Origin of the sequence: Actinoplanes lobatus (genome assembly GCF_014205215.1) — a bacterium.
GTDB lineage: Bacteria > Actinomycetota > Actinomycetes > Mycobacteriales > Micromonosporaceae > Actinoplanes > Actinoplanes lobatus.
On the sequence record NZ_JACHNC010000001.1, the window covers coordinates 6,237,373 to 6,352,715 of the forward strand.

Sequence of the window (115,343 nt, forward strand, 5' to 3'; positions counted from 1 at the left end):
CGCATGGACGCGCCGGAACTCTACGTGAAGCGCATGGTGGTCAACGAGTTCCTGTCCTGGCGGCGGCGCCGGGCGGCTCAGTCGATCCCGCTCGCCACCGACACGCTGGCCGGGCACCTGCCCGAGGCGCCCGACCCCAGCGTGCAACGTGACGAGAGGGACGCCATGTTGCGCCTTGTCGCCACCCTGCCACCACGGCAGCGTGCGGTCATCGCGCTGCGCTTCTACGAGGACATGGCGGTCGACCAGATCGCGGAGGTACTCGGATGCCGAACGGTCACCGTCCGTACCCATCTCATGCGTGCGCTGGCCGCGTTGCAGAACGCCCTGCCCGCGCCGCTCGTGACCACGGGGGAGAAGCCGTGACCAGGGACATCGAGGAACTCATCCGGGCCGCGCAGGAACTGCGCGCCGACCAGGCCCCACCGGCCGAGCGGGTCCGCGCGGCCTTGCCGCGGCGCACGGCCCAGGTCAAGAAGCAGCGACGGTACGGGCTGGGCGGCGCGATCGTGGCCGCGGCCGCCGTCACCGCCGCCATCGCCGTGCCCTCGCTCGCCGTGCGCGACGACACCGGGGCCGCCGCGACCGTGCAGCCGGCCGCGCCGAGCACCGCGCCCGCCACCGCGTCGGCCTCCCCGGGGGTGCCCGCGCAGGAACCCGTGGCCACCGAGGTGGATCTCGGCTTCAAGCCCACCTGGGTGCCGCCGGGATTCGCCGAGCACATCCGGACGGCCAGCGCCGCCGACCCCGGCAACGGCTTCGGCCCGGTGCTGCGCCGGGTCTGGAAGAAGAACGTCGGCATCGGCGACCCGTGGACCGGCGCCGAGCTGTCGCTGTCCGTCTTCTCCGGGATGACCGGCGCCGACGTCGACCGCAGTGGTCAGCCGATCGACGTCAACGGGGCCCAGGGCTACTACTCGCCCGCACAGAACGACCGCAAGTCCTCGGTGATCTGGCACCCGGCCCAGAACACCGTCTTGATGCTGACCGCCAGCAAGCTGGACATCAGCAAGAACGATCTGCTGAGGATGGCCCGCTCGGTGCGGCCGGACACCGGGGTCACCGGCGTCCCGGCCCGCCTGAACTGGCTGCCCGACGGGTGGATCACCACCGGCACGACCGTCAGCGGACCGTCACCGTCGCAGTGGCGCGCCGAGTTCTCCACGGTCAAGAACCAGCTGGTGACCTACTCGGAGAAGCTGAAGAAGGAGATGAAGGAGGGCGTGGTGCAGCCGGTCGGGCAGCTGTCCGTCGTGGTCGGCCTCACCACCGACGCGCCGTCCGGTGGCACCGAGCTGACCGTCGGCGGCCGCCCCGCGCGGATCCCGGTGCGCACCGACGAGGCCGGTAGGGACCTGCTCTACCTGGTCGTGGATCTCGGCGGGAACCGTCTGCTCACCCTCGTCGGCAACGGCGCCGGGCTCACCGTCGATGACCTTCGGCGGATCGCGGAGCAGACCCTGGTCGAGCCGGCCGGCCTCGAATGGCTGGGCAGGTAGCACGATCGCACGGCGGCGGGTCTCGCCACGGGGGAGGCCCGCCGCGACGGTATCGACAGGAACCGACCGGTGTTGCTGGTGAGGCGAACGGGCCCTTCGGGGCCGACGGAATCCGTCGTTTCCCAGGTCAGGCCACGTGGGCGGGTCCATCCTCGGAAGGTGAGCCTGCTGGCGGCGGCCCGGCAGGCCTCCCGTCACCGACCGAGGGATCCGATCATGACCAACACCGAGCAGAGCGCCCCCTCCGACGTTTCGATCATGGTGGACGCGCTGGTCACCGCCGGGCTGAAGGCACTTACCGACTACGAGGGTTACGACCAGGAGCGGATCGATCACATCGTCAAGAAGGCGTCGGTAGCCGCCCTCGACAAGCACGGCGCGCTCGCGAGTTTCGCCGTCGAGGAGACCGGGCGCGGCGTCTTCGAGGACAAGGCGGTCAAGAACATCTTCGCCTGTGAGCACGTCACCAACAGCATGGCGAAGGTACGTACGGTGGGCGTGATCAGTGAGGACGACATCACCGGCCTGATCGAGATCGCCGACCCGGTGGGGGTGGTCGCCGGTATCACCCCGGTCACCAACCCGACGTCGACGGCGATCTTCAAGGCCCTGCTGGCGATCAAGACCCGCAACCCGATCGTGTTCGCGTTCCACCCGGCGGCCCAGCGGTGCAGCGTCGAGGCCGCGCGGATCGTGCGGGACGCGGCTGTGGCCGCGGGCGCGCCGGAGAACTGCATCCAGTGGATCGACCGCCCGTCGGTGGAGGCGACGACCGCGCTCATGCACCACCCGGGAATCGCCACGATCCTGGCGACCGGTGGCAACAACATGGTGCGGGCGGCGTACTCGACCGGCAAACCCGCCCTGGGCGTCGGCGCCGGCAACGTGCCGGCCTGGATCGAGTCGTCGGCGAAGCTGAAGCGGGCGGTCAACGACATCGTGCTGTCGAAGTCGTTCGACAACGGCATGATCTGCGCCTCCGAGCAGGCCGCCATCGTCGACGACGAGATCTACGACGCCGCGCTCGACGAGTTCCGGGCCCTGCGCGCCCATCTGGCCACGCCGGACGAGAAGCGGATGCTGGAGGAGTTCATCTTCGGCGTGACCGCCTACGGAACGGCGTGCAGCGGCGCCCGCCTGAACGCGGACGTGGTGGGCAAGTCGCCGGCGTGGATCGCCGAGAAGGCCGGTTTCAGCGTGCCGCCGAAGACGTCGATCATTCTCACCGAGGTCGGCGAGGTGGGCCCGAACGAGCCGCTGACCAGGGAGAAGCTGTGCCCGGTGCTGGCCCTGATCCGGGTCGGCTCCCGGGAGGAGGGGCTGCGGGCGGCCACCGAGATGGTGGAGTTCCACGGTCTCGGGCACAGCGCCGCCATCCACACCGAGGACCGGGATCTGGTCGTGGAGTTCGGCAAGCGGGTCAAAGCGGTGCGGGTGATCTGGAATTCGCCGTCGTCGCAGGGCGGCATCGGCGACATGTACAACGCGTTCGTGCCGTCGCTGACGCTGGGCTGCGGCAGTTACGGCAGCAACTCGGTGTCGAACAACGTGTCGGCGGTCAACCTGATCAACATCAAGCGGATCGGGCGCCGCAACAACAACATGCAGTGGTTCAAGGTGCCGTCGAAGATCTACTTCGAGCCGTACGCGATCCGCTATCTCGCCGACATGCCGGACGTGCACCGGGTGACCGTGGTGACCGACGCGACGATGACCCGGCTGGGCTTCGTCGACCGGATCAGCCGGGTGCTCCAGCGGCGGCCCAACCAGGTGGTTCTCCAGATCATCGACGACGTGGAGCCGGAGCCCCGGATGACCACCGTCGACCGCGGCGCCGAGTTGATGCGCTCGTTCCGGCCGGACACGATCATCGCGCTCGGCGGCGGTTCGGCCATGGACGCGGCGAAGGTGATGTGGCTGAAGTACGAGCACCCGGAGATCAATTTCTCGGACATGCGGGAGAAGTTCTTCGACATCCGCAAGCGGGCGTTCCGGTTCCCGACGCTGGGCGAGAAGGCCCGCCTGGTGTGCGTGCCGACCACCTCGGGAACAGGGGCGGAGGTCACCCCGTTCGCGGTCATCACCGACCACCGCACCGGCAAGAAGTACCCGCTGGCCGACTACGCGCTCACCCCGACGGTCGCGATCGTGGATTCGGCACTGACGGCCAGCATGCCGCGGGCGATCGCCGCCGACAGCGGCTTCGACGCGCTCACCCACGCGATCGAGGCGTACGTGTCGGTGTACGCCAACGACTTCACCGACGGTCTCGCCCTGCACGCCATCCGCCTGATCTTCGCCAACATCGAGAAGTCGGTGATGCACGGCGACCCGGACGCCCGCGAGCGGATGCACAACGCGGCCACGGTCGCCGGCATGGCGTTCGGCAGCGCGTTCCTCGGGATCGTGCACGCCATGTCGCACACGCTGGGCGGCACCTTCCACATCGCGCACGGGCGTACCAATGCGGTGTTGTTGCCGCACGTGATCCGGTACAACGGCAGCGCCCCGTCGAAGTTGTCCGGCTGGCCGAAGTACGAGAGCTTCCGGGCGCCGCAGCGGCTCACCGAGATCGCCGAGATGCTCGGGCTGTCGTCCGGCAAGGAGAATCCCGATGCGGCGGTGGAGGCGCTGGCCTCCGCGGTGGAGCGGCTGCGGACGACGGTCGGTATCGAACCGTCGTTCGCCCGGCTCGGCGTCGACGAGCAGGCGTTCCTGGCGGCGCTGCCCCAGCAGGCGCTCAACGCGTACGAGGACCAGTGCGCCCCGGCCAATCCCCGGATGCCGATGCTCGACGACATGCAGGAACTGATGCGGGCCGCCTACTACCAGCAGGACTGAGGCGCTCAGGGCGGTGCGGTCCCCGCCGAACTTTTCTTGATGAGGACCGCACCGAGACGGGAGGAACCGAGATGAGCACAACCGTGACCGCCCTCGACGCGTGGCGGGGCTTCGCCGGTGACACCTGGCGCACCCATGTCGCCGTGCGTGACTTCATTCAGGCCAACTACGAGCCGTACACCGGTGACTCCTCGTTCCTGGCCGGCGCGACCGACCGTACCCGTGGCATCTGGCAGCGGCTGACCGCGATGTTCCCGGCCGAGCGCGAGCGGGGGATCTACGACGTCGACGCGGTCACCCCGTCGACGATCACCAGCCACAAGCCGGGCTACATCGACGAGGCCAACGAGCTGATCGTCGGGTTGCAGACCGACGCCCCGCTGCGCCGCGCGATCATTCCGAACGGTGGCTGGCGGATGGTCGAGGGCGGCCTCAAGGCGTACGGGTACGCGCCCGACCCGCGGGTGGCGGAGATCTTCACCAAGTACCGCAAGACCCACAACGCCGGTGTGTTCGACGCCTACACCCCGAACATCCTGGCGGCCCGCCGCTCGCACATCATCACCGGACTGCCCGACGCGTACGGCCGTGGCCGGATCATCGGTGACTACCGGCGGGTCGCCCTCTACGGCGTGGACGCGCTGATCGCCGCGAAGCAGGCCGACAAGGACGCGTGCGCCATCGGGGCGATGACCGAGGAGACGATCCGCCGGCGGGAGGAGTTGTCCGAGCAGATCCGTGCCCTCGCCGAGCTGAAGGAGATGGCCGCCGGCTACGGCTACGACATCTCCGGCCCGGCCACCACCGGCCGGGAGGCGGTCCAGTGGCTGTACTTCGCCTACCTGGCCGCGGTGAAGGAGCAGAACGGCGCGGCCATGTCGCTCGGCCGGACCGCCACGTTCATCGACATCTACCTGGAGCGTGACATCGCCGAGGGCGTCCTCACCGAGGAGCAGGCCCAGGAGCTGGTCGACGACTTCGTCATCAAGCTGCGCATCGTGCGGTTCCTGCGCACCCCCGAGTACGACGAACTGTTCTCCGGCGACCCCACCTGGGTGACCGAGTCGATCGGCGGGATCGGCACCGACGGGCGGCCGCTGGTGACCCGGACCAGCTTCCGCTACCTCCAGACGCTCTACAACCTGGGCCCGGCGCCCGAGCCGAACCTGACCGTGTTCTGGTCACCGAAGCTGCCGCAGGGTTTCAAGGACTTCTCCACGCAGGTCTCCATCGACACCAGTGCCATCCAGTACGAGAACGACGAGCTGATGCGACCACAGTTCGGCGACGACACCGCGATCGCCTGCTGCGTGTCGGCGATGGCGGTCGGCAAGCAGATGCAGTTCTTCGGCGCCCGCGTCAATCTGGCCAAGACCCTGCTGTACGCGATCAACGGCGGCCGCGACGAGATCTCCGGCGCCCAGGTCGGCCCACAGCTGCCGCCACTGGACGGTGACGTGCTCGACTACGGGCAGGTGGCCGAGCGGTTCGACGTGATGATGGAGTGGCTGGCCGGCACCTACGTCAACGCGCTCAACATCATCCACTACATGCACGACCGGTACGCGTACGAGCGCATCGAGATGGCCCTGCACGACACCGACGTCCTGCGCACCCTGGCGTGCGGGATCGCCGGCCTGTCGGTGGCCGCCGACTCGCTGTCGGCGATCAAGCACGCGACCGTCCGGCCGGTCCGCGACGAGCGTGGCCTGATCGTGGACTACGCCGTCGAGGGCGAGTTCCCGACGTACGGCAACAACGACGACCGGGCCGACCTGATCGCCGCCGGCCTGGTCGAGACGTTCATGGCGAAGATCCGCAAGCACCCGACGTACCGCGGGGCGGTGCACACCCAGTCGGTGCTGACGATCACCTCGAACGTCGTCTACGGCAAGCACACCGGCAACACCCCCGACGGGCGGCGGGCCGGGCAGCCGTTCGCCCCCGGCGCGAACCCGATGAACAGCCGGGACTCGCACGGCATGGTCGCGGCCGCGCTGTCGGTGGCGAAGCTGCCGTACGGGGACGCCCTGGACGGCATCTCGCTGACCACGACAGTCACCCCGAACGGCCTCGGCAACAGCCGCGAGGAGCGGGTCCGCAACCTGGTCGGCGTGCTGGACGGCTACTCGACGGTCGACGGTTTCCACATGAACGTCAACGTGCTGAACCGGGACACCCTGGAGGACGCCATGGCGCATCCGGAGAACTACCCGCAGCTGACCATCCGGGTCTCCGGGTACGCGGTCAACTTCGTGCGGCTCACCGAGGAGCAGCAGCGCGACGTCATCTCCCGCACCTTCCACGGCGCGCTGTGACCGGAAAGGTCGTCATCCAGCGCCCTGACCTGGGCATCACCCCGGTCGGGGAACACCCGGACGGGGAGCCGGTCGCGTCGGTGCACTCGTGGGACGTCGTCACCGCGGCGGACGGCCCGGGCACCCGGTTCGTCACGTTCTTCGCCGGCTGCCATCTGCGCTGCCTGTACTGCCACAACCCGGACACCTGGGAGGGCCGTAACGGTCAGCAGGTCACGCTCAGCGACCTGGTCGCCAAGATGCTGTCGTTCCGGGGGTTCATCCAGGCGGCCGGCGGCGGGGTGACGGTGTCCGGCGGGGAGCCGCTGCTGCAGAACCGGTTCATCGAGGCGTACCTGCGCCGCTGCAAGGAAGAGGGGATGCACACGGCGCTGGACACCGCCGGGTTCCTCGGCGCCCGCGCCACCGACCAGCTGCTCGACGACACCGACCTGGTGCTGCTGGACGTCAAGTCCAGCGACCCGAACACGTACCGGAAGCTCACCGGCGTCGCCCTGCACCCGACCATCGTCTTCGGCGACCGGCTGGCCGCCCGCGGCAACCGCGCCCGGATCCGGTTCGTGCTGGTGCCGGGGCTGACCGACGACCCGGCCAACATCGACGGCGTCGCCGAATACGCCGCCCGCTGGGGCTCGGTGGACGACGGCGGCATCATCGAGCAGGTCGACATCCTCAGCTACCACCGGCTCGGCGTCGCCAAGTACCACGAGCTGGGGTTGCGCTACCCGCTGCCGGACACCGTCCCGCCAACCGCGGAGCAGCTGGCCGCGGCGGCCGAACACTTCACCCGTCGCGGGCTGTGGGTGACCACCGCCTGAGCGGACCGTCCCGGCCGGACGGCAACCCGGCCGGGACGTCGCGGTCTCAGTAGCCGTAGCGGCTCTTCAGGTGCCGCCACCAGTCACGCAGCATCCACGCGTCGAACTCGGTGATCGAGGTGGAGCTGCCGGCGCGCATGATGAAGTTGCTGACGCCGGTCGGGGTCCAGTCGTAGAAGTCGTCCAGACCCCAGGTATGGCCGATCTCGTGCAGCAGGATGTGCATGTTCGCCGTGTTGATGTTGTTCATGAAGTACTCGCGGCCCATCCGCTGGCCCCAGTCGCCGCCCGCGCCGCCGCCGAAGCCGTCGGTCAGCCACAGCGACTGGTCGTAGTGGCGGGCGTAGCCGCCGGGACAGTTCGGGTAACTGCCGTTCTGGTTGAAGAACCGCCCGCACGGCACCGAGCACTGCGGGGCGTTCTCACGGATGTCGTTGACGTAGATGTCCACGCTCGTGTCGGTCCACTGCAGTTGCGAGCGGTTGCGCACCGCCCAGCCGACGACGCGGACCGGCACGTCACCGTACGGCCAGGCGTTGTGCCCGACCAGTTCGTCCATCCACTTCTTGTGCTGCCGGGCGAGCGCGGCGTGGATCTGGTCGCGCTGGGCGGCGGTGACGGTCGCCGTGGAGTCCCAGCGCACGCAGTAGTTGATGTAGCCACGGTTGGCCATGATCTGGTCCCAGCCGTAGTTGCGGAACCCGTACAGATTGCCGTTGTTGTAGGTCTGCTCCTGGTGCTGCCAGACCTGGGCCAGCGGCGTGACCAGGTTGGCGGGCGGGCTCCAGGTCGCGGGAGCGGCTTGCGCCGCCGTGGGTACGAGGATGATCGCCAACAGTGCGGCGACCAGGGTGACCAGGCGTTTCGTTCGCACGGAACCTCCACGGAAGTAGTGCTGCGAGGATGGATTTCGCCCGGTCGGCTCCGTGCATGGGACATCACCGGACGGACCACACGCATCAGCCCCAATCGATGCGTATCGCCTGCGGAAAGGCTGCCTTACGAAAACGTTTTCGGCAAGACGTGCGCGTGATCGGCGTTACTCAATCTCCCGGATCGGAAGATCCACGCGGCGGCGCGACTTGTCGCAGATGTGCCTGTGACCCTGCCCCGAAGCCGTTTCCGCATCGTTCTCGTGCTCGGCCTCCTCTCCGCGCTCGGGCCGCTGACCATCGACATGTACCTGCCGTCGCTTCCGGCCATCACCGACAACCTGGCCACCACGGCCGCCGCCGTGCAGCTCACCCTCACCGGCACCCTGTTCGGCCTGGCGTTCGGCCAGCTCCTGATCGGCCCGCTCTCCGACGCGTTCGGCCGCCGCCGCCCACTTCTCGCCGGCACCGCCGTGCACGTGATCTCCTCCGCGCTCTGCGTCGTCGCCCCCGGCGTGGTCTCCCTCGGGATCCTGCGGGTACTACAGGGCCTGGGCGCCGCCGCCGCGTCGGTGGTGGCCATGGCGATGGTGCGTGACCTGTTCTCCGACCGTGACGCGGCGCGGATCTTCTCCCGGCTCATGCTGGTCATCGGCGTCGCCCCGGTACTCGCGCCGACCATCGGCGGCCTGGTCCTGAACTGGACGTCGTGGCGCGGCGTGTTCGTGGTGCTGGCCTTCGCCGGGGCCGCGATCATGGCGGTTTCCGCGTGGGTGCTGCCGGAAACGCTGCCGGTCGCCAAGCGCCGCAACGAGGGACTGGTCGGCACGGCCCGCGACTACGGGCGGCTGCTCACCGACCGGGTCTACGTGGGACTGATCCTGGTGGCCGGGCTCGCGATGGCGGCGCTGTTCGCCTACGTGAGCGGGTCCTCGTACGTCTTCCAGGACGGCTACGACCTCAACGAGCAGCAGTTCGCGCTGATCTTCGCCGGCGGCGCGATCGGCCTGATCGGGGCGACCCAGTTCAACGTACGGCTCCTGCTGCGCTGGACACCGCAGCAGATCATGAGCGTCGCGCTGCTCGCCGGCGTCGGATCCGGCGCGGCGCTGGTGCTGACCGCGGTCACCGGGTTCGGCGGCCTGGCCGGCATTCTCGTGCCCCTCGGCCTGGTTCTCGCCACGGTCGGCCTGGCCATGCCGAACGCCCCGGCGCTGGCCCTGTCCCGCCACGGCGAGGCGGCCGGCACGGCGGCCGCCCTGCTCGGCGCGGTCCAGTTCGGCGTAGGTGCGCTGGCCGCGCCGGTGGTCGGTCTGCTCGGCGTCGGCGCGGTCGCGATGGCCGTCGTCGTAGCCGGTGGCATGGTGGCCGCCACCGCGGTGTTCTTCCTGGTGGTGCGGCCGCACCAGCTCCCGGCCGCCGACCCGGAGCCGGTGGCGGCCCTGGCGCATTAGAGGTCTTGCGGCCGTCCGGGAGTCTTCCTCGTGGCTGCCCACGGCCGAATCCGCAATCCCTCGTCCAGCGGACGCGTCACCCTGAGCGATCTTGGTCGATTTATCACCGTCTCGGGTGACCAATCGTTCAAGATCGCAGAGCGTCGGCATGCAAAGCGGGCGAAACGGGCATCTGTTCCCCGCGAAAGCCCCATTTCCACCTAGCGCGCCGAACGGCGTCCCTATTTGGTGGTTCGCCCGACCGGGCGCTTGACGTCGAACCGCAAACGCCCAAGGAGAAGACTCCCGGATGTATCCGATAACCCAATGTCTTCCAGCGGAAATAGATCATGGGCGATGGTTGACCGCCGGACAACAACCAGGAATCAAGAAAGGCCCGACAGCCACCATCGCCCAAGATCACCGGTGAGTCGGGGTGACGCCGCAGCCATCCGAATGCGCGACGCGACATCGCGGCCACCCACAACCGAGAAACAGGCTCCAGAACAGCACGGATGTACCACGCACCCTCACGTACCCAAGATCGCGGTCACGGTGAGTGAACTCTGGCGGGTTCCTCGTGGCGCGATCGGCATCAAGCGCCACCACGCACCTGGCGGGGAGTGGCGTGACGGCTGGGAGTGGCGCCCCGGTTGCCTGGCAGGCACCACCGCAACCACCCGCCTGGCGGGGAGTGGCGTGACGGCTGGGAGTGGCGGCCCGGTTGCCTGGCAGGCACGACCGCAACCACCCGCCTGGCGGGGAGTGGCGTGACGGCTGGGAGTGGCGCCCCGGTTGCCTGGCAGGCACCACCGCTGCCACCCGCCCGGCGCGAGTGGCGGCACATGCGGGGGTGGCCAACGGATCTCAGCCCGGCGGGCGCGGCACAGGCTGGGGTGGGCAGCGAGCGCGCGCCGACCGGACGGGACGGCCCTGATGGGACGGGACGAGAACACTCGTACAAGGAAAAGAAGCTGGAAGCGGAACGCGGACCTTGACCGTAAAGGTTTTGTAGCGCCTGTCCCGGACGGGACGGCCGTCCGGGACAGGCGCCGGATCATTCGGCCCGGACGTGGTCGATGTCGACGGTGCCCGGGTTGATGTAGATCCACAGGATGCGGACGTCGGCCAGTGCCGTGCTGTCGCAGGACATCGCGGACAGCAGGTCGATGGTCGCGGTCGTGGTCGTGTCCTGGTTGACCCAGGTGAAGTTCGACTGGCACCAGGCGAGCCCGGAGCCGGTCTGTACCGCGATCGCCGCGTTGGTGCCGGCCGTCGGGCTGGTCCGCAGGTCGTACTTGAGCGCGCTCCGGGTGGACAGGTCGACCGGCTCGGCGAAGGTGACGCCGAACCATCCGCCGTCGGCCGCGTTGATCCGCAGACCGTGGGTGCCGTGGGTGGCGAATTCGGTGGTCTGCTCGACCGTGCCGCCGTTGGCCTGCCATGGTGCGGACGCCCAGCCCTCGGTGCCGGTCTCGAACGAGGCGAGCACCGCCACCGCGGCCGGGTCGGGTTTCACGGTCACCGTCACGGTCGCCACGTTCGACGTCCGGCCGGCCTGGTCCTTGACCGTGTAGGGGACGGCCGCGCGGCCCACGTACCCGGTGTCGGGGGTGAAGGTGAGGTCGCCGGAGGTGGCCACCGTGAACGTCCCGCCGGTGACCGTCCGGGTCGTCTGGCGCTGCGGTGTGGCCGGATCCAGGTCGACGCTGGCCGGCTGGACCTTGGTGCGGTAGGCGATGTCGTTCGCGGTCGGCCGCAGGGTGACCGGCGTGTCGAACTCGGTCACCGCGGTGTCGTGGTCGGCGACCGGCGGCAGTGACCGCTGCCCTGACGCGATCTCGTGGGAGGCGTTGGTGATGGTCGTGCACACGGGGCTCGGGCAGTAGACGGTGAATCCGTCGTAGTCCGGGTACAGCGTGCCGTCGTCCTGTGATCCGGACAGGATCCAGTACAGGAAACCACTTCCACCGGTACGGGTGAAGTCGCTCATCCACTGCTGGTAGACCGGGTTGCGGGTGCTCTTGTTCTTCCAGCCGAACTCGCCCAGCATCGAGGCCTTGCCCAGTTCCCTGGCCGCCTTGTTGTGCCGGGTGATGTAGTCCGACCCCCACTGCGCGGTGCGGTTGCCCCAGCCGTCCGGGTACAGGTGGTACGACATCACGTCGATGGCCGGCAGTTTGGTCAGCGCGATGGTGTCGATGCCTTCGCCGCAGTTGTCGATCCAGTCCGGGGCGTCCGGCCCGTCGCAGAAGAAGCCCTCGTCACCGACGCTGGCCAGGTGCTTCGAGTCGATGCTCTTGATGTGCCGGGACATCTCGTCGGCCCACGCTGTGATCGTCTGCGTGGTGCAGCCGGAGCTCTGCGGGTAGACGCCGGAACCCTTGCAGCGCGGCTCGTTGCCCAGCTCCCACGTCATGATCGTGGGGTCGTCCTTGTACTTGACCCCGGTGATCGTGTTGACGCGGTTCAACACGTGATCGATGTAGTCGCGGTACCAGCCCTTGATGACTGGATCCGTATAGAAGTCGTCATGATATTGACCGCCGCGCCAGCGTACATATTGATCAATGCCGCCGAAGTCGGACCAGTTGTTGGTGAGTGGCAGCACGAGCTTGATGCCGCTGCGGCGGGCCGCGTCGATGACGTAGTCCAGGCGTTCGAGCCCGTTCGGGCCGTCGTTGAAGGCGGGCTTCTCGCCGTCCCAGTACTGGAAGTAGACGCCCTCGGGTGCCGGCGCCACCGAATTGCTGCCGTCGGCGTTGCCGATCAGACCGAACGCCCAGGTGCGCATCACGGTGAAGTCGGCGGCCCGGGCGTCGGCGAACACGTCGTCGACCATCTGCCGGCTTTTGTAGAACAGGTAGTAGTTGTTCGTCCCGCCGAACCGGAACGACTTCCCGTTCAGCTCGAGCCGGTGGCCGTCCCGTACCACGAACCCGGCCGACGTCGGTGGCGATTCCGGTGCCGCGGCGGCCGGTGCGGTCGCGGCGAGCGAACCGAGCACGGCCGCCAGCACGGCGACGATGCGACTCCTCATGCGCGTTCTCCTGGCTACATCGAGTGTGATCGATGTCACCGTATGGCCGCGCTCCCAGTGGGTCAACCAGGAAAGTTAGCGAGTTTAAGAAACGCAGGATAGATGACGATCACGCAATTCGGCCAGAATCGGCACCATGAGTAACCATGCCGCGACAGTGCAGGACTACGACCCGTTCACTCCCGAGGCGATGGCGAACCCCACCGGCTATCTGCGCCGGATCCAGACCGAAAGCCCGCTCGCCTGGCTGCCCCCGCTCGACGCCTATCTGCTCACCCGGTACGCCGACGTCAACGCCGCTCTGCGGGACAAGCGCATGGACAGCGCCAACATGGCCCGTGCCCTCCAGCACGAGGAGCTCGGCCCGGTCCGCCGGGCTGTCGAGATGTGGATGGGCCACACCGTTCCCGCCGACCACGTCCGCTTCCAGCAGCTGCTCAAGCGCTACTTCACCCCGGCGATGGTGGACCGGCTGCGGCCCCGGGTGCGCGAGTTCACCCACGAACTGCTCGACGCCGTCGCCGCGAAGGGCCAGATGGACGTGGTCCACGACCTGGCCTACCCGCTGCCCGCCAACGTGATCGCCGAACTGCTCGGCATGCCGGTCAGCGACCGCGAGCAGCTCCAGGCCTGGTCCCGCGACATCCTGCCGGTCTTCGGCAACGGCGACGTGCAGCAACTGCGCGAGGCCCAGCGCAGCATGCTCGAATTCCACGACTACCTGCGGGTCCTCGCCGCCGACCGGCGCCGCGCGCCCCGCGAGGACGTGCTGAGCATGTTCATGGCCGCCGAGGCCGAGGGCATCGTCACCGAGGACGAGGCGGTCGCCAACTGCGTCCTGCTGCTCTTCGCCGGCCACGAGACCACCGCCAACCTGATCGCCAACGGGCTCGTGCTGCTCTTCGACCACCCTGACCAGCGGGACCGGCTTCGCCGGGATCCGGACCTGATGCCCTCCGCCGTCGAGGAGATGCTGCGCTGCGGCGGCCCGGCCGGCGTGATCGGCCGCATCGCCACCGAACCCGTCGAACTGGCCGGCCACACCGTCCCGGCCGGGCAGCACGTCTACCTCGCGCTGATGGCCGCCAACCGCGACCCGGCGGTGTTCGGAGACCCGGACGTCTTCGACATCGCCCGCGAACGCAACCGGCACCTCGCCTTCGGCATGGGCACCTACTACTGCCTGGGCGCCGCGCTCGCCCGCATGGAGACCGACGAGTGCCTGCGGATCCTGCTCGACCGGTGCCCGGACCTGCGCCCCGCCTACGAGACCCCGGACCGGGAACCGACCCCGCCGTTCGGTCACCGGCTCGTCTCCCTCCAGGTCACGTTCTGACCCGAGCTGTCGTGGGCGTATCGAAAACCGCATACGGCACCGCAACAGGCGTACGTCTTGAGTGGACGCATGAACATTTCGAGACGTGGCATCGACCGGCGGCGCGTGATGACCTGGGCCGGCGTGGCGGCCGGCGCGCCGTTCGTGAGTACGGGATCCGTCCACGCCGAGCCCGCGGGGCGGATCCCACCGGCCACCCGGCCCGGCGGAGCCTACGACCGGTACGTGGCGGGGCTGGCCGCCGAGGGGCGGTTCTCCGGTGTGGTGCTGCTGTCGCACCGGGGCCGGACCGTGCTGTCACGCGCCTACGGCTGGGCCGATCAGGAGCGGGGGATCCGCAACCACGAGGGGACCGCGTTCACCCTCAGCTCGGCGGGCAAGCCGTTCCACGCGGTGGCCATCCTGCAACTGGCCCAGCAGGGGCGGCTGCAACTGACGGACCCGGTCGGGAAGCACCTGACCGGGTTCGCCGCGGACGTCGCCGAGAAGGTGAGCATTCACCACCTGCTGTCCGGAACGTCCGGGCTGGACATGCCGGCCGAGGAGGTGCACCGCGTCTTCGGCAGCCGTGACGAGGTGCACCGCTACCACGAGCGGCGGGTCCGGCGGGCGAGGCTGGTGGGCGTACCGGGTGTTCCCGGCACCACCCACGCGGAGGCGGAGACCACCATTCCGGCGCTGATCGTGGAGGCGGTGACCGGGCAGCCGTACTGGGACCACGTCGAGGAGAACATCTTCCGGCGGTGCGGGATGACCGGGGCGGCGTTCCACACCCGGCCGCGGTGGCTGACCCGGGCCGACGTCGCCCATCCGTACATGCGGGTGGACGGTGGGCGGGTGGTGGACGCGCTGCGCCACCTGGAGCTGGGCAGCTCGTACCCGTATGTGCTCGGAAAGAACCCGGGCCGCGCCTTCGTCGACGCGCCCGGTGACGGTGGCTTCGCCACCGCGCCGGATCTGGTCCGGTTCGCGCGGGGCCTCAGTGACGGTACGGTGCTCGACCGGCCGTGGGCCGAGGTGTTCACGTCGGCGAAGATCCCGCACGGGCCGTCGTCGTTCGGGTCCTACGGGACGGTGATCGACATCGTCGGCGGCCAGCGGTCGTTGCAGCGGGCGGGTGGCAATCCCGGGGTCGGCGCCAACTGGAGCATCTACCCGGACACCGGCTGGGTGGGCGTCATCCTCGTGAACCGTGACGCCGACGGGGTGTCGCTGATGGATCTGATCGCCCAGGAGACGCAGGCGATCACCGGTGTCGCGACCGGCGGTGGTGCGGGCGGCTGACCTGACCGCGGCGTCTCGCCGGGTTCGCCCCGGCGAGACGCGGCGACACTACTTCTTCTTGCTCTTCTTGCCCTTTTTATCCTTCTTGTCCTTCTTCTTGTCCTTCGCCATGACGCCTCCCATTCAGCGCAATGCTCACGCAAAGTGAGCGGTCCGACACTCGGTGAACTGGTTGCGAGACTAGGGGAGAAGAGTGAACAGATTGACCATCGGCGGGCCGAGGCCGGCGCCGTGGGTGGCCCTGACCTGGGCGGACGAGTGGCGAAAACGTTACTTTGAGATGTACGTCACACAAACGGCAGGTGACCGATTACTCAACCCGAGGGGGGGCTTGACCCCGGCTTCACATCGGGGACGCCAGAATCGCGCGGATGGGGAACACGAGGACTTTTCGTGCGATAACCGCGGCCGGCATGACCGCGCTGCTGGCCGCCTGCTCCACCGGCCCGACCCCGCCGGTCACACCGTCCTCGGCGCCGGCCGCCCCCACCACGTCGCCGGCGAGCCCGGCCGCCCCGACCCTCGAGTCCACCCGGTCGGCCCAGCGCGCACGCTACGGCATCCCCGACTTCGCGCCCGCCCCGGAACCACAGCCCATCACGCTGCCGGCCGGCGACAAGGTGGAATATCTGCGGCGGATCCCCACCACCCAGAAGGTCGCCTTCCTGACCATCGACGACGGCTACCTCAAACTGCCCGAGGGCCAGGAACTGGTCGCGGCCGCGGGCGTGCCGGTCACGCTCTTCCTGACGACCGACGCCGTCAAGGACGACCCCGGCTACTTCAAGCCGATGCTCGACGCCGGGGCCGCCATCGAGGCGCACACCGTCACCCACCCCAACCTTCGCGGCCGCTCCTACGACTTCCAGCGCCGCGAGATCTGCGGTTCGGCCGACAAGCTGGGCGCCTGGTTCGGGAAACGGCCGACCCTGTTCCGGCCGCCCTTCGGCAACAAGGACGACACCACGCTGCGGGCGGCCAAGGACTGCGGCATGACGGCCGCGTTCATGTGGACCGAGACCGTGCACAAGGGCAAGGTCCGCTATCAGGAGGGCAAGCGCGTCCAGCCGGGCGACATCATCCTGATGCACTTCCGCGAGGCCTTCCGCGACGACTTCGTCGCCGCCCTCAAGGCCATCCGCCGGGCGGGCCTCACCCCGGCGCTGCTCGAGGACTACATGCCGGCGCGGCCCACACCGTCCGGACAACCCTCTTCCCACGCCGACCGGTTCAACCCCGGAAAACCCCATTCCGGTACGGGGTCGAGCACCCGTCGTGGGTCGGTCGCCGACTGAGAGCGAGCCCGGCCCCGGCGGCGCCGGACTCGCTCGGTGACCAGGGTCAGGAGGCGGCCAGGACGTCGACGACGAATCGCAGCGTGCCGGCCGGCTGGCCGCCGCTCGGCTTCTCGCCGTAGGCGAGGTCGGCCGGGATGTCGAGCTGCACCCGGCTGCCCACCTTCGCCCCGAGCAGGCCCTGGTCCCAGCCCTTGATGACGTTGCCCGCCCCGACCTGGAAGCTGAACGGCTCGGACCGGCTCCAGGAGGAGTCGAACTCCTCGCCGTCGGCGTAGGTCACACCGACATAGTTCACGTCGACCGTCTGACCCGACTGGACCGCCGCGCCCGTGCCCTCGACGAGGGTGGTCGACTTGAGCTCGGTGACGGCGCCGGTGCCCTTGGACACGGACGGCTTCGTGCCCAGCGCGGCGTCGGCGCCCGGGGGCAGCGGCGGGAACGCCGGACTGGTGGCGGCGGCGTCCACGCCGGCATCGGTGCTCGTGCTCGCGGTGGGGGAGGACGACGGCGACGACGTGCTGCCGATCCACACGATCAGCCCGACGACCAGAGCCAGCACACCCGCGGCGGCGCCGGCCACCGACAGCGTCTCGCGGCGTTTGCGGGCCGCCCGGGCGCGCGCTTTGGCGACCTTGGCCTCGGCCCGCTTCTCGGCCTTGGTCTTCAGCGGCGGTCCGCTCTTGCGGGACGGGCCGGGGGCGGCGGCTTTGACGGCCGCATTACCGCGGCTCGGTACGGATTCAGGCACCGCACGACAATACGACAGCTTGCTGTGCGAGGCCGACCGCCAAGCTCGAAGATCAGCCCGAACACCCGGCGATCCACTGCCCGATCGCGTCCACTGCCCGGCCCTGCCGTGCCCGCGCGTACCGCTACGCCGAGGCCACGCTGAGGGCACCGACCTTCTTGCGTTTCTTGGCCTCATACATCGCGAGGTCGGCGCGGGTGAGGATGGCGTCGGTGGTGTCGTGTGGCTGGGCGTCGGCGACGCCCACGCTGACGCCGATGCGTACCTGCTCGCCACCGATGGTGAACGGTCGGGCGGCCAGCGTCCGGACCCGGTCGACCATCGCGTCGGCAGCCCCGGGGCCGCGGCAGACGATCACGAATTCGTCGCCACCGAAGCGGCCGACCAGGTCCTCGACCCGCAGACGGGCTCGTAGGTGTTCGGCCACGCCGATGAGCAGCGCGTCTCCGGCGGCGTGGCCGAGACGGTCGTTCACCGGCTTGAAGCCGTCCAGGTCGCAGAACAGCACGGCCAGATCTTCCGGTCCGGCGGCGAGTTCCCGGGTGATCCGCTCGACGGAGGCGGCGCGGTTGGGCAGTCCGGTCAGCGAGTCGGAGGTGGCCAGCCGGTGCAAGGCGGCCTCGGCCGCTCGGCGGGCGCGGGAGAGCCGGGCGATCCGCGCCATGACCAGTGGGATCATCACGACCGACGAGATCGCCAGCAGCAAACCGTCGGAGGGCAGGCCCAGCACTGCCCGGACCCCGCCGATGGCCGGGGCGATCGCGAGCATGATGCCGAGGAAGACCAACCGGCCGGTGGTCAGGTCGTCGACCGGGGTCGGGCCCGGCGCGGTCATCTGTGCCATCGACGGATGCAGCGCCGCGCCGCCGACCGCGACGAACGCCGCCATGTAAGGGATGTTCTGCCAGCCTGCACCGATCACGGCAGACACACTCTGAGCCAACGCGAATGCGACGGACGCGCAGAGCAACAGCACCGGTGCCGACGGTCGATAGGGTACGAGTGAGACCCGCAGCATCCCGCCCAGCGTGCCGGCCAACAGGAAGACGTTCAGGAACCGGATGATCTGCTGGTCGGTGGACATGCCGTCAGCGGTCATCGCCGGGAACAGAACGATGCTCCAGAGCACGCCGCTGAGCCCGATGGCAGCGATCACCGAATCGATGATCCCGCCGGTGTCCGCGCGTCCACGTCGCAGCACCACGGTCAGCGATGCCGCGAGCATCAGTGCGCCGCCCGTGATCATGGTGAGCCTGACCACGCTGTCGGCGTCGGCGGCGGCCCTTCCGGCCTCCGCCAGCCGCCATGCCCAGACGGCGTTGCCGACGTCGTAGACGACGGTCCCGGCCAGCAGCAACCACCAGGCCACCCGCGCCGCCCCTGGCGTGGTGCGGCGCAGACCCGTCACCAGGGCCGGCAGCGGGCTGAGGCAGACCGCCAGAAGCAGCCAGCCCTGCTGATGTGCCGGCCAGACCGGGTAGGTCACCACGGCGAGGCCGGTCAGCGCAACGTACAGACGCGGCGTCAACACGTTCCGTCTATCGGCCGCGCCGGGCCGGGTATGAGGAAGCGATGCCAGCGCTTCGGGGGTGCGGGTCAGGGGCGCCACCAGTGGTCGAGCGGGGTGACCGGCAGGGCCCGCTTGTGGCGGGTGGCGAGGTAGAGCGATTCGAGGCGGCCCGCCACCTCCGGGGTGACGTCCGTGCCCTCCAGGTAGTCGTCGATCTCGTCGTAGGTGAGCCCGAGCGCCGCCTCGTCGGGCAGCCCGGGGCGATCGTCCTCGAGGTCGGCGGTCGGCACCTTCTGCCACGTGCTCGTCGGCGCGCCCAGTTCACGCAGGAGGGCGGCGCCCTGCCGTTTGGTCAGGCCGGTCAGCGGGGTGACGTCGACGCCGCCGTCACCGTGCTTGGTGAAGAAGCCGGTCACCGCCTCGGCGGCGTGGTCGGTGCCGACGACGAGCATGTTCAGCTGCCCGGCGATCGCGTACTGGGCGACCATGCGCTCGCGGGCCTTGACGTTGCCGCGGACGAAGTCGCGCAGCTCCTCGAAACCGGCGGCCACGGCGCCGGACACCGCGTCGGCGCCCGGTTTGACGTTCACCGCGATCGACCGGTCCGGGTCGATGAAGTCGAGCGCGATCCGCGCGTCGTGCTCGTCGGCCTGTACGCCGCACGGCAGCCGCACCGCGACGAACGTGGCGTCGTGGCCCTCCGCGCGCAGTTGCTCGCAGGCGAGCTGGCACAGCTTTCCGGCCAGCGTGCTGTCCTGTCCTCCGCTGATCCCCAGCACGAGGCCGGTGGCCGGCGTCGACCGGAGGTAGTCCTTGAGGAATCCGACGCGTTCCCGGATCTCGTCCGCGGGTGCGATCGACGGATTCACGCCGAGCTCGGCCAGGATCTGTTTGCGTAGGTTCGCCATCGTCGCACTGTACTGGGCGTGGAGTCCGGGTCGCCGCGGACTCCACGCCCGGCCGTGGGTCAGGTGGCCGCCGGGACCGGCTCGCGCAGCCGGTGGATGAGCGCGTCGCCCACCCGGGCGGTCTCCCGCTTGTACGGCGTGTCGGACAGGACGAAGTGGCTGATGCCCAGGTCGGCGTACTTGCGCAGGGCCGCGGCCACGTCGTCGGCGGAACCGACCAGCCAGGTCGTCCCGGCGCCGCCTCCGCCGTATTTGCCGGGTGCCGTGTAGAGGCAGCTGTCCAGCACCTCACCACGGTCGGCCAGGTCGAGCAGCCGCTGCTGGCCGACCGCGGCGCGGCGCAGCAACTCGGTGCTGCCGGTGCGGCCCGCCATCTCGGCGACCTTCTCCTCGGCGTCGTGCCAGGCCTGCTCGGTGGTGTCCCGGACCAGGGTGGTGATCCGCAGCCCGAACTCCAGCGGCGGCAGATCCCGGTCCAGGTCACGGCTGAGCGTGCGGAGCCGGTCGATGCGCTCGGCGACGCCGTCCAGCGGCTCACCCCAGAACAACTGCACATCGGCCTCGGTCGCGGCGACCTTCTCGGCGGCGGCTGACGCGCCACCGAAATAGAGGCGAGGACCATTCCGGTACGGGCGGGGCACGACCGTGGCATTCGTGACGCTGAAGTGCTCACCCGCGTACGTCACGTTCTCCTCGGTCCAGAGTCGCCGCGCGATGCGCATGAACTCCCTGGTCCGCGCGTACCTCGTGGCCTGATCTACCTCGATGTCGCCGTAGGCGGCGAGATTGTCCTGCCCGCTCACGATGTTGATCAGCAGCCGGCCGCCGGACAACCGGTCGAGAGTGGCGGCCGCGCTGGCGAAGTGCGCGGGCCGCCAGTAACCGGGCCGGATCGCGGCGAGTGGCTGGAACGTGGTGGTCCGGGCGGCGAGCGCGGTGGCGACCGTGAACGTGTCCGGCCGGCCCCAGCCGGTGCCGATCAGCGCGCCGGACCAGCCGTGCCGTTCCGCGGTGACGGCCAGGTCGACGCTGTGGTCGAGGGTGCCGTAGCCGTCGACCGCGTCGTCGCCGCGATGCCCGGGGTCGACGGTGTTGGGGATGTACCAAAGAAAGGTCGCGCTCATGTCGGCACCTCCGCTTCGCTCCGGCGCCGCCATGAGTTCAAGACTGAGCCCGATGATTCGCTCGCAAGCTCGCTCATGTCGGCACCTCCGCTTCGCTCCGGCGCCGCCATGAGTTCAAGACTGAGCCCAATGATTCGCTCGCAAGCTCGCTCATGTGGCGCTCCGGCGGCGGCGGGCCGGATCGGTCACCGACGGCGGCTGGTAGCCCTGGTCACGGGCGGACAGTGTGACGCCGGGCGGCACGATCTTGTCGATCTCGTCGAGTACGTCCCGGCTCAACCGCACCTGGGCCGCGCCGAGCTGGTCCTCCAGCTGTTCGAGGGTGCGCGGGCCGATGATCGGGGCGGTGACGGCCGGGTGTTCCAGGACGAAGCCGAGCGCCAGATGGATTAGGGACAGGCCGGACTGTTCGGCCAGCAGCGCGAGGGCCTCGACGGCGGCGAGCTTGCCGGCGTTCTCCGGCGCGCCGATCTCGAACCGGCCGGGCTGGCGGCCGCCGCGGGTGGTGGCGGGTTGCGGGGCGCCCGCCCGGAACTTGCCGGAGAGCCAGCCGCCGGCCAGCGGGCTCCACGGGATGACGGCGAGGCCGTACCTCTGGGCGATCGGCAGGACCTCGCGTTCGATGCCGCGGGCCAGGATCGAGTACGGCGGCTGCTCGGAGACGACACGCTCCCGGCCGCGCTTCTCGGCGATCCACTGGCCCTCCACGATCGCCGACGGCTCGAACGTGGAGGTGCCGATGTAGCGGATCTTGCCCTGGTGGACGAGGTCGGACAGGGCGCCCAGGGTCTCGTCGAAGTCGGTGTCCTCCTCCGGGCGGTGCACCTGGTAGAGGTCGATGTGGTCGGTGCGCAGCCGGCGCAGGCTGTGCTCCACCTCGCGGACGATCCAGCGGCGGGAGTTGCCGAAGTGGTTCGGGTCGGTGCCGATCTGGCCGTGGAACTTGGTGGCCAGAAAGACGTCGTCGCGCCGGTTCTTCAGCGCCTTGCCGACGATCTCCTCGGATTCGCCCTGGCTGTAGACGTCGGCGGTGTCCACCAGGTTGATGCCGGCGTCCAGGGCCCGGTGGATGATCCGGATGCTGTCGTGGTGGTCGGGGTTGCCGCGTTCGCCGAACATCATGGTGCCCAGCGCCAGCGCGCTGACCTTGACGCCGGTACGCCCGAACGGCCGCAGGGGAATACTCATCGGTTGATCAACTCCAAAGTGTTCGCCGGGCGGGCAGGCCGTAGTGTTCGCGCAGCGTGCGGCCGGTGTACTCGGTGCGGAACAGGCCGCGCTCCTGGAGGATCGGCACCACCTTGGTGGCGAACGCCTCGATGCCGGACGGCAGGACCGCGGGCATGATGTTGAAGCCGTCGGCCGCGCCGTTCTCGAAGTAGTGCTGGATCGTGTCGGCGACCTGCACCGGCGTACCGCTGAAGGTGCGGTGACCACGTCCGCCGCCGAGCTTGCCGATCAGCTGGCGGACCGTCAGGTTGTCGCGCCGTGCCCACTCCACGACCAGGGTGCGGCGGCTCTTGTGGCCCTCGATCTCGTCCTCTTCCGGCAGGTCGGTGGGCAGCGGCTCGTCCAGGCGCAGCCGTTCGACCTCGACGCCGAGGACGGTGGCCAGCGTGCCGACCGCGTACTCGGGGCTGATCAGCCGTTCCAGCTCGGCCTCCCGTTCGAGGGCCTCGGCCGGGCTGTCGCCGATCACCGGAACGATGCCGGGCAGCACGACCACGTGGTCGGGGTCGCGGCCGGCCGCGATGGCACGGCGTTTGATGTCGGCGTAGAACTCCTGGCTCTCGGCGAGGGTCGGGTTGGCCACGAAGATCGCCTCCGCCCACCTGGCGGCGAACTCCCTGCCGTTGTCCGACGAGCCGGCCTGCACCAGCAGCGGCCAGCCCTGCGGGGAGCGCGGCACGTTCAGCGCACCCTGCACCTGGAAGTGGGTGCCGTGGTGGTCGATGTCGCGGACCCGGTCGCGGACGGCGTGGACGCCGGACTCCTTGTCGGCCACGATCGCGTCGTCGGTCCAGCTGTCCCACAGTCTCGTGGAGACCTGGAGGAACTCGTCGGCCCGTTCGTACCGGGTCTTGTGCAGTGGCTGGTCGGTGAGGCCGAAGTTGCGGGCGGCGGCCTCCCCGGCGGTGGTGACGATGTTCCAGCCGGCCCGGCCGCCGGACAGGTGGTCCAGCGAGGCGAAGCGGCGGGCCAGGTTGTACGGCTCGTTGTACGAGGTGGACGCCGTCGCGATGAGCCCGATCCGGGTGGTGGTCGCGGCCAGCGCGGCCAGAAGCAGGGTGGGTTCCAGCTTTCCGGCCGGGCGGCGGCCCGGGTCGCTCCACAGCACCGGGCTGTCGGCCAGGAACACCGAGTCGAACTTGGCGTCCTCGGCGACCCGGGTCAGGTGCTGGTGGGCGGCGAGCGACAGGTTCGCGTTCGGGTCCGACTCGGGCAGCCGCCAGGACGCCTCGTGGTGGCCGGTGTCGTGCAGGAACAGGTTGAAGTGCAGTTGCCGGGTCATGCGGATGTCAGCTCCAGGCTGTTGACGGGACGGGGGAGGCCGTAGTGGTCGCGCAGGGTGGTGCCCTCGTAGTCGGTGCGGAACAGCCCGCGGGCCTGGAGGATCGGCACGACCTGGTCGACGAAGGCGGTGAGGCCGGACGGCAGGACCGCGGGCATGATGTTGAAGCCGTCGGCGGCGCCGCTGTGGAACCAGTCCTCGATGGTGTCGGCGACCTGCTCGGGGGTGCCGGCGAAGGTGCGGTGGCCGCGGCCGCCGCCGAGCCGGCCGATCAGCTGCCGGACCGTCAGGTTCTCCCGCCGGGCCAGGTCGACGATCAGCGTGAAGCGGCTCTTGGCGCCCTCGATCTCGTCCTCGGTCGGCAGGTTCTCCGGCAGCGGCTCGTCCAGGGGCAGGTCGGCCGGGTCGAGCTGGAAGCGCTCGGCGAGCTGCCGCCGGGCGTACTCGGGGCTGATCAGCCGTTCCAGCTCGGCGTCGAGCTCCTGGGCCTCGGCCTCGGTGGCGGCGATGACCGGCACGATCCCGGGCAGGATCTTGATGTGGTCCGGGTCGCGGCCCAGCGCGGCCGCCCGCTGCTTGAGGTCGGCGTAGAAGGCCCGGGCCTCGGCGAGGGTCTGCTGGGCGGTGAACACGGCCTCGGCGTAGCGGGCGGCGAACTGCCGGCCGTCCTCCGAGGAGCCGGCCTGCACCAGCAGCGGCCAGCCCTGCGGGGAGCGCGGCACGTTGAGCGGCCCGTCCACCCGGAACCAGCGGCCCCGATGGTTGATCGGCCGGACCTTCGCCGCGTCGGCGTGGACGCCCGCGGCCTTGTCGGCGATCACCGCGTCGTCGGTCCAGCTGTCCCACAGTTTCGTGGTGACCTCGACGAACTCGGCGGCACGTTCGTACCGGTCGCGGTGTGCCGGGACGTCGTCGAGGCCGAAGTTGCGGGCCGCGTCCGCGCCGGCGGTGGTGACGATGTTCCAGCCGGCCCGGCCGCCGGAGACGTGATCGACCGAGGCGAACCGGCGGGCCAGGTTGTAGGGCTCGTTGTAGGAGGTGGAGGCGGTGGCGATCAGCCCGATGCGCTCGGTGACCGCGGCCAGGGCGGTGAGCAGCACGGTCGGCTCCAGCTTCCCGGCCGGCCGTCGGCCCGGGTCGCCCTGGAGCACCGGGCTGTCGGCGAAGAAGACCGAATCCAGCTTCCCGCGTTCGGCGATCCGGGCCAGGTTCTGGAAGTGCTTCACGTCCCAGCTCGCGTACGGGTCCGACTCGGGCAACCGCCACGACGCCTCGTGGTGGCCGACGCTCATCAGGAACGCGTTGAGGTGCAGCTTTCTAGGCATCGGCGGCCACCCCCAGACGGTCCAGCAGGAGGCTGCGCAACTCGGCGAATCCGGCGTCGGAGCGGGACCGGTTGGTCAGCTCCACCCGGACGTCGGTGTCGACCACCCCGGCGTCCAGCAGGATCACCCGGTCGGCGAGCACGATGGCCTCGTCGACGTCGTGGGTGACCAGCAGGACCGCCGGCCGGTGCTTCTCGCACAACTGGCGCAGCAGGGCGTGCATCCGGATCCGGGTGAGCGCGTCCAGCGCGCCGAACGGCTCGTCGGCCAGCAGCAGCTGCGGCTCGCGGACCAGCGACCGGGCCAGCGAGGCCCGCTGCTGCTCACCGCCGGAGAGTTGGTAGGGCCAGGCGCGCTCCCGGCCGGCGAGGCCCACCTCGGCCAGCGCCTTGCGGCCCCGGTCGGCCGCGCCGGCGCCGCGCAGCCCGAAGACCACGTTGTCCAGGACCCGCTTCCAGGGCAGCAGCCGGGAGTCCTGGAAGACCACCGACACCGACTCCGGGACCTGGATCCGGCCGTGCCCGGCGACGTCGCGGTCCAGGCCGGCCAGCGCCCGCAGCAGGGTGCTCTTGCCGGTGCCGGAGCGGCCGATCAGGGCCACGAACTCGCCGGGCGCGATGTCCAGGTCGAGGCCGTTGAGGACACCACCGTCCTTGTTGAAACTGCGGTGCAGGTTGCGGACTCGGACCGCCGGTTCGGTGGTCAGCCCTCGAGCGTCTGTCGCCATGCCAGCACCCTCCTCCCGGTGAAGCGGACGGCGCTGTCGGCGCAGTAGCCGAAGATGCCGTAGATGACCAGGCCGACCACGATGACGTCGGTCTGCCCGTACTGTTCGGCCAGCGTGATCATGTAGCCGATGCCGGCGACCGCGTTGTAGTGCTCGACGACCACCAGGCCGAGCAGCGAGGAGGTGACCGCGAACCGCATGCCGAGCAGGAAGCCGGGCAGCGCCCCCGGCAGCACCACGTGCCGGATGAACTCGCCGTGGTTGATGCCGATCGTCTCGGCCAGTTCGGCGTACTTGCCGTCGATGCCGCGCAGCCCGTTGTGCGTGTGGATGTAGATCGGGACCAGGCTGATCAGCGCGATCGTGATGACCTTCATCTCCTCGCCGATGCCGAACCAGGCGATGAACAGCGGGATGATCGCGAGCGTGGGGACGGACCGCTTGATCTGGATCGGCCCGTCGATCAGCGACTCACCGAACCGGGACAGCCCGGAGATCACCGCGAGGACGGCGCCGGTCACCACCCCGAGGGTCAGGCCGACCAGCGACCGCTGGAGCGAGGCGACGATGTTGCCGAGCAGGTCGTGGTTGACCCACTGGTCCTGGAAGGCCACCACCACGTCCCACGGGGCGGACAGGATGGCCGGTTTGATCAGGCCGGTGGCCGAGCCGATCGACCAGATGGCCAGGGCGAGCGCCGGGCCGAACCAGAACGAGAACCGGATGCGGTGGCCGGGGCCGAGACGGCGGCGGACGACGCGCTGGTCGGTGGTGTCCGGGATGGTCACCGGGGCGGTGTGCAGGGTGGCGGTCATGTGGCATCACCCGTGACCACCCGGTCGCCGGCGGCGTCCGCCTGGACCTTCTCGAAACGGCGGTCGACCAGCGTGGTCACGTCGAGCTTGTCGTGCTTCTGCTCGGTGGCCAGCAGGTCGGCGGTCTCCTGGAGCCGTTTGATCGCGTTGTCCCAGGTGGCCGGGATGCCCTTGTCGCCGTTGATCTCGACGACCGCCTTGGCGTCCGCCGCGCTGAGCTTCTGCGAGTCCTGGTAGTAGGCCTTCGCGAACTCGGCGGGGTGGTCGTTCGCCCAGAGCAGGGCCTTGGTGCGGATGCCCACGTAGACCTTCAGGGCCGCCGCCCGGTCCGCGTCCTCCACCGCCGTGGTGAGGCAGTACAGGGTGGACGCGTCGTCACGGATGCCGGTGTTGATCGAGGTGGCGCCCGGGTACTTCGCCTCGTACAGCTTGATGTTCTGCGCCCCGATCGGGGCGACGTCGACCGCCTTGGTGCCGAGTGAGGTGACGTACGAGTCGCCGGTGCTGGTCAGCTCGATCAGCTGGACGTCCTTCTGGCTCAGCCCGGCCTTCTGGAGCACCCGCAGGACCAGCGCGCCCTGGGCCTGGCCGGCGCTGTAGGCGATCTTCTTGCCGCGCAGGTCGGCCAGCGAGGCGACGTTCACGCCCGGCGCGACGCCCAGTTTGTAGATCGGGTGGTCGAGCGGGTCGATGGTGACCGCCTGGAACACGATCTTCGTGGAGGTGCCGGTCCACGCCGCGAACAGTGACGGGATGTCGGCGACCGAGCTGCAGTCCAGCTTGTCGGCGCGGAACGCCTGGATGCTCTGCGGGCCGCCGCTGATGTTGGCCCACTCGGTGGTGATACCGGCGGCGCTCAGCTCCTCGTCCAGGCCGGACGCGCCGAGGATCGCCTGGATCTGCGGGTCGCCGATGCGCAGCGTGGTGCCGCTGGGGACCTTGTCGGGCAGGGCGGCGGACAGTTCCAGTTTGGTGGTGGCCTCCTCGCTGCCGCAGGCGGCGCCAGTGGCCAGGACCGTCGCGAGGACGGCGAGGACGGCTTTCCGGGGAATCGTGATCATGGCGTCCTTCTCAGAGGGCGTGGTAGTGGCCGGCGTGGTAGAGCAGGGGAGCGCCTTCCTCGGCGAGTTCGGCCTCCTCGACCCGGCCGATGACCAGGTGGGAGCCGCCGGCCGGGTGGCGGTGCTCGATCGAGATCCGGAGCCAGGCGGCGGCGTCCTCCAGCACCGGTTCGCCGGTGGGCAGCCGGCGCCAGCGGGTCGGGGCGCCGAACCGGTCGATGCCGCTGGTGGCGAAGGTCTGTGCCAGCGCGGTGTGCTCGGCGCCGAGCAGGTGGATGACCGCGGTGTCGGCGTCGCGCAGGTGCGGCCAGACCGAGCCGGTGGCGGCGACGCTGAACGACAGCAGCGGTGGTTCGGCCGAGAGCGACGCGAGGGAGGTGACGGTCACGCCGGCCGCACCGCGCCCGGCATCGGTGGTCACGACGGCCACGCCGGCGGCGTGCCGGCGGAAGGCCTGGCGGAACAGTGCGGCGTCGACCGGTGTCGGCCGGGAAACGATGACGGTCATGCGGGGCTCCGTTCGATCGGGCTCGCAATCCATACTAATCCGCTAGGCTTAGGAGGCAATATTGCGCCCCACTGAAGTTAGTAATCCCAGCTAGATCGAGGGGTTCGCGTACACCTGATCCAGTGCGACCGCCCCGCCGGCCACCGCCAGTACGTTCTCCGGGAAGCTCGACGGGTGCACGGTGGTGGTCATGTCGGCGCCCGCCGACGACCACGCCGCCACCTCCGCGCGCAACGCCGCGAGACAACCGGGCACCCGGTTCGCGCCCGCCTCCGACACCAGCAGCACGTCCGGGTCGAACAGGTCCAGCAGCAGGGCGGCGGCCCGGCCCACCCGGCGGGCGCGCTCCTCCAGCAGCGCCACCGCCCCCGCGGAGCCGGCCAGTGCGGCGTCCACCACGGCGTGGATGTCCGGGCGTTCGATCAGGCCGGCGGCCAGCGCCCGGCGGACCAGCGCCCGCTCGCCGACCGCGGCCTGTAGACAGCCGATCCGGCCGCAGGAGCACGGTTCGGCACAGCCCTCGACCGGCAGGTGGGCGACCGCGCCGGCCGCCGACCGCGGGCCCTGATGGATCACGCCGCCGGTCGCGAACGCCACGTCGACCACGTTGCCCACGAAGATCTGCACGGCACTGCGGCGGGCGGCCCCGGCTACCCGTCCGAGCAGTTGTTCGGCACGCAGCAGGGCCCGGGAGTTGCTGTCCACCCGGACCGGCAGCCGGGTGGCGGCGGACAGGGTCGCGGCCACCGGCACGTCACGCCAGCCCAGCACCGGGTGCTCGACGACCGTACCGTTGACGCCGTCCACCCAGCCGCCGGTGGCCAGACCCAGGCCGAGGATCCGGCGGCGGCGCCCGTGCTCGCGGCGGATCGCCGCCACCCGGTCGGCGACCGCCGCCAGCACACTCTGCGGATCGCGGCGCCCGTGCGGATCCTGATGGCGAACCAGCACCCGGCCGCGCAGATTCAGCAGCGCCACCGTGGCCCGGGGGACCGCGATGTGCACCCCGATCACGCCGACCGCGGCGGAGTCCACGTCCAGCGGCACGTGCGGGCGGCCGATACCCGGCCGGACCACCGCCTCCGGCACCTCGCGGACCAGGCCGCGCTCCTGCAACGACGCCGCGATGCCGCTGACCGTGGCCGCGGACAGCCGGGTCGCCCGGGCGATCGAACTGCGCGCGATCGGTCCATGGTCGAGGACGGCTCGCAGCACCGCCGCCGTCGAGTCCGGCGATCGGCGCGCGGCCGGCAACGGCAGGTCGCTGCGCCGAGTCGTGCGCTGCACGCCGCCGAGATTATCCCGCCGTAGGCCGGATGACGGCTTTCCGTTACCGGACGTTTTACGGTCGGTAACACTGCCGGGTCAGGTCGCCTCGCGCAGCCAGGTACGGCACAGCCACCAGGCGTTCGTGGCGCCGAACGTGCCGGCCGGGTCGATGCCGGTCAGCTCGGCGAACCGCCGGACCCGGTTGCGCACCGTGTTCGGGTGCACGAACAACCGCCCACCGGCGACCGTCACGTCCCGGTCGCTCTCCAGCCAGGCCAGAACGGCGTGGGCCACCGGTTCCGCGTTCGGGCCGAGAGCCGCCCACGCCGGGCGGTGCCGGTCCAGCAGCACGGCGGCCAGGTCCGCCCGGTCGGTCAGCGCGGCCTGCCAGGCGACGTCGGCGATGTGGGCGACACCGGTGCGGCCGGTCGACTCGGCGGCGGTCAGTGCGGCCACCGCCAGGCGCTTGACCGGGGCCAGCCGGTCCGGGCCGTCCGGGCCGGCCAGCCCGGCAGTGCCGGTACGGGCGGACGGCGCCCGCGACAGCACCGCCACGAACAGGCCGTCCACCACCGCGCACACCACCGGCGGCTGCTCGCGCAACACGGATTCGTCGAACCCCGGGCGGGCCACCAGCACCCACAGGCCACCGGACGCCGGCAGACCCGCCTCGGCCACCGCCAGAGCGGCCGCCGACCCGCCCTGCAACAGCCGCCGCAGGATCGCCGCGTCCCGGTCGTTGCGCCGCGGATCCGCGTCCGCCCTGGTCACCCGGTGGGCGGTGATCAGGCGGCCGCGGACCGCGTCGGCCCAGTCGTCGTACAGCTCGCGAGCATCCAGCAGCCGATCGGCGCTGACCCCCTCCGATCTGGCCACCTCCCGGGCCCGGGCCCAGATGGCGCGTTCGGCGACGTGGATCGCGCCGAGCACCGCCTCGATCGGCACACCCTGCCGAGCCCGGGCCACCCCCAGCTCGGCCACGAACGACAACTCGGCCTCGGTCGGCCCGCGCCGGTCGGCCAGCGCCCGGGTCGCCGCGGTGAGCAGGGCCCGGGTGTGCCCGGCGACGTCCGACGGCGGCAGCACCGACACCTCCCGCACGGTGGCGCGAACCCCGGCGGTCACCGACGGCAACAGGTCCTCGTCGCCCATCACGCGTTCGATCAGGTCGACCACGGCGGTCCAGCCGTCAGACGGGTGCATGCGGACATGCTGCCGTGCCTTGTGGTGGCCCACAACCTCGGGCCGCAAACGCGTGCTCCACGCCATGTCCAGCCCGGCTGCCAGCCCTTACGGTTTGGCAAACACCACAACGTGACTAGGAGTTCCATGCGTGTCGCCGTGATCGGCGCCGGAGCGGCCGGACTGGCCACCACAAAGGCGCTGCTCGATGCCGGATGCGAGGTCGCCGCCTACGATCGGCGGGACCGGCCCGGCGGCCTGTGGACCGACACCTACGCGTCGCTGCACCTCAACACCAGCAGGGGGCGGACCGAGTTCGCCGACTTCCCGATGCCCGCCGACTGGCCCGACTATCCGTCGGCGCAGCGGGTCGCCGGATACCTGGCCGCCTACGCCGACCGGTTCCGGTTGACCGCCCACATCCAGTACGGCGAAACCGTCACCGCCGTCGAACGCGGCGACCGCTGGACCGTCACCACCGACCCGGGCGGCATCGGCGAATTCGACGCCGTCGTGGTCGCCAACGGCCACAACTGGGCACCCCTGCTGCCCGACCCCGGCTATCCGGGCACCTTCGACGGACTGCAGATGCACGCCCACGACTACCGCACCGCCGACGTCTTCCAGGGACGGCGGGTGCTGGTCGTCGGCATGGGCAACTCGGCCATGGACATCGCCGTCGACGCCTCCCACACGGCGAGCGGGCCGGTGCTGCTGTCCGCCCGGCACGGCGTCCACATCGTGCCGAAGTACCTGTTCGGGCGGCCGTCCGACGCCACCGGCGGCGCCCTTGCCGTGCTCCCGTGGCGGGTACGGCAGCGGGTCGCCGAGACGATGTTGCGGCTGGCGGTCGGCACACCGCAGCGATATGGCCTGCCCGCCCCGGCCGGTGGGCTGTTCCAGAACCATCCGACGATCAGCGACACCATCCTGCACCGGCTCACCCACGGCGAGGTGGCCGCGCGCCCGGGCATCGAGCGCCTCGACGGGACGAAAGTGGTCTTCGCCGACGGGACCTGCGACGACGTCGACGTGATCGTGTGGGCGACCGGCTACCGCGTACAGATCCCGTTTCTGTCCTCCCGATGGCTCGGAGAGGGACCGGAACGCCTGCCGCTCTATCGCCGGGTCTTCCACCTCGACGATCCGAGCCTCGCGTTCGTCGGGCTGATGCAGTCCACCGGATCGGCGTTCCCGGTCGTGGAGGTGCAGGCCAAGCTCGCCGCCGCGTACCTCTCCGGCGCCTATGCCCTGCCGTCGGCCGCCGACCAGCGGCGCGCCGTCGACCGCGACCTGCGCGCGGCCGTAACCCGGTGGGGCGCCCACGGCCGGCCACACATGCGCATCGACTTCGACCGGTACGTCACCGCCATGAACCGTGAGATCGCCCGAGGAGCCTCTTCATGAGCAGTCGTGACCCCCGCGGAATGCGTGTCCTGGTGACCGGCGCGTCCGGGACGTTCGGCCGGGCGATCTGCACCCGCCTGGACGCGCTCGGCGCCCGCGTCGTCGGCCTGGACGTCGCGCCCCGCGTCAACGATCCGGTCGAGGTCCTGCCGTGCGACCTCACCGACGACGCCGCCGTGGCCGCGGCGGTCGCCGAGGCGATCGAGCTGCTGGGCGGGCTCGACCTGCTCGTCAACAACGCCGGTATCGGCGGGCCGGCCCCGGCCGAACTGCCGCCGGGCGCCGACGTACGCCGCCAGCTCGACATCAACCTGCTCGGCACGTGGCGGGTGACCGCGGCCTGTGTGGACGCCCTGGTCGCCTCGCGTGGCCGGATCGTGATGCTCAGCTCGCGGATGGCCGTCATGCAGCTGCCGCTGGCCGCCGCCTACGGCGCCTCCAAAAGAGCATTGGTCGCGTACGCCGACGCGCTCCGCCTGGAGATCGGCACCCACGTCGGCGTCACCTGCGTGTACCCGTCCGCGGTCCGCAGCCCCATCCACGACTCGACCGCCGCCGCCGGGCTGTCGCTGGAGGGCATGAGCCGCTACGAGCCGCTCGACGGGGTGGTCCGTGCCGTGCTGCGGGCCGCCCTGAGCCGGCGCCGCTACCGGGACCTGCCGACCACCGGGCGCGGGGCGGTCGAGTTCTTCCTGGCCCGCCATTTCCCGGCGCTCACCGACCGGATCGTCGCCCGCACCCTGGCCGGGAGGGTCCGGTCCGGCGCGTTCGAGGGCGCCGGCCTGGCCGCCGGTGTCGTCGCCCGCCACGGGGGTGCCCGATGACCGCCCAGCACACCGGGACCCGGACCAGGACCGGTGACCTCGTCGCGTACGCCACCGGCTCGATCGGGATGGGCGTGTGGGTCACCGTCCCCGGGCTGCTGCTGCTCTACTTCCTCACCCACACCCTCGGGGTGACGCCGTTCCTGGCCGGCCTGACCCTGCTGCTGCCGAAGATCATCGACGTGGTGGTGCATCCGTATCTGGGCAGCCGCTCGGATGCCGCCGCGCGCCGCAGCGGGCACCGGCTCGGCCTGCTGCGGGTGGGCCTGCTGCTCGCGGTCGCCATGGCCGGCATGTTCACCGTCCCCGCCGGGCTGTCCGGGGCGGCCGCCGCACTGTGGGTCGGTGGCTGGTTCATCGCCGGGAACCTGCTCTTCGCCTGCTTCCAGGTGCCGTACCTGACCACGCCGTCCGACCTGCGGATCGGCTACCACGAGCGCACCCGGGTCTTCATGTTCCGGATGCTGTTCCTGACACTCGGGCTGCTCGGCGCCGGGGTGGCCGCGCCGGCGCTGGTCGCGGCGGGCGAGCGCGGCGACTACGCGCGGATGGCGCTGCTGCTGTCCGGGGTCATGGTGGTGTCCGGGCTGGTCGCGGTGACCGGGGTACGGCGGCTTACCGCGCACGCCGGATTCCGGACACCGGCGGCCGACGCCCACTCCACCCTCGGAGACATCGCGGAGGCATGGCGGGACCGCGACTTCCGGGCGCTGGTGCTGTCCTATCTGTTCACCGGGGCGACCACCCACCTGTTTCTGGCCGCGCTGCCGTTCTACACCGAACACGTCTTCGGTGACTCCAAGCTGACCGCGGTGTTCATGGGCGCCTTCCTCGGTCCGGCCGTGGTGGCGGGTCCGGTGTGGGCGCGGGTGTCACGGCGGATCGGCAAACAGCGAGGACTGGTGATCTGCCAGGTGGTGTTCGTGGCCGGATCGCTGGCGCCGCTGCTCGGATACGGGGTGGCGCCGGCCGTCGCGGTCGTCGTCGTACTGGGTGTCGCCTTCGCCGGGCTGCAACTGTTCGCGTTCTCGATGGTCCCGGACGCGGTGGCGGCCGCGGAAGCTCGTGGCGCTGGCCGGGCGGGCGCCTACACCGGGGTCTGGACCGCCACCGAGGCGACCGGCACCGCCGTCGGCCCCTACGTCTACTCGGCGGCCCTGGCCCTCGGCGGTTTCATCGCGACGACCGAGGGCCGGACGGTGGTGCAGCCGGAGTCGGCGCACACCGCTCTGCTCCTCGGCTTCACCGTGGTCCCCGCCATCCTGATGGCCACGGCCTGCCTCTTCCAGCTCCGCTGGACCCTCGACTCGTCCCGCGACCCTTCCGCGACGATCTTGGACGATTGACCACCGCACAGGGTGCTAAAACGTCCAAGATCAGCGCCGGAAGGGGGAGGCGGGTCCCGGGGCTTGTCCGCAGGGGATCTTGGGCAGTTGACCACCGCGGATGGTGGTGAGGCGTCCAAGATCGGCGTCCGGGGGGAGGGGAAGGCTGCTCCCGCGGCTCGTCCGTGGAGGATCTTGGACGGTTGGCCACCGCGCAGGGTGGTGGAACGTCCAAGATCAGCGCCGGGAGGGGGAGGCGGGTTGCGGGACTTGTCCGCGGGGGATCTTGGGCGGTTGGGCGCCGCGGATGGTGGTGAGGCGTCCAAGATTGGCGCCCGGGGGAGGGGAAGGCTGCTCCCGCGGCTCGTCCGTGGTGGATCTTGGACGGTTGGCCACCGCGCAGGGTGGTGGAACGTCCAAGATCAGCGCCGGGAGGGGAGGCGGGTCTCGGGGCTTGTTCGTGGGGGATCTTGGACGGTTGGGCACCGCTGACGGTGGTGAGGCGTCCAAGATTGGCGCCCGGGGGAGGGGAGGCGCGCCTCAGCGGTCTGGGGCGCGGCGCGCCACAGTTAGGGTGAGCAGCGACAGCGCCGCGCCGATCAGCAGCACCCCGGTCAGCGGGAGACGGTCCACGGCCAGGCCGCCGAGCAGGGCGCCCAGGGCGATCGACGCGTTGAAGACGGACACGAACAGGGCGCTTGCGGCCTCGGTCGCGGCTGGGGCGGCGGTCAGCACCCACGTCTGGAGGGTGACCGGGACGGCGCCGTAAGCGAGTCCCCACAGGATCAGCCAGCCGGGACCGCCGGGCGCGACCATGGCGACGGCCAGGGCCGTGGCGATCAGCACCACGGCCGCCCGGATCCGGCCATGGATCAGCGCACCGGCCACGACGTTGCCGCAGATCCCGGCCACCCCGAACACCAGCAGCAGCACACCCACCATCGGCGCGGACACGCCGTCGGCGAGCAGGACCGGGCGGACGAACGTGTACGCCGTGAAGTGGCCGGTGATGATCAGGAACGTGGCGGTGAGCGCCGCCCGCAGGCCCCGGACGCCCCGCAGCACCGCGGGCAGATCGATCAGCCGTAGTGTCCTCGAAGGTGGCAGCGCCGGGGTGAGCAGCACGATCGCCGCCAGCGCGACCAGGCCCAGCACACCGACCGCGGCGAACGCCGTCCGCCACCCGGCGTGGTCGCCCAGCAGGGTTCCGGCCGGTACACCCAGCACCGATGCCGTCTCCACGCCAGCGAAGATCACCGCGGTGGCCCGGGGCACGTGGTGCGACGGCACCAGCCGCAGGGCGATGCCACCGGCCACCGACCAGAATCCGCCGACGCTGATCCCGATCAGGAAGCGCGCCACCAGCACCACGGTGAAGCTCGTCGCGAACGCCGACATCAGGTTGGCGGCACCGACCAGGCCGACCAGCAGGCCGAGGACCAGCCGCCGGTCCAGGCGGCCGGTCGCCACCGTGACCAGCGGCGCTGACACAGCGGCGACCAGACCGGGCACCGTCACCATCAATCCGGCCACCCCCTCGGCCACCCCGAGCGCCGCTCCGACCGGTGTGAGCAGGCCGACCGGCAGCAACTCGGAGGTCATCAGGGCGAAGATGCCCAGGGTCACCGCGGCGACGGCCACCCAGCCGCGAACCGGCCGGGCCAGGACCTCAGTGGTCATCGGGTGCGGTGCGGCAGGTGACGTTGATCCGGTTCCACGCGTTGGCGGTGAGGATCAGGGCGATGAGCCGCGCCAGCTCCGGCTCTTCGAAGTGGCGGGACGCTTCGGCGTACACCTGATCGGAGACGCCGTGCGGCAGAAGGGTGACGGCGTCGGTGAGGGCGAGCGCCGCCCGCTCGCGCTCGGTGTAGAGGCGCGACTCCTCCCAGGCGGTGAGCTGGAAGATCCGCTGTTCGGTCTCGCCGGCCTTGCGGGCGTCACGGGTGTGGTAGCCGATGCAGTAGGCGCACCGGTTGATCTGCGCCGCCCGGATCTGGACCAACTCGGCCAGAACCGGGTCGAGGCCCTGTTTCGCGGCCGCATCGAGGGCGAGCATCGCCCGGTGGACCTGGGGTGCGGCGGTACGGAAGGTCATGCGCTGTTCGGTCATGAACTGAGCCTAGGAACGGAAGTGACCTCAGCTATGGTTCATTTCCATGCCGGATTCATGGGTCACTTCGCTGGATGGGCCGGGCAGCCGCCGGGCGCGGTTGATGCGGGCGCTGCGTGACGCGATCCGGTCGGGCCAGCTGAAACCGGACACCCGGCTGCCGTCCTACCGGGCGCTCTCCGCCGACCTCGGCATCGCCCGCAACACGGTCGCCGAGGCGTACGCGGAACTGGTCGAGGAGGGCTGGCTGACCGCCCGGCAGGGCTCCGGTACCCGGGTCGCGGCCCGTGCCGCCCCGCCCGCCGGCAACCGGCCACAGCAGCCAAGCGCCCACGACCGGCGGCCGGTGCACGATCTCGCGCCGAGCTCGCCGGACGCCGCCGCGTTCCCGAGGGCCGCGTGGTCGACGTCGGCGCGGCGGGCGCTGACCGCGGCGCCCAGTGAGGCGTTCGGGCCGGGCGACCCTCGTGGCCGGCCGGAACTGCGGCGGGCGCTGGCCGAATACCTGGGCCGGGCCCGGGGCGTCCGCGCCGACGCCGACCGGATCGTCATCTGCGCCGGGTTCGCCGGCGGTCTACGGTTGCTCGCCGAGTTGCTGCCGAGGACGGTCGCGGTGGAGGCGTACGGATTGCGGTTCCATGGCCAGATCCTGGAGAACGCAGGGATCCGGACGGTCCCGCTGGCCGTCGACGAGCGTGGCGCCGACATCGCGACGCTGCCCGGCAGCGGGGCGGGCGCGGTGCTGCTGACGCCCGCGCACCAGTACCCGACCGGTGGCGCCCTGCACGCGGCCCGCCGCACCGCCGTCGTCGACTGGGCACGCGCCTCCGGCGGGCTGATCCTGGAGGACGACTACGACGGCGAGTTCCGCTACGACCGCCAGCCGATCGGCGCGGTGCAGGGCCTCGACCCGGATCGGGTGGTCTATCTGGGTTCGGCCAGCAAGAGCCTGTCCCCGGCGCTGCGGCTCGGCTGGATGGTGCTGCCGGACCACCTGATCGACGACCTGCTCGCGGTGAAGGGCGGGCGCGAGTTCTGGTCCGGCGTCGGCGACCAGCTGACGCTGGCCGACTTCCTCGCCTCCGGCGGCTACGACCGGCATCTGCGCCGCAGGCGCCAGACCTATCGCCGCCGGCGGGATCTGTTGGTCACCGCCCTCCAAGAGCGACACCCAACGGTACGGGTGACCGGTATCGCCGCGGGCCTGCACGCCGTGCTGGCCCTGCCGCCGGGCAGCGAACCCCGGGTTCTGGCCACCGCCCGCACCCTCGGCGTGGCGGTCGACGGCCTGTCCGCCTACCGTCATCCGGCCAGCCCGATGCCACCGCGCGACGGCCTGGTCGTCGGCTACGGCACCCCACCGGAACATGGCTTCGCCGCCGCCGTCCACGCCCTGTGCGCCGCCCTGGATTAGGGCTTTCTGGTGATCACCGGCCGATCCACCGAGGAGCTCAGGCCGCCGCCTCGGAGGCGAAGAGGGGCAGGCCCAGGCGGCGGGAGAGGAAGCGGGCGGCCAGCAGGCCCCGGACGCTGTTGCCGAAGTTGTCCAGCGGCGGGGCGAAGGTGGCCAGGGAACCTCGTCGGGGGGAGGGAAGCTCGCCGGCGGTCGAGACGTACTCATCCGATGCCATGTTCGACTCCGTGACGTGACGCCGGTTGCGGGAGGTCACGCTGACCGGGCGCCGCGTGGCGTCCTTCATCCCGGACGGGTGAGGCGACGGGCCCGCGACGGCCGCGACCATGACCGTACGCCGAGGAGAGGATCGACATGGCAGCGGTGACGGTGGACCGGGATCGTCTCGTTCGGACGTTCCTCGACCTGGTCGCGATCGACAGCCCGACCGGGCAGGAGCAGCGGATCGGTGTGGAGTTGGAGCGCCGGTTCACGGAGCTGGGCGCCGACGTCCGCCGGGACGAGGCGGGCAACCTGATCGCCACCCTGGCCGGTGGGCCGGGGGAGGGCTTCCTGATCTCCACGCACATGGACACCGTCGGCACCGACGTCGGGATCCGGCCCGTCATCGGCGACGACGGGGTGATCCGGACCGACGGTTCCACCATCCTCGGCGCCGACGACAAGGCCGGCATCGCGTCCTGTCTGGAACTGTTGACGCTGCTGGGGGAGCATCCGGAGCTGCCGCATCCGACGATCGAGTTCGTCGTGTCGGTGGCCGAGGAGGCCGGCCTGGTCGGGTCACGGCAGCTGGACGTGGCGCGATTGCGGTCCACCCACGGGTACGTGTTCGACACCGCGGGCGCGATCGGCTCCATCACCTACTGGGCGCCCACCGCGATGGACGTCGACATCACCGTGCACGGGCGCAAGGCCCACGCCGGTGTGGAGCCGGAGAAGGGTGTCGACGCGCTGCGGGTGGCGGCCGAGGCGATCGCCGCGATGCCGCTGGGCCGCATCGACGACGAGACGGTCGCCGGCATCGGCATCCTGGCCGGCGGGGAGGCCCGCAACGTGGTTTCGGCCACCGCCGTCCTCACCGGTCAGGCCCGCAGTCACGACCAGGGGAAACTCGACAAGCAGCTGGCCGCCATGCGGGCCGCCGTGGACGCGGCGGCGCGGCGGCACGGGGCGACCTACGAGTTCGTGGCCGAGGAGATCTACCACACCTACCACATCGACCCGGTCGCGAAGCCGTACCGGGACGCGGCCCGCGCCATCCGGGCGCACGGCATCGAGGTGATCGACCGCAAGTCCGGCGGCGGCACCGACGGCAACTTCCTCAACGCCCGCGGGATCCCGTGTGTCGGCCTGGCCACCGGCATGGTCGACGAACACGCGACCAGCGAGCACATCGCGATCGACGACATGGTGGCGGCGTGCGCGATCCTGTTGACCATCGCCACCCAGCAACAGTGAGGGAGCTTTCATGCCAGGTCACATCGTCCCGATGGGCGCCGGCCGCGCGGTGATGGACCGCCGCGACGACCCGCTGCACGACTACGTGCTGGAGCTCACCGGCAAGGACGACCCGGTGGTGCTGTTCCTGCCGACGGCGACCGGGGACGACGCCAGCTACATCGTGTCGTTCTACGAGGCGTTCCACTCCGGACGGTGCCGGCCGCGGCATCTGCGGTTGTTCCACCGCGACTTCGACGACCTGTCCGGCATCGTGCTCGGTGCTGACGTGATCCATGTGGGCGGCGGCAACACCGCCAACATGCTGGACGTGTGGCGGCGGCAGGGCGTGGACACGCTGCTGCATCAGGCGCTGGCCGGCGGGGCGGTGCTGACCGGTGGCAGCGCCGGCGGGCTGTGCTGGTTCGAGGGCGGGACCACCGACTCGTACGGGCCGACGCTCCAGCTGCTGAACGAGGGCCTCGGCATGATCAAGGGCAGTTACTGCCCGCATTACGACGCCGAGGACCAGCGGCGGCCGATCTTCCACGCGGCCCTGCTCGACGGGTCCCTGGAGATGGGGTACGCCTCCGGCAACCGTGTCGCCATCCGGTTCACCGCCGACGGGGAACCGGTGGAGGCGGTCACCTCCGAGCCGGGCGCCCAGGCGCTGAAGGTGTACGCCCACGACGGCAGGATCGTCGAGGAGGAGATCCCGTGCCGCCTGCTCGCCGAGCGGGTGGCCAGCCGCAGCGTCTCGACCTGAGCACGGGAAACGGCCGGCGGCTCACTGGGCCGCCGGCCGTTTCGCCGTCCTAGACGGCCGGTGCCGCGAACAGGATGATCGACACCCGGGTCGGGGTGACGTCCAGCTCGCGTTGCATGCCGACCCGCTGGATCACCGCGTAGCCGGGGGTGCCGGCCGATCCGGTCGGATTGAGCAGCACCAGCGCCCGTCCCGCCTCGACGAACGCGTCCGAGTCGGGCCGCAGCACGTCCCCGCAGGCGGTGGTCTGCCCGGTCGGGTCGCTGATGGTCAGCGAGAACCTCTGCAGGCCGGTGTAGGCGGTGGCCAGAGTGAACCCGGGCACCGGCGGACTGCCGACGTACGCGAGTGTCGCCGACCGCCCCGGACCCGTCTCGGCCCGGTACGGGGTGACGTCGAACGTGCCCTCACCCGGCAGGTTGAGCCGGATCGGACCGCTCGGCGCCTGGCAGGTACCGCCCTTGACATGGGCGTTGTAGCCGTTCGCCGGCTGTGCGGGCGGGGTGACCGCGCCGGCCGACACCAGGATGCGGGCCCGGGTCGGCACGATGTCGAGCTCCCGCTCCAGCCGGGTCCGTTCCAGGACGGCCACACCCTGTACGCCTCCGTCACCGGCCGGCAGCAGCTGCGCCACGGCCAGTCCGGCCCGCCCGAACCGGTCCTCCTCGGGCTGGAGCAGGTCGCCGCACGCCACGTCCCGCCCGCCCTCGGTCAGGACCAGCGAGAACCGCTGGCCGCTGTAGATCGCGCCGACACCGAACCCGGGCACCTGCGGCGCCCCGTAGAAGCCGAGCGCGGCGCCCTCGGCCCGGTACGGCTCGACGTCGTGGCTGCCGCCGCCGGCCAGGTCGATGTGCAGGTCCTGGCCGGGTTCCGCGCAGCTGCCGTCCCGGATGAAGCCGTCGTAGCCGGCCGCCTCCTGTGCCCGGACCGCGACCGGCGTCAGCACCAGGGCGAACACGCCCGCGGCGGCCAGGACGGACCGCATCCACCGCTTCGTCATCGCAGCCTCCTAGCTGGTGCCGTAGACGAGCGCCGCCGTCACCAGCGCCACCACGGTCGAGACGAGCCACATGATGAACATCGGCAGCGAGAAGGAGTGCCAGATCGCGAACCGGCTGATCCCGGTGGTGCCGGTCTCGTCGGCGGCGATGCTGGTGACCTGCGAGCCGTTGGCCGGGAAGAAGTAGATGCCGATCGCGGCCACCGAGAACGCTGCCAGGAACTGCGGCGGGATGTCCAGAGCCAGACCGATCGGTACGATCGCGGCGAGCGCCGCCGCCTGGCTCGTGGTCAGTGCCGCCACGATGAAGATGGCGATGGCGATCGTCCATCTCGCCGCCTCGACCAGGCCACCCATGGCGTCGACGATCGCGGTCTCGTTCGCCGCGATCCAGGTGTCCGCCAGCCAGGCGATGCCGAACAGCGCGATCAGGCCGACCAGGCCGGAGGTCATGGTGCTCTGCGTGACCACGTCCTTGATCTTGACCTTGCAGAACAGCACGATCAGCGTGGCGGTCACACCCATCACGATCTGGATCACGATCGAGGTGCTGATCGGCACCAGGTTGCCCTCGTCGTCCGGGAAGGCCGGGCGCAGCGACTCGACCATGCCGAGCAGCACGATGACGGCGATACCGGCCAGGAAGATGAACGTGCTGCGCTTGGCCTCCTTCGGCAGCTGCCGGGCCTCCAGCACGCTGGTGTCCACCGGCTTGATCTCGCCGGACGAGATCCGGCGCTGGTACTCCGGATCGTCGGCGAGTTCCTTACCGACCCGCATCTGTACGAAGGACGCGGCGAGCAGGCCCACGACACTGGCCGGCAGCACGACGATCAGGATGTCGCCGATCCCGAAGTCGACCGGGTCCAGCAGGCCGACCAGGGTGGCCATCGAGGCGCTGACCGGGCTGGCCGTGATGGCGAACTGTGACGCCGTTCCCGCGACTGCGAGCGGCCGCTCCGGTCGTACCCCGTTGAAATAGGCCACCGCGAAGATGACCGGAATCAGCGGGTAGTAGATGAAGCCGGTGCCCGCACCGAGGGTGAAGATGAACGCGACGACCGGCGCGATGAGCGCGATCAGCGCGGGTTTGCGTTTCAGGATCTTCTTGGCGACCTCGACCAGATAGTCGATGCCGCCCACGGCCTGCATGGTCGACGCCGCCGTGATGACGGACAGAATGATGAGCATCGACGAGGTGGGCGGCTCGCCCGGCGCCAGCCCGAAACCGAACACCAGCACCGCAAGGCCGACCAGGCCCCACAGCCCGAGGCCGATGCCGCCCATCCGTACGCCGAGCAGGATCGCGCCGATGACGACGACGCCCTGCAGGATTATCAGCCCCGTTCCCACGTGACCTCCCGGCTTTCACCGACGCGCCCGAACGGGCCCTCCGTCCGCAAGCGTCGATAAAGGATCGGGTGACCACGTGGAAACCTGGCTCATCCCCGAAGGATGACCCGTTCCGGTCAGCTGCTTCCGGCGAGTTCGCGCAGGGCCCCCACGATGGCCTGCTGGAGCTCGGCGGGGGTCAGATCGTCGCGGTCGCCGGGCAGCGCGGCCGCGAGCATCGGGGCCAGCGCGCCCGCCAGCGCGACCTCGTCGACCTGGTCCCGGGTGGCCAGGGTGGTGATCGCGGTACGGGCGTCGATCAGATGCCGGTACGTCCATTGGGCGTACGAGGCGAGCGACCAGTGGGTGTTGGCGGTGCCGTCCGGGTTCGTGTTGCCGGGCGGCGCCGGGATCAGGCCGTCGGTCTGGAGCATCGCGCCGGCGAGGGCGGCCCGGACGTCCTTGTCCTTGAGGATCGCGAGGAACTCGGCCTTGGTCATGGTGTCCTCCTCGGGGAGCAGAGCGATGTGCCGCAGCCACCGTGTCGCCAGCCGGACCATGCGGTGGCCGTCGGCGTCACGGTGTTCGGACAGGTGGGTGTGGGTGCGGTGGCTGTCGTCTCCGGTGGTGCGCCGGCCCAGCCGGTCCCAACGGCGTACCGTCCGGCTGTCCGGGCTGTAGATGACCTCACGCAGGTCGCGGGTGTCGGGATCGCCGGCTTTGCAGAGCGGGATCAGCCAGGCGTTGAAGTCGTAGAGGTCGAAGGTGCCGCGAGGGGTCTTGAGGCGGAAGAAGCCGATGTCCATGGCGGACGCGTGGTCGTCGAGGCCGCTGCGGTCACGCGTGGATTCGTCGACCGAGTAGCGGTCGCGGCCCCCTCGTGCCCGGATCTGGTCCTTGCCCAGGTGGTAGGAGTCGCCGCCGGCGGCGTGATCGGTGTCGCCGACGATTCCGGCCTCGAGCGGATCCAGGTCGTCGCCGACGGTTCGGCCAGGATGTATGTCCAGGTGGTCCAGCAGTAGGCGCCGTGCTCGCAGGTGGTTCGGTTTCGCGGCCGTCAATGCGGGTTCCTCCCTGCCGGTGGGTGGACCGTTGTTACACCCGATAACGGAGGAGATACCCGCTGTGGCACGCCACTATTGGACGTCCTCAGATCGAGTGAGGGGGAAGGAGGTCGTGGCCCTCCCACGGGTCGACGGCCTCCGGGTAGGCCGGATCCGCCGCCTGCGGTGGCTCGATCCTGGTGGGTGCGGGTGGCGGCACCGGTGGTTTCTGCGGGGCTGCCAGCAGTCCGGAGGCGGTGGCGCGCTCCTCGTTGAGGCGGGCGCGGGCCGAATCGAACACCCGCCCGGTCAGCCCGGCCATCGGCTCGCCCTGCCACAGGCCGAGGTGACGGCGGATGTCGTCGGTGCCCGTACCGATGGCTCCGGTTTGATGTTCGGCGCGGGCCTGCGCCAGCGCCGCCCGGAAGAGGCCGGTGTCGAGCGTGTTCTCGCCGACCCGCAGCACATATCCCTCGTTCGTGAACGCCAGCAACGACGTGCGTTCCGGATCGAGGGCGCGGCGCAGCCCGCCGATGCACCGCTGCACCACGTCGACGCCGTTCTCCGGCGGATCCCCGTTCCACAGCGCGGCGACGATCTCCTGGACCGGCACCGGCCGGTCGGCGTGCAGCAGCAGGACGGCGAGAACCGCCCGCTGGACGAGCGGCCCGAGGTCCACCGGATCGTCGCCCCGGAACGCGCGAACCGGGCCGAGAAGCTCGAACCGCAGTGTGCCGGCGGACGAGCCGTCGATCATGTGCCTTACCTCCAGGTTCCCCGCTGTGACGTTACGGCAGGTCACGAGCAGCATAACGACGGCCGGCGGCGGCGAGGCCGACCGGGCGGGCGACCATCGAGCCTTGAACACGGACCGCCGCCGGGGATCGGATAGCGTTTCGGGGGTGAACCGAGATCTTGACGCGGCCCGGGACTTTGCTGTCGACCTGGCGGTTCGTGCCGGACGGTTGCAGCTGGAGCGGCGCGACACGCTGAAGATGGGTGCGCCCAAGGCGCACGCCAACGATGTCGTCTCGGACGTCGACATCGCCAGCGAGCGCCTCATCGTCGATGCGATCCTCGCGGCCTGGCCGGACGACGCGGTTCAGGCGGAGGAGGGGCACGGGCGGTCCGGTGGGAGCGGCTGGATGTGGGTCGTGGATCCGCTGGACGGCACGCGGAACTACGTCAGCCGTACCGGGCCGTGGTCCGTCTGTATCGCGCTCTACCAGGGGGAGCAGCCGCGGATGGCGGTGGTGCACGACCCCGCCGGAAACGAGACGTTCAGCGCGGTCGACGGCGGTGGGGCGTTTCTCAACGGCGAGCCGATCGCGGCGTCGAGCGGGCCGCCGCTGGCCGAGGCGCTCGTCGGCGTCAGTTTCCAGCCGAACCCGAAGACCAAGGAGCGCACCGGCAAGCTGATCCGGGAGCTGCTGCCGCTGGTCGGCGACATCCGCCGGATCCCGGCCGCGCTGAACCTGGTCTACCAGGCCGCCGGCCGGCTGGACGGCGGCGTCGCCCTCGACACGAACCTGTGGGACATCGCCGCCGGCGCCCTGATCGCCCGCGAGGCCGGGGTGACTCTCGGCGGCCATGGCCCGGACTTCTCCACCGAGCTGACCATCGGCGCCGCTCCGGCCCTGTGGGACGCGCTCGCCGAGCGGGTCCGCGCCGCCGCCTGATCTACGCTCCGAGGCGGTAGGGCTCGGGGACGGGGGCGGCGCGGCGCAGGTCGTAGCCGGGTTCCAGGGTGTGGAACAGACGGTCCCAGACGGTGGTGTAGAAGCCGAGGTTCCAGCGCGGCTCGGCGTGATGGCCGACGTGCATGGTCGGGGTGGCGATCCACCGGAAGACCACATTGCCGCGGACCCGCTGGGGCAGCGGCTCCACACCCAGGTGGCCCAGGATACCGAAGACGAGGTTGAGCGCCGTGTAGGCGGTCAGCGCCGCGATCGAGAACGGATGGACGGCCAGGACCACCAGCCACATCGCCCCGAAACCGATCGCCTCGAACGGGTGCAGCGCGAACAGGGTGATCGGGCGGGCGTCGGCGAAGACGTGGTGCAGCCGGTGCACCCACGGGAACAGCGCTCGAAGGTGGACGGTCGCGTGCCCGGCGTACATCAGCACGTCCATCACCATGACCAGCACGACCAGCTCGGCGAGCGTCCGCATGCCGAGATCGGTGGTCAGGACGATGACGCCGGCCTTCCACAGCCACCACCCGGCGACGGTGACCGCCGTGTTCAGGACGGTGGTGCTGGCGACCAGTGCGAGTTCCTGCCCGCTCACCGGCCCGGGATCGGGGGTGAGCCGCCGCGCGCCGGGCAGCCGCAACGCCACGTGCCCGAGCAGCGCGCCCACGCCCACCAGCAGGATGTTCTCCACCAGGGCGAGCAGGGCGAACCCGCCCGGGTGCATCGTCTCGAGAAACTCCAGCATGCCGCTCCTATCGCCTCCGGGCCCGCCGCGGCACCATAACGCTCCGCTCATGGGCGCGGTGTGGCACCCGGCGGGGGCGGGTCATCGGGCCCCATCATCCGGCTCGAGGATGGGATTGAGCAGGGCGAGGAGCTGTTCGCGCTGGTCGGGGCGCAGCCGGTCCAGTTCGGGGGCGAGGATGGCGCGGGCCTCGCCGTACAGGCGCCGGGTGAGTTCGTGGCCGGCCGGGGTGAGGAACACGTCGACGACGCGGCCGTCGTTCGGGTTCTTCTCCCGGGCCAGCAGGCCGCGGCGTTCGGCGCGGTCGATCAGGCCGGACATCGTGGACTTGTCGAGGCCCAGGTAGGCGGCCAACTCGGTGACGCGGGGACGCCGGTCGCGCAGGATGCCGAAGACCCGCAGTTGGGTGAGGGACAGGTCGTTCTCGGCGCCGATGCGGGTGAGCACGCCGGTCACCTTGAAGGTGTAGCGGACCAGGGCGTCGAGAAGCGCGTCCGTGGAGTCCTCGGAAGTCATGACGCCATCCTAGTTGACATGGTTGGTAATCCCAACCATCCTGGAGGTCGTTGGTAATACAAACCATCTCCGGAGGTTTCCATGCGCGCCGCAGTCCTCTCCTCGTTCGACGCCCCGCCCGCCTACCGCGACCACCCGGATCCCGCCACCACCGGTGACGGCGAGATGGTCGTCGAGGTGCTCGCGGCCGGCCTGCACCACCTGACCCGGTCCAAGGCCACCGGGGCGCACTACAGCAGCAACGGCGTGTTCCCGCTGGTCCCCGGCGTCGACGGCGTCGTCCGGGACCCGGCCGGCCGGCTGCGCTACGCGGTCCTCGACGACACCAGCCTCGGCACCTTCGCCGATCGGACCGTCATCGACGTACGCCGAAGTGTGCTCTTGCCGGAAGGCGCCGATCCGGTCCGGATCGCCGCCGCGATGAACCCCGGAATGTCCTCGTGGGTGGCCCTGCGCCGCCGCATCGCGTTCCAGCCGGGCCAGCGGGTCCTGATCCTCGGCGCCACCGGCAACGCCGGGCGGATGGCGATCCAGGTCGCGAAACTGTTCGGCGCCGGGCACGTGATCGCCGCCGGGCGCGACGCGTCCCGCCTGGCCGCCCTCACCGCGCTCGGCGCTGACGAGATCCGCACGTTCGACGAGATCCAGCACGCGGCCGACGTCGACGTCGTCCTCGACTACGTGTGGGGTGAGCCCGCCGCCGGCGCGATGATCCCGATGCTCACCGCGCGCGCCGACCGCACCGCGCCGCTGACCTGGATCCAGATCGGGTCCATGGCCGGCGCGTCCGCGCCGATCCCGTCGGCGGCGCTGCGTGCCGCCCGGTTGCAGATCATCGGCAGCGGCATCGGCTCGGTGCCGGCCCGCGACTTCCTCGCCGAGCTGCCGCAACTCGCGGCCGCGGTCGCCGGGGACACCATCGAGGTACGGGCGAAGGCCGTTCCGCTCGCCGACATCGCCCGGGCGTGGACCGCCGCCGACACCGGCGACCGCATCGTGCTGGTGCCCTGACAACGGGCGGCGCCCGCGCCGGGCGCCTGGCAGAGTGGCGGGAGTGAATCTCGAAGAGGGTGCCGGCCTGCTGCACCGGCTCACGTCGTACGTGCCGGACCGCGACTGGGATGTTCCCGTCGACGACCCACGAATCCGCCACGACCTCGTCCCCAACGATCCCGCCACCCTGCCGCCGCAGATGAAGGCGTACCCGGGCGGGCCAGCGGTTCTGGCCCTGCCCCGCGACCTGCCCGACCCGGGTGTGAGCGCCACCGCGGTGCTGGCCGGGGTGGCGGCTGCGGCCCGGCCGCTGGACGCCGCGCACCTGGGCCGGATCCTCTTCCTGGGCGCCGGGGTGGTGCGCAGCGGCGAGCGCAACGGGCGCCGCATCCTGTTCCGTGCGGCCGGGTCGGCCGGGGCCCGATTCCCGCTCGAGGTGTACGTCAGCGCCCGTGACGTGGCCGGGGTGCCGGACGCCGTCTACTGGTACGACGCGGTCGAACACGCCCTGGTCCGGATCGGTCCCGCCGCCGAGGGGACGGCGACCACCCTGGTCGTGACGGGGGTGCCCTGGCGGACCGGCTGGCGGTACTCCGAACGCGGCTGGCGGCACCTCTACTGGGACGCCGGCACCCTGCTGGCGCAGTTGTGGGCCGCCGCCGACAGCACCGGGGCCGGGGCGCGGCTGCGCTCACTGTTCCCGGACGCGACGGTGCGTGAGCTGGTCGGCGCCGACGGCGTACACGAATATCCGCTCGCCCTGCTGTCGCTCGGCGACGGTGACCCGGCGATCCGGCCGTCCGGACCGGCGACGCCGGGCGACCTGCCGGAGGTGGAGCTGCCGCTGTGCACCGGGGCGCAGCACGCCGGCGAGCGGGACACCCTCGGTGAGCCCTGGCCCGCCGGCGAGCCGCTGGCGGACGTGCCGTCGTCCGCCACGCTCGACGAGGTGATCCGCCGGCGGGGCTCGCAACGGCGGATGGACCGGTCCCGGACCCTGCCGGCCGACCTGCTGCGCTGGCCGGTGGCCGCGGCGCTGCGCGGGGTGCCGGTGCCGCACTGGGTCGCCGTGCACGGTGTCGACGACGTCACGCCCGGCCTGTACCGATGGCCGGACCTGGACAAGCCGGCACGGGCCGGGGACCTGCGCGGGGAACTGCTGCGGGTCTGCCTCAACCAGGATCTGGCCGCCGACGCGGCGTACGTCGTCATCGCGGCCACCCCTCTCGAAACGCTCGACGACCGCGGCTACCGCGACGCCCAGCTGGCGGCCGGAATCGTGGAGGGCAGGCTGCATCTGGCCGCGTACGCGCTGGGCGCCGGCGCCTCCGGGATGACCTTCGTCGACTCGGACGTGCCCGCCCTGCTCGGCGAGCCCGGCGAGCTGGCGACCCTGCTGTTCACCTGCGTGGGAGTCCCGGAATACCGCTCCCGGCCCGGCGGTGGGCCGGGTGACCCGGTGGCCGTCCGGATGGTCGTTCCCCGCCTGACCGACTCCTGACCCCGCCTCGTCAGATGTCGAAAATCAGCGCACGATGGTCGGAGACCTCCGGCTCGGCCATGATCTCGAACCGCTTGACCGCGGTCACGTCGGAGATCAGCAGGTAGCTCGCGTGGCGGACCGGCTTGGGGTAGCGCGACGTGCGGGTGTCGGCGTCGCGAACCAGGTCGGTCAGCCCGGTCTCCGCCAGCACGGCGAAGGTCTCACTGCCGGGCAGCAGGTTCAGGTCCCCGCAGACCACGACAAGATCCTCAGGACCACGAAGCCGGCGTACGAGGGCCGCGAGCCGATCGGCCTGCCGCCGGCGTGCCGGGGTGTCGCCCTTGCCGCCGGGGTCGCGCAGCCCGTGCACCTGCACCACCCAGACGGACCGGCCACTGTCGTGGGCCACGGTACGCACGGCCAGCGCGATGCGGGGCCGGTCCCCGGTCGGCCACTCGTCGTGGTCGGTGAACCGTCCATGCACGAAGGTGGCGTCGAGGCCGCACACGGTCAGGTCCTCGGCGACCAGGGTGGCCAGGCCGAAGTCCTGCCGGTGGCGGGCGCCCGCGCCGTCGTGCACCGGCCCGGAGTCGCTCGCCGCGAAATGGCCCTGATGGCGGGGCAGCACTCCGCGTACGTCCTCGAAGAGATCGGCACGCTGGGGCAGGGAGCGTTCCGCGTCGGCGAAGCTGGTCCAGCCGCTCAGCCCCGGGGTCCGCGTCACCTCCTGGAGGCAGACGACGTCCGCCCCGCTGCCGGGCAGCCACGTGAGCAGCTCGTCGGCCATCGCCCCACCCCAGGCGTTCACACTTGCGATCCGCACTTCGACCTTCCTGCCGTGTCGCCGTTACGAGAATCGTTGGACATGATCCCGAATCGCGGGTTCGGAGGCGACTGAAATAGGGCCCGGGCGGCCGTATTCTCAATTCGCTCCGGTGTCGATGGAAATGGGGGAGACCATGCGGATCACCGTGCTGGGCGCGGGTTCTTGGGGCACCACGGTCGCGTCCGTTCTCACCCGCAGAGATCACGAGTCGCTGATCTGGGCGCGTAACCCGGCCACCGCGGAAGAGATCGACGTCAAACATTGCAACGAGCGTTATCTCGCCGGTTTTCCGCTGCCGACGCGGCTTCGCGCCACCGCCGACCTCGCCGAGGCGGCCGCCCACGCCGAGCTGCTGGTCGTCGGGGTGCCCACCGGCGCGTTCCGGGAAACGCTGGAGCAGGTCAAGCCGGACCTGCACCCGTGGATCCCGGTGGTGAGCCTCAGCAAGGGGCTGGAGCGCGACTCGCTTCTGCGGATGACCGAGGTGATCAAGGAGGTGCTGCCGGGACATCCGGCGGCCGCTCTCACCGGCCCCAACCTGGCCAAGGAGATCATGGCCGGAATGGCGGCGGCCACCGTGATCGCGACCGAGGACCTGACCGTCGCCTCCGAGATCCAGCGGGTGTTCCGGCGCGGCCTGCTGCGCGTCTACACCAACCACGACGTGATCGGCTGCGAGGTCGGCGGCGCGCTCAAGAACGTCGTCGCGATCGCCACCGGCATCGCCCAGGGGCTGGGCGTCGGTGACAACACCCGGGCCGGCGTGATCTCCCGCGGGCTCGCCGAACTGACCACCCTGGCCGTCGCGATGGGCGGCGAACCGAGCACGCTGGCCGGCCTGGCCGGGATGGGCGACCTGGTGGCGACGTGCATCAGCCCGCACAGCCGCAACCGGCACGTCGGCGAGCAACTCGGCCGCGGCCGCAGCCTCGCCGACATCCTGGCGGAGATGGGGCAGGTCGCCGAAGGGGTCAAGACCGTGCACGCCGCCGTCCAGCTGGCCGACCAGCACGGGCTGCCCATGCCCATCACCCGGACGATCCATCGGGTCGTCACCGGCGAGATCACCGCCGAACGCGCCTACGCGGGCCTGCTGCGCACCCATCCGGCCGGCCACGAATCCGAACCCGGCTGACGCCGGCGACGTTCGCGTAGTCTTCGGCCGGTGAGGGAGATCGTGACGTATGTCGAGATGACCGATCGTGACCAGCTGGTCCCGGCCGAGCCGGCGCCCGGCCTGGCGCTGGAGACCCTGGACCGCGACTCACCCCTGGTGGTCGGTCTACAGGTCAAGATCGGTTCCCCGTACGGGTGGAAGTGCGTCACCCGCACCGATCAGCAGTGGGCCGGCTGGTATGCCGAGCACCCGGACCGGCTGTTCCGGCTGTTGACCGTCCAGGGCGAGCCGGCCGGCCTGGTCACCTACGATCTCCACCCCGGCGACGAGGTGGAGATCGAGACCTTCGGCCTGGTGCCGGGTTTCGTCGGGACGGGACTCGGCGGGTACGCGCTGACCCTCGCGCTGGAGCAGGCGTGGACGCTGACGCCCACAGTGGCCAGGGTCTGGCTGCACACGTCGTCGCTGGACCACCCCAACGCCCTGCGCAACTACCACCGCCGCGGCCTGCGCACCTTCAAGACCGAAGTCGGCGACCGTACGTGATCAGGGCGCCCAGATCCAGGCGTCGTCGACGACGGTCGGTGTGCCGTCGAAGCTCGCGCCGCCGAACACCAGCATGCGGACGCCCGCCGCGACGACCGTGCGGTGGGTGACGTCGCCGCCGGGGATGGCGGGAATCGGCTGCCACGTACCGGTCGCGGTGTCGAGAACGACACCCTCGGAGCCGAAATAGACCGCCGTGCCGCCGGTGCGGGCGCCCGCGGAGGCGATGTCGCGGGCCGGCGGGGTCGGCAGGTCCGACCAGGCGCCGGTGGCCGGGGCGAGGCCGCCGCCGTACGGGTAGGTGCGTCCCCAGCCGTTGACCTCCCCGCCGTCGGCGCCGCCGAGCATCGGGTTGACCAGCTCGTCGCCCGCCGCGAGCCACGGCCCGGTGCCCAGGATCTCCGAGTCGGGCAGCCGCCGCCACGAGCCGGCGGCGAGATCCAGCGTCGCGGCCCGGGTGAGCGCGGGCTTCTCGGAGCCCGGGTTCGGGACCAGTTCGTGGTCGAACAGGACCAGTTCGCTGCCGGTCCAGGCCATCGCCCGGTCGAACGCGGGGTTCAGCGGATCCGCCGGCAGCTCGGACCACGTCGCGGTCCGGGGTTCGAAGACGTAGTCCTTCCCGCCGCCGTTCTCCTCGCTGCCCAGGTAGGCCACGAGCCGGTCGCCCGCGGCGAGCAGGTAGTAGCCGCCACCGAACGGCACCGGCAGCCGGGCCCAGGCGTCGCCGTCGATCCGGTAGGCGAGCAGCTCCTTGCCGTCGGGTGGTAGGACGTACGCGGTTCCGCCGACGACGGCACTCTCGCCTCCGGTCAGCGGCACGGGCGAATCGGCGATCTTCCGCCAGCGGGTCGTGGCCGGGTCGTAGGCGGCTCCGTCGGCGAGCGGCGTGGGATCGCCGACGCAGGATGCGTTGGGCGGGCAGGGCGATGCGTCGCTGCCGCCGATGAGCAGCACCTCGCGGCCGGTCCACAGCCCGAGCACCGCCTCACGGGGACTCAGCGGCGACTTCGGGAGAGCCGTCCACTCATTCGCGACCATCGGTTCGCCGGCTTCCGTCACCACCGGTTCGGCGTGCTCGGCGCAGCCCGCGAGCAGGCCACACAGACCGATCAACACCACTGCCATCCCCGTACGTCTCATCGCGGTTGGACTCCCGACCTGCCGTCACGGTTCCCGCGTGCAGGCGTACGCGGAAATGTGATCGAAAGCGGGAGGACGCCGCCTGCGCCGCCATCCCGCCTGGGCGGGGCGCCCGAAATGTGTTTTGCGATCATCGGCGGATGGAGTTCCTACTCGATCCGCCGTACGGGGCCGGCCCGCTGCGGCTGGGGATGGACGCGGACGAGGCGCGGGCCGCGCTGGAGACCGTCGGGCCGCTGCGGCCGTCGGGCGACGGCACGCTCGCCGTGCATCTGGGCAGCGGCCTCGGGTTCAGCGTGGGGTTCGGGGTCGGGCCAACACTCGGCCGGGTCAACGCGATCGAGGTGTGGCGGCCGCACGAGCGGGACGTGGTGCGCTTCCGTGACGTCGACGTGTTCGGGCTGCCCGCGCTGGAGGTCGTGGCCCGGATCCGGCGCCACGTGGAAGTCGTCGCGAACGAGGACGACGACGGGTTCACCGCACGGGAGCTGTATCTCGCGCTGTGGCGGCCGTTCGCGGAGGACGACGACCCGGAGGAGCCCGAGGGCTACTTCTTCCAGTCGGTTCTCGTCGCCAGGCCGGGTTACGACGACACTCCGGCCGAGGCGGCGGCACGGCTGGCGGCAGGACAGGAGCCCGGGTACTGATGGATCCTCAGGAGACGCGGCAGCGCTACGTCGTCGAGCCGGACCCAGCCTGGGGGACCTGGCCTACGTTCCGCGGGTCGGTCTCACCGTCAGCGGGCAGACGCTCGACGTCCTGCGGGCCCATTGCGGACATCTCCTATGGTCGGTCCAGCCGTAGACGTCAGGAACGGGGGTCGCCGTGGGTTCGCCGGAGGAACAGTCGGCTCTGCCGCGGTTCATGATCCTCATCTATGAGCGTGAGGTTCCGGAGAGTGTGCGGGCGGCCTCGCCCACCCTCATCGAGGCGCACATGCACCTGCCCCGGCAGGTCGCCGAGACGGGTGGCCGGATCGTCGCCGGCAACGCCATGCTGCCGGCCTCGACCGCGGTTTCGGTCCGGGACAACACCCTGGTCGAGGGGTCGCTCATCGACAGCCCTCAGACTCTCGCCGCCTATTTCGTCGTGGAGGCGTCGGACCTCGACCACGCCGTCTGGATCGGCCGGATGATTCCGGTCGCCGACGGCTGGGTCGAGGTCCGCCCGATTCTGACCGCTTGAACCGGACCGCGGGTCACGGGCGGTTGTACAGCGTCCAGTGGTCCAGCTGGGTGAGGGCGCGCGCGTAGGCACGGACCGAGGTGCCGGCCGTCAGCCCGGCGACGCCCACATGTTCGGCGGCGAGCCGTTCGGCGTCGGCCAGGTCGGTGGGTGGGCGGGAGACCTCGAATCCGGTGGCGAGACCGATGACGACGGGGATCGCGCCGTACCGGTCGTGCCATCGGCGGGCAACGGCCGTCGACACCGCCGAGTTCTGGCCCATCAGGGCGGCGTAGCCGTCGAGGTACGCGAAAGCCGCCCACGGTTCCGGCCGGGGCACGATGACCAGCGCTTCGGGTTCGCCGAACGACGCCACGTCGTAACAGTCCAGGTTGTAGCCCTCGTCGCCGGTGCCGAGGATCTCCGGGTCCCGGCCGCGGGAGCCGGGCATCTGTGAACCCGGCTGCCGTGTCAGGAAGTCCTCCACATCGAAGTCCGCCGCCTGGGCGATCAGCTCGCCGGGAGCGGCGGCGTGATGGAAGACCGGGTCGGTGACCAGGAACGACGGATTGACGAGAACCGGGTAGTGGCCCTCGATCCGGGCACGCACCGAGCGCCACATCCGCTGGGCGTCCCCGGCGATGTCCACGACGATCACCGTCTCGTCGTGGACGCTGTACTGCCTGGCGCGGTGTGATTCGAGGCCGGCGGCTCGCAGGATCTGTTGCACGCCGTGAATGCTAGACATCTTTCGTGGTCGAGGTCCGTGTCTCGCTTCCGGCTCTTTTTCCGGTACGCGTGAGCTCGTCCCGCCTTCTCAGGGCCGTTGCGTCCGGTCGGCGCGCGCTTGCTGCCCACTGCGGCCTGTGCCGCGCCCGCCGGGCGTAGATCGGTGGCCGGGCAGGCCCGCCCACCATGAAACACCGAGGTCACGTACTGGATCGATCGGGTTCTGTGGGGCCGGGGCGTCGCCGGGCGGGCGCTCGGCCTGCTGCTCGCGGAGGTCACCGTCCGGCCGGTGTTCGCGCGGGCCGCGAGCGACAACGTGGGCTCACTCGCGGTGCTGCGCCGGGCGGGCTTTCAGATCATCGGTACGGACATCGGGTACGCGAACGGGCGCAAAGGGGAGATCGAGGAGACGATCCTGCGCCTGGATCACGCCGCCGGCGCGTAGGTCCGCCGGAGGGTGTCGGTGACGGCGTCGGCCGGCATCGGGCGGGCCAGGTGGTAGCCCTGGGCGAAGTCGCAGCCGATCTCGCTGAGCGCGGCGAGTGTGGGCGCGTCCTCGATGCCCTCGGCGACGACGGTGAGGCCGAGGTTGTGGCCGAGTTCGACGGTGGAGGCCACCAGTGCCCGGTTGCCGCGGTCGGTGCTCATGTCCTGCACGAACGACCGGTCGATCTTGAGTTCGTCGAGCGGCAGCAGGCGCAGGTAGGTCATCGACGAGTAGCCGGTGCCGTAGTCGTCCACGGAGATCTTCACGCCGAGGCGGCGGATGCGGTGCAGCGCCTCGATGGCGGTGTTCGGGTCGCTCATGATGCTGTACTCGGTGACCTCGATGCACAGCTGCTCGCCGGGCACGTCGATCTCGCGCAGCAGGGTGGCGACCCGGTCGGGGAAGTCGGCTTCCAGCAGTGACCGGGTGGAGATGTTGACGGCGACCGGGACGCGGTAGCCGGCGTCGAGCCAGGTCCGGGCCTGCGTCAGCGCCTCGGTGAGCACCTGGTCGGTGAACTTGTGGATCAGGGTGGTGGCCTCCAGCACCGGGATGAACGCGCCGGGGGAGATGGGCCCCTTGGTGGGGTGCTGCCAGCGGGCCAGCGCTTCGACGCCGACGAGCGCTCCGGTCCCGATGTCGACCTTCGGCTGGTAGTGCAGGCTGATCTCGCCGCCGTGGTCCAGGGCGCGGCGCAGGTCGCCGAGCAGGGTGAGCCGGGCGTTGCTGTCCTCGGTGGTGCTGGTGGTGAACCGGCGGAACCCGAGCCGCTGCTGCTTGGCGATGCTCATCGCGGTGTCGGCGTGCCGCAGCAGGGTGGGCACGTCGTCGCCGGGGCGGGCGGTGGCGGCGCCGACGCTGACCTCCAGGTCGACGGTGATGTCGTCGATGACGAACGGCTCGTCGAAGGCGTCGGTGAGGCGGGCGGCGATGGCCTCGCCGATCGCCGGGTCGGCGTCGCGCAGCAGGACGGCGAACTCGTCGCCGCCGAGCCGGGCGACGTGGTCGTGTTCGCGTACGGAGGTCAGCAGTCGCCGGCTGACGTGGGTGAGCAGCAGGTCGCCGACGCGGTGGCCGAGCTGCTCGTTGACGTCGCGGAAGCCGTCGAGGTTGACCACCAGCACGGTGGCCCGGCCCGGGCGGGGTTCGCTCGCGCGCCGCCGGTGGCTGGTGTCCTCGGCCAGCGCCCGCCGGGTGCGGTCGGTGAAGGCGGCACGGTTGGGCAGGCCGGTCAGCGGGTCGGTGGTGGCCATCGTCTCGACCTGGCGCCGGTGGGCGCGCGCCGACCAGGCGAACAGCGCGAGCACGAGCACGGTGACCACGAAGGCCAGGCCGTTGCCCCACATCAGCTGCCGCGACTCGTGTTGCCCGGCCGCCTGCCGGTCGGCGTGTGCGGCCAGGTGGTGTTCCTGTTCGGTCAGCACCGTGTCCATGATCCTGGTGGCGACCGGTTCGATCACCGCTTCCAGCCGGTGCTCGGCCGCTACCGGGTCGCCCTGGTCGATGAGGCGCAGGTAGGTGGCGATCTCGCCGTTCAGGCCGCGGTGCGCCTGCACGATCTCGGCGGTGAGCTGATGGTCCCGGACGTCGAGGGCGGCCATGTGCTCCATGGCCGCCTGCGTCTGCCGGTACACGTCGAGCAGCCGCCGGTGTCCGTCGCCGCCGGGTTTGCGCAGCGCCTCCTGCATCAGCGCCCACTCCCACCTGGCCAGGTAGGAGGTCTGCTGGTAGGCGTCGGTGCTGGCGCTGTCGGAGGCGATCTGCGAGACGATGTCCGCCTGCTGCCGGCTGCCGAGCACCGCGGAGCCGGACAGGCCCGCCAGCGCGACGGCCAACAGCCCGACCAGCCACCGTGAAGCACCACCACGCGCCGACCTCATCATCACCTCCCGGCAGTTACAGCGTTCCCATCCCTTCGGCACCGGCCGGGTGGACGTGACAACCCACCGGGTTGCATGGAGGGAGCAGATCGCCCGGTGACGTCGAGGGTGGCGTCGGCCGACCGGCCCGTTGTCGAGGACCTTGGGCCCTCGCAGCGGGGTGTGGCGGCGGGCAACACTTGACCCAGGCAAGAACGAGAGCAACACCGAGACGGAGAGGGTGACACTGAGACAGCGAGGGCGAGACGATAGGAGGTGGCCGATTCGGATCACCTTTGCAACTAGCGGTGCCACGACAGCCGCCGCTCCCAGTACGGTCCCGGCCCCGGCAAGGTCCCAGCCGGCCGGAGGACCGCGGCGGCTTCTCGACAGCGGCCGGGCACGAAAGTGCCCGGCCGTTTGCCGTGACATTTTGCACTCACCGTGCACTTGTCCCGTCCGGTCAGGACATTTAGCGTCAGCGCATGCCTGCATCGTGGACTTTCGCCGTCGCCCGTGACGACCTCGGCCGGACGACGATCACCGAGACGACCACGCCGCCGCTCGCCGACGGCGAGGCGCTGCTGCGGGTCGACCGCGTCGGGCTGACCGCCAACAACGTGACCTACGCGGTCCTCGGTGAGTCGATGCGGTACTGGCAGTTCTTCCCCGGCGAGCCGGCCGGGCTGGACCCGCTGTGGGGCCTGCCGCCGCTGTGGGGCTTCGCCGAGGTGGCCGCGTCGAGGGCGCCGGGCGTCGAGGCCGGGCAGCGGGTGTACGGCTATCTGCCGCCCGCCGGGCACCTCGTGGTGCGGCCGGGCCGGGTCGACGCCACCGGGTTCCGCGACACCGCCGCGCACCGGGCCGACCTGCCGTCGCCGTACAACGCCTACCGGGCCACCACCGGCGACGACGCCTACCGCGCCGACCAGGAGGATCTGCTGATCCTGTTCCGGCCCCTGTTCTTCACGTCGTTCATGCTCGCCGACCAGATCGTCGACAACGACTGCTACCGGGCCGAAGCGCTGGTGCTGTCGTCGGCGTCGAGCAAGACGGCGTACGCGGCCGCGTTCCAGCTGCGCGGCCACGGCCCCCGGCTGATCGGGCTCACCTCACCCGGCAATGTCGCCTTCACCGAGTCGCTCGGCTGCTACGACCGGGTGCTCACCTACGACCAAGCCACCGACCTCGACCGGGTGCCGACCGCCTACCTCGACCTGTCCGGCGCGCCCGCCACCCGGGCCGCGCTGCGCGAGCACCTCGGCGACCGGCTCGTCCGCGACATCGCGGTCGGTCTCACCAACCAGATCCCGAACGCGGCCGCCGCCGGTGAGGTGTTCTTCGCCCCGGTGCAGATGCGCAAACGCCGCCAGGACTGGGGCCGCGACGGCCTCGACCAGCGCTTCGCCGCCGCGTGGCAGCGTTTCGCCGCCGAGGTCGGCGCCTGGCTCGACGTCCGCGACGGCACCGGCCCCGACGGTCTGCGGCAGGCCTGGCTGGAGGTGCTCGAAGGCCGCACCTCGCCCCGGGTCGGCCACATCGTCACGTTCTAGACCTTGGCGACCTTGATCTCGCCGTGGCGGTGCTGGCGGATTCCGGTGGCGACACCGGCGGTCAGCACCGCGGCGTACAGGGCGACCAGCACCCCCGGGGCCAGATCCAGCACCATGATCAGCGTGACGGCCGGAATGCCGAGGCCCGGCCAGATCAGCGCGGCCCGGTAGCGGCGCGACAGCACGCCCTGGATGCCGGCCGCGCTGAGCAGATAGCCGGTCAGGCCCAGGCCGAGGACACCACGCGTACCGGCGCTGAGATGCTCCTCCGAACCGTGCGTGATCGCGCCCTCCAGCCCGACCGCCACCGCCGCGAGGCTGACCGCGACCGGCAGATGGGCGTACACGTAGAAGTCGTGCACCCCCTGGTAGGTCCGCTTGCCGCCCTCCTGCACCAGCCGCCGTTTCGCCGCACCGCCGGACAGGTCGAAATACGACCACCACAGCGCGGCGGCCACCAGGAAGGCGGCGCCGGCCGTGGTCGTCGCGCCGGCCGTCCACTTCCCGTCGTGCAGGCCGTGCACGGTCGCGGCCACCGACTCACCGAGCAGCAGGATCACGAACAGCCCGAACCGCTCCGGCAGGTGCTCCATGTGCAGTGGCGGGGCGTCCGGCTTGCGGGCGCTCAGGGTCGGGCCGAGCAGATCGACCAGGACGCCGGCCGCCCACAGCGCGTACCGGCCGGGCGCCGGCACCGCCAGCGACACCAGCCAGAATCCGGCGCCGGCGGCATGACCGATCAGGTACGGCCGGATTCCCGCCCTGGTGTCCGGAAGTGTCCGCCACACCCGCAGGTAGCCGACGGTCAGCACGATCCGCAGGACCACGTAGCCGAGCGCGAACCACGTCCCGGCCGGGCCGGTGACCTCGCCGGCGGTCGACGCCATCACGATCACCCCGGCCATGCCGGTCAGGGTGAGCAGGCGGAAGATCGCATCGTCGGTGTCGAACCGGTTCGCGTACAGGGTGGTGCTGGCCCACGCCCACCAGCCGACCGCGACGACCGCCGCGAACCGCAACCCGCCGCTGACCGTCTCGTGTTTCGCGAGCATGTCCGCGCAGCCGGCCACGAACAGCACGAACGCCAGGTCGAAGAAGAGCTCCAGCCGGGTCGCCGAACGGTTCGACTCCTGGTTGACGGCGTCGGGCGGGCGGACGAGCTCGCGTTCCTCCCGGTCCTCCCGCTCCAGGCGGGCGCGGTCCTCGGTGTTCCGCTCTGCTGACACGGGTACGCCCTACCCGAACCGGTCCGCACCCAATCGGCGTGATTCTGCCTGTCGTTCTGCCTGGGCGGAAACGGGCGCCGCTGCTTGCATGGAGGCGACAGCGGTGGTGACCGTGTGGCGGGGGAGCCGAACATGTACGCACAGCGATCACTGGTCGGCCGGGCGCCGGAACAGGCGACCATCGGCGGCCTGCTCGATCGCGCGGCCGACGGCGGCGCCGCACTGGTCATCCGCGGCGCGCCCGGGGTGGGCAAGTCGGCGCTGCTGGAGTGGGCCGCCACCACCGCCGGGGAGAAGTTCCGGCTGCTGCGCGCGGCCGGGTCGGTCACCGAGTTCGGTCTGCCCTACGCCGCGCTGCACCAGGTGATGCGGCCGGTCCTCGGGCACCGCAACCGGCTCACCCCGAAGTACCGGCTCGCCCTCGACGTCGCGTTCGGCCGGACCTCCGGCGCGCCGCCGGAGGCGTCCACGGTCGCGATGGCCGCGCTGGACCTGCTCGCCGAGGCGGCCGCCGACCGGCCGATCCTGCTGCTGGCCGACGACGCCCAGTGGATGGACGTCGCCAGCCAGCAGACCCTGGCGTTCCTCGCCCGGCGGGTCACCGCCGACCGGATCGTGCTGCTCGCCACCCACCGCGACACCGAACCCGGCCTGCTGCTGGACGCCGCCGTCCCGGCCGTGGACATCGCCCCGCTCGACGCCCGGTCCGCGGCCGAACTGCTCGACGGTGCGGCCGGCGCCCTCGACCCGGGCGTACGGGCACTGGTGCTGGACGCGGCCCGCGGCAACCCGCTCGCCCTGCTGGAGCTGCCGCGCGCGGCCGGCCTGTACGCGGGCGCCAACACCGGGCGGATCGCGCTGACCGCCCGCCTGGAGAACTCGTTCCTCGCCCGTACCGGTGAACTGGACGCCTCGACCACGACGGTGCTGGAGGTGGCCGCGCTCAGCGACGCCGACGACGTGGCCGAGATCGTGGCGGCCGCCGCGTTTCTGGCCCCGGACGCCCCGCCCTCGCTCGACCCCGCCGTGTCCGCCGGGTTGATCGTGGTGGACGGCGCGTCGGTCCGGTTCCGGCATCCGCTGATCCGGTCGGCGGTCCTGCAACGCCTCGGACCGGACCGGCGGCGCGCCTGCCACGCCGCCCTCGCACGGGCACTGTCCGGCCAGCCGGAACGGTCGGTGTGGCACCGGGCCGGGGCGGCGCTGCGGCCCGACGCCGCGCTGGCCGCCGAACTCGAACAGCACGCCGACCAGGCGATCCGGCGCGGCGCGCAGGCGTTCGCGGTACGGGCCCTGGAACGCGCCGCCCAGCTGTCCGCCGAACGTGGCGACCGCCAGGCACGCACCTACCGGGCGGCCGCGCTCGCCTACACGGTCGGGCAGCCGGAGAACGGGGAACGGCTGCGCCGGCACCACCGCGACCTGATCGACGCCGGGCACGACGAACTGCGGCACGAGTGGCTCAACGAACTGGCCGACAGCGACCACGGCGGCGAGCAGCGCATCCACACGCTGCTCGGCCACGCCGAACGGGCCACGGCGATCGGGGACCACACCCTGGCCACCGATTTCCTGCGGGCGGCGGCGCTGCGCTGCTGGAACCTCTCACCCGGGCGGCCGGTCGGGAAACAGGTGATCGCGGTGGCGGAGCGGCTGGGGGTCACCGACATCGCGACACGGGCGCAGCTGCTGGCGTACGGGTCGCCGTTCGACAGCGACGGCACCGTCCGCGCGCTGATCGCCCAGGTGCCGCCGGCCGGCCGGGACGCGGCCACCACCTACCGGCTCGCCCACGCGGCCGCCTGCGCCGGAGCCTCCGACGTCTCCGTCGGGCTGCTCACCGAGGCCGCCGACCGGATCCGGTCCGAGGGGCACCTGCACACCCTCGGCCGGACCCTGTCGCTGCTGGCCTGGTCGGCCCTGCGGCGCGGGTCCTGGTCGCACGCGGTCGCCGCCGCCGAGGAGAGCACCCGGCTGTGCGCCGAGACCCGCCAGCCGTTCTGGGAGGCGGCGTCGCTGGTCGCCCACGCCATGGTCGCCGCGTTCCGCGGTGACTTCACCGACGCCGGGAACCTGGTGGCGGCCGCCGACCGGCTCAACCCCCGCCGGTTCGCCACCATCGACGCGGTCGCCATGCTCGCGCGGGCGGCCATCGCCTCCGGGCAGGGCCGGTACGAGCAGGCGTTCACCTGCCTCGCCCAGCTGCACGACCCGGCCGGCAGCGCCTACCACCCGGCGCACGCCCTGTGGTCGCTGGCCGGCCTGGCCGAAGCCGCCGTCGCCTGCGGGCGGGAGGACGTCGCCCGTACGCTCATCGCCCGGCTGCCCGCCGAGGTCCGCGCCACCACCTCACCCACCGGGCGGATGAACCTCGCGTTCGCCGAAGCGGTCCTCACCGACTCGTTCGGCACGGCCATGGCGGCCGACATGACGATGTGGCCGTACGAGCGCCACCGCCTGTATTTCGCCTACGGCATGTCGCTGCGCCGCGGCCGGCGGGTCCGCGAGTCCCGCGACCACCTGCGTACCGCCCGGGACGGATTCGACCGTCTCGGTGCCCACCCGCTCGCCGACCGCGCCCGCACCGAACTGCGTGCGGCGGGGGAGCGCAGCGACTCACCGGTCACCGACGTGTGGGACTCGCTGTCGCCACAGGAGATCCAGATCGCGTCCATGGTGGCCCGCGGCATGACCAACCGGGACATCGCCAAGAGCCTGTTCATCTCCCACCGCACCGTCGGCAGCCACCTGTACCGGATGTTCCCGAAACTCGGCATCACCTCCCGCGGCGAGCTCCAGCGGATGGCCGCCGAACACGAACGGTGAACGCAGTCATCTGACTCACGCGCGGGTTCCCGCCACCGCCATAGGTTCCAGCCAGGACTTCTCAGAGAGGACGCCACCATGCCCTTCGTCACCACCGCCGACGGCACCGACATCTTCTACAAGGACTGGGGCAGTGGCCGCCCGGTCGTGCTCGCCCACGGCTGGCCACTCAACTCCGACAGCTGGGAGGCCCAGCAGCTGTTCCTCGCCGACAACGGCTACCGGGCGATCGCCCACGACCGGCGTGGCCACGGTAGGTCGACGCAGTCGTGGAACGGCAACGAGATGGACACGTACGCCGACGACCTCGCCGCGCTGCTCGACCACCTCGACCTGCACGACGTGACGCTGGTCGGGTTCTCCACCGGCGGCGGCGAGATCACTCGCTACATCGGCCGGCACGGCACCGCCCGGGTCGCGCAGGCCGTGCTCGTGTCCGCCGTACCGCCGCTGATGCTTCTTCGCGACGACAACCCCGGCGGTGTCCCGATCGAGGTGTTCGACGGCATTCGCGCCGGCTCGATCGCCGACCGGTCGCAGCTGTACAAGGACCTCGCCGACGGGCCGTTCTTCGGCAACAACCGGCCCGGTGTGGAGATCTCGCAGGGCATCCGGGACGCGTTCTGGCTCCAGTCGATGGCCGCCGGGCACCGCAACGCGTACGAGTCGATCGCCGCGTTCTCGGCGACCGACTTCCGCGACGACCTGGCCAAGTTCGACGTCCCGACGCTGGTCGTCCACGGTGACGACGACCAGGTGGTGCCGTTCGAGGTCGGCGGAAAGGCGTCGGCCGCCCTGGTCAAGGGCGCCGAGCTGATCGTCTACCCGGGCGCGCCGCACGGCATCACCGACACCCACAAGCAGCGGCTCGGCGACGACCTGCTCGCCTTCCTCAACGCCTACGGAGCCTGATCATGACGTCCACGCCTGACACGATCGTGCTGGTCCACGGATTCTGGGTCACCCCGCGCAGCTGGGAACACTGGATCACCCACTACGAGAACAAGGGCTTCCGCGTGCTCGCGCCCGGCTACCCCGGCTTCGAGGTCGAGGTCGAGGAGCTGAACGCCAACCCGGACATCATCACCGCGGTCACCGTTCCCGGGATCATCGACAAGATCGAGACCCAGATCAGGGAGCTGTCGAAGCCGCCGATCATCATCGGTCACTCCGCCGGTGGCGCGTTCACGCAGATCCTGCTCGACCACGGGTACGGGGCGGCCGGCGTCGCCATGAACTCGGCGCCCACCGAAGGCGTCAAGGTGGTGCCTCTGTCGCAGGTGAAATCGACCTTCCCGGTGCTGAAATCGCCGGCCAACCGGCACAAGGCCGTCGGGTTGTCGCTGGACGAGTGGAAATACGCCTTCACCAACACGTTCACCGACGAGGAATCGAAGGCCCTCTACGAGCGCTACCACATCCCCGCCAACGGCGGCATCCTGTGGGGCAGCGTCCTGGCCAATTTCCAGCCCGGCCACCAGGACACGTGGGTCAATTACCACAACGACGACCGCGCGCCGCTGCTCTTCGTCTCCGGCAGCGAGGACCACATCATGCCGCCGTCCATTCAGCGGTCCAACGCCAAGCATTACCAATCAAAGGCCACCACCGAACACATCGAGTACGAGGGGTACGCCCACCTGCTCCCGGCCCAGAAGGGCTGGGAGGAGATCGCCGACACCGTCCTCGAGTGGGCCCTGCGTCACGCCCGCTGACCCTTCCATCGGCGGCTGGGTGCGCATTGCCCCCGCGCCCGGCCGCCGCCGGATCCCGTCATGGGATGAGGAAGACTATTCGCCTTCCGGTCGAGTCTCTGCATCAATCTCGCGCAGCATTTCACCGATGCCCTCCACGTAGGACGTGAGCCCGATCTTGCGCGCTGCCGTGAGGCTTTTCCCCAGCACCTCCCGTGCCCTGTCCAACTCTCCGCCGTTGAGCAGGAGTTGGCCGAGAGCGCTGCCGATGACGGCGATGCCATCGGGTCGTTGCGTTCGGTCGACAATTTGGAATGCTTTGACCAAGTTGGGCAACGCGGATCTGAAATCCTGGCGTTCCGCTTGGATCTGCGCGATTCTCCACATGCTGTCCGCGACGCCGGTAGGGTCATTCAATCGCACGAGGGCCGGCAGTACCTCGTCCTGGCGGATGCGGAGGGCTTCGTCGTGGTCGCCGCGTCCGTGCAGGATGTCGGCGATTTGTCCCCAGGTGATGGCGGCGGAGCGGGTGTCGCCGAGTTGCTTGTAGGCCGGTAGTTCGAGTTCGCGGTGGATGCGCAGGGCTTCGTCGTGGTCGCCGCGTTCATGCAGGATTTCGGCGATCTGTCCCCAGGTGATGGCTATGGATCGAGTGTCGCCGAGCCGTTCGAAGGCGGGTAGTTGTACTTCGCGGTGGATGCGGAGGGCTTCGTCGTGGTCGCCGATCTTGTGGAGGACGGTGGCGATATTTCCCCACGTGATGGCTATGGATCGGGTGTCGCCGAGTTGCTTGTAGACCGGTAGTTCGAGTTCGCGCTGGATGCGCAGGGCTTCGTCGTAGTCGCCGCGTCCGTGCAGGATGTCGGCGATCTGTCCCCAGGTGATGGCGGTGGAGCGGGTGTCGCCGAGCCGTTCGAAGGCGGGTAGTTGTATCTCGCGGTGGATGCGGAGGGCTTCGTCGTGGTCGCCACGTTGGTACAGGATGTTGGCGATGGTGCCCCAGGTGATGGCCGTGGAGTGTGTGTCGCCGAGTCGTTCGTAGACCGGTAGTTCGATTTCGCGGTGGATGCGCAGGGCTTCGTCGTAGTCGCCGCGATAGCGCAGGATGTCAGCGATGCTGCCCCAGGCGATGGCGGCGGAGCGCGCGTCACCGAGCCGTTCGAAGGCCGGCAGCGCCTTCTCCCGATGGATGCGGAGGGCTTCGTCGTAGTCCCCGCGGTGATACAGGACGCGGCCGATCTTGCTCCACGCTATGGCTATGGAGCGGGTGTCGCCGAGTCTCTCGTAGACCGGTAGTTGTATTTCGCGGCGGATGCGGAGGGCTTCGTCGTAGTCGCCGTGCCGGTACACGATGTCGGCGATGTTCCCCCAGGTGATGGCGGTGGAGTGTGTGTCGCCGAGCCGTTCGAAGGCGGGAAGTGCCTTCTCCTGATGAATGCGGAGGGCTTCGTCGTAGTCCCCGCGCTGGTACAGGATGTCGGCGATCTGTCCCCAGGTGATGGCGATGGAACGGGTGTCGCCGAGTCTCTCGTAGACCGGTAGTTCGACCTCGCGGCGGATGCGGAGGGATTCGTCGTAGTCGCCGCGCTGGTACAGGACCTTGGCGACGCTTCCCCAGGCAACCGCGGCCTCCAGCTCCGAGCCGACAGCGACGAAAATCTCCCGGGCCTGCTGGAGCAGCTGCACGGCGCGCTCCAGCTCACCACGGGTGATCAGCAGGTTGGCGTACCCGCCGATGACCCGGGCGTGTTGTATGGAGCCGGTCGTACCGTCGGCCCTTCCGGCTTGCTCGACTGCCCGGTTGTACACAGCGGCGGCGGTGTCGCCTTCGCCAGCGGTCTGTGCCGCGTCAGCGACCTGGCGTAGCAGCGAGAGCGGCGCAATGGTGGAGTGCCGATCGAGCACAGCGATGGCCTGCTGCCCGAGAGTCAACGCCTGCTTCGCCGGTCCCGCCAGTAGGGCGGTGATCGCGTCAGCGGCGCACAACTCGATCACCGCCGGGCTGTCGGCCAGCACGGCCAGGAGGGTCAACTGCAGGTCGACGGCGAGGTCCCAGGTGGCCTGACTTTCGGCACCGCCCCACACATGCAGCAGGGGCTCCAGCACCATGACCGCCAGCTCGGCCCGTTCGCTGTCGACCAGGGGAATCAGTCGACCGGCCGCCAGCGCGCTGACCGCGGTTGCGGTGGCGCCTGGATCGCGGATATCGGGGAAGGCGTCGGCCAATCCCAAACCACACAACCGCTGCACTGACCCGCCGGTTCGAGTCTCCAGCAGCTCGGTGACTGCGGTCGGCATCGGCAGGTCGAACAAGGTCAACGAACGCAGCAGGGCGATGTGGGCGGGTCCGGCCTGCTCGATCAGCGCGTCAAGAGCCAGGTTCTCCACAAACGCGCGCACCTCGGCGTCGGCGGGCAGATCGCCACGGTCCAGGTACGATTCCATCTCGGTAACCGCTCGCTCGGCGTGGGCCACGTCGATCTGGGCGCTGTAGACCAGTCGCAGTCCGACCAGGTCCTGCAGACCAGGATTTCCTCGGCTGACCGTCACCGCCCGCGTTGCCAGGTCGGCCCGTGCCTCTCGTAACTCCTCCGACGGCACGGCCCGGTGCCGGACGGCAAGTTTCAGCTGCGCCACCTCGGACAGCGGCGCCAACTGCACCAGCTCCAACCGATTTTCCAGCCCGTCCAGGGTGAACACGAAACGGCTGGTGACCACGAGTCGACTGTCACCCCGGTCCGGATCGAACGCCCGCAGCACCGCCGCCAGGACCGGCGCGTACCCGCCGGCGACCCGGTGCGGGGCATCCGGCTGCGGTTCCAGGATCTGCTCCAGGTCGTCGATGATCAGCAGCAGCGGCCGCCGTCCTTCCTCGCCGGCCTGTGCACACGGGCCGGACAGCAGATCCACCAGCACCCACCGCAGCGCCTCCGGTTCGTCGCGGACCTCCGCCCGTCGCTTTTCGATCAGCGACCGTGCTGCCGCGTTGTCCTCCACTGCCGCCGCGACCGCATCCAGAATCCCCATCGCGGTGTAGTCGCCGAACACCACGGCCACCGACCGGTCCGTGAAGCGGTCCGCCAACCGCGCCGCGAGGCTCGATTTGCCCAGTCGGCCCTGTCCATGCAGCAGCACGCCGGAGTGCTCGTTGCCGCGCAGCGCTCGCAGTGCCTGCCGCATCTCGCGACGGCGGCCGACGAACATCTGGGCCGTCGCCACCGGTACATGGCGACGTTTGAGGTCCAGGAAGGTCTTCCTGCCGTGTTGCGCCGACAACCTCGGCCGTTTGCGCGTACCGGCGACCACCGGGCCACCGCCGGCGGGGCCCAGCCAGATCCGGGCCAGATGCCAGTCCGCTCGTAGACGGGGCTGCTTGCAGGCCAGCAGCTTCCGGCGGGCGTCGCCTACCGCTGCTGCCAGGTCCTGCCGTAACCCCAACTGCTGGTAGAGGTGCTGGGCGAAGAGGGTTGCGGCGCCGTCGGTGACGGAACCGTCCCAGCCGACCACGGCCGGTACCCCGGCGGTCACCAGACTGGTGGACAGTGAATGCGCCACCGGCACCAACGGGGCCGGGCTCGTCCGCGGGACGGCCGTGTCCGTGGAACGGTGATCCGGGCCCGGTGGCAGATAGCCGTCCGCGTCTGCCGCGGTCGCGGTCAGGCACGCCGAGACGAACATCAACCGGGGCATCATCGGCAGCCGCCGGACCAGGTCTGCCGCGGTGACGGGCAGGCCGTCGCCGATCTCGTCCTCCATCATCAGCACCGGCACCCCGGGCCGGTCCGGCGCGGTCGGCCAATTGTTGACCCCATGGCAGGACAGATGCAGCACCGGGAGCCCGCCGAGATCGGCCCACCGCTGCCCCAACTGGTCCGGGTCGCCGGTGTCCTCCACGACCAGATCCACCCGTGTGTCACCGACCGCGGTCAGGATCGCCGACTCCTCGGCCTCGAAGTCCAATTCGCGCTGTCCCCGGGGCGCCGACGCCATGAACATCAGCCCGAGGCGGAAGTCGTCGAGTGCCGGCGCGTCGTCCGGTGCCCCAGCCGGCGCACCACCTCGAACCGCCGCAACTCATCGGCGGCCAGAAATCCGTGCTGATCGCCGAGAATCTCCCACGGCGCCCGCAACACGGCCCACTCCGCCGCGGACGGTGACGCCGAAGTCCTCACCTCGAAGACGAGCGGTGTCCTGAACTGGACCTGATCGCCGCCGATCCACGCGAACAGCTTCCGGCCCAGCGCGACGAAAACCGCGTCATCAGCGTCCGAATGGACCGCGTCCACATACTCGGCAGCCACACCCTGCAGCAGTTCGACGTCGGCCGCCCCCAGGGGGCGACGAGCGCCCACCGGCTTCCCGCCGACCAGCACCTCGAACCCGGCACCATCCAGAACCAGACCGGTAACCACTCGCGCAGACCTCCCTCACCCGCCTCACCTGATAACTGGCGGACAGAGGTGGTTCGCGCCGTGGTCGATCTTGTCCGGCTGGTCGTGGGATCGGTTGCCTGGGCCGGCTGAGTGCGGCCCAGGCAACCGGTCAGCGTTCCGGCTGGTCGGTGTAGCCCTGGCTGATCTCGACGATGACGCCGTCGGGGTCTTTCACCCAGACGGTGCGCCAGCCGGGGATGAACTCGTCGAAGGCCAGCGGCCCGAGCGACACGTCCAGGTCGCCGGGGACCTGGGCGAGGAAGTCGTCGAGGTCCTCGACCTGGAAGGCGAGGTGCCGCACCATGCCGGGATGTTGCGGCCCGTCGGCGCCGAAGCTCTCCGGTGACTCGCGGGCCGCGTCGAACAGTTCGAGATGGACGTCGCCCTGCCGCAGGAACACGACGTCGGTGCCGCCGGCGGTGACCACCCGGGACCGTTCGAAGCCGAACATGTCGTGGTAGAAGCGTTCGGTCGTCTCCTGGTCGCGGCAGTTGAGGCCGACGTGCGCCCAGCGCACCATCACTGCCCGCTCATGACCGGCGCGAACGGGACGGTGTCGTGGCAGTTGCACATGTAGGTGATCTGCCCGTCGGCGACCTCGAAGTAGTTGCACACGTCGGCCTCGACGGTGGCCCCGTGCCGGGTACGGCCGGAAATGTGTGAGACGACGGCGGCCTGGCTGTCCGACACGACCATGTGCCGGGGACGGTTGGCGAAGCTCGCGTACGTCTCGGGAAAGTTCTTCATCATCTCCCGCAGCGTCTCCCGGCCCTCCACGTGACCGGCGAGCTGTTCGTCCATGCGGGTGTCGGCGGAGAACAGGTCGCACCAGTCGTCCCACTGTCCCGCGTTGGCCAGCTCGTAGTAGCGATCGATGACCTGTCTGGTGTTCATGTCGTCTCCTGACGGTTCTACTCAGGCATGAGGACGCCGACCTGCCGCATCAGCCCGGTCGTGTCGGCCTGGACCCAGCGTTCGACGATCTTGCGGTTCTCGAGGCGGTAGACCTCGATGCTGGTCCAGCTGACCGGCAGGCCGGTGGGATGGATGCCGAAGATCGGGGCGACGTGGCGGCCGGTGAAGGTGATCTGCATGATCACCCGGCCTCCGTCGGCGGCGTAGAGGGCGTCCAGGCCGGCCCGGAAGTCGAGGGCCTCCTGCGCGACGGAGAGGAGCCCCTTGAGCGCTTCGAGGCTGTCGACGTTCCAGGCCGGGTTGTGGTCGACGAAACCCGGGGCGAACAGTTCGTCCATGTCGTCGTAGCGGCGGGCGTTGACGGCGTCGGTGACCCGCCGGACGAGGGCGACGTTCTCCTGGTCGACGGTGGTGAGGGCGGTGCTCACAGCGACGTCAGCTCGTCGACGCGGTACTCGGCGATGGCGAGTCCCATCTCGGTGTGGGTGCGGCGCAGCACCCAGCGCTGGCGGGCGCGCATGGCGAGCCGGGATCCGTCGGAGGTCTGGGTGGCCCGCCACACCACGACCACGTCGACGTTGATGTCGTCGCCGGCCATGCTGGGGGTGACCTCTTCGACGGTGTGCGACTCGTCGGTGTAGGCGCGGCAGACCGTCGCGTACCAGTCGCGGAAGTCGTCGATGGAGTGCAGCGTCCGTTCCGGGAACACCATCTCCAGGCCGTCGGTGGCGAGGCAGTCGACCACCTGACCGGACGGGGCGTGCTGGTCGAGGTACTTGAACCAGAGCGCGGCGAAGGCGGACACGGAGTCGGCCATGGTTTCGGACTTGGTCGTCACGGTGTGTCTCCAGGATCGTCGAGGACGGCCTCCACGAGGTACGGGCCGTCGTGGTCGAGCATCGTGCGCAGGATGGTGGGCAGTTCGGCGGCGTGCCGTGCCCGGGCGGCGGGCACACCCATGCCGGCCGCGAGGTTCACGTAGTCGACGCGCGGTTCCCGTACGTCGAAGAACGGCGGGAACGCGGCGCCGGGATCGTCGTCGTGGTCCTGGCGGTACTGTTCGAGGTTGTCCTTGAGCAGCTGGTAGCCGCCGTTGTGGCAGACCACGAACTTGGCGCCGATCCGGTGGTGGGCGGCGGTCCACAGTGCCTGGCAGGTGTACATTCCGCCGCCGTCGCCGGTGAAGCCGACGACCGTACGCTCGGGGTGTGCGATCTTGGCGCCGATGGCGCCGGGGATTCCGACGCCGAGTGTGCCGCCGGGTGTCTGGAAGAAGTGTCCCGGCCGGGTGGGTGGCAGCCATCGGGTGAGGGCCGGTGAATTGGTCAGCGCCTCGTCGAAGACGATCGCGTTGTCCGGGAGCAGGGCGGCCAGGGCGGCGGCGACGGCGGACATCCGCAGCGGCGCCGAGTCGGCGTTGCGGCCGGCGCCGAGGTCGTCGGTCAGCGCCCGGTCGAGTTCCGCGGTGCGCTGGACGGTGCGCCGGTGGACCCGTTCGGCGGCGGCGTGGCGTTGCGGGTCGGTCATCGCCTCCTCGAGCGCGCCGGTCAGGGCGTGCAGGGTGAGCCGTGGGTCGCCGAGCATGCCGCTGGTCACCGGGTGGTTCTTGGCGATGGCGTACGGGTCGAGGTCGACGTGCACGACGGTGGCGCCGGGCCGGAACGGGTTCTCCAGGTCGGGGAACACGTCCGGGAACACGTAGGTGCCGCAGATCAGCACCGCGTCGGCCTGCGCGACGAGGGAGGCGCTGCCGTCGCCGAACATGTGCCCGGTCAGGCCGCCCCACAGCGGATGGGTCCATGGCATGAGCAGTTCGGAGGCCATCGCCCCGTGCACCACGGCGCCCCAGATCTCGGCGAACCGGGTGAGTTCGGCGACCGCGCCGGAGGCGGCGATGCCGTCGCCCGCGAGGATCACCGGGGTGTGCGCGCCGGCCAGAAGGCGGGCGGCCGCCTGGATCGCGCCGGGTTCCGGGACGACCCGGGTGTCCGGCACGCTGGTCGGCACCACGGGTTCGCCGGAGATCTGGTCGAGCACATCCTGCGGCAGGGCCAGGAACACCGGTCCGCGCGGCGGGGTGGCGGCGACCTTGAGGCAGCGCCGGACCAGCCGCAGCAGACTGTCCGGGTGGGTGACCCGGGTGGCGTACTTGGTGACCGGTTTGGCGATGTCGACGAGGTTCACCGACATGTGCGCCTCGAGCGCGTCGTAGGCGACCCCCGCCTCGCCGGCCATCACGAGCATCGGCGTCTGCCGGTGCAGCGCGTGGTAGAGGCTGCCGACCGCGTTGCCGAGCCCGACGCCACTGTGCAGCAGCACGACGCCGGGCCGGCCGGTGGCCTGCGCGTATCCGTCGGCGGTGCTCACCACGGCGGCCTCCTGGAGACCGAGCACGTAGTCGATGTCCGGGAAACGGGCGATCTCGTCGAGCAGCCCCTCCTCGCTGGAGCCGGGGTTGCCGAACAGGAACCGCACGCCGTCGGCGCGCAGCTGTTCGAGCAGGCGGCGGTGCCCGGTGGCCAGCAGTTCCGGAGCGTCGGTCCGGTCGGTGGTCGCGGTCATGACACACCCACCGGCACGGCGGACCTCTTCAAGACCTCCGAGATCACGGTACGGGCGAACTGTCCCGCCTGCGCCCCGGTACGGCCGGTGACCAGATCGTCGTCGACCACCACGTCCTGGTCGACGTACCGCGCGCCCATGTTGAGCGCGTCGCCGTACAGGTTGGGGTGGCAGGTGAGCCGGCGGCCGCGGACCAGTTCGGGGGTGCGCGACAGCAGCCACAGCCCGTGGCAGATGATCCCCTTCACGATGCGGGGTTCGGCGAAGGCACGGCGTACGAAATCGGTGGCCGGTGGCAGTTTCGCCAGGTCCTCGCTGTACCGCAGCCGGTCGCTGACCATGGCGGACGGCACGATGATCGCCGAGTAGGACCGCAGCGTGTCGTCGTCCATGTTCTCGAAGGACTCGGCGCAGACGAACGGGGCCTTGTACTCGTGGCCGGTGAAGGTGATCGACTCTTGGCCCCAGAGGCGGGTGAGGAAGTGCAGTTCGGCGCCCTCCTCCGGGAACCGGTACGAGTAGTACCAGATCTCGTGCTCGTAGAAGTCGCTCTCGACCAGGACCGCGATCCGGTGCCCGGCCAGTGCCCCGGTCACCAGCCGTACCGCCGTAGTCCCTGGTCGAGCACGTCGACCAGCGCCCGTCCACAGCCGACCGACGACTCGGTGGAGCGGGCCGTGATGAACGGGTGGTCGACGATGACCGACTCGGCGTGGCCGACGTTGCCGATGAACTCGCCGTCGGGGCCGACCGCGTCGCGCAGGATGAACTCCAGCGGGTAGAACGGTGGGCCGAAGTCGACGTACCCGTCGCCGAAGCCGCGGTTCGAGCCGTCGACGGCGTGCGGGCCCTCGAAGCCGGTGCCGGCGTGGTAGTCGTAGTCGATGGGATGGCCGGTGACCCGTTTGCCGCGGATGATGCTGAGTTTGCGCAGCGGGTCGCGGGCGAAGGCGAGGGCCGCGACGCCGTAGCAGACCGCCGCGACGGGCTGGTCGAGGCGGACGAAGCCGAGGATCAGCTCGTGCAGGCGCTGGTTGTTGGCCAGGTCGATCATGGCGCCGCTGCCGCCGACGATGACGAGCGCGTCGTACGCCGGCAGGTCGTGGGTGACGACCCGCTCGATCGTGCGGTAGTACTCCTCGGTGTCGCGCAGGTAGGTCGGTGAGCTGGGGTAGGGCCGTTCCGGCAGCCAGCCGGCCAGGTCGTGTGGTTTGTCGAGCCGGTCGGAGGCGTCGAGTTCCCGGGTCTTGCGGGCCATCTCGTCACTGGTCACCGATTTGCCCTGCGGCGGGTCGACGAAGCCGGGGCTCATGCTGACCGCCAGCGGGGTGGGCCGGGCGCCGGTCGGGGTGACGAACTCGACCTCGTACCCGGCCTGGTCGCAGGCTTCGAGCGGGCCGATCAGCTCCTCGCCCCAGTAGCCCCACTCGGAGACGGCGAACAGTACCTTCCTCATCGGGGGCCTCCCGTGGTCGCGAGTTCCTGGATCAGTTCGCTGTCGCGCAGTTGGTCGGCGACCTGGCCGGTGGCGTTGACGACGGCGATCGTGTAGTCGGCGTGCTGGCGGGTGAGGGCGAGGTCGCGGACCGCGGCGCTGTCGATGTGCATCAGGTCGGCGGCGTCGAGGACGATCGCGGTGCAGCCGATCCGGCGGGCCTCGTCGAGGCGGGCGTGCAGGGCCGGCAGGGTGTTCAGGCTCAGGGTGCCGTCCAGGGAGATGTCGGCCCGGCCGCCCTCGCTGCCGGTGAGGTCGGCGCTGAACGCCAGGCCGGCGGGGGTCATCCGGACCCGTACCGTCTGGGGTTGGTCGGCGTGCGGAAGGGTGATGGTGAGCGCGTCCGGGTCGAAGTCGTGGTGTTCGTGGCCGTTGATCCAGACCTGCATGATCTGTGCGCGGCCGGGTGGCAGCAGGTCGGGCGCCACCCGGAGGGTAGCGCCGAACGCGCCGGGCTGGGGCTGGAACCACATGTCGAGTGGTTCGTCGCGGCGCAGCAGGTTGCCGTAGACGGCGGCCAGGTAGCCGAGTTCGGCGCTGTGGTACATGGCCATCGAGTGCGAGCCCTTGCTGCGTTCGCCGCCCATCTCGAACGGGGTGCCGTTGGCGAGGACGTTGAAGTAGACGCCGCCGGCGCCGGTGTCGAGCATCCACGCGTTGTAGAAGGCGGCGCCCTCGCGGGCCTGTTTGGCGTATTCGGGGCGGTGCAGCACCCCGTCCAGGATCAGGTAGGCGAGGATGCCCTGTTCCTGCTGCCACCAGGCCTTGCGGTCGTGCCACACCAGACGGTGGAAGTGTTCGCCGGGGCCGGTGACCCGTTCCACCATGTCGTACCAGCCGCCGCGCTGCGGGTCGGAGCCGACGGACGGCATCAGGTCGGCGATGCGGGTGGCGAGGTCGACGTAGGAGTCCTTGGGGCGCAGGCTGTTCATGCGCATCAGGTTCCAGGCGATCTTCAGGTTGTGGCCGACGATGGCCCGGTTCTGCTGCTGGCCGTACGCCTGGTCCTTGCTCCAGTCGCCGAAGAACTTCTCCTGTACGAACGGGCTGGCGTCGTAGTCGGGGAAGCGGTCGACGACCGTGTCGCAGCAGTCCTCGAGCATGTCGGCGTACCGCTGCTCGCCGGTGGCCAGGTAGAGGTTGATGAGGTAGGCGGGGATGTGGTCGCCGACGGAGTTCCAGTTCTTGCGGTCGGCGTTGGTGTGACCGTCGGTATCCAGGGCGGGGCTGCGCGGGTCGAAGGTGACCGGATCGATGTGCGAGTAGTAGCCGCCGCGGTCCGGGTCGCGGAAGTATTTCTGGAACAGGTTGATGGTCAGGTCGATGATCTCGCGCAGTTTCGGTTCGCCGGTCAGCCGGTAGACCTGGGTGAGGCCGGCGACCGCGTAGATCTGCTCGTAGCAGGGGATGGCGTTGTAGTCGTCGCCGAACTCGGACGCCAGGATCTTGCGCTCGCCGCCGTCGGGCAGCACGTCGATGGCGTGGTACCAGTAGGCGATGTGCTGGCTGCGGTCCACGGCGCAGAAGTGCTCGATGAGGTATTCGGCGCCGGCGACGGCCGCGTCCAGGTAGGCCTGGCCGCCGTTGAGCAGGTAGGCGGTGGACAGTCCGTAGATGAGCCGGGAGATGGTGTCGGTCTCCTGCCGGATCGTCTGCGTCTTGGTGCCGAGCATCGACAGGTCGGTGCGGTAGCCGCGGAAGTCGTAGCCGGTGCCGGCGCCGGCGCCGCCGAACTCGGCCATCAGGTAGAAGTCGGCGATGGCGCGGACCTGCCGCTGCCACCAGTCCGGGGCCTCGAACCGGTATTCGTCGGCCTCCTTGCCGAACAGCAGGACGTGTTTGGCCTCGAAGCCGGTGCCGTTGTCCTCGTTGGGGTAGAAGACGCCGTAGACGTGGATGAACCGGCCGGGTTGCAGCAGGCCGCGCATCTGGGCGCCGGCGTCGACGTACGCCTCGCCGAGGTTGCGCAGCATCTCCGCGACGGTGGTCGGGGTGAGCCGGGCGGCGAACGGCCGACCGTCGGAGGTGCGCAGGCCGACCGTGTCGGTGTCCGGGTCGTAGCCGGTGACGTACCCGGCGACCAGGTCGGAAAAGGTGAAGGTGATCTGGTTGACCTGTTCGTCCAGGCCGATGGCAGGGTTCACGGTGTTTCTCCAGACAGGGCCCGCAGCAGCACGATGCTGTGCGCGGTGACCAGATAGCCGGCGGTGGTGACGGGCTGCTCGGCGCCGAGGTCGGCGATGTCGGCCGGTGCGGCGAGCGCGGTGTCGAGGACCCGCGCCCAGCGGCGTCCCGGGTCGAGGTCGAAGAGCAGCGGCTCGGTGTGCATGTTCATCATCAGGTGCAGGTCGGGCTCGCCACCGAGGCCGGCGACGGTGCAGGCGAAGGCGCGGCCCTGCGGGTCCTGCCAGTCGGGCCGGTCGAGCCGGGTGCCGTGCCAGCGGATGTCGGGCACGCCGCGATCGTCGGGCAGTCCGGTGTAGAACCCGTCGTGCCGCAACGACATGTGGCGGCGGCGCCGCGCGATCAGCTGGCTCCAGAACCGCAGCAGGCCGTGGTTCTGTTCGGCCGCGGTCCAGTCGAACCAGCTGATCGGGTTGTCCTGGCAGTAGGCGTTGTTGTTGCCCTGCTGGGTGCGGGCCACCTCGTCCCCGGCGGTGATCATCGGTACGCCGCGGGAGACCAGCAGCAGGACGGCGAAATTCTTGATCTGCCGGGTCCGCAGCGCCAGCACCTCGGGGTCGTCGGTGGGCCCTTCGGCGCCGCAGTTCCAGCTCATGTTGTCGTCGTTGCCGTCCCGGTTGTCCTCGCCGTTGGCCTCGTTGTGCTTGCGGTCGTAGGCGACCAGGTCGGCCAGGGTGAATCCGTCGTGGCAGGTGACGAAGTTGACGCTGTTGACCGGCCGGTGCCCGCGTGCCTGGTAGAGGCCGGCGCTGCCGCCGAGGCAGTCGGCCATCTCGCCGATCAGGCCGGGCTCGCCGCGCACGAACCGGCGGACGGTGTCGCGGAACCTCCCGTTCCATTCGGCCCACCGGTATCCGGGGTAGCTGCCGACCTCGTAGGCGCCGGCGGCGTCCCACGCCTCGGCGATGATCTTCGTGTTGGCGAGGGTGTCGGACAGTTCGATCTGCCACACCACCGGCGGTTCGTCGAGGACCGCGCCGCCGGGCCCGCGGGTCAGCACCGCGGCCTCGTCGAAGCGGAAGCCGTCGACGTGCATCTCCCGTACCCAGTACTCCAGGCATTCCACGATCATCTTGGTGACGATCGGGTGGTTGGACATGAGCGTGTTGCCGCAACCCGAGTAGTCGTCGTAGTAGCGGCGGTCGGCCTGGTGCAGGTAGTAGTAGTTGGCGTTGTCCAGCCCCGCCCAGCAGAACAGCGGGCCCAGGTGGTTGCCCTCGTCGGTGTGGTTGAAGACGACGTCGAGGATGACCTCGATCCCGGCCCGGTGCAGGGCTTTCACCATGTCCCGGAACTCGGCGACGTGCCTGCCGGCCTGCGGCTCCACGCAGTAGGCGGCGTGCGGGGCGAAGTAGCCGGCGGTGCTGTAGCCCCAGTAGTTGTTCACGGTCGCGTCGAAGTCGCACACCGGCAGCAGCTCCACGGCCGTGACGCCGAGCGCCGTGAGGTAGGGGATCTTGTCGATGATCGCGGCGAAGGTGCCGGGCCGGGCCACCCCGGAACCGGGCGACCGGGTGAAGCCGCCGACGTGTATCTCGTAGATCACCATCTCGGCGATCGGGCGGTTCAGCGGCCGGTCGCCCTCCCAGTCGTAGTACCGCTCGTCGATCACCGCGCATCGTAGTGAGGTGGCCGTCGTGTCGCCCGGCCCGCAGGCCGCCTCCCGGTCCCAACGGCCACGATCAAGACCGCGGGCGTACGGATCGGCGAGCACTTTGCCGGAGTCGAACCGCATGCCGAGCTCCCGAGCGCCGTCACCTTCCGGGCCGAACACCCGCAGGGCGTAGAACGACGGAGCGCGCTGGCCGCGCAGGTACACGTGCCAGACGGCGAAGCTGCGGTTGCGGTCCGGGTCGAGGGTGACCGTCTGCACGGGTTCGGCGTCGCCGGGCTGGTCGAAGATGAGCAGCTCGATGCCGGTGGCGTTTTCGGAGAAGAACGCGTAGTTCACGCCGTCGTCGTCCGGGGTGGCTCCGAGCGGGTGGCCGCGGCCGGGTTCGGGCTGAAAGTGGGCTTCGCCAGCGGCGTACGGCCGGCGGAGCTGGCTGACGCTCATGCCAGAAGCCTAGGGAGTAACGCGAACAATTTTCGTGTTACCGGGCAACCGGAACGGCCTCTCAGCCGCGGGACTCCAGAAGCTCCACGACGTGGCGGTAGCTGTCCGGATGGATGCTGACCCGGCCGTCGAACGGGTAGTTCAGCTCCACGGCCAGGAACACGTTGACCCCGATCGTGGCGGACACCCCGGCGACCAGGACGCGGCGCAGCAGGCCGTCCCGGACGCCGCAGGTCACGCACAACGACAGCACGACCACCGAGCCGGTGATCACGGAGATCCACACGACATCCGGCAGCTGCTGCTCATGAGCCAGGCGTACGGCGTCGGCCCGTAACTCGGTCGCCGCCGCCAGCCGCCGCACCGCGTCCAGCATGAACGCGCGCTCCGGCTCGGTGTGCGGCGTGATGGTGCTGATCGTCGACGCCAGCGAATCGAGCGTCTCACCGACCACCGGCGCGGCCTCGCCGTGGGTCCGGCTCGACCAGTTCTCCAGAACGTCCCGGTTGTACTCCAGCACGACCTTGCCGATCGCCGCCTGCACCTCCGGACTGGCCACCCGGCTCGCCTCGGCCATCGCGGCCAGATTCATCGCCTCCGCCTCGGTGGCCGCTCGGGCCTCGCTGCGTTTCTCCCACAACGTCACCACGCACAGGCCGATCGCCACCGAATACACCACCGCCGCCGCGGACAGCATGATCCCGGTCGCGTCGTTGTGCTCGCCGCGCCGCCAGTGCGGCACCCACCGGTGCACCAGCGACTCGAGCAACAGCATGAGCACCGGCAGCCCGATCACGAGCAGGATCAGGAGGAGCCACTCCGGCACCTCGGCCGCGAGCCACTTCGCCATCGTGCCGCATCCCTCCGATGAGGTTCCCCCTGGGCATTCTTGTCTCGTGGCCGCCCGCCGGACGCCTTTTCGCGATCTCCGTCGCCGGAGGGACACATCCCCGACAATGGACAAATGCGACGTGCCGTCCTGTCCGTGTTGGTAGCCGCCACCCTCGGCGTGGCCGCCCCGGCCTCCGCCGCGGAAGCCGGATGCGCACCGTCCGCGCGCCCGCACGGCACCGCCGCGACGATCGTGGACATCGCCCGCGCCGCCGGACGCGAACTCGGCCTCAGCGCGACGGTCGTCCGGGTCACCGTCGGCGGGCGGGAGATCGTGACCGCCGCCACCGGCCAGTCCATGGCCGGCGTCCCGGCCACCACCGCCATGCGGTTGCGTACCGGAGCGGTCGGCATCACCTACCTGACCGTGCTGCTCCTGCAACTGGCCGACCGGGGTGTCGTGGACCTCGACGAGCCGATCGCGCGCTGGTACCCGGACCTGCCGCGCGCCGACAAGGTCACCCTGCGCATGCTCGGCAGCAGCACCTCCGGCTACCCCGACTACGTCACCTACCAGCCGTTCGTCGACCGGCTCTACGCCGACCCGTTCCAGCGGTGGACCGAACAGCAGCTCATCGACCTCGCCCTGGCCCGGCCGCTCTGGTACGAACCCGGCACCAACTGGAGCTACTCACACGCCAACTTCGTCATCCTCGGCCGCATCCTGCAACGCGTCACCGGCACCCCACTGGACCGTCTGATCCACCGGAACATCGTCGAGCCGCTCGGCCTCACCAGCACCGTCAGCACCGACGACGCCGTCGTTCCCGGCCCGGTCCTGCACGCCTACACCACCGAACGCGGCCGGTTCGAGGAATCCACCTACTGGAACCCGTCCTGGACCACCGCCCACGGCGCCATCCTCACCTCCGACATCTGCGACCTCGCCACCTCGGCACGCGCCGTCGGCACCGGCCGGCTGCTGTCCGCCCGCGCCCAGCGCACCCTGCTCGACCCCGGCACCGTCGGCCTCGGCGGCCCCACCCGTACCTGCCCGGCGACGATCTGCGTCCACCAGACCGGGCGGCGCCACTACGGGCTCGGCGTGGTCGTCGAGGACGGCTGGATCAAGCAGACCCCGTCGTTCGCCGGCTACTCCGCGGTACAGGCCTACCTGCCCGGCCGGGACATCGTCATCGCGGTCGCCGCCACCCGCGGCCGTACCACCACCGGGGTGAACTCGGCCCGGACCGTCGCCGACCGGATCGCCGCGCTGCTCACCGCGCCGGATAACCCCTAAAGCCGGGGTATGCCGCGGCCGATTTACGGGTCGAAGCCGGAAAAGCCGGCTTGGCGCGAACAGGGGGAGTTCCGGTGGCACGATGGGTGGCATGGGCGGCGACGGCGGCGTTGCTGGCAACGACGGCAGCCTGCGGAAGCGAGTCCGGCACCACGGCCGCCGCCGCTGAACAGGGCGTGATCGGGCTGGCGATGCCGACGAAGGCGTCGGAGCGGTGGATCGGCGACGGTGAGAACATGGTCAAGCAGTTCCAGCTGCTCGGCTACCGCACCGACATGCAGTACGCCGACGACGACATTCAGCTGCAGGTCGACCAGATCGACGCGATGGTCGACGCGAAGGTCAGCGCCCTGGTGATCGGCGCCATCGACGGCACCGCCCTCAAGAGCGTGCTCTCCAAGGCGGCCCGCGCCGACATCCCGGTGATCGCCTACGACCGGCTGATCCGCGACAGCCCTGACATCGCCTACTACGCGACGTTCGACAACTTCAAGGTCGGCGTCCAGCAGGGCGGTGCGATCGTGAACGCGCTCAAGCTGCGTTCCGGCAAGGGCCCGTTCAACATCGAACTGTTCGCCGGGTCGGCGGACGACAACAACGCCACCTTCTTCTTCAACGGTGCGATGAGCGTGCTCAAGCCGTACATCTCCTCCGGCAAGCTGGTGGTCCGCAGCGGCCAGACGAAGTTCGCGGACGTCGCGACCCTGCGCTGGGACGGCGCCGTGGCGCAGAAGCGGATGACCGGGCTGCTGAAGTCCGAGTACGCCGGCACCCAGGTCGACGCGGTCCTGTCGCCCTACGACGGGATCACCCGCGGCATCCTGGCCGCCCTCAAGGAGGCCGGCTACGGCTCCAAGAGCCGCCCGCTGCCGGTGCTGACCGGTCAGGACGCCGAGCTGGACTCGGTGAAGCTGATCGCCGCCGGCGAGCAGACCGAGACCGTCTACAAGGACACCCGGGAACTGGCGAAGGTCGCCGTACAGATGACCGACTCCGTGCTCAGCGACGAGAAGCCGATGATCAACGACACCAAGCAGTACCACAACGGGGTCGAGATCGTGCCGACGTTCCTGTTGCAGCCGGTGAACGTGGACAAGTCCAACTACGAGCGCGTCCTCGTCGATGGCGGGTACTACACCGCCGAGCAGATCGCCGCGTGATGAGCACCACCGAAAGGAAGCCCGAGGTGCTGAAGAACAGCGCTCTCCGAGACGCCCCGGTCTGGGCAAAACTGACCGCCCTGGTCGGGGCCGGCGTGCTCGCCGTAGGCGCCTGCGTCGGTGTGACCCTCTACAACAACCACGTCGCCGACGACACCGCGGAACGCCTCAACGACCTCACCACCGCCAGCGCGATCGTGCTGCGCCTGGACCGGGTCGCCAGCGAGCTCAAGGTCAACGGCCTCCAGGCGATCACCCGCGACGACCCCAGCGAGCAGACCGCGCTCCTCAAGACCCGCCTCGACGAGGCGGAGAAGCTGCTGAAAGAACTCGGCGGCGTCAATCTCGACAGCGACCTGGACGCGGCCGTCGGCCGAATCGCCGCGGTCTACGGGGACTACACCCAGGTGATCGAGCGGTTCGTCGCCGGCTCGGCAGCCGACCAGGCCCAGGCCCGCCTGGCCTGGGAGCAGATCGACGTCGACAACTACCTGACGAGCGCGGTGCTGGAGAACGAGCGTTCGCTGTTCGCCGCCAGGGTCGCCGAGGCCACCGAGGAGGCCGACGCCACCCGGGACCGGGCACAGCTCGTCCTGATCGTCAGCGCCCTGGCCGGCACCTTCATCCTCATCCTGCTCGCGAGAATCATCGTCACCTCCATCACCCGGCCGCTGGAGCGCGTACGTACCGCGCTCAAGGCGATGGCCGACGGCGACCTGACGGTCTCCGCGGACGTCACGTCCAACGACGAGGTCGGCCAGATGGCGCAGGCTCTCGACGAGGCACAGCTCAACATGCGTACGGTCGTCGCCCAGGCCGCCGCCTCGGCACACACTCTGGCGGCCGCCGCCGAGGAGATGACCATGACGGCCGGGGCCATCGAGGAGACCGCAGCCGGCTCGTCCTCGCAGGCCCGTGACATGTCCGGCGCCGCCGCCTCGGTGTCGTCGAACGTCGGCGCGGTCGCCGCCGGCGCGCAGGAGATGGCCGAGTCGATCCGGGAGATCGCGCACAGCACCAGCCGGGCGGCCGACGTCGCCAACCAGGCCGTGGACGTGGCCCGTTCCACCAGCGTGCACATCGACAAGCTGGGCGCCTCGTCGGCGGAGATCGCCAGCGTGGTGCAGGCGATCACCGCGATCGCCGAGCAGACCAACCTGCTCGCCCTCAACGCCACCATCGAGGCGGCGCGTGCCGGCGAGGCCGGCAAGGGGTTCGCCGTGGTCGCGTCCGAGGTGAAGGACCTGGCGCAGGAGACCGCCCGGGCCACCGAGGACATCACCCGCCGGGTCGCGGCGATCCAGTCGGACACCGCCGGCGCGGTCGAGGCGATCAGCCAGATCACCTCGGTGATCGAGCAGATCAACAGCTTCCAGACCACCATCGCCTCGGCGGTGGAGGAGCAGACCGCCACCACCGCCGAGATGAACCGTGGCATCACCGCGGTCGCCGACGGCGCGGAGACCATCGCGGGTGGTGTGGCCGGGCTGGCGTCCGCCTCCGAGCGGACCACCGAGGGCGCCGCACAGTCCCGGCAGGCGGTCACCGAGCTGAGCACGATGGCCAACGAGTTGCAGACCCTGGTGGCCCGCTTCCGTACCTGACCGCTCCGATCGTGAAGTCGCCGTGACCGGCGAGGCCTAGCGAAGGCCTCGCCGGTCACGGCCGTATGCGGCCAGAGCGTGGAAGGCGGCCTTCGGGGTCCAGGAGCCGTCCGGCAGGACCCGGACGATGCCGCGGGCGGCCAGGTCGAAGTCGTGGGCCGGGTCGCCGGTGGTCGGCAGGTGACGGTTGGCGAAGGTGTAGACGAACGCCGCCTCCACGCCACCGGCCTCGTAGTCGTGCAGCAGGTCCATCACGTACCGGGCCTGCTCCTGCTCGTCGCGTTCCAGGCCGGCGGTGAGTTTCGCGGCACGGCCGTGCTCGTCGTACGTCACCGGCTCGCTCGCCCCCGCGACGGCGGCCGCGCCGCGGAACGTGCAGCAGCCGAATTCGGTGGCCGCGTAGGGCTTGCCCTGGCCCACGGCGGCCGCCAGGCTCTGCGGGAAGGTGGCGGCGTTGGTGGCGTCCCGGTAACCGGCGTCGCTGGCGATGATGTCGAACAGCGACCAGTCGACGTCCTCGAGGGGGATCGAGGCGTAGCCGATCGGGCCGCCGAACCGTTCGCGCACCGCGGGCACCGCCTCGGCCAGGAAATCGCGGACCGCGGCGCGGGCGGCCGGGATCGCCTCCCGCATCCGCATCGGGTCGGTGAACAGGGCCATGCGTTCGGTCAGGTCGCGGCCGGGCAGGAAGCCGCCGGTGAACATGGCGATCTCGGAGCCGGTGAGATAGACGACCGGGGCGCCGGTCTGCCGCAGCCGCTCGGCCCGCTCGGCGCCGTCGAGCAGGAACGCCATCAGCTGATCGCGGTCGAGGCCGTTGGTGAACGGGCAGTACCAGACCTCCAGGCCGGCTTCGGCTGCCAGGCGGGCGGTCAGTTCGAGCCGGTCCTGGATCCCGCCGCTGACCCGGACGGCGTCGCAGTGCAGTTCATCGCGGATGACGTGCAGGTCACGCCGTACCGTCTCGGGGTCGAACGGCTCGTGGGTGGTCGACCCGGCGCTGACGAAGCCGGTGTCGTAGTTCATGCCGAAGACGCGCATCAGCGGGTTCCCCTCGTTTTAAGGTACGGAGCGTACCGTATAGGGTACGTCCAGTACCCTGCAAGGCGTGACCACGAGGCGCCGGGGCGAGGAACTGGAGCAGGCGATCCTGCACGCGGCCGCGGAGGAACTGCGCGAATCCGGCTATCCGGGAATGACCATGGACCGGGTCGCCGCCCGGGCCGGGACCAACAAGAACGCGATCTACCGCAGATGGCCGCACCGGGCCGCGCTGGGCATCGCGGCATACCGTCACCTCACCGACGCCGTGATGCCCGACCCGGACACCGGCAGCCTGCGCGGTGACGCCCTGGAGATGCTGCGGCGGGCCAACCAGACGTGGTCCTCGCCGTACGGCGCGGTCCTGCGCGGGCTGCTCGCCGCCGCGGCCGACGACCCGCAACTGCTCACCCTCATGCGCGAGCGCTCCGGCGCCGACACCATGGACCGGGCCTGGCTCACCATGCTGCGACGGGCCGCCACGCGGGGCGAGGCGCCGGCCGCGGCCGTGCACGCTCGGGTCGCGACGACGCCGATGATGCTGCTGCGCGCCGAGTACGCGATGCGCGGCCTCCCCTCGGTGCCCGACGAGGTGCTGGTCGAGATCGTCGACGAGGTGTTCCTGCCCCTCGTCCACGGCCGGGGCTCAGCATGATCCAGAACATTGGTGACCGGCCCCTGTTACCTTTCCCCGGCGGCGTTCGTCATGGGGATATGCTGATCAACCTCATGTACGTGACGATCAACGTCACCGACCAGGACCGCGCGCTCGAGTTCTACACCGGGGGCCTCGGGCTGGAGAAGCGGATCGACCACCCGGGGCCCGAGGGCCGCTTCCTCACCGTCGGCGTCCCCGGCAGCCCGGTGCAGCTGCTGCTCTGGCCGTACCCGGCGGCCGCCGGCAACCCGGGCACGCCCAGCCCGGTGTTCCTCGAATCCGACGACCTGCGCAAGGATTTCGAGGCCATGCGGGGGCGCGGCGTCGCCTTCGAGGGCGAACCCGCGGACTATCCGTTCGGCATCCGCATCGAGGCCATCGACCCGGACGGCAACCGGATCGCGCTCCGGGAGCCGCGCTCGCGATGACCGATCAGCTGTCCGAGGTGTTCGAGGCCCAGCGTGACCGGTTGCGCGCCGTCGCGTACCGGATGCTGGGCTCGCACGCCGACGCCGAGGACGTGGTCCAGGAGGCGTGGATCCGCCTCGCCTGCCAGGACGCGACGGCCATCGACAACCTGGCCGGATGGCTGACCACGGTGGTCGGCCGCCTCAGCCTGGACCTGCTGCGATCCCGGCGGGCACACCCCGAGAGCGAGTACGGCCTCGTGGTGACGCCCGCCGACGAGCCGGCGCCCGACGAGCAGGCGATGCTCGCCGACGCGGTCGGTGTCGCCCTGCTCGTGGTGCTCGACTCGCTCACCCCGAGCGAACGGCTGGCGTTCGTCCTGCACGACACGTTCGGGGTGCCGTTCCAGGAGATCGGGCAGATCCTCGGCAAGTCGGCCGACGCCACCAAGATGATCGCCAGCCGCGCCCGCCGGAAGGTCCGTGCCACGGACCGGCCGGCGGGCCCCGGCCGCGAGCACCGGCAGGTGGTCGAGGCGTTCCGGGCCGCCGCCCTCGCCGGCGACTTCGAGGCGCTCCTGCGGGTCCTGCACCCGAACGTGAAACTGACCGTGGACACACCCGGCGGCATGATCGTCACCATCGGCGCCACCGAGGTCGCGGCCGGCGCCCGCAGGTTTTCCGGCGAAGTCGCCGGCCACCGTCCGGTGCTGCTTTCCGGCCGCCCCGGGCACATCTCCCTGCGTGCCGACGGAACGCCGCTCTCGGCCGTCTCCTTCGACGTCGCCGACGGCCGGATCACCGCCATCCACATCATCACCGACCCGGCGAAACTCGCCGCTCTCGACTAGAGCCAGCCCGCGAACCCCTCGGCTGGCTCTGAGCGCTTATCAACTGGGTTGAGACAGTTCTGGGAGCCAGCCGGACCACCGATCTGCGCCCGGCGCGGGCGGCACAGGCGGGAGTAGGCAGCTGGATCGCCGCCTGCCACGGGCGGCACACGTAGGCGTACCGGAAAGGAGGTTTTGGTTTGTGGCCTGGTAGCGTGCCGGCATGACATTGTTTGCCGCCAATCGCGCTCGCCTCGTCTGACCGGTCGCTGATCAGACGAGTTGCGGCTCGCTGCGTCGCGGCCGGTTGATGCCCATTTTTACTGGTATCAACTCCCCGAGAGGCAGACACATGTTCATTCGTTCCATGTCCGAAACTGATGTGACCACCGTCGTGGAGCTGGCCGTCGACGTGTTCGGGCCGTTCCATGAGGGGTCCTTCCGGCCCGCGGTCGGTGAGGAGATCTTCGCCAACCAGGACGCCGGGTGGTGGCAGGAGTACGCCGAGCAGATCCCGTGCCTGCACGCGCCTGAGGAGCACAAGCACGTCGCGGTCGCCGAGATCGACGGCCGGATCGGCGGGTTCGTCGCCTGGACGGTCGTGCCCGCTGCCCGCAACGGCGAGATCACCCACGTCGCGGTGTCCGCGGCCAGCCGCCGGACGGGCGTCGGCACGGCGCTGTGCGAGCACGCGTTCGCGCAGCTCAAGCAGGCCGGCGCCGAGGTCGTGACGATCGGCACCGGCGGGGACGACTTCCACGCGCCGGCCCGTGATCTCTACGCGAGCCTCGGATGCACGCCGTTCCCGGTGGTCACCTACTACCGCCGTCTGTAACCGGCATCGCCCGGGCGCGGACGGCGTCGACGCGATCCCAGTCCTCGCCGCTGAGAGTGGTCAGCGCGGCGGGGAAGACGCCGTCCTGCTCCTTGAGGATGTGGTCGCGCAGCAGGTCGAGGATCTCGATCAGCTGTCGCGGCCACGCGGCGTCGTGGGGTGTTTCCACGGCCGCCGCGGCGAGAACCTTCTCGATGCGGCGGTGTTCCTGTTCGAGGGCGGCGACGTGGTCCGGGAAGTCGTCGGCCAGCAGTGGGAACAGGCCGTGCTCCTCGACCTCGGTGTGCGGGCCGAGCACCGCGGAGATCCGGCGGGCGACTGCGGCCATCCGGTCCACGTCGCCGGCGATGTGTGCCGCCCGCACGTCGCCGATCATGTTCACGACCAGGTCGTGTTCGCGGGTGAGCTCGTCGATGGCGGCGACGGACCGGCAACCGCAGTATTCGCACATGTCTCCAGGCAACCACGAAGTTGGGCGCTTCCGTACCTGTCCGAAGCATGGCAAATGCCACGCGGCAGTCGGGACCAATGGCCGTTGACTCCGGCAGTCTCCGAAACCGCGGCATTCTCAGTGTCTACACAGGCCGGTGTAATGACATCGAGAATTTTAAGATCATGAAACTCTTGACGGGAGCTGTTCGGGGCGCGGAGACTTCCGCCTTGAATCATGATCAAATTCGGGGGAGTCATCGTGCTTCGCCTTTGGCGTACACAAATTTCTCGTTCTTTCCTACCAGATAGGTCCTCGCCCGCGGTTGTGCGCCGCTGGACGACCTTCGCGGCCGTATCGGCCATCATCGCTGCCAGCCTCGTCGGAATGCCCGCGAGTTCGGCGGCAGAACCATCCGCATCGGACACTCCGCAGCCCTCGTCTGCGACGCCCGAAGCCGAGCACACCGAGCTGACGCCCGCGGAGCAGACCGCCGCGCGGGAAGCCCGCGACAGCGGCCGGCGGGTGCTCGTGGACGAGCTCACCTCGGAGACCACCCAGGTGTGGGCGTTGCCGGAGGGCGGTTTCCAGGCAGAGATCGCCGCTGGTGTCGAGCGCTTCCAGCGGGACGGCGTCTGGACGCCGGTGGACCTCAATCTTCAGCGGACCGCGAGCGGCGCGATCGAGCCGGTGGCGCATCCGGCCGGGCTACGGATCTCGGGCGAGCGTGCCGCCGCGCCGGGCGCCGAGTTGGCGTCGGTGTCGGCCGGTTCGAGTCGTGTGGCGATGGGCTGGGCGGGATCGCTGCCGGAGCCGACTCTGGACGGTCCGAAGGCGACCTATTCGGAGGTGTTGCCGGGCATCGACCTGATCATGGAGGCCACGACCTCCGGGGTCGAGCAGTTCTTCGTCGTGAAGAACCGGGCCGCGGTGAGTCAGGTCGCGAACCTGAAGGTGCCGGTGACCGGTGCCGGCGTCGCATCGCAGCAGGTCAGTGCCGAAGGTGACGTCGCCGTGCGGGACTCCGGCGGCCGTGACCTCGCGTACGTGTCCGCTCCGGTGATGTGGGACGCACACCCGAAGCTGGCGTCCGGACAGCCGAGCCGGATGCGGCAGTTCCGTCCGGGCGTGTCCGCCAAGGCGAAGACAGCGACGTCCCAGCGGGGCGTCGAGCTGGATCTGGGCACCGATACCGCCTGGATGCTGGACTCGCAGACGGTCTTCCCGGTCACGATCGACCCGGTTCTGAGTCCCGCGCCGGCGGTCACCTTCGACACCTACGTGCACGAGGGCGACACGACGGTGAACAACGCGACCAACGACCTGTGGGTCGGTTCGGTGTCCGGGAAGAAGTCGCGCAGTTTCATCCACTGGAACACCTCGGCGCTGGTGGGCAAGCAGATCACGGCGTCGACGGTGTCGTTCTGGGACTGGTGGTCGCAGTCGTGTACCGCCACGTCGTGGGAGATCTGGCCGACTGCTCAGGCGACCACCGCGACCGTGTGGTCGAACCAGCCGGTCTGGTACGACGCCGATCCGAACGTCGCCGGTGATCAGCCGGCCGCGACGTCGACGCAGACCAAGGGTTTCGACTCGACGTGTGATGACGACTGGATCAACATCAGTGGTGTCAAGTTCTTCCAGTACGCCGCGAACAACTCGTGGACGGTCGCTCCGATGGGGATCCGGGCCACGAACGAGACCGACGCGGACAGCTTCAAGCAGTTGCGGTCGGTCGACAACACCACCACCACGGTCTATCCCAAGGCGACGGTCACCTACAACTCGTACCCGAAGGTGACCTCGCGGTCGACGACCCCGGCCACGTCCTGTGTGACCGGTGCGTCGCGGCCGGCGATCAAGACGACCACGCCGACGTTCGCGGCGGTGGTGTCGGACGGTGAGGCGACCGCGATGTCGGTCGTCTTCGAGTGGTGGGCGGTCGGCGGCACCGCCAAGATCGGGTCGGCGACGGTGAGTTCGGTGGCCAGTGGCGCCACGGCCTCGACGGTTGTTCCGGCCGGTCAGTTGCAGGAGGGCGGCAACTATCAGTGGCGGGCGACCGTGTCGGACGGCACCGGATCGTCGGCGACGTCGTGGTGTGAGTTCAGCAGCTATGTGACGCTGCCGCCGGTCGACGGCTGTCAGGGTGGTGTCGGCAACGACTTCAACGGTGACGGCCTGGTCGATTCGGTCGTGGCCGCTCCGCGGGCGACCGTCGACGGTTTGAGCGCGGCCGGCGCGGTGCACATCGTGGATGGTGTGGCCGGCACGGTCACGGTTCTGCGTGAGGGGGCCGGCGGGGTGCCGGACACGGCGGCCGCCGGTGACCAGTTCGGCCGGTCGATTGCGGTCTTCGACGCCAACAGCGACGGCTGCACCGATCTCGCGGTCGGGGCGCCGTTCGACGAGATCGGCACGACCGCCAACGCGGGACGGGTCTTCCTGATCTACGGGGCCCCGGGTGGTCTGGGTACCGGGCCGGCGACGCTGGTCGTCGAGCAGGGCCGGGCGCTGGAGCAGGGCCGGGGGACCGTGCCGGACGCGGCCGAGGCCGAGGACTGGTTCGGGTTCTCCCTCGCCGGTGGCCGGACCGCCGCCGGGGAGCCGTTCCTGGTGGTCGGCGTGCCCGGTGAGGACGTCGGCACCGCCATCGACGTCGGCAAGGTGCACTACCTGCGCGGCACGGTCAACATCGCGTTCGACGAGTCGAACGTCGGCGCCGGTGCGCTGGAGAACGACGACCGGTACGGGTACGCGCTCGCCGCCACCCAGTACCACTTCGCCGTGGCGCAGCCCGGTGAGGCGATCGGCGCCTCGGTGTTCAGCGGTTCCGTCTGCACCTACCAGCACACCATCACCAACTCGCTGCCGGTGATGATGAAGTGCGTCTACCAGGGCCTGACCGGTGTCGCCGGGACCTCGGACCCTGGTGACCAGTTCGGCAAGTCGATCGCCATGGTCCCGTACCGGCCGGTCGGAGCGGCCGCCGGAGTCGCGAACTCGCTGCTGGTGGTCGGTGCCCCCGGTGATGACGTCGGCGGGGTCGGCGACGCCGGAAGTGTCTACCAGTTCCTGGTCAGCTCGACCGACACCGCGCAGGTCGCCGCGCACAACCAGAACTCGGCCGGCATCGCGGGCGACAACGCCGAGGGCGACTACTTCGGTGAGCAGGTGACCGTGGTGAACACCAACCCGGCCGCGGAGGCCTCCGCGGCTACGGTGCAGGTCGCGGTCGGCGCCCCGGGCAAGGACCTGGGGGCGCTCGACGCCGGCCAGGTGCACGTCTTCGCGGGCGGCACGGCGACGGTCACCGTCGACACGGAGATCTACCGCAGGGCCGGCTCGGTGCCGAACACGCCGAGGACCCAGGAGCTGTTGGGCGCCTACGTGGGCGGCAACCCGCAGCGGTTGATGGTCGCCAGCCCGTACGGGGCGAAGGCGGTGTACGCGTTCGACTGGTCCTCGCTGGCCGGCGGTAGCGCCGTGCCCACCAGCACCTGGACGGCCGGTGCCGGCGGATTCCTCGCCGGTGTGGGCCTCGGCATGGTGACCGGGTGAGGCGGATGAAGAAACTCCGGAACCTCGTGAAGGAAACGACAGTGGCTACGCAGAACAGGCGCGGGCGGACCTGGGCGCGCCGAGCCGGCCTTGCCGCCGCGCTGGTGGGCCTGATCGGCGCGACCGCGTACGCGGTCAATCCGTTCGACTCGCCGAGCACCCCGATCGCCCTGCCCAACGGCGGTCTGGGCGCCGCCGACCCGCGGACCGAGCATGGGGCGTCGCGCATCGCGCGAGAATCCGGCAAGCAGGTCGAGGTCACCGGCATGCGTGCGGAGAACAGGCAGACGTACGCGAACCCGGACGGCAGTTTCACGCAGTTGATCCACCAACAGCCGGTGCAGGTGGTCAAGGACGGCAAATGGGTGCCGACCGATCCGAACCTGGAGCGCAACGCCGACGGCTCGGTAACCCCGAAGGCGTCGGTGGCCGACCTGAAGCTGTCCGGCGGCGGCGCCGACACCCCGTTCGTGACGATGGAGAAGGCCGGCCGCAGGTACTCGCTGACCTGGCCGGGCACTCTTCCGCCGCCACTGATCGAGGGCACGAAGGCGACCTACCAGAACGTGCTCCCGGACGTCGACCTGGTGGTGCACACCTCGGTCACCGGGTTCACCCACGTGCTGGTGCTCAAGACGCCGGCCGCGGCGAAGCTGGCGCAGGTGCGGGCCGTGCAGTTCGGCCTGGACCTGGAGCTGCTCAAGGTGGCCCGGTCCGCGACCGGCGGTCTGCGGATGGTGGACGCCGGGTCGGGCGGCACCGTCTTCGAGACCCCGAAGCCGCGGATGTGGGACTCGACCGGTCTCGCGCCGGGCGCCGACGGGTCGGCGAAGGCCGCGGACGGCGTCAAGAAGGCCGGCCTCGGCGTCACCGTCGACGCCACGTCGCTGACCCTGCGCCCGGACACCGGGATGCTGGATGCCGCGGACACCAAGTACCCGGTTTACGTGGACCCCTTCACGACATCGCCGGCGCGCGAGTCGTGGGCGATGGTCGACTCCGGCTACCCGAGCGAGGAGTACTGGAAGTTCGACGGGGAGGCCGACGAGCGGGTGGGTAAGTGCCCGGTCGGTATTCCCATCTACGACTGCCACAACTCGCTGGTCAAGCGCCTGTTCTACGTGCTGCCGACCAGCTTCCCCGCGGACGCGGTGGTCAGCAGCGCGAAGTTCCGGATCACCCAGTCGCACCGGTGGGACGACACGGCACACAACGTGTCGCTGTACCGGGCCGGCAGCAGTGGCGCACTGATCACCAGCGCCACGAACTGGGGCAACATGCCCGGTGGGGCGAGCATGTCCAAGTTCGTCAAGCAGCAGACCATCGCGCCGACCGGTGAGGCCGCGTGCGGGACCAGCGCGACCCGCAACGTCGAGTTCAACGTGAGCGAGGCGATCGGCAACGCGGTCAAGAACAGGTGGAGCAAAACCACGTTCATGATCCGGTCGGACAACGAGTCCGACCACGAGCACCTCAAGCGGTTCTGCAACAACGCCGTCGTCGCGGTGACCTACAACCGCCCGCCCAAACAACCGGCGATCTCCGGCCTCGCGATGAACCCGGGCGGCGCCTGCGTCAACACCGACGCCCGCCCGTACGTCAGCTCGCTGCCGGTCCTCAAAGCGGTGCTGTCCGACCCGGACACCATGGACGGCGAGCCGCTGATCGCCGAGTTCCAGGTCAGGTGGACCCCTCCCGGGGGCACCGTGCAGAGCCCGACGCCGTGGAAGTCGTCGGCGCTCGCCAACGGGTTGACCTTCTCCTACAACCTTGCGGACACCACGTCCGGTGTGCCGAACCTGCCGCAGAACGTGATCGTCCAGTGGAGGGTCCGCGCCTTCGACGGTGTGGCCTACAGTCCCTGGTCGTCGGAGGGCAGCGGGCACTACTGCGAGTTCATCCTCGACAAGACCAAACCCATCGGCCCGGACATCGACTCGCCGCAGTACATACCCGGTGATGCCACGGACACCACCCCGAACTGTCTCGATGACGACCCGACCTGGTTCCCCGGAGTCGGACGGTACGGAACGTTCACCTTCGATTCGTCCGCGACCGACGTCAACGCCTACTGGTACGGCTTCGACACCAACCCGTCGTCGGTCAACAAGCTGACCCCCTCCACCGACGGCGGCCCGGTCACCACGAAGTGGCAGCCGCTGACCGACGGCCCGCACACGATCAACGTGCTGGCCGTCGACCGGGCCGGCAAGACCTCCGACACCGCCAGCTGCACCTTCCGGGTGGCCGCCGGGTCCGACCCGGTGGCCGAATGGCGCCTGGACGACGCGGCCGGCTCCGGGCAGGCCGCCGACACCACCGGCACGTCCCCGGCGACCGTGCTGGCCTCGGCGCAGCTCGGCGTCGACGGACCGGGCGGCCCGGCGGACAAGGCGGTGCGCCTCACCGGCACCAGCAGCAGCGCCCTGGCCACCGGCAACCGCAAGGTGGTCGACACCGGCAACAGCTTCACCGTGAGCGCCTGGGCCAAGCTCGACGACACCACCCGCTGGCAGACCGTGGTGTCGCAGGACGGCACCGGCGAGCCCGGCTTCAACCTCGGGTACGTGCCGAACACCGGCAAATGGGCGATCACCTCACCGGTCACCGACGTCTGGTCGCTCGGCAGCTGGGGCGCCTACGGCACCGTCGCCGAGAAGGGCAGATGGACGCACCTGACGGCGACGTTCGACCGTGACGCGCAGCGCGTGACGTTGTACGTCAACGGCGTCTCCGTGGCGTCTTCGGCCTGGCGTTCCTCGTGGACGTCGCACGGCGCGGTGCAGATCGGCCGCCGGTACATCAGCACCGGTGTTTACGGCGACTCGTTCGTCGGCGACGTGGCCGACGTCCGGCTGTACGACCGGACCCTGGTGCCGTCCGAGATCCAGGGCCTGCCCACACAGCTGACCTCGCGGTTCGGTTACTGGGATCTGGACTCGGCGACCCCGGTCGAGGAGCAGGCGCCACTGATCGGCAAGAGCGCCGGCTACGGCGCGTCGGCGGCCGAACTGGAACCGGCACTGGAACTAGGCCTCTACACCGGCGCCAGCGTCTTCACCCGTGACCCGGAGGACCCGTTCCCGCTGGTGACGCCGCTGGTCGGCGACGGCCATCTGATCCTCGACGGCGCCACCGGATACGCCGCCACCGCCAGCCCGGTCGCGGTCACGCACAGCAGCTTCTCGGTGGTCGCCCGGGTGCGGCTGGCCACCGCCTGCACGCGTGAGACGGCCGTGCTGTCGCAGCCCGGCGCCCACGCCAGCGGATTCACGCTCGGCTGCGTGCCGGACGGCTCGGGCGACGCGAAGTGGCAGGTCACCCTGCCGGCCAGCGACGCAAACGGGGCTACCGGCGTGACCGTCACCGCGGACACGCTGCGGCCGGATCCGACCGCCACCACCGGCCAGATCCTGGCCGTCACGTACGACGCGGCGCAGCAGAAGCTGCGCCTGTACGTCGACGGGCAGCTCACCGGCACCGCGGCCGACGTACCGCCGACCTGGAACGCCACCGGTGGCGGCCTACAGATCGGACGGTCGCTCGACGACTCGGCATGGGGCCGCTACCTGCCCGGCGTCGTCGACGAGGTGCGCGTGTACAGCGGGGCGCTGGACCAGACCACGGTTCAGCAGCTCAACACCTTCACCGAGGTCGCGGACCTCTAGTTCGTACGGCGGGCCGGAGTCCACTCCGGCCCGCCGCCCCCTCCTTGATACGTGGAGTCGTCCATGCTTCCGGATGCCCGGACCCCATGGGTCCGTCGCAAGATCGTCCGAAGCTGGGTAGCCCGCCTCGCCCTGGGCCTGGTGCCTGTGGTCCTGGTGAGCGCGATCCAGCATCCTTCCTACGCCGCCCCGAAGAAGGGGCACGACCTTCCCGACCTGCCGAAGCAGAGCGCGCCCGCCAAGGGCAAGGCGCTCGAACTCAAGGCACGCAAGCAAGACAACCCGACCCGCGACGCGGCTCTCACCGCGCCGCCGACCGTACGCTGGCCCTCCGGCGGCGAGGCCGACCTGAGCCCGCAGAGCGCGGCCGCCACCGTCGGCGGCATGCGCGTCCGCGTCAAGCAGGCCCCCTCCGCCCGCACCGCCGCGGCAACGACCGGCAAGGTACGCGTCAAGGTCCTCGACCGCGCGGCGGCGGCCCGTCTGGGCACGTCCGGCCCGGTCGTCGCGGTCGGCGGCGGCGCCGGGCAGGCCGGTGTGGAACTGAGCTACGCCGACTTCGCCGGCTCCTACGGCGGCGACTACGGCGCCCGGCTGCGCCTGGTCAAGCTGCCCGACTGCGCGCTGACCACGCCGGACCTGCCGCGATGCCAGACCGCCACCCCGGTTCCGGCGGCGGTCAACGACACCGCCGCGCAGACGGTCACCGCCACTGTCGACGCGCCCGCCACCACCATGTCGGTCTTCGCCCTGGAAGCCGGCGACACCTCCGTGCAGGGCGACTACTCGGCCACCAAGCTGACGGCGTCGTCGAAGTGGGACGTCGCGCTCGCAACCGGCGGATTGACCTGGAACTATCCGATCCGCACGCCATCGACACCCGGCGGGCTGGCCCCGGAGATCGCGCTCGCCTACTCGTCACAGAGCGTCGACGGGCGAACCTCCAACACCAACAACCAGGGCTCCTGGATCGGTGAAGGCTTCACCTACGAGCCCGGCTACATCGAGCGCCGCTACAAGCCGTGCGCCGACGACGGCCACAAGAACGTCGGCGACCAGTGCTGGGCCCGCGAGAACGCCTCCATCGTGCTCGGCGGCATCTCCAGCGAACTGGTCAAGGTCAGCGACGACGTGTTCAAGCTGGCCAACGACGACGGCACCAAGATCGAACGCAAGGTTGGCGCCACGAACGGCGACGACGACGGCGAGCACTGGCTGGTCACCACCCCGAGCGGCACTCAGTTCTCGTTCGGCCTGAACCGGCTGCCCGGCTGGGCCGCCGGTAAGGACGAGACCAACTCGACCTGGACCGCCCCGGTCTCCGGCGACGACTCCGGCGAGCCCTGCTACAAGTCGTCCGGCTGGGAGGACTCCTTCTGCGACCAGGCGTGGCGCTGGAACCTCGACTACGTCAAGGACACCCACAACAACGTGATCTCCTACTTCTACAAGAAGGAGATCAACTACTACGCGAAGAAGGCCAAGACCGACGTCGACGGCACCAAGTACGTGCGCGGCGGCTACCTCTACCGCGCCGACTACGGGCAGGTCGACGGCCAGGTCTACACCACCAGCGCACCGGCCCGGGTGGTCTTCGACGTCGCCGAGCGGTGCATCCCCACCGGCACCATGACGTGCCAGGAGGCCGACCTCACCGACTCGACCGCGAGCTCGTGGCCGGACACCCCCTGGGACCTGAACTGCAAGGAATCCACCCACTGCAAGATCAGTGAGAGCGCCGAATCGTTCTGGACCCGCAAGCGGCTCAACACCATCACGACCGAGATCCGCACCGGTACGACGTGGACGCCGGTCGAGCGGTGGACGCTCAACCACTCGTTCACCGACAACGGTGACGGCTCCCGCTCGCTGTGGCTGAACAAGATCGATCACACCGGCCTGTACGGCGGCACGGTCACCACCCCGCCGGTGGAACTCGTCGGCATCCAGATGGACAACCGGGTCGACAGCGCCGACGACATGCTGTCCGAGCTCAAGCGTTACCGGTTGAACACCATCTACACCGAGACCGGCGGCGCGATCCAGATCAACTACACCCCGGCCGAGTGCTCGCCGGGCAACGTGCCGACCGAGGGCAGCAGCACCAAGCGCTGCTTCCCGGTCAAATGGAACCCGTTCGACCCGGAGAAGGTCCACACCGACTGGTTCCACAAGTACCTGGTCGCGCAGATCATCCAGGTCGACCGCACCGGCGGCAGCCCGGACCAGGTCACCCAGTACGAGTACCCGGCCGACAGCGCCGCCTGGCGCAAGACCCCGGCCGACGGCATCACCAAGGCCGAATACCGCACGTGGGGTGACTGGCGCGGCTACCCGAAGGTGACCGTCCGCACCGGCGACATGCAGACCCTGCCCACGAAGGTCGAGCACGTCTTCTTCCGCGGCATGGACGGCGACGACAAGCCCGGCGACGACACCGGCACCCGCTCGGTCAGCATCAAGGACTCCACCGGCGCCGAGCACACCGACGCCAATGAGCTCGCCGGCCAGGAACTGGAGACCATCACCTACGACGGGAACCGGATCGTCGCCAAGGCGATCAACGACCCGAAGTACTGGATCACCAAGACGCAGACCGAGAGCTGGGGCACCCGCAAGGCGTACATGGTCCGGCCCGAGATCTCGCGGAACCTGACCGCCCTGGCCCCGGACGCGCAGGGCGACCCGGTCTGGCGGGAGACGAAGAGCACCACGACCTACGACACCACGTGGGGCCGTCCAACGGTGGTCGACGACCTCGGCGACGTGAGCACCACCGCCGACGACACGTGCACCCGTACCACCTACGCCGACAACAGCGACCGGTACATGTACACGTACCCGAAGCTGGTCGAGACGTTCTCGGTGAAGTGCACGGTGACCCCGAACCGGGCCACGCAACTGCTGTCCAGCGACCGCACCTCCTACGACGGCCAGGACTACGGGGTCGCCCCGACCAAGGGTGACGGGACCCGGTCCGAGGCGCTCGAGACCGACAACGGGACCACCACCACGTATCTGGCGACGAACACGGTCGTGGACGGGTTCGGCCGTCCGACCAAGGTGACCGACCCGATGGGCTACGTCACCGACACGGCGTACACCGACGTCGACGGGTTCAACGTCCAGGTCAAGGAAACCAACGCGCTCACCCAGAGCACGACCACCGAGTACTCGCCCGCCTATGGGCAGAAGCTGGCGGTCACCGATGCCAACCTGAAGCGCACCGACCTGGAGTACGACGGCCTGGGGCGCCTCACCAAGGCGTGGCTGCCGACCCGGCCCAAGTCGGCCGGCAACACACCGGAACTGAAGTACACCTACACCGTCCGGACCGACAAGCCGGTCACCACCAAGACCGAGACGATCCGAAACGACGGCACCTACAAGGTCAGCTACCAGCTGTTCGACGGTTTCCTGCGGGACCGCCAGACGCAGAGCGAGGGCCCGAGCGGCGGCTGGATGCTGACCGACACCCTCTACACCAGCACCGGTCAGAAGGCGCAGACCAACAACACCTATTTCGCCACCGGTACGCCCGGTGACAAGGTGATCATCGTCCCCGAAGGCTCGGTCAACGGCCAGATCAAGTACCTGTACGACGGCGTCAACCGGGAGATCGCTGAGATCACCGCGGTCGCCGGCGACGAGAAGTGGCGGGAGACGACCCGGTACCACGGCGACCGTACCGACGTGATTCCTCCGGCCGGCGGCACACCGACCACCACGGTCGTCGACGCGAAGGGCCAGACCACCGCGCTTTACCAGTACAAGGGCAAGACCGCCAGCGGTGAAGCGGACATCACCGGTTACACCTACACGGCGGATGGCCAGCAGGAGACCGTCACCGGGCCGGACAAGGCGGTGTGGCGGTTCGAGTACTACCAGAACGGCCGGAAGAAGAAGAACATCGACCCGGACGCGGGCGAGTTGACGTTCTACTACGACAAGAACGGCAACGCGACGTCGACGGTCGACTCCCGCACCATCACCGTCTCCAGTGTCTATGACAAGCTCGACCGCAAGACGGAGACCTGGCAGGGCGCGCCGAACACCGGCACGAAACTCGCCGCCTGGGTGTACGACTCCTACTACAAGGGGCAGCTCACCGGCACCGCCCGGTACGTCAACGGCAAGACCTACGCCATCTCCTACCCACAGCGTGACGCCCAGTACCGGCCGCTGAAGACCAGCTACTCGATCCCGTCCGACGCCGGGACCGAGCTGGCCAAGGTCTACGACTTCAGCACCACGTACAACATCGACGGCACCACCCAGACGGTCGGCATGCCGGCGGCGGGTGACCTCGCCGGAGAATCCGTCACCATCGGGTACGACACCCTGCAACGGCCGACCACCCTCACCGGCGCCACCAGCTACGTTACCGCCAGCAACTACGCCAACACCGGCGAGCTGCTCCAGGCGACGCTGCAAACCGGGACCACCGGCAAGAAGGTGTGGCAGACCTACACCTACGAGCGTGGCACCAACCGGCTCACCGCCATCCGGCTCGACCGGCAGAACGCGCCCATCGTCGACATGGACGCGCACTACAACTACGACGCCGCCGGAAACGTCCTCTCCATCGCGGACACTCCGGCCGGCACCACCGCCGACATCCAGTGCTTCACCTACGACAACCTCCGTCGCCTGACCGAGGCCTGGAGCACCGCGAGTACCGCGACCGACCCGTGCGCCAACGGCGACGTGGCCGCGAGCGGCGTCGGTGGCAGCGCCCCGTACCACCAGAAGTGGTTCCTCTACGCGTCCGGCGACCGCAAATCGGAGACCACCTACTCCACGACCGGAGGCCCGGAGACCACCCGGACCTACCAGTACCCGCCGGCCGGTCAGCCTCAGCCGCACACGCTGCGACAGGTCGACGAGACGACGGGTACGGCGACCAAGACCTACACGTACACGCCGGACAGCACGGGCAACACGCAGACCCTGGACCGGGCCGGTCAGCAGCAGAGCCTCACCTGGGACGCCGAGGGACACCTGGCCACCAGCACCCGGGACGGCAAGACGACGAGTTACGTGTACGACGCCGACGGCAACCGCCTCGTCAGCAAGGAGCCGGCTGCCACCACCCTCTACCTGGACGGGATGGAGATCCGGCTCAACCTGACCAGCCGTCAGGTGAACGCCACCCGGTTCTACGAGTTCAGCGACCGTATGATCGCCGTCCGCACCGGCGCGGGCGTCAACTTCCAGACCGCCGACGCACACGGCACCACGGCCGCCTCGGTCGACGCGATGACCGGCGCGATCAACTGGCGGCGCACCACGCCGTACGGTGAAGCCCGCGGAGCCCAGCCGGCCACCTGGCCCGACCGCAAGGGCTTCGTCGGCGGGACGATCGACGACATCACCGGATTCACCCATCTCGGTGCACGCGAATACGACCCGACGATCGGCCGGTTCATCAGCCTGGACCCGGAATTCGATTCGAGCGACCCGCAGAGCCTCAGCGGCTACCTCTACTCGAACAACAGTCCGCTGACGTTCACCGACCCGACCGGCCGCTCCTGGGGCTGGGCTGCCGTCGCGGCGGTGGCCATTGTGGTCGTTGCCGTGGTCGTCGTGGTGGCCTTCCCAGCAGCGGCCCCGGCGTTGTACATGGCCGGCGCGGCGGCCGTGGAGGCGGCCACGATGACAGCCGCGACCGGAGCCACTGCCGGTGTCGTGGCCACCAGCGCTGCCGTGGCGGGGGCCGCCGAACTCTCCATCGCGGGCGGGGCGGCCCTCGGAGCGGGAGTCGCCGCTACCGGTCTCACCGTGGCAGGCGCCGGTGGCCGGATCTATTCCGGCACGGAGAACGGGCCGGCGATGAATTTCGGCCCCAAGAAGCCGCAGCTCCCGCCACTCGCCGCTGGCCAGGTCGACAAGAACGCGCCGTACCCCAAGGGCACCGGCTACGGGCCCAACGACGAACCCCAGAGAATCCAGGGACCGTGGACGGAACAAGATATCAGGGGCAAGGGCGCGTGGGGTTACCAACCAGAGCATCTGGCCGACGACCCGGAGATCCATCACGCCGATCAGATGCCCGGATCACCGATTCACGAACTCGACTGGCAGACCCACCGAGGCAAGGGTTCAGACCTGCACCGAAACAAGGTGAGCCAGGAGCCGCGGAAACGGGAGAAGACCATGAATGAATACCGCAAGGAGGATACGCAGCTTCACTGGTGGTATCGCTCGATGGAGATGGGCTGGGGGAACTTCTGGCCGACTAGGTGGTTCAGCAACTGGGACGAATACCATAGTCGTAACCTTTGAGGTTCGAAGGAGGAGAAACGGTGGACATGGAAGCCTTCGCGGCTGAGGTCAACAGTGTCCTTGAACAGCATGCAGCCAAGGGACTGCCTAGCCCGCCCTTCGATTCATGGATTGCCTCCGACGCTGAACTGGCCCGAGTGGAGAGTGAGCTGCGGGTCCGGCTGCCGGAGAAATACAAGCAGTTCATGGTGACTTTCGGCGCGGGCCAGTTCATGTACATGGGCCTTATTCCGCCAGCGTCTCCGAACGGGCAAACAAGGGATATGGTTGAAAAGAATTCGGGTGACCACGAGATTCCAGGATTTGTTTCCATCGCAGCGGTCGGAACCGGCGACCACTGGGGCTTCATCACGGAGGACGGTATCTGCTCGGAACAGGTGAGCCTGTACGACTTCGAGGAGTCGTGCTTCTACCCGGAGGCGGATGACTTCCTGGAGTTCGTGTCCTGGCAGGGCCTCCACGCGGGCCGGGAAGGGTACTGAGTCGATCATGCTGGCGGCGAGCATGTGCGAGAACCTGAACTGGGGGCTCGTCTTCATCACCGACTCCGCACTGGAGGACACCGGCCTTCCGGAGACCTTCGGCACGGAGCCCGACAGCCGGCAGGTGGATTTCATGAGCAATGAGACCGCCACGGTGCTCCGGGTCCAGCACGGCAGCGACGGCGACGTCGAGGTGCGGCTCTGGGTCGGCGAGGAGGACTGGGGCAACCAGGGCGAGTTCGAGATCGGCGTCACGACGATCTCCGTGCCATCGGGAATGATCAAGGTCAGTGATGTTCTGGAGCAGAAGTTCATCCAGGTCAAGGTCGATCCGGGTACCTACCGGCTGCAGATGAACGGGGACAGTCCGAGCGAGCCGGCCGTCGTCGATCTGGTTCTGTCGAAGTAGCCGGGCCGTAGGGAAGTGACGGGCCCGCGCCGGGTAACGGTGCGGGCCCGTCTTCACGCTCCGCGCAGCGAGGCAGGGCGCGTGGTTGATTTCGATGCCTTCACCTCTGAGATCGAGCAGGTGGGGACCAGAAGAAAGGCCGGGACCGCCGCGATGTTCACCAAGGACGGCGTTTTCGGGGCCCCGCTGGTCTCCTTCGGGAAGAGGCGCATGCGCGATCGAGTGCCGGTGGTGGGACCATTGCCGGCGTGGGATCCAAACGAGGGCTGTTCCTGTCCGCTCTTGCTCGGTCGATCGAGAGTGGAGCCGCGCCCTGCCCGATGTGCGGCAAGGACAACCTCAGGCTTCGCTATGTCGCCGACCCGGTGAGCAGGGTGGGATACCTGGACGCCTGGTGTGACGACTGTTTCCGGGGTGTCCATGTCTCCCGGGTGAGTGTTCCGGACGGAGTGCGTTTCACGCCCTTCGGTGAATGCGAAGAAGGCGACGTGCCGAACTACACGACCGTCAACTGAGGCTTCAGATGAACGGGAACAGCCCCACCGAACCGGCCGTCGTCGACCTGGTGCTGCGGGAGGTGGGCGATGGACTTCGACGCCTTCGTGGCTGAGGTCGAGCAGGTCCGGGCCGCCAAGGGTGTGCACCCTCCCTTCGAGGCGTGGATCGCCTCGGACGCCGACCTGGCGCGGGTGGAGGCCACCCTGCGGACCCGGCTGCCGGAGAAGTACAAGCAGTTCATGAAGGTCTTCGGCGCGGGCCAGTTCATGTATCTCGGTTTCATCCCGCCGGTGTCTCCCGATGGGCGGATCAGGGGCCTCATCGAAAAGAACACCGGAGAGCATGAGATCCCGGGATTCGTCGCGATCGCCGCTGTCGGCACCGGCGACCACTGGGGATTCGTGAACGTGGACGGTGTCTGCTCGGAGCAGGTCTACATGTACACATTCGAGGACGAGAGCCTCGAACTCGAGGCCGACGACTTCCTGGCGTTCGCGTCGTGGGAGGGCCTGCACGCGGGCCGGGAAGGGTACTGAGCGCTCGTCGCGGGCATCCGGCGCGGGATAGGGTGGAGAGTGGAGCTGACACACAAAGAGATCTTCGAACGGTACGTGTACGCCGGTGCGATCACCCGGAACCCGGACGCGATCGCCGAGATGTTCACCGAGGACGGCGTGTTCGAGGCGCCGCTGGTCCCCGTCGGCCATCCGTTGCACCGGCCCCTTGTGGGCCGAGACGCGATCCGCGCCGGAATCGCCGAGTATCACCGGCTTCCTGCTCACCCGGGCACGATGAACGCGGAACGGTCCGCCTACGTTCTGCACGAGACCGGCGATCCGGACGTCTTCATAGCCGAGATCGACGTCGTCTTCGACAACCCGGCCGGGAGCCGGACGATGTCCCTGGTCCAGATCTTCCGTCTCCGCGACGGCCGGATCGCCAGGCTCCGCGACTACTTCGCGGAGCCGCCATCCGGTCGAACGTAGATCCGTACGGCTTCGACGGCGACCCCGCGACCGCGGGCCCAGGGATGGACGGCGTAGCTGATGTAGACGTGATTATGCCCCGAGCCTCTTCCAACGGCCTTCCGAGATCACCTCGACGGCGCCGTCGACGACCTTGATGGCGGTCTGCTCGTCGATGACGTAGGACGGGACGTCGAGGTCGGCGGCCCACCGCTCGGCGTCTTCCATGGTGTTCGTCGGGAAGAGGTCCAGGTGCGGGAAGATCGAGAAGTCGACGACACCCAGGGTTCGGTCGTCGGGCGCGGACGGCCACTCGACGAAGTACCTTCCGATCCGGGGCGTCATCACCATGCTCCCGGCGCTCACCCCCACCCAGACCGTGTCGGGCAGCGACGGCAACAGATCGGCCAGCCCGGACTCCCGCATCCAGTGGTACAGGTAGGTCGCGTCACCGCCGTCGACCAGGAGTACGTCGGCCTCCCGGACCCACGGGACCCAGCGCTGTTCGCCGATGGTGGGCAGCGCGGTGAGTTCGAGGACCCCGACCGACGCCCAGCCCAGACCGGACAGGTGCTCGAAACCGGGGGCCGCGGCGACGAAACCTCGCACCGACCTGGGGCCGCACGCCGGATGCCCCCACTGTGCGGTCGGGATGCAGAGGGCGTGGCACTCGGCGATCGGCTTGCCGAGAAGTTCCACGAGCGCGGCCTCGATGCTCGGGTTGGTGACCCCACCCGAGGTGAGCAGGAGCTTCACAGTGCCTCCGGTTTCGCGCGAGGATCATGGATCGTGCCCGGAACCGATCGTAGTTCGGGGATCCATTTGGGCGTTGCGGTCGACCCGACGGCCGGGGATGCGGGTCAGGCGGCGGAGCGCCGGAAGCGGCCCCACAGCGACTTCCTGGGATTGGATGGCGGCTGTGTCAGCGCGGCGGCTGTCTCTCTGTCGATGACGATGCTGTTCTCCTCGATCGCGCTGTTGACGAGGATGCCCCGGCACTCCGGGTCGCTGGCGGCAATGCGCAGTAGGTCCTCGCCCGACACGCCCGCGTTGAACCGGGGGCCGTAGTTGCGGATGAACGCCTCCGGGTCGGCGAAGGTGAGGATCCGTGACTGTCCGTCGCCATAGGCGGTTCTGCCCACCCTGAGCGTGCCGTCGGACATCAGCCGGCCCTGGTTGTCCTGCACCGGTGTGCCGGCGACGACGACGCCGACAGTGGAGGTTCGGAATAGCGCGACGAATCGCCCGTACGTCGTCTGGTCTTGACCTTGAACGTGTTCGGCCATGACGTCGGACAGCGGGGTGTCGCTCATGGATGAACCGTACCGGTGATTCGTGTGGCGTCGATGCGTTAGAAACGTTTCGTGTTCGACTTCGAGGGGCCGCGGCAGCGTCGTTCCGTGGGACGCGGGATGTGGCCGTGGCTCGTCGGGCTGCTTCTTGGCGTGGGCGGGTTCCTGCTGGTGGCCAACCTGGTGGTGTCGGCGTTGCTGGGTGGGTCGACGGGTGCGGAGAACGCCCGCGACGAGATCCTCGGAACGGAGGCGCCGCAGGCCGTCCGTGAGTTCGCGGTGGCGAACCCGGGTTCGGGGCAGGCCTCGGTGGACTGGCTCACCGACTACTTCCGAATCCGGGGCGACACGGTTCTCGGCTCGGCCTCGGAAGCGGTGGACGTGCGGATGGTCCGGGTGGCGACCGGGGACGCGCTGGGTCAGCCGACCGAGTCGGAGACCGTCATGGTCTGTCTGCGTTTCGATACGTCCGCCGACGCCACCTGGTCCCGGACATCCGGCGTCCGGGCCAGGTTCCACGAGATCGAGTGCCCCTAACTACCCGGAATTTGTGCTAGCCCTGGTCCGAGGGGTCGGCGGCGGACTCGTTGAGGAGCCTGCTGGCGATGTTGGTCAGTGCCTGGTCGACGAGGGCTCGGTCGTCGGGGTCGGTCATGGTGATGTCGTCGAGGTGGGCGTCGAGCCACTGCCGCCAGGCGTGCTGGACGCGGTCGAGCTGCTCCTGCCCCGCTGGAGTGAGGTGGATGGTGCCGTCGGTCTGGTCGGCGTAGCCTGCCTGACACAGTTCGCTGAAGGCCGGTTGGATCACTTCGCGTGGCAGGCGGTAGACACGGGCGATGGCGGGCAGCTCGGCCCGACCTCGCGTGCTGGTGTGCAGGTGGGTCTGGTGCAACGCCCAGACCTGGGCGGCGGTCAACGTGCCGCCGGTGCTGGCGAGGACGTGTTCGAGCACCAGCCGCGCGCCAGCCTGGTGCATGATGTCGCTGACCTCCCGTTCCAGTTGGTCGATGCGGTCGGCGGAGGTGGGGGCGGAGAAGCCGTCGCCGACGTCGCTGGCGGCCGCGCGGGCACTGCCGCGCAGTGGTACCTCCTTGAGGAACCAGGCGACGACGAATCCGAGCAGCGCCACCGGCACGACCCAGCGGAAGACGTGCTGGATGCTGCTCTCGTACGCGGCGATGATCGGCGCGGCCTGTGCCGGCGGCAGCTGGTGCAGCAGCTGCGGGTCCTGCGCTGCCGCAGCGGCGCCAGCCGGGGCGCCGGCGAGCACCCCGGCCAGTTCGGACGCGAGGTGGTTGCCGTAGAGGGTGCCGAAGATAGCGGTACCGAAGGCGCTGCCCAGGGTGCGGAAGAAGGTGACCCCCGATGTCGCGGTGCCCAGGTCGGTGTAGGGGACGGTGTTCTGCACCACGATCGTGAGGACCTGCATGGACAGGCCGATGCCCAGGCCCAGCACCAGCATGAAGACCGACTCGATCCAGACGCTGGTGGCGTGATCCATGGTCGACATCAGGTACAGCCCGACGGCCATGACCGCGGTGCCGATGATCGGGAAGGCACGGTAGCGGCCGGTGCGTCCGACCACGCTGCCGGAGAGGATCGAGGTGGTGAACAGCCCGATCACCATCGGGAGAGTACGGATGCCGGAGCCGGTCGCGGAGACGCCCTTGACGTACTGGAGGTAGATGGGCAGGAACGTCATGGCGCCGAGCATGGCGAAGCCGACGATGAAGCTGAGAACGGAGCAGACGCTGAAGACGGAGTTGGCGAACAGGCGCATCGGGAGCATCGGTTCGCGGGCGTGCAGCTCCACGGCGACGAAGCCGGCCAGCAGCAGCGCCGAGGCGATGAACAGCCCGATGATGACCGGGGAGCTCCACGCGTACTCGTTGCCGCCCCAGGAGATGGCCAGGATCATCGCGGTGGTGCCGGAGGCTACCAGCGCGATGCCGAGGTAGTCGATGATCGGACGTCCGGGAGCGCGCAGCGAGGGCAGCGTGCGGGCGGCCATGATGAAGACCACGATGGCGATCGGGACGTTGATGTAGAACGCCCACCGCCAGCTCAGATGGTCGGTGAACAGCCCGCCCAGGGTGGGCCCGATGACCGTGGTGACGCCGAAGACCGCGCCGAGGGCGCCCTGATACCGGCCCCGGTCCCGCAATGGGATCACATCGGCAATCAACGCCATCGCCGTGACCATCAGCCCACCGGCGCCCGCGCCCTGAATGGCGCGGGCGCCGATCAGGAAGAGCATGTTTCCCGCCAGCCCGCACAGCGCCGAGCCGCCGACGAAAATGACCGTGCTGACCTGGAAGACCAGCTTGCGACCGAACAGGTCGCCGAACTTGCCGGCGAGCACCACGGCCACGGTATCGGCCAGCAGGTAGGCCGTGACGACCCAGGACAGGTGGGCGGCGCCGCCCAGGTCCGCGACGATGGTCGGCAGCGCGGTTGCCACGATCGTCTGATCGAGCGCTGCCAGCAGAATCCCAAGCAACACCGCCACGAAAATGGTGTTGATCTGCCGTTTACTCAGCACCGGCGCGGTGGGGGCGTCGGCCAGGGCGGTATTCGACATAACGGTAGTCTCACGCGTGCGGCCGGTGCGGCGCCGCCGGACGCGCAAACTGCGCGGTACCCGGGGCGGGCCCACTGCGTCCTTGCGTTGGTAGTGCAGCCTTGTCCGGGTTACCGGGACTGGTCTTGACCCCAATCCTCACAGATCGTGGACACGGGGTTTGTGCGGCGGGGGTCAGCGTCGCCTAACCGGCCCGGCTGAGGGCGGGGGAGTCGCCGCGGGTGCGTTTGACCGCGTACATGGCGGCGTCGGCCTGGGCCAGCAGTTCGTCGGAGTCGCCCGTGCCGTACGGGGACCAGGAGACGCCCAGGCTGGCGTGCGGCACCAGGGTGTGGCCGCCGATCTGAACCCGGGCGGCGCTGAGCGCGGTGAGCAGGTCGGCGCCGATCCGGTCGGCGTGTTCGCGGCCGGCCACGTCACGGCAGACGGCCACGAACTCGTCGCCGCCGATCCGGCCCACGATGGCGCCGGAGGGTACGGCACTGCGCAGACTCGCCGCCACGTGACTCAGCAGCAGGTCGCCGGCGGCGTGGCCGTACCGGTCGTTGATGGGTTTGAACGAATTGAGGTCGAGGAAGACCACCGCGGTGCCGGCGTGCGCGTCGGCCGTGTCGAGTGCGTCGTCCAGCGCGGCCACGGTGGCGGCCCGGTTGTGGCAGCCGGTCAGCGCGTCGAAGGTGGCCTGGCGCCACAGCCGTTCGCGTAGCAGAGCCTCCTCGGTGACGTCTGCCAGGCAGATGATCGCCCCGGTGACGCTGCCGGAGTCGTCGGTCAGCGCCCGCAGGTTGGCCCTGATCCGGCGGATGCCCGCGCCCGGTTTGCGGTGCCCGTACTCGATGTCGGTGTCCTCGCCGGTCAGGACGCCGGCGAGGGCGTCGCCGACGCGCGGGCGGTCCACCGGCTCGGCCAGCTCCAGGAGGGAATCCGTGAGGATGTCTCCGACCTGGGCTTTCACCTGTTGTGCGGCGCGTTCGTTGAGGAAGGTGATCCGGCCGTCGTGGGCGGTCTGGAGGATGGCCAGGGGGATCGTCTCGGTGAGCCGGCGCATCAGCTGCTCGGCGGCGCGGACCGCCTCCTGGGCCACCATCTCGTCGGAGATGTCGAGCATCTCGGCGACCACGCGGGGATGGCCGGGGTCGGCGAGGAAGTTGTGGTTGGTCACCTCGAACCAGACGGTGTGGCCGTCGCGGTGCAGGTGGCGCAGCCGGACCCGGCGGGCCGAGCCGTGCGGGGTGCTCAGCATGTCCATCCAGCTGGTGATGGCCCGCTGCTGGTCGTCGGGGTGGACGAGTTCGAGGGTGCGCTGCCCGACGAGTTCGGCGGGGGTCCAGCCGAGCAGGTCGATGATCTCCGGGCCGACCTCGGTGACCACGGAGACCGGGCTCTTGTGCATCGTGACCAGGCGGGGCCGGACGAGCTCGGGTTGCAGGGTGAGCTCGGCCTCGAGCCCCGATCCGCTGACGATCCCGAGGTAGACGCCGTACCGGTGGGTCATGTCGATGAAGTGCATCCGGGCCAGAAGGTCGGGTGCGGCGATCAGGTGGACCAGGCAGTTGGCCACGCCCGCGGTGACCGCCTCGGACCAGGCGTCGATGACCAGCCGGTGATCGTCGACGACGGCCAGCCCGAGCATGGAGGACGCGCTCTCGATCGGGCGCAGCCCGGTGTCGGTGACCTCCCGGGGGATCGGGAGGAACAGCCCGTTCGCCCCGATGGCCCCGATGAAGGCGTCCGGGTGCTGTGCCAGCACGGCTGTGAAAACGGCGTCCCGGTCGTCGGGCTTCAGTTGGATGTCGGCCACACGGCTCTACATCGACGGCCGGACCTACTTCTTCAGGGATTCCTGGTAGAGATCCGCGTAGGTGGGGGAGTCCTTGATCAGTTCGTCGCAGAAGGCGGCGACGTCCCGGCCGGTGACCTTCAGGACCGGCTGGCCGGCTGCGGCGCCCTCCTCGAAGAAGTCGACGATGCCGGGGAGCAGTGGTCCGTCGGTGAGGTCGACGGGCCCGACCTTGAACAGGTAGCGCTGCATCTCCTGGTAGACGATCTGATAGTCCGGCGGGAGGGCCTTGACCCGGGCCATGTGCGCCCGCCACTGCCGCTTGCCCTCGATGAGGTCGTGAATGCCCATGTCAGCCTCCCAGCCTGGCCAGTTTGCGTGCGACGTTGCGGTTCAGCTGCTCGCGCCACCGGTCGCGTTGGGTCCGGGCGCCCTCGCCGCCGGCCAGGGCCGCGCAGAAGCCCGGGATGTCATCGCCGAGCACCTCGCGGGTGCTCTGCCCGTCGGCGGCGGCCTCCTCGAGCAGGCCGAGGGCGGCGTCGACGATCGGCAGCAGGTTGCGGCCGGAGAAGTTCGTGTAGGGCGCGAGACCGTTCGTGATCTCCTGCCACGCTGCCTGATGGTCGGCCGGTAGCGCCTGTGCCCGGGTTTCGAACGCCTGCCATTCCCGGGTGAGGTCGCTGCCGGTGACGGTTTCCCAGAAGCTCATCCGCGGGCCTCCTTGAGCCTGTCGATGCGTGCGGAGACGTACTCCCACTTGGACCAGAACGTGGCGAGTTCCCGGCGGCCGGCTTCGTTGAGTGTGTAGAACTTGCGCGGCGGGCCCACCTCGGATCGCCGTTTCGTGACCTGGACCAGGCCGTTGCGCTCCAGGCGGAGCAGGATGGTGTAGACGGTTCCGTCGATGACGTCGGTGAAGCCGAGGTCGTTGAGCCGGCGGGTGATGGCGTACCCGTAGGTCTCCTCGCCGGCGATGATCTCAAGGACGCAGCCTTCGAGGGTGCCTTTCAGCATCTCGGTCAGGTCCTCCATGGCGGCTCCTCTACGGGTCGGTACCTCGTACTACCAAGTACCACTATACGGTAGCACCGAATACCGCGCGGCGCCCGCCGGGCCCTGTCCGTCAGGAATCAGGCGGAACCTCGTCAACGGAGTGGCCGCATGAAACCGCAGACCGCATTCGACTCCCTGCGTCAAGGGATCGAACGATACGTCGAGAAGGGTGATGCCGGCGGATTGCGGTCCGATGAGGCGAGGGCGGCGGCAGCGGTGCTGGCGAACGCGTTTCCCCGGATCGAGGCGGACGGTCTACCGCTTCCGGTCTGCAAGATTCTGGCCACCTACCACTGGCTTGCCTTCTACGTCGATCACCGGCTGACCGATGCCCAGCAGGCGGTACGGCTGTTCCATCACCTCGCCGAGATCGACATCGGCCACGTTCCACCCGAGTTGCACGTGCTTTTCCGCCGGGACGGCTCGGGGAACCGAGAGCCCGGGCAGATGCTCGCCGACGCCATCCGGATCCTCCAGATGATCGAACTCGTGCAGGCGCCGCACGCTCTCGACGAGGCGATCCGGCTGCTTCGGGCACTGGTCGCCGAGCACCTCGATCAGTTGCCGATGAAGACTCCGGCGCTGGCGAATCTCGGCATGGCGCTACTGAAGCGGCACGCCGGCATCGATGATCTGGACGAGGCGATCCGGCATCTGAACGCCGCCCTGGAGCTCGGCGAGGTCGAACCGGAGGCGCACGCCGCCCTCCGCAACAACCTGGCCGTCGCTCTGAGCAACCGGTACCGGGCCACGGGCGAGGTGGCGGACCTGCAAGTGGCGCTCCAGCACTGCCGGGCGGCCGTGCTGGAGGTCGACGTCGTGTCGGGCGTGTTCCCGCGGTTGCTGGGCACGATCGCCGACCTCCTGCTCCAGAGGCACGCCATGCTGGGCGGCACCGATGATCTTCGGGAAGCGGCCCTCTGGCAGCGGTGGGGCCTGGGCGCGCGAGACAGCGACGATCTGAGCCAGGCGGGCATGCATGAGGCGCTGAATCGGGTGTGCCGTGTGCTCTACCGGCACAGCGGATCCATCGCCGACCTCGACGAGGGCATCCGCGCCGGACAGGAGGCCCTGCGCTGTCAACCCGACGGTGGGGGTTCGGACAGCTGCCAGATCCTCACCGGCCTCGCCGAGGCGTTCCGGGAACGCCATCAGGCAACCGGTGAGCCCGCCGACCTGGCGAGCGCCGTCGGCCACTACCGGCACGCGCTGAAGCTGGTGGTGGGCGCTCACCTCACGGTCACGATCATGGTCGGCCTGGCGACGGGCCTCGCCGATCGCTTCGCGCGCTTCGGTGAGCCGGCGGATCTGGCGGATGCCATGCGGCTGTCGGCGTCGGCGATGGCCTTGAGCGCACAAACCGACCACGACCTCAGGAGCTTGGCGCTCGGGGCCCGTGCCCGGATCATGAGGGTCCACTTCGAGGTCACCGGCGACCTCGCCGTCCTCGACGAGTCGATCGCGATCCTGACCGCCGCCATCGAGGCGATGAAGGTGATCTCGCATCGCAGCGAACAGGAGCACGCGAGTCTCGGGATCGCCCTGCTGGCCCGGTACGGAGCGACGGGAGACATCCGGGATCTGGACCGTGCGGTCGAGGTGGCCGGCCAGGCGATGGACGCATCCGATCCGCAACGGACAGACACCGTCATCACGAAGTCGTATGTGGCGGAGGCGCTGCGTCTCCGCTTCCTGGCGACGGGATCGGACGAGGACATCACCAGGGCGGTCGAGTTGCTGGAGGAGATCGTCGACGTGCTGCCGCCATCGTTTCCGGGCCGGGCGGGCTACCTCGTCAATCTCGGTGTCACCCTGGAGCAGCGCGACCTCGGCGCGTCTCTCGCCGCCTTCGCCGGCGCGTCCGGAACACGCACCGCACCCGCTTCCACCCGCCTGATCGCCGAGTCCCGGGCCGGGGAGCTCCTCATGGGAGCCGACCGGCCGGCCGAGGCCGCCGAATCCTACCGGCGGGCGGTGGAACTGCTGTCGGTGGCGGCGTGGCGGGGTCTGGGCCGCCGGGGCGGCGAGGCGATGCTCGCCCGATGGAGCCATCTCGCGTCCGAGGCCGCCGCCACCCACCTCGGCGCGGCACCCCTGACGGCGATCCAGGTCCTGGAGCAGGGCCGCGGCGTCCTGTGGACGCAGTGGCTCGACATGAGAGGAGACCACGATCTCGTCCGGAGACGGGCGCCCGAACTCGGGCAGCGGCTGCTCGAGATCCGGTCCGCCCTGGACCGGTTGGACCGTGACCCGCTGTATCAGCCGGCGAGCCCGGCCCGGTAGGCGTAGACGGCCACCTGCACCCGGTTGGCCGGCCCGAGTTTGCCGAGCAGCGCGAGCACCTCGCATTCCCGCGGGGTAAGGACTCGCACGGCGGTCCGGGCGGTCAGCCGGTCTTGATGATCATGACGCGGCCGGCCGTGTGCCGTGCGCGGATCGACTCGGCCGCGGCCAGGCCGTCCATGCCGGGCATCCGGATGTCGAGAAGCGTCACGATTCATGCATTGTGTCCGTCTTCGGTCAGTTCCCACCAGCCCGGCTTGGTGCCCTGCTTGATGAGACCCTCTTTCGCCATCTGCATCCGCTCCCACTGAGGCGGGGCTGCGCGGATCTTGAGCGGACAGTAACCTGACGCGGCTTACAGGTTTTTCACAGCAACAGAGGTGTACATGTCTCAGCCGCAGCCGCCGGCTCACCCATATCCGGATCCCGTCCAGTCGTACCCGCCCGCCGGTCCGGGCTTCGGGCAACAGCCCGTCGTCGCCTGCCGGATGTGCGGATCGGTGCCGGCGAAGAAGACCACCTTCCGCGGGCACCAGGGAATGATCATCGTGATGCGGTTCCTCAGCGTCGAGGGGCCGTTCTGCCGGGACTGCGGTCTGGCCACGTACCGCCAGATGACGTCGAAGACCCTGGTGCAGGGCTGGTACGGCTACGGGTCGCTGGTGATCACGCCGATCACCGTTCTGATCAACCTGATCCGCCGCCGGCACGTCGCCGGGCTGGACGCGCCGCAGCCGAACCCGTACGGCCCCAGCCGGGAGCCGATGGACCCGGGCCCCCGCCTGCTCGAGCGCCCGATGACGTGGTTCGGCCTGACGATCGTCGCCGCCCTCATCGGGTTCGTGGTCTACGCCCTCTCGCAGGGCTGATCCGCATCGGGGCCGCCGTGCAGGCAGACGGCGGCCCCGGCGCCGATCGACGACCGGGCGCACACTGGCAGGATGGGGCGGATGGTGATTCGCGGTGCTCTGGGCGTACTCCTCTGTCTGGTTTTGATCCTGATCATCGTGTGGACCGCGCAGCGCAGGCTGATCTACTTCCCGGACCGTGGGCGGCCGCCGCTCGCGGCGGGCGCGCGCGAGGTCACCTTGCGCGCCGCGGATGGGCTGCGGCTCACCGCGTGGCTTTTCGAACCCCTTCCCGGTACGCCGAAGCGAGCCGTTTCCGTGCTGGTCACACCGGGCAACGGGGGAAACCGGGCGGGCCGGGCGCCGCTGGCCGCCGCCCTGACCGCCCGGGGCCTGACCGTGCTGCTGCTCGACTACCGCGGCTACGGCGGCAACCCGGGTAGCCCGTCGGAGTCCGGCCTGGCCCTGGACGCCGACGCCGCCCACGCCTACCTGACCGAGATCGGTCATCCGATCCTCTACTACGGAGAGAGTCTCGGCGCCGCTGTGGCGACCGCCCTGGCGATCCGTCATCCACCGGCCGGGCTGCTGCTGCGTTCCCCGTTCACCGACCTGGCCGCCGCCGGAAGCGCCCACTACCCGGTCCTGCCGGTCGGCCTGCTGCTGCGCGACCGTTTCCCGGTGGCGTCGCTGATCTCGCGGGTGACCGCCCCGACCGCGGTCGTCTACGGCACCGCGGACCAGGTGGTGCCGCCGGAGCAGAGCCGGGCCGTGGCCGGGGCCGCCGCCAACCTGACCCACCTGGCCGTGGTCGACGGCGCCGACCACAACGATCGCGTCCTGCTGGACGGCCCCCAGCTGATCGACGCCGTCGTCGCCCTCACCGCCGGTCAGAGGTAGTTGACGCCGGTCAGTTCCTCGGCCGCTGTCCAGAGCCGTTTGCCGACGGCTGGATCGGCCGCCTCCCGGCTGATTCGGGCTTCGGTGACCGGGCCGCGCGTTTCCCAGAGCCGGGACGGGCCGAAGAACTGGCCGCCCCGCACACCGGGCCCGGTCGCGGCGCGCAACTGCGGTAGCGCGCCCTGCTCCACCGACTGGGTGGCCGCCAGGCCGGCCCACGCGATCAACTGCCCGAGCCGGCCACGGTGCTCCCAGGCCCGTGGAGTCAGATTGGTGCGGGTCAGACCGGGATGGGCCAGCGCGCTGACGATCGGCGAGCCGGCGGCGCGCAGGCGGCGGTCCAGTTCGATGCCGAAAACCGTGGTGGCGAGCTTGGACCGGCCGTAGGCGCGAGCCGCCCGGTAGTCACGCTCGAACATGAGGTCGTCGAAGTCGAGATGCGCGTTCTTGTGGGTGATCGAACTGAGACTGACCACCCGGGATTTCCGCGCCGCGGCCAGGTTGGCGAGCAGCAGGCCGGTCAGCGCGAAATGGCCCAGCATGTTGGTGGCGAGTTGCCGCTCGAAACCGTCGGTGGAGACGCGGCGCGGACCGAGCAGCACCACGCCGGCGTTGTTGATCAGCACGTCGATCGCCGGATGGTCGGCGGCCAGCTTCGCCGCGAACGCGCGTACCGAAGCGAGCGAGGCCAGGTCCACCTCGCGCACCTCGACGTCGCCGCCGATCCGGTGGGCGGCCTCCTCGCCGGCCGCGGTGTCGCGGACGGCGAGCACCACGCGGGCGCCGTGGCGGGCCAGTTCGGTGGCGGTGACCAGGCCGAGGCCCGAGTTCGCGCCGGTCACGACGGCGACCCGGCCCCGCTGGTCGGGAATGCGGTCGGCGGTCCATCCGGTCATCAGGTGCTCCTGGGATCGTCGGGGCGGTAGACCGACGACGCTAGGAGCGACGCGAGCCGGTTCGGTCGTACTCGGTTGCCTGGGAATGTGGGACCTACCTTGGGCGCCCGGCGAGGCGGCACACTTGCGGCATGACCCATCCGTACGCCCGGGAGCTCGGTGACTTCCTGCGTGCCCGGCGCAGCCGACTGCATCCACACGACGTCGGCCTGGAGCCGGGTGGCCGGCGCAAGGTCACCGGCCTGCGACGTGAGGAACTGGCCCTGCTCGCCGGGCTGAGCACCGACTACTACCAGCGGATGGAACAGGGCCGGGAGGTGCGCCCGTCCGACGACGTCCTGGACGCGCTCGCCGCCGCGCTCGGCCTCGACGACGAGGAACGCCGGCACCTGTTCACCCTGGCCCGCGCCGCCCGCCGGCCGATGCCCGCCCGGATGGACCAGGAGCCGGAAAAGGTCCCCGACACAACGCGGCGACTGCTGCGGGTGATGGACACGCCGGCGGTCGTGCTCGGCCGGCACCTCGATCTGCTCGACTGGAACCCGATGGCGCAGGCGCTGCTCGGCGACCCGGACGCCTACCCGCCCGACCGGCTCAACATGCTCCTGCTGATGTTCGACGACACGCTGACCGGCGAGCGAAGCTGCCCGGACTGGGAGCGCCAGGCCCTGGACTACATCGGCATGATGCGCACCGCCGTCGCCACCGACCCGACCCATCCTCGCGCCACCGCGATCGTCGGTGAGCTGAGCATCCGCAGCGCCGAGTTCCGGCGGCTGTGGGCCCGGCACGACGTCCGCGCGTCGGTCAGCGGCACCAAGACCTTCCGGGTGCCCGAGGTCGGCGACATCGTCCTGGACTGGGACACCTATCCGTTGCCCGGCAACCCCGGCCCGATCATGCTGGTCTTCACCGCCGAGACGGGCAGCGCCGACGCGGACCGGCTGCGGCTCCTGGCGTCGTTGCACGCGACCCGCTTGATCAGCTGAAGACCTATGCCGCGGTGAGGCCCGCCGTCACGGCCGGAGGACGACTGGCCGCCAAACTTTTCACAGCAGGCGTTTCACCTGGGTGAGAGCGTTCCGGACCATCTTGTACGTGTCCTCGCGCCGCCGGTCGGCCGGTGGCAGCACGTCACCGCCGTCCAGGGTGCGGCTCGCCGCGAGCAGCAGTCCCGCGGCCGCGCCGGCGGCCTGCCGGGCCGACGCGCGCCGGGACTGGGTGCGTTTCTCCACGCGGGAGGTCAGCCGGTCGATCTCGCCGCGCAGCCCGGCCTGCTCCTTGCGGTACCTGTCCGCCCGCATCTGCGCGAAGAACCCGAGTGCCGACCCGGGCGTCCGCCGTTCGTGGCCGGCGGCGTTGCACGCCCGCACCTGACCGTCGAGGGTGTAGGTGAACAGTGCGATCCCGGTGG

At 70.1% G+C, this 115,343-nt stretch carries 98 protein-coding genes and 1 pseudogene (2 of these 99 only partly in view); 47 read left to right on the forward strand and 52 right to left on the reverse strand.

The annotated features are described in order from the left end of the window. The 5 genes from BJ964_RS28625 to pflA all read left to right on the forward strand — a co-directional run. Positions 1–366 carry the 3' portion of a SigE family RNA polymerase sigma factor gene (locus tag BJ964_RS28625; RefSeq protein WP_188123575.1) on the forward strand. It extends 141 nt beyond the left edge of the window, so only the last 366 of its 507 coding nucleotides appear in the window; the start codon falls outside the window, past its left edge; the stop codon is at positions 364–366. After that, a complete protein-coding gene (locus BJ964_RS28630) occupies positions 363–1,499 on the forward strand; it encodes a hypothetical protein (RefSeq protein ID WP_188123576.1) in 1,137 nt (378 codons plus the stop codon). The genes BJ964_RS28625 and BJ964_RS28630 overlap by 4 nt, the downstream gene beginning before the upstream one ends. A 216-nt stretch (positions 1,500–1,715) precedes the next feature. Next, positions 1,716–4,340 (forward strand): bifunctional acetaldehyde-CoA/alcohol dehydrogenase, encoded by a 2,625-nt coding sequence (adhE, locus tag BJ964_RS28635; protein WP_188123577.1) that lies wholly within the window; start codon positions 1,716–1,718, stop codon positions 4,338–4,340. A gap of 71 nt (positions 4,341–4,411) precedes the next feature. Beyond that, complete coding sequence (gene pflB / locus BJ964_RS28640; RefSeq protein WP_188123578.1) at positions 4,412–6,658, forward strand: formate C-acetyltransferase; 2,247 nt, start codon at positions 4,412–4,414, stop codon at positions 6,656–6,658. Next, a complete protein-coding gene (gene pflA, locus BJ964_RS28645; protein WP_229806777.1) occupies positions 6,655–7,476 on the forward strand; it encodes a pyruvate formate-lyase-activating protein in 822 nt (273 codons plus the stop codon). The genes pflB and pflA overlap by 4 nt, the downstream gene beginning before the upstream one ends. Positions 7,477–7,522: 46 nt before the next feature. On the opposite strand, the gene BJ964_RS28650 is transcribed toward pflA, so the two are convergent. After that, the gene (locus tag BJ964_RS28650; protein WP_188123579.1) at positions 7,523–8,350 is read right to left on the reverse strand and encodes a hypothetical protein; all 828 of its coding nucleotides are present in this window, start codon (positions 8,348–8,350) and stop codon (positions 7,523–7,525) included. A 231-nt stretch (positions 8,351–8,581) separates the two neighbouring features. Between BJ964_RS28650 and BJ964_RS28655 the strand changes: the two genes are divergently transcribed. Next, on the forward strand, positions 8,582–9,802 hold the full coding sequence (locus BJ964_RS28655) for a multidrug effflux MFS transporter (RefSeq protein WP_188127219.1): 1,221 nt from the start codon (positions 8,582–8,584) through the stop codon (positions 9,800–9,802). A 1,036-nt stretch (positions 9,803–10,838) separates the two neighbouring features. Here the strand turns inward: BJ964_RS28655 and BJ964_RS28660 are convergent. After that, positions 10,839–12,821 carry a cellulase family glycosylhydrolase gene (locus BJ964_RS28660; RefSeq protein ID WP_188123580.1) on the reverse strand — a complete coding sequence of 661 codons (1,983 nt, stop codon included), beginning with the start codon at positions 12,819–12,821 and terminating at the stop codon, positions 10,839–10,841. A 136-nt stretch (positions 12,822–12,957) separates the two neighbouring features. Here BJ964_RS28660 and BJ964_RS28665 point away from each other — a divergent pair, with 136 nt between their 5' ends. From BJ964_RS28665 to BJ964_RS28675, 3 genes are all read left to right on the forward strand, one after another. Beyond that, positions 12,958–14,157, forward strand: coding sequence for a cytochrome P450 (locus BJ964_RS28665; RefSeq protein WP_188123581.1), 1,200 nt, complete (start codon positions 12,958–12,960; stop codon positions 14,155–14,157). A 69-nt stretch (positions 14,158–14,226) separates the two neighbouring features. After that, the gene (locus tag BJ964_RS28670) at positions 14,227–15,441 is read left to right on the forward strand and encodes a serine hydrolase domain-containing protein (protein ID WP_188123582.1); all 1,215 of its coding nucleotides are present in this window, start codon (positions 14,227–14,229) and stop codon (positions 15,439–15,441) included. Between the two features lie 371 nt (positions 15,442–15,812). After that, on the forward strand, positions 15,813–16,736 hold the full coding sequence (locus BJ964_RS28675; protein ID WP_188123583.1) for a polysaccharide deacetylase family protein: 924 nt from the start codon (positions 15,813–15,815) through the stop codon (positions 16,734–16,736). Between the two features lie 46 nt (positions 16,737–16,782). On the opposite strand, the gene BJ964_RS28680 is transcribed toward BJ964_RS28675, so the two are convergent. From BJ964_RS28680 to BJ964_RS28740, 13 genes are all read right to left on the reverse strand, one after another. Next, entirely contained in the window at positions 16,783–17,487 is a 705-nt protein-coding gene (locus BJ964_RS28680) for an FKBP-type peptidyl-prolyl cis-trans isomerase (RefSeq protein ID WP_229806778.1), read from the reverse strand. Positions 17,488–17,611: 124 nt separating this feature from the next. Further along, positions 17,612–19,018 carry a GGDEF domain-containing protein gene (locus tag BJ964_RS28685; RefSeq protein ID WP_188123585.1) on the reverse strand — a complete coding sequence of 469 codons (1,407 nt, stop codon included), beginning with the start codon at positions 19,016–19,018 and terminating at the stop codon, positions 17,612–17,614. Between the two features lie 65 nt (positions 19,019–19,083). Continuing rightward, complete coding sequence (gene nadE, locus BJ964_RS28690; RefSeq protein ID WP_188123586.1) at positions 19,084–19,905, reverse strand: ammonia-dependent NAD(+) synthetase; 822 nt, start codon at positions 19,903–19,905, stop codon at positions 19,084–19,086. Between the two features lie 59 nt (positions 19,906–19,964). Further along, on the reverse strand, positions 19,965–21,029 hold the full coding sequence (locus BJ964_RS28695; RefSeq protein WP_188123587.1) for an LLM class flavin-dependent oxidoreductase: 1,065 nt from the start codon (positions 21,027–21,029) through the stop codon (positions 19,965–19,967). A gap of 150 nt (positions 21,030–21,179) precedes the next feature. Then, positions 21,180–22,211: an aldo/keto reductase gene (locus BJ964_RS28700; RefSeq protein WP_407650854.1), complete on the reverse strand. Its 1,032-nt coding sequence runs from the start codon at positions 22,209–22,211 to the stop codon at positions 21,180–21,182. 13 nt (positions 22,212–22,224) lie between these two features. Next, positions 22,225–23,541, reverse strand: coding sequence for an LLM class flavin-dependent oxidoreductase (locus BJ964_RS28705; protein ID WP_188123589.1), 1,317 nt, complete (start codon positions 23,539–23,541; stop codon positions 22,225–22,227). Continuing rightward, entirely contained in the window at positions 23,538–24,866 is a 1,329-nt protein-coding gene (locus tag BJ964_RS28710; protein WP_188123590.1) for an LLM class flavin-dependent oxidoreductase, read from the reverse strand. The genes BJ964_RS28705 and BJ964_RS28710 overlap by 4 nt, the downstream gene beginning before the upstream one ends. After that, a complete protein-coding gene (locus BJ964_RS28715; protein WP_188123591.1) occupies positions 24,859–25,593 on the reverse strand; it encodes an ABC transporter ATP-binding protein in 735 nt (244 codons plus the stop codon). Before BJ964_RS28715 ends, BJ964_RS28710 begins: the two co-directional genes overlap by 8 nt. Continuing rightward, positions 25,569–26,408: an ABC transporter permease gene (locus BJ964_RS28720; RefSeq protein ID WP_188123592.1), complete on the reverse strand. Its 840-nt coding sequence runs from the start codon at positions 26,406–26,408 to the stop codon at positions 25,569–25,571. Before BJ964_RS28720 ends, BJ964_RS28715 begins: the two co-directional genes overlap by 25 nt. Next, complete coding sequence (locus BJ964_RS28725; RefSeq protein ID WP_188123593.1) at positions 26,405–27,469, reverse strand: ABC transporter substrate-binding protein; 1,065 nt, start codon at positions 27,467–27,469, stop codon at positions 26,405–26,407. Before BJ964_RS28725 ends, BJ964_RS28720 begins: the two co-directional genes overlap by 4 nt. Positions 27,470–27,479: 10 nt before the next feature. Continuing rightward, entirely contained in the window at positions 27,480–27,977 is a 498-nt protein-coding gene (locus BJ964_RS28730) for a flavin reductase family protein (protein ID WP_188123594.1), read from the reverse strand. 90 nt (positions 27,978–28,067) lie between these two features. Further along, positions 28,068–29,264, reverse strand: coding sequence for an ROK family transcriptional regulator (locus tag BJ964_RS28735; protein ID WP_188123595.1), 1,197 nt, complete (start codon positions 29,262–29,264; stop codon positions 28,068–28,070). Between the two features lie 78 nt (positions 29,265–29,342). Further along, positions 29,343–30,449, reverse strand: coding sequence for a helix-turn-helix domain-containing protein (locus BJ964_RS28740; RefSeq protein WP_188123596.1), 1,107 nt, complete (start codon positions 30,447–30,449; stop codon positions 29,343–29,345). Positions 30,450–30,575: 126 nt separating this feature from the next. On the opposite strand from BJ964_RS28740, the gene BJ964_RS28745 reads away from it, so the two are divergent. The 3 genes from BJ964_RS28745 to BJ964_RS28755 are packed head-to-tail and all read left to right on the forward strand — an operon-like array spanning position 30,576 to position 34,005. Beyond that, positions 30,576–31,835 carry a flavin-containing monooxygenase gene (locus BJ964_RS28745; protein WP_188123597.1) on the forward strand — a complete coding sequence of 420 codons (1,260 nt, stop codon included), beginning with the start codon at positions 30,576–30,578 and terminating at the stop codon, positions 31,833–31,835. After that, entirely contained in the window at positions 31,832–32,659 is an 828-nt protein-coding gene (locus tag BJ964_RS28750; RefSeq protein ID WP_229806779.1) for an SDR family NAD(P)-dependent oxidoreductase, read from the forward strand. The genes BJ964_RS28745 and BJ964_RS28750 overlap by 4 nt, the downstream gene beginning before the upstream one ends. Beyond that, positions 32,656–34,005: an MFS transporter gene (locus BJ964_RS28755; protein ID WP_188123598.1), complete on the forward strand. Its 1,350-nt coding sequence runs from the start codon at positions 32,656–32,658 to the stop codon at positions 34,003–34,005. The genes BJ964_RS28750 and BJ964_RS28755 overlap by 4 nt, the downstream gene beginning before the upstream one ends. A 519-nt stretch (positions 34,006–34,524) precedes the next feature. Here the strand turns inward: BJ964_RS28755 and BJ964_RS28760 are convergent. Further along, complete coding sequence (locus BJ964_RS28760) at positions 34,525–35,664, reverse strand: MFS transporter (protein WP_188123599.1); 1,140 nt, start codon at positions 35,662–35,664, stop codon at positions 34,525–34,527. Further along, on the reverse strand, positions 35,654–36,094 hold the full coding sequence (locus tag BJ964_RS28765) for a carboxymuconolactone decarboxylase family protein (protein ID WP_203832696.1): 441 nt from the start codon (positions 36,092–36,094) through the stop codon (positions 35,654–35,656). Before BJ964_RS28765 ends, BJ964_RS28760 begins: the two co-directional genes overlap by 11 nt. Before the next feature lie 46 nt (positions 36,095–36,140). On the opposite strand from BJ964_RS28765, the gene pdxR reads away from it, so the two are divergent. Further along, on the forward strand, positions 36,141–37,508 hold the full coding sequence (gene pdxR / locus BJ964_RS28770; RefSeq protein ID WP_203832697.1) for a MocR-like pyridoxine biosynthesis transcription factor PdxR: 1,368 nt from the start codon (positions 36,141–36,143) through the stop codon (positions 37,506–37,508). A gap of 37 nt (positions 37,509–37,545) precedes the next feature. Here the strand turns inward: pdxR and BJ964_RS48215 are convergent, their stop codons facing one another. After that, positions 37,546–37,725, reverse strand: a complete 180-nt coding sequence (locus tag BJ964_RS48215; protein ID WP_229806780.1) for a glutaminase — start codon at positions 37,723–37,725, stop codon at positions 37,546–37,548. A 137-nt stretch (positions 37,726–37,862) separates the two neighbouring features. Here BJ964_RS48215 and BJ964_RS28780 point away from each other — a divergent pair, with 137 nt between their 5' ends. Together BJ964_RS28780 and BJ964_RS28785 are read left to right on the forward strand one after the other, a co-directional pair. Next, entirely contained in the window at positions 37,863–38,966 is a 1,104-nt protein-coding gene (locus tag BJ964_RS28780) for a M20/M25/M40 family metallo-hydrolase (protein WP_188123601.1), read from the forward strand. Between the two features lie 10 nt (positions 38,967–38,976). Continuing rightward, entirely contained in the window at positions 38,977–39,711 is a 735-nt protein-coding gene (locus BJ964_RS28785) for a Type 1 glutamine amidotransferase-like domain-containing protein (RefSeq protein WP_188123602.1), read from the forward strand. Between the two features lie 49 nt (positions 39,712–39,760). On the opposite strand, the gene BJ964_RS28790 is transcribed toward BJ964_RS28785, so the two are convergent. The 4 genes from BJ964_RS28790 to BJ964_RS28805 form a co-directional block, all read right to left on the reverse strand. Next, positions 39,761–40,714, reverse strand: coding sequence for a hypothetical protein (locus BJ964_RS28790; RefSeq protein ID WP_188123603.1), 954 nt, complete (start codon positions 40,712–40,714; stop codon positions 39,761–39,763). A gap of 9 nt (positions 40,715–40,723) precedes the next feature. Next, positions 40,724–42,067, reverse strand: a complete 1,344-nt coding sequence (locus BJ964_RS28795) for an anaerobic C4-dicarboxylate transporter (RefSeq protein ID WP_188123604.1) — start codon at positions 42,065–42,067, stop codon at positions 40,724–40,726. Between the two features lie 116 nt (positions 42,068–42,183). After that, positions 42,184–43,107: a hypothetical protein gene (locus BJ964_RS28800; RefSeq protein ID WP_188123605.1), complete on the reverse strand. Its 924-nt coding sequence runs from the start codon at positions 43,105–43,107 to the stop codon at positions 42,184–42,186. 88 nt (positions 43,108–43,195) lie between these two features. Then, positions 43,196–43,846 carry an AfsR/SARP family transcriptional regulator gene (locus BJ964_RS28805; RefSeq protein ID WP_188123606.1) on the reverse strand — a complete coding sequence of 217 codons (651 nt, stop codon included), beginning with the start codon at positions 43,844–43,846 and terminating at the stop codon, positions 43,196–43,198. A 145-nt stretch (positions 43,847–43,991) separates the two neighbouring features. On the opposite strand from BJ964_RS28805, the gene BJ964_RS28810 reads away from it, so the two are divergent. Further along, positions 43,992–44,768: an inositol monophosphatase family protein gene (locus tag BJ964_RS28810; RefSeq protein ID WP_188123607.1), complete on the forward strand. Its 777-nt coding sequence runs from the start codon at positions 43,992–43,994 to the stop codon at positions 44,766–44,768. Position 44,769: 1 nt separating this feature from the next. On the opposite strand, the gene BJ964_RS28815 is transcribed toward BJ964_RS28810, so the two are convergent. Both BJ964_RS28815 and BJ964_RS28820 read right to left on the reverse strand, forming a co-directional pair. Further along, positions 44,770–45,528, reverse strand: coding sequence for a sterol desaturase family protein (locus BJ964_RS28815; RefSeq protein WP_188123608.1), 759 nt, complete (start codon positions 45,526–45,528; stop codon positions 44,770–44,772). An 81-nt stretch (positions 45,529–45,609) separates the two neighbouring features. Then, complete coding sequence (locus tag BJ964_RS28820; RefSeq protein ID WP_188123609.1) at positions 45,610–46,044, reverse strand: MarR family winged helix-turn-helix transcriptional regulator; 435 nt, start codon at positions 46,042–46,044, stop codon at positions 45,610–45,612. A gap of 81 nt (positions 46,045–46,125) precedes the next feature. Between BJ964_RS28820 and BJ964_RS28825 the strand changes: the two genes are divergently transcribed. Both BJ964_RS28825 and BJ964_RS28830 read left to right on the forward strand, forming a co-directional pair. Then, positions 46,126–47,055: a quinone oxidoreductase family protein gene (locus BJ964_RS28825; RefSeq protein ID WP_188123610.1), complete on the forward strand. Its 930-nt coding sequence runs from the start codon at positions 46,126–46,128 to the stop codon at positions 47,053–47,055. 43 nt (positions 47,056–47,098) lie between these two features. Continuing rightward, complete coding sequence (locus BJ964_RS28830; protein ID WP_229806781.1) at positions 47,099–48,538, forward strand: nitroreductase family protein; 1,440 nt, start codon at positions 47,099–47,101, stop codon at positions 48,536–48,538. 10 nt (positions 48,539–48,548) lie between these two features. Here the strand turns inward: BJ964_RS28830 and BJ964_RS28835 are convergent, their stop codons facing one another. Further along, a complete protein-coding gene (locus BJ964_RS28835) occupies positions 48,549–49,343 on the reverse strand; it encodes an endonuclease/exonuclease/phosphatase family protein (RefSeq protein WP_188123611.1) in 795 nt (264 codons plus the stop codon). Between the two features lie 118 nt (positions 49,344–49,461). On the opposite strand from BJ964_RS28835, the gene BJ964_RS28840 reads away from it, so the two are divergent. Continuing rightward, positions 49,462–50,481, forward strand: a complete 1,020-nt coding sequence (locus tag BJ964_RS28840) for an NAD(P)H-dependent glycerol-3-phosphate dehydrogenase (protein ID WP_229806799.1) — start codon at positions 49,462–49,464, stop codon at positions 50,479–50,481. A gap of 30 nt (positions 50,482–50,511) precedes the next feature. After that, positions 50,512–51,009 (forward strand): GNAT family N-acetyltransferase, encoded by a 498-nt coding sequence (locus BJ964_RS28845; RefSeq protein WP_188123612.1) that lies wholly within the window; start codon positions 50,512–50,514, stop codon positions 51,007–51,009. Here BJ964_RS28845 and BJ964_RS28850 read toward each other — a convergent pair whose 3' ends face one another. Beyond that, complete coding sequence (locus BJ964_RS28850; RefSeq protein ID WP_188123613.1) at positions 51,010–52,125, reverse strand: Kelch repeat-containing protein; 1,116 nt, start codon at positions 52,123–52,125, stop codon at positions 51,010–51,012. Positions 52,126–52,289: 164 nt separating this feature from the next. Between BJ964_RS28850 and BJ964_RS28855 the strand changes: the two genes are divergently transcribed. Beyond that, the gene (locus BJ964_RS28855; RefSeq protein ID WP_188123614.1) at positions 52,290–52,796 is read left to right on the forward strand and encodes a hypothetical protein; all 507 of its coding nucleotides are present in this window, start codon (positions 52,290–52,292) and stop codon (positions 52,794–52,796) included. A 217-nt stretch (positions 52,797–53,013) separates the two neighbouring features. Then, positions 53,014–53,334 (forward strand): YciI family protein, encoded by a 321-nt coding sequence (locus BJ964_RS28860; protein WP_188123615.1) that lies wholly within the window; start codon positions 53,014–53,016, stop codon positions 53,332–53,334. A gap of 13 nt (positions 53,335–53,347) precedes the next feature. Here the strand turns inward: BJ964_RS28860 and BJ964_RS49200 are convergent, their stop codons facing one another. Next, a complete protein-coding gene (locus BJ964_RS49200) occupies positions 53,348–54,043 on the reverse strand; it encodes a DUF4253 domain-containing protein (protein ID WP_188123616.1) in 696 nt (231 codons plus the stop codon). A gap of 207 nt (positions 54,044–54,250) precedes the next feature. Here BJ964_RS49200 and BJ964_RS28870 point away from each other — a divergent pair. After that, positions 54,251–54,487: pseudogene (locus BJ964_RS28870) on the forward strand (GNAT family N-acetyltransferase); the annotation flags it as partial. On the opposite strand, the gene BJ964_RS28875 reads toward BJ964_RS28870, so the two are convergent. Further along, positions 54,469–56,409, reverse strand: coding sequence for a putative bifunctional diguanylate cyclase/phosphodiesterase (locus BJ964_RS28875; RefSeq protein WP_188123617.1), 1,941 nt, complete (start codon positions 56,407–56,409; stop codon positions 54,469–54,471). The pseudogene BJ964_RS28870 and the gene BJ964_RS28875 sit on opposite strands and share 19 nt — an antisense overlap. Before the next feature lie 464 nt (positions 56,410–56,873). Between BJ964_RS28875 and BJ964_RS28880 the strand changes: the two genes are divergently transcribed. Then, positions 56,874–57,941, forward strand: a complete 1,068-nt coding sequence (locus BJ964_RS28880; protein WP_188123618.1) for a DUF2855 family protein — start codon at positions 56,874–56,876, stop codon at positions 57,939–57,941. Here the strand turns inward: BJ964_RS28880 and BJ964_RS28885 are convergent. Continuing rightward, on the reverse strand, positions 57,938–59,167 hold the full coding sequence (locus BJ964_RS28885; protein WP_188123619.1) for a low temperature requirement protein A: 1,230 nt from the start codon (positions 59,165–59,167) through the stop codon (positions 57,938–57,940). The genes BJ964_RS28880 and BJ964_RS28885 overlap by 4 nt on opposite strands. A gap of 132 nt (positions 59,168–59,299) precedes the next feature. On the opposite strand from BJ964_RS28885, the gene BJ964_RS28890 reads away from it, so the two are divergent. The 3 genes from BJ964_RS28890 (at position 59,300) to BJ964_RS28900 (ending at position 63,708) form a co-directional block, all read left to right on the forward strand. After that, positions 59,300–61,993, forward strand: a complete 2,694-nt coding sequence (locus BJ964_RS28890; RefSeq protein ID WP_188123620.1) for a helix-turn-helix transcriptional regulator — start codon at positions 59,300–59,302, stop codon at positions 61,991–61,993. Positions 61,994–62,071: 78 nt separating this feature from the next. Next, positions 62,072–62,905 (forward strand): alpha/beta fold hydrolase, encoded by an 834-nt coding sequence (locus tag BJ964_RS28895; protein ID WP_188123621.1) that lies wholly within the window; start codon positions 62,072–62,074, stop codon positions 62,903–62,905. Between the two features lie 2 nt (positions 62,906–62,907). Continuing rightward, positions 62,908–63,708 carry an alpha/beta hydrolase gene (locus BJ964_RS28900; RefSeq protein WP_188123622.1) on the forward strand — a complete coding sequence of 267 codons (801 nt, stop codon included), beginning with the start codon at positions 62,908–62,910 and terminating at the stop codon, positions 63,706–63,708. Between the two features lie 75 nt (positions 63,709–63,783). On the opposite strand, the gene BJ964_RS28905 is transcribed toward BJ964_RS28900, so the two are convergent. The 12 genes from BJ964_RS28905 to BJ964_RS28955 all read right to left on the reverse strand — a co-directional run bounded on the left by BJ964_RS28905 (position 63,784) and on the right by BJ964_RS28955 (position 78,182). Further along, complete coding sequence (locus BJ964_RS28905) at positions 63,784–67,593, reverse strand: tetratricopeptide repeat protein (RefSeq protein WP_188123623.1); 3,810 nt, start codon at positions 67,591–67,593, stop codon at positions 63,784–63,786. A gap of 89 nt (positions 67,594–67,682) precedes the next feature. Continuing rightward, a complete protein-coding gene (locus BJ964_RS28910) occupies positions 67,683–68,099 on the reverse strand; it encodes a hypothetical protein (RefSeq protein WP_188123624.1) in 417 nt (138 codons plus the stop codon). A 130-nt stretch (positions 68,100–68,229) separates the two neighbouring features. Next, positions 68,230–68,640, reverse strand: coding sequence for a VOC family protein (locus BJ964_RS28915; protein ID WP_188127226.1), 411 nt, complete (start codon positions 68,638–68,640; stop codon positions 68,230–68,232). Then, positions 68,640–69,014, reverse strand: coding sequence for a nuclear transport factor 2 family protein (locus BJ964_RS28920; protein WP_188123625.1), 375 nt, complete (start codon positions 69,012–69,014; stop codon positions 68,640–68,642). The genes BJ964_RS28915 and BJ964_RS28920 overlap by 1 nt, the downstream gene beginning before the upstream one ends. A gap of 17 nt (positions 69,015–69,031) precedes the next feature. Continuing rightward, entirely contained in the window at positions 69,032–69,463 is a 432-nt protein-coding gene (locus BJ964_RS47425) for an ester cyclase (RefSeq protein WP_203832700.1), read from the reverse strand. Continuing rightward, positions 69,460–69,873: a hypothetical protein gene (locus tag BJ964_RS47430; RefSeq protein WP_203832701.1), complete on the reverse strand. Its 414-nt coding sequence runs from the start codon at positions 69,871–69,873 to the stop codon at positions 69,460–69,462. Before BJ964_RS47430 ends, BJ964_RS47425 begins: the two co-directional genes overlap by 4 nt. Continuing rightward, positions 69,870–71,597: a thiamine pyrophosphate-binding protein gene (locus BJ964_RS28930; RefSeq protein ID WP_188123626.1), complete on the reverse strand. Its 1,728-nt coding sequence runs from the start codon at positions 71,595–71,597 to the stop codon at positions 69,870–69,872. Before BJ964_RS28930 ends, BJ964_RS47430 begins: the two co-directional genes overlap by 4 nt. Continuing rightward, complete coding sequence (locus tag BJ964_RS28935) at positions 71,594–72,193, reverse strand: DJ-1/PfpI family protein (RefSeq protein WP_188123627.1); 600 nt, start codon at positions 72,191–72,193, stop codon at positions 71,594–71,596. The genes BJ964_RS28930 and BJ964_RS28935 overlap by 4 nt, the downstream gene beginning before the upstream one ends. Next, positions 72,190–73,053, reverse strand: coding sequence for a type 1 glutamine amidotransferase domain-containing protein (locus tag BJ964_RS28940; RefSeq protein ID WP_188123628.1), 864 nt, complete (start codon positions 73,051–73,053; stop codon positions 72,190–72,192). The genes BJ964_RS28935 and BJ964_RS28940 overlap by 4 nt, the downstream gene beginning before the upstream one ends. Then, on the reverse strand, positions 73,050–75,236 hold the full coding sequence (locus BJ964_RS28945; protein ID WP_203832702.1) for an AGE family epimerase/isomerase: 2,187 nt from the start codon (positions 75,234–75,236) through the stop codon (positions 73,050–73,052). The genes BJ964_RS28940 and BJ964_RS28945 overlap by 4 nt, the downstream gene beginning before the upstream one ends. Next, complete coding sequence (glgX, locus tag BJ964_RS28950; RefSeq protein ID WP_188123629.1) at positions 75,233–77,332, reverse strand: glycogen debranching protein GlgX; 2,100 nt, start codon at positions 77,330–77,332, stop codon at positions 75,233–75,235. Before glgX ends, BJ964_RS28945 begins: the two co-directional genes overlap by 4 nt. A gap of 61 nt (positions 77,333–77,393) precedes the next feature. Continuing rightward, positions 77,394–78,182 carry a bestrophin-like domain gene (locus BJ964_RS28955; RefSeq protein ID WP_188123630.1) on the reverse strand — a complete coding sequence of 263 codons (789 nt, stop codon included), beginning with the start codon at positions 78,180–78,182 and terminating at the stop codon, positions 77,394–77,396. A gap of 114 nt (positions 78,183–78,296) precedes the next feature. Between BJ964_RS28955 and BJ964_RS28960 the strand changes: the two genes are divergently transcribed. The 3 genes from BJ964_RS28960 (at position 78,297) to BJ964_RS28970 (ending at position 82,227) form a co-directional block, all read left to right on the forward strand. Beyond that, positions 78,297–79,463: a serine hydrolase domain-containing protein gene (locus BJ964_RS28960; RefSeq protein ID WP_188123631.1), complete on the forward strand. Its 1,167-nt coding sequence runs from the start codon at positions 78,297–78,299 to the stop codon at positions 79,461–79,463. Positions 79,464–79,537: 74 nt separating this feature from the next. Next, entirely contained in the window at positions 79,538–80,623 is a 1,086-nt protein-coding gene (chvE, locus tag BJ964_RS28965) for a multiple monosaccharide ABC transporter substrate-binding protein (RefSeq protein ID WP_229806782.1), read from the forward strand. Further along, positions 80,623–82,227 carry a methyl-accepting chemotaxis protein gene (locus BJ964_RS28970; protein WP_188123632.1) on the forward strand — a complete coding sequence of 535 codons (1,605 nt, stop codon included), beginning with the start codon at positions 80,623–80,625 and terminating at the stop codon, positions 82,225–82,227. Before chvE ends, BJ964_RS28970 begins: the two co-directional genes overlap by 1 nt. 36 nt (positions 82,228–82,263) lie before the next feature. On the opposite strand, the gene BJ964_RS28975 is transcribed toward BJ964_RS28970, so the two are convergent. Next, positions 82,264–83,268: a hypothetical protein gene (locus tag BJ964_RS28975; protein ID WP_188123633.1), complete on the reverse strand. Its 1,005-nt coding sequence runs from the start codon at positions 83,266–83,268 to the stop codon at positions 82,264–82,266. 67 nt (positions 83,269–83,335) lie between these two features. On the opposite strand from BJ964_RS28975, the gene BJ964_RS28980 reads away from it, so the two are divergent. From BJ964_RS28980 to BJ964_RS28995, 4 genes are all read left to right on the forward strand, one after another. Next, positions 83,336–83,923, forward strand: a complete 588-nt coding sequence (locus tag BJ964_RS28980) for a TetR/AcrR family transcriptional regulator (protein ID WP_188123634.1) — start codon at positions 83,336–83,338, stop codon at positions 83,921–83,923. Between the two features lie 59 nt (positions 83,924–83,982). Then, positions 83,983–84,354 (forward strand): VOC family protein, encoded by a 372-nt coding sequence (locus BJ964_RS28985; protein ID WP_188123635.1) that lies wholly within the window; start codon positions 83,983–83,985, stop codon positions 84,352–84,354. Next, positions 84,351–85,184: a sigma-70 family RNA polymerase sigma factor gene (locus tag BJ964_RS28990; RefSeq protein WP_188123636.1), complete on the forward strand. Its 834-nt coding sequence runs from the start codon at positions 84,351–84,353 to the stop codon at positions 85,182–85,184. The genes BJ964_RS28985 and BJ964_RS28990 overlap by 4 nt, the downstream gene beginning before the upstream one ends. Before the next feature lie 346 nt (positions 85,185–85,530). Then, complete coding sequence (locus BJ964_RS28995; RefSeq protein ID WP_203832703.1) at positions 85,531–85,998, forward strand: GNAT family N-acetyltransferase; 468 nt, start codon at positions 85,531–85,533, stop codon at positions 85,996–85,998. Here BJ964_RS28995 and BJ964_RS29000 read toward each other — a convergent pair. Further along, positions 85,976–86,449 carry a hemerythrin domain-containing protein gene (locus BJ964_RS29000; protein WP_188123638.1) on the reverse strand — a complete coding sequence of 158 codons (474 nt, stop codon included), beginning with the start codon at positions 86,447–86,449 and terminating at the stop codon, positions 85,976–85,978. The two genes, BJ964_RS28995 and BJ964_RS29000, sit on opposite strands and share 23 nt — an antisense overlap. Before the next feature lie 366 nt (positions 86,450–86,815). Between BJ964_RS29000 and BJ964_RS29005 the strand changes: the two genes are divergently transcribed. The 8 genes from BJ964_RS29005 (at position 86,816) to BJ964_RS29040 (ending at position 102,317) form a co-directional block, all read left to right on the forward strand. Next, the gene (locus tag BJ964_RS29005) at positions 86,816–89,989 is read left to right on the forward strand and encodes an FG-GAP repeat protein (RefSeq protein WP_188123639.1); all 3,174 of its coding nucleotides are present in this window, start codon (positions 86,816–86,818) and stop codon (positions 89,987–89,989) included. Between the two features lie 41 nt (positions 89,990–90,030). After that, on the forward strand, positions 90,031–93,657 hold the full coding sequence (locus tag BJ964_RS49205) for a LamG domain-containing protein (protein WP_188123640.1): 3,627 nt from the start codon (positions 90,031–90,033) through the stop codon (positions 93,655–93,657). 63 nt (positions 93,658–93,720) lie between these two features. After that, a complete protein-coding gene (locus BJ964_RS29015) occupies positions 93,721–99,942 on the forward strand; it encodes an RHS repeat domain-containing protein (protein ID WP_188123641.1) in 6,222 nt (2,073 codons plus the stop codon). A gap of 26 nt (positions 99,943–99,968) precedes the next feature. Next, entirely contained in the window at positions 99,969–100,424 is a 456-nt protein-coding gene (locus BJ964_RS29020; RefSeq protein WP_229806800.1) for an SMI1/KNR4 family protein, read from the forward strand. 7 nt (positions 100,425–100,431) lie between these two features. Next, the gene (locus tag BJ964_RS29025; RefSeq protein ID WP_188123643.1) at positions 100,432–100,833 is read left to right on the forward strand and encodes a hypothetical protein; all 402 of its coding nucleotides are present in this window, start codon (positions 100,432–100,434) and stop codon (positions 100,831–100,833) included. 248 nt (positions 100,834–101,081) lie between these two features. Then, entirely contained in the window at positions 101,082–101,348 is a 267-nt protein-coding gene (locus tag BJ964_RS29030) for a hypothetical protein (RefSeq protein ID WP_188123644.1), read from the forward strand. Between the two features lie 69 nt (positions 101,349–101,417). Then, positions 101,418–101,867 (forward strand): SMI1/KNR4 family protein, encoded by a 450-nt coding sequence (locus BJ964_RS29035; protein ID WP_188123645.1) that lies wholly within the window; start codon positions 101,418–101,420, stop codon positions 101,865–101,867. A 39-nt stretch (positions 101,868–101,906) separates the two neighbouring features. Continuing rightward, positions 101,907–102,317, forward strand: coding sequence for a nuclear transport factor 2 family protein (locus tag BJ964_RS29040; protein ID WP_188123646.1), 411 nt, complete (start codon positions 101,907–101,909; stop codon positions 102,315–102,317). Positions 102,318–102,389: 72 nt separating this feature from the next. Here the strand turns inward: BJ964_RS29040 and BJ964_RS29045 are convergent, their stop codons facing one another. Continuing rightward, on the reverse strand, positions 102,390–103,052 hold the full coding sequence (locus tag BJ964_RS29045) for a Type 1 glutamine amidotransferase-like domain-containing protein (RefSeq protein ID WP_188123647.1): 663 nt from the start codon (positions 103,050–103,052) through the stop codon (positions 102,390–102,392). Positions 103,053–103,156: 104 nt separating this feature from the next. After that, positions 103,157–103,609 carry an SseB family protein gene (locus BJ964_RS29050; protein WP_188123648.1) on the reverse strand — a complete coding sequence of 151 codons (453 nt, stop codon included), beginning with the start codon at positions 103,607–103,609 and terminating at the stop codon, positions 103,157–103,159. 51 nt (positions 103,610–103,660) lie between these two features. Between BJ964_RS29050 and BJ964_RS29055 the strand changes: the two genes are divergently transcribed. Continuing rightward, complete coding sequence (locus tag BJ964_RS29055) at positions 103,661–104,125, forward strand: hypothetical protein (RefSeq protein ID WP_188123649.1); 465 nt, start codon at positions 103,661–103,663, stop codon at positions 104,123–104,125. A gap of 16 nt (positions 104,126–104,141) precedes the next feature. On the opposite strand, the gene BJ964_RS29060 is transcribed toward BJ964_RS29055, so the two are convergent. The 5 genes from BJ964_RS29060 to BJ964_RS29080 form a co-directional block, all read right to left on the reverse strand. Beyond that, positions 104,142–106,169, reverse strand: a complete 2,028-nt coding sequence (locus tag BJ964_RS29060; RefSeq protein ID WP_188123650.1) for an MDR family MFS transporter — start codon at positions 106,167–106,169, stop codon at positions 104,142–104,144. Between the two features lie 184 nt (positions 106,170–106,353). Beyond that, positions 106,354–107,970 (reverse strand): sensor domain-containing diguanylate cyclase, encoded by a 1,617-nt coding sequence (locus BJ964_RS29065; RefSeq protein ID WP_188123651.1) that lies wholly within the window; start codon positions 107,968–107,970, stop codon positions 106,354–106,356. A gap of 24 nt (positions 107,971–107,994) precedes the next feature. Then, the gene (locus BJ964_RS29070; RefSeq protein ID WP_188123652.1) at positions 107,995–108,300 is read right to left on the reverse strand and encodes a DUF1048 domain-containing protein; all 306 of its coding nucleotides are present in this window, start codon (positions 108,298–108,300) and stop codon (positions 107,995–107,997) included. Between the two features lies 1 nt (position 108,301). Continuing rightward, the gene (locus BJ964_RS29075; protein ID WP_188123653.1) at positions 108,302–108,658 is read right to left on the reverse strand and encodes a DUF1048 domain-containing protein; all 357 of its coding nucleotides are present in this window, start codon (positions 108,656–108,658) and stop codon (positions 108,302–108,304) included. Continuing rightward, on the reverse strand, positions 108,655–108,981 hold the full coding sequence (locus tag BJ964_RS29080; protein ID WP_188123654.1) for a PadR family transcriptional regulator: 327 nt from the start codon (positions 108,979–108,981) through the stop codon (positions 108,655–108,657). The genes BJ964_RS29075 and BJ964_RS29080 overlap by 4 nt, the downstream gene beginning before the upstream one ends. A gap of 129 nt (positions 108,982–109,110) precedes the next feature. Between BJ964_RS29080 and BJ964_RS29085 the strand changes: the two genes are divergently transcribed. The 3 genes from BJ964_RS29085 (at position 109,111) to BJ964_RS29095 (ending at position 113,033) form a co-directional block, all read left to right on the forward strand. Then, positions 109,111–111,285 (forward strand): ATP-binding protein, encoded by a 2,175-nt coding sequence (locus BJ964_RS29085; RefSeq protein WP_188123655.1) that lies wholly within the window; start codon positions 109,111–109,113, stop codon positions 111,283–111,285. A gap of 386 nt (positions 111,286–111,671) precedes the next feature. Further along, entirely contained in the window at positions 111,672–112,154 is a 483-nt protein-coding gene (locus BJ964_RS29090) for a hypothetical protein (protein ID WP_188123656.1), read from the forward strand. A gap of 81 nt (positions 112,155–112,235) precedes the next feature. Beyond that, positions 112,236–113,033 (forward strand): alpha/beta hydrolase, encoded by a 798-nt coding sequence (locus BJ964_RS29095; RefSeq protein ID WP_229806783.1) that lies wholly within the window; start codon positions 112,236–112,238, stop codon positions 113,031–113,033. Here the strand turns inward: BJ964_RS29095 and BJ964_RS29100 are convergent. Beyond that, positions 113,024–113,929, reverse strand: coding sequence for an oxidoreductase (locus BJ964_RS29100; protein ID WP_188123658.1), 906 nt, complete (start codon positions 113,927–113,929; stop codon positions 113,024–113,026). The two genes, BJ964_RS29095 and BJ964_RS29100, sit on opposite strands and share 10 nt — an antisense overlap. Positions 113,930–114,060: 131 nt before the next feature. Between BJ964_RS29100 and BJ964_RS29105 the strand changes: the two genes are divergently transcribed. Further along, positions 114,061–114,918: a helix-turn-helix transcriptional regulator gene (locus tag BJ964_RS29105; RefSeq protein ID WP_188123659.1), complete on the forward strand. Its 858-nt coding sequence runs from the start codon at positions 114,061–114,063 to the stop codon at positions 114,916–114,918. Positions 114,919–114,978: 60 nt separating this feature from the next. On the opposite strand, the gene BJ964_RS29110 is transcribed toward BJ964_RS29105, so the two are convergent. After that, on the reverse strand, positions 114,979–115,343 hold the 3' portion of the coding sequence (locus BJ964_RS29110) for a restriction endonuclease (RefSeq protein WP_188123660.1). 772 nt of this gene lie beyond the right edge of the window; only the last 365 of its 1,137 coding nucleotides appear in the window; the start codon falls outside the window, past its right edge — the gene reads right to left on this strand; its stop codon occupies positions 114,979–114,981.

What these genes read in the sequence shown, in the direction of transcription:
- adhE (WP_188123577.1), top strand. Translation starts at nt 1,716, where the DNA reads ATGACCAACACCGAGCAGAGCGCCCCCTCCGACGTTTCGATCATGGTG.
- pflB (WP_188123578.1), top strand. Translation starts at nt 4,412, where the DNA reads ATGAGCACAACCGTGACCGCCCTCGACGCGTGGCGGGGCTTCGCCGGT.
- BJ964_RS28660 (WP_188123580.1), bottom strand. Translation starts at nt 12,821, where the DNA reads ATGAGGAGTCGCATCGTCGCCGTGCTGGCGGCCGTGCTCGGTTCGCTC.
- BJ964_RS28665 (WP_188123581.1), top strand. Translation starts at nt 12,958, where the DNA reads ATGAGTAACCATGCCGCGACAGTGCAGGACTACGACCCGTTCACTCCC.
- BJ964_RS28670 (WP_188123582.1), top strand. Translation starts at nt 14,227, where the DNA reads ATGAACATTTCGAGACGTGGCATCGACCGGCGGCGCGTGATGACCTGG.
- BJ964_RS28675 (WP_188123583.1), top strand. Translation starts at nt 15,813, where the DNA reads ATGGGGAACACGAGGACTTTTCGTGCGATAACCGCGGCCGGCATGACC.
- nadE (WP_188123586.1), bottom strand. Translation starts at nt 19,905, where the DNA reads ATGGCGAACCTACGCAAACAGATCCTGGCCGAGCTCGGCGTGAATCCG.
- BJ964_RS28695 (WP_188123587.1), bottom strand. Translation starts at nt 21,029, where the DNA reads ATGAGCGCGACCTTTCTTTGGTACATCCCCAACACCGTCGACCCCGGG.
- BJ964_RS28705 (WP_188123589.1), bottom strand. Translation starts at nt 23,541, where the DNA reads ATGACCCGGCAACTGCACTTCAACCTGTTCCTGCACGACACCGGCCAC.
- BJ964_RS28710 (WP_188123590.1), bottom strand. Translation starts at nt 24,866, where the DNA reads ATGCCTAGAAAGCTGCACCTCAACGCGTTCCTGATGAGCGTCGGCCAC.
- BJ964_RS28715 (WP_188123591.1), bottom strand. Translation starts at nt 25,593, where the DNA reads ATGGCGACAGACGCTCGAGGGCTGACCACCGAACCGGCGGTCCGAGTC.
- BJ964_RS28720 (WP_188123592.1), bottom strand. Translation starts at nt 26,408, where the DNA reads ATGACCGCCACCCTGCACACCGCCCCGGTGACCATCCCGGACACCACC.
- BJ964_RS28725 (WP_188123593.1), bottom strand. Translation starts at nt 27,469, where the DNA reads ATGATCACGATTCCCCGGAAAGCCGTCCTCGCCGTCCTCGCGACGGTC.
- BJ964_RS28730 (WP_188123594.1), bottom strand. Translation starts at nt 27,977, where the DNA reads ATGACCGTCATCGTTTCCCGGCCGACACCGGTCGACGCCGCACTGTTC.
- BJ964_RS28740 (WP_188123596.1), bottom strand. Translation starts at nt 30,449, where the DNA reads ATGCACCCGTCTGACGGCTGGACCGCCGTGGTCGACCTGATCGAACGC.
- BJ964_RS28745 (WP_188123597.1), top strand. Translation starts at nt 30,576, where the DNA reads ATGCGTGTCGCCGTGATCGGCGCCGGAGCGGCCGGACTGGCCACCACA.
- BJ964_RS28750 (WP_229806779.1), top strand. Translation starts at nt 31,832, where the DNA reads ATGAGCAGTCGTGACCCCCGCGGAATGCGTGTCCTGGTGACCGGCGCG.
- BJ964_RS28755 (WP_188123598.1), top strand. Translation starts at nt 32,656, where the DNA reads ATGACCGCCCAGCACACCGGGACCCGGACCAGGACCGGTGACCTCGTC.
- BJ964_RS28760 (WP_188123599.1), bottom strand. Translation starts at nt 35,664, where the DNA reads ATGACCACTGAGGTCCTGGCCCGGCCGGTTCGCGGCTGGGTGGCCGTC.
- BJ964_RS28765 (WP_203832696.1), bottom strand. Translation starts at nt 36,094, where the DNA reads ATGACCGAACAGCGCATGACCTTCCGTACCGCCGCACCCCAGGTCCAC.
- pdxR (WP_203832697.1), top strand. Translation starts at nt 36,141, where the DNA reads ATGCCGGATTCATGGGTCACTTCGCTGGATGGGCCGGGCAGCCGCCGG.
- BJ964_RS48215 (WP_229806780.1), bottom strand. Translation starts at nt 37,725, where the DNA reads ATGGCATCGGATGAGTACGTCTCGACCGCCGGCGAGCTTCCCTCCCCC.
- BJ964_RS28780 (WP_188123601.1), top strand. Translation starts at nt 37,863, where the DNA reads ATGGCAGCGGTGACGGTGGACCGGGATCGTCTCGTTCGGACGTTCCTC.
- BJ964_RS28785 (WP_188123602.1), top strand. Translation starts at nt 38,977, where the DNA reads ATGCCAGGTCACATCGTCCCGATGGGCGCCGGCCGCGCGGTGATGGAC.
- BJ964_RS28790 (WP_188123603.1), bottom strand. Translation starts at nt 40,714, where the DNA reads ATGACGAAGCGGTGGATGCGGTCCGTCCTGGCCGCCGCGGGCGTGTTC.
- BJ964_RS28805 (WP_188123606.1), bottom strand. Translation starts at nt 43,846, where the DNA reads ATGATCGACGGCTCGTCCGCCGGCACACTGCGGTTCGAGCTTCTCGGC.
- BJ964_RS28815 (WP_188123608.1), bottom strand. Translation starts at nt 45,528, where the DNA reads ATGCTGGAGTTTCTCGAGACGATGCACCCGGGCGGGTTCGCCCTGCTC.
- BJ964_RS28820 (WP_188123609.1), bottom strand. Translation starts at nt 46,044, where the DNA reads ATGACTTCCGAGGACTCCACGGACGCGCTTCTCGACGCCCTGGTCCGC.
- BJ964_RS28825 (WP_188123610.1), top strand. Translation starts at nt 46,126, where the DNA reads ATGCGCGCCGCAGTCCTCTCCTCGTTCGACGCCCCGCCCGCCTACCGC.
- BJ964_RS28840 (WP_229806799.1), top strand. Translation starts at nt 49,462, where the DNA reads ATGGAAATGGGGGAGACCATGCGGATCACCGTGCTGGGCGCGGGTTCT.
- BJ964_RS28855 (WP_188123614.1), top strand. Translation starts at nt 52,290, where the DNA reads ATGGAGTTCCTACTCGATCCGCCGTACGGGGCCGGCCCGCTGCGGCTG.
- BJ964_RS28860 (WP_188123615.1), top strand. Translation starts at nt 53,014, where the DNA reads ATGATCCTCATCTATGAGCGTGAGGTTCCGGAGAGTGTGCGGGCGGCC.
- BJ964_RS28875 (WP_188123617.1), bottom strand. Translation starts at nt 56,409, where the DNA reads ATGAGGTCGGCGCGTGGTGGTGCTTCACGGTGGCTGGTCGGGCTGTTG.
- BJ964_RS28880 (WP_188123618.1), top strand. Translation starts at nt 56,874, where the DNA reads ATGCCTGCATCGTGGACTTTCGCCGTCGCCCGTGACGACCTCGGCCGG.
- BJ964_RS28890 (WP_188123620.1), top strand. Translation starts at nt 59,300, where the DNA reads ATGTACGCACAGCGATCACTGGTCGGCCGGGCGCCGGAACAGGCGACC.
- BJ964_RS28895 (WP_188123621.1), top strand. Translation starts at nt 62,072, where the DNA reads ATGCCCTTCGTCACCACCGCCGACGGCACCGACATCTTCTACAAGGAC.
- BJ964_RS28900 (WP_188123622.1), top strand. Translation starts at nt 62,908, where the DNA reads ATGACGTCCACGCCTGACACGATCGTGCTGGTCCACGGATTCTGGGTC.
- BJ964_RS28915 (WP_188127226.1), bottom strand. Translation starts at nt 68,640, where the DNA reads ATGGTGCGCTGGGCGCACGTCGGCCTCAACTGCCGCGACCAGGAGACG.
- BJ964_RS28920 (WP_188123625.1), bottom strand. Translation starts at nt 69,014, where the DNA reads ATGAACACCAGACAGGTCATCGATCGCTACTACGAGCTGGCCAACGCG.
- BJ964_RS28930 (WP_188123626.1), bottom strand. Translation starts at nt 71,597, where the DNA reads ATGACCGCGACCACCGACCGGACCGACGCTCCGGAACTGCTGGCCACC.
- BJ964_RS28940 (WP_188123628.1), bottom strand. Translation starts at nt 73,053, where the DNA reads ATGAGGAAGGTACTGTTCGCCGTCTCCGAGTGGGGCTACTGGGGCGAG.
- glgX (WP_188123629.1), bottom strand. Translation starts at nt 77,332, where the DNA reads ATGAGCGTCAGCCAGCTCCGCCGGCCGTACGCCGCTGGCGAAGCCCAC.
- BJ964_RS28955 (WP_188123630.1), bottom strand. Translation starts at nt 78,182, where the DNA reads ATGGCGAAGTGGCTCGCGGCCGAGGTGCCGGAGTGGCTCCTCCTGATC.
- BJ964_RS28960 (WP_188123631.1), top strand. Translation starts at nt 78,297, where the DNA reads ATGCGACGTGCCGTCCTGTCCGTGTTGGTAGCCGCCACCCTCGGCGTG.
- BJ964_RS28970 (WP_188123632.1), top strand. Translation starts at nt 80,623, where the DNA reads ATGAGCACCACCGAAAGGAAGCCCGAGGTGCTGAAGAACAGCGCTCTC.
- BJ964_RS28975 (WP_188123633.1), bottom strand. Translation starts at nt 83,268, where the DNA reads ATGCGCGTCTTCGGCATGAACTACGACACCGGCTTCGTCAGCGCCGGG.
- BJ964_RS28985 (WP_188123635.1), top strand. Translation starts at nt 83,983, where the DNA reads ATGCTGATCAACCTCATGTACGTGACGATCAACGTCACCGACCAGGAC.
- BJ964_RS28990 (WP_188123636.1), top strand. Translation starts at nt 84,351, where the DNA reads ATGACCGATCAGCTGTCCGAGGTGTTCGAGGCCCAGCGTGACCGGTTG.
- BJ964_RS28995 (WP_203832703.1), top strand. Translation starts at nt 85,531, where the DNA reads ATGTCCGAAACTGATGTGACCACCGTCGTGGAGCTGGCCGTCGACGTG.
- BJ964_RS29000 (WP_188123638.1), bottom strand. Translation starts at nt 86,449, where the DNA reads ATGTGCGAATACTGCGGTTGCCGGTCCGTCGCCGCCATCGACGAGCTC.
- BJ964_RS29005 (WP_188123639.1), top strand. Translation starts at nt 86,816, where the DNA reads ATGCCCGCGAGTTCGGCGGCAGAACCATCCGCATCGGACACTCCGCAG.
- BJ964_RS29015 (WP_188123641.1), top strand. Translation starts at nt 93,721, where the DNA reads ATGCTTCCGGATGCCCGGACCCCATGGGTCCGTCGCAAGATCGTCCGA.
- BJ964_RS29020 (WP_229806800.1), top strand. Translation starts at nt 99,969, where the DNA reads ATGGAAGCCTTCGCGGCTGAGGTCAACAGTGTCCTTGAACAGCATGCA.
- BJ964_RS29025 (WP_188123643.1), top strand. Translation starts at nt 100,432, where the DNA reads ATGCTGGCGGCGAGCATGTGCGAGAACCTGAACTGGGGGCTCGTCTTC.
- BJ964_RS29035 (WP_188123645.1), top strand. Translation starts at nt 101,418, where the DNA reads ATGGACTTCGACGCCTTCGTGGCTGAGGTCGAGCAGGTCCGGGCCGCC.
- BJ964_RS29050 (WP_188123648.1), bottom strand. Translation starts at nt 103,609, where the DNA reads ATGAGCGACACCCCGCTGTCCGACGTCATGGCCGAACACGTTCAAGGT.
- BJ964_RS29060 (WP_188123650.1), bottom strand. Translation starts at nt 106,169, where the DNA reads ATGTCGAATACCGCCCTGGCCGACGCCCCCACCGCGCCGGTGCTGAGT.
- BJ964_RS29070 (WP_188123652.1), bottom strand. Translation starts at nt 108,300, where the DNA reads ATGGGCATTCACGACCTCATCGAGGGCAAGCGGCAGTGGCGGGCGCAC.
- BJ964_RS29075 (WP_188123653.1), bottom strand. Translation starts at nt 108,658, where the DNA reads ATGAGCTTCTGGGAAACCGTCACCGGCAGCGACCTCACCCGGGAATGG.
- BJ964_RS29080 (WP_188123654.1), bottom strand. Translation starts at nt 108,981, where the DNA reads ATGGAGGACCTGACCGAGATGCTGAAAGGCACCCTCGAAGGCTGCGTC.
- BJ964_RS29085 (WP_188123655.1), top strand. Translation starts at nt 109,111, where the DNA reads ATGAAACCGCAGACCGCATTCGACTCCCTGCGTCAAGGGATCGAACGA.
- BJ964_RS29090 (WP_188123656.1), top strand. Translation starts at nt 111,672, where the DNA reads ATGTCTCAGCCGCAGCCGCCGGCTCACCCATATCCGGATCCCGTCCAG.
- BJ964_RS29095 (WP_229806783.1), top strand. Translation starts at nt 112,236, where the DNA reads ATGGTGATTCGCGGTGCTCTGGGCGTACTCCTCTGTCTGGTTTTGATC.
- BJ964_RS29100 (WP_188123658.1), bottom strand. Translation starts at nt 113,929, where the DNA reads ATGACCGGATGGACCGCCGACCGCATTCCCGACCAGCGGGGCCGGGTC.
- BJ964_RS29105 (WP_188123659.1), top strand. Translation starts at nt 114,061, where the DNA reads ATGACCCATCCGTACGCCCGGGAGCTCGGTGACTTCCTGCGTGCCCGG.